This window comes from Pseudomonas sp. JV449 (assembly GCF_032424295.1).
Lineage (GTDB): Bacteria > Pseudomonadota > Gammaproteobacteria > Pseudomonadales > Pseudomonadaceae > Aquipseudomonas > Aquipseudomonas marginalis.
This window is the reverse complement of sequence record NZ_VYKD01000017.1, coordinates 1-115,343: the sequence shown is the minus strand read 5'-3', so window position 1 is coordinate 115,343 and position 115,343 is coordinate 1. Positions and strand designations below refer to the sequence as shown.

General features: G+C 53.9%; 83 protein-coding genes and 13 pseudogenes (1 of these 96 running past the window's edge). 42 read left to right on the top strand and 54 right to left on the bottom strand.

Translation table 11 applies throughout. From position 1 onward, the window contains the following. Both F6S08_RS16990 and F6S08_RS16985 read right to left on the bottom strand, forming a co-directional pair. On the bottom strand, positions 1-141 hold the 5' portion of the coding sequence (locus F6S08_RS16990) for a (2Fe-2S)-binding protein (protein WP_315872027.1). Its footprint begins 306 nt before the window's first position; only the first 141 of its 447 coding nucleotides appear in the window; its start codon is at positions 139-141; its stop codon lies off the left edge, out of view. Between the two features lie 219 nt (positions 142-360). Then, entirely contained in the window at positions 361-1,755 is a 1,395-nt protein-coding gene (locus F6S08_RS16985) for an MFS transporter (RefSeq protein WP_315871991.1), read from the bottom strand. A 549-nt stretch (positions 1,756-2,304) separates the two neighbouring features. On the opposite strand from F6S08_RS16985, the gene F6S08_RS16980 reads away from it, so the two are divergent. Both F6S08_RS16980 and F6S08_RS16975 read left to right on the top strand, forming a co-directional pair. Beyond that, on the top strand, positions 2,305-3,333 hold the full coding sequence (locus F6S08_RS16980; RefSeq protein ID WP_315871990.1) for a zinc-binding dehydrogenase: 1,029 nt from the start codon (positions 2,305-2,307) through the stop codon (positions 3,331-3,333). 87 nt (positions 3,334-3,420) lie between these two features. Then, the gene (locus F6S08_RS16975) at positions 3,421-4,920 is read left to right on the top strand and encodes an aldehyde dehydrogenase family protein (RefSeq protein ID WP_315871989.1); all 1,500 of its coding nucleotides are present in this window, start codon (positions 3,421-3,423) and stop codon (positions 4,918-4,920) included. A 182-nt stretch (positions 4,921-5,102) separates the two neighbouring features. Here F6S08_RS16975 and F6S08_RS16970 read toward each other — a convergent pair whose 3' ends face one another. From F6S08_RS16970 to F6S08_RS16950, 5 genes are all read right to left on the bottom strand, one after another. Further along, a complete protein-coding gene (locus tag F6S08_RS16970; RefSeq protein WP_315871988.1) occupies positions 5,103-6,224 on the bottom strand; it encodes an MBL fold metallo-hydrolase in 1,122 nt (373 codons plus the stop codon). 211 nt (positions 6,225-6,435) lie between these two features. Then, positions 6,436-7,413, bottom strand: a complete 978-nt coding sequence (locus tag F6S08_RS16965; RefSeq protein WP_315871987.1) for a 2-dehydropantoate 2-reductase — start codon at positions 7,411-7,413, stop codon at positions 6,436-6,438. Between the two features lie 121 nt (positions 7,414-7,534). Further along, positions 7,535-8,323: an HpcH/HpaI aldolase family protein gene (locus F6S08_RS16960; protein WP_315871986.1), complete on the bottom strand. Its 789-nt coding sequence runs from the start codon at positions 8,321-8,323 to the stop codon at positions 7,535-7,537. A gap of 82 nt (positions 8,324-8,405) precedes the next feature. After that, positions 8,406-9,857, bottom strand: coding sequence for an aldehyde dehydrogenase family protein (locus F6S08_RS16955; protein ID WP_315871985.1), 1,452 nt, complete (start codon positions 9,855-9,857; stop codon positions 8,406-8,408). Between the two features lie 41 nt (positions 9,858-9,898). After that, a complete protein-coding gene (locus F6S08_RS16950; RefSeq protein ID WP_315871984.1) occupies positions 9,899-10,723 on the bottom strand; it encodes an SDR family NAD(P)-dependent oxidoreductase in 825 nt (274 codons plus the stop codon). A gap of 579 nt (positions 10,724-11,302) precedes the next feature. Here F6S08_RS16950 and F6S08_RS16945 point away from each other — a divergent pair. Beyond that, entirely contained in the window at positions 11,303-12,094 is a 792-nt protein-coding gene (locus tag F6S08_RS16945; protein ID WP_315871983.1) for a hypothetical protein, read from the top strand. 124 nt (positions 12,095-12,218) lie between these two features. After that, positions 12,219-13,670 (top strand): NAD-dependent succinate-semialdehyde dehydrogenase, encoded by a 1,452-nt coding sequence (locus F6S08_RS16940; protein ID WP_315872026.1) that lies wholly within the window; start codon positions 12,219-12,221, stop codon positions 13,668-13,670. Between the two features lie 210 nt (positions 13,671-13,880). On the opposite strand, the gene F6S08_RS16935 is transcribed toward F6S08_RS16940, so the two are convergent. The 3 genes from F6S08_RS16935 to F6S08_RS16925 form a co-directional block, all read right to left on the bottom strand. Beyond that, complete coding sequence (locus F6S08_RS16935; protein ID WP_315871982.1) at positions 13,881-16,250, bottom strand: membrane-bound PQQ-dependent dehydrogenase, glucose/quinate/shikimate family; 2,370 nt, start codon at positions 16,248-16,250, stop codon at positions 13,881-13,883. A gap of 45 nt (positions 16,251-16,295) precedes the next feature. Beyond that, positions 16,296-17,366 carry an SMP-30/gluconolactonase/LRE family protein gene (locus tag F6S08_RS16930; RefSeq protein ID WP_315871981.1) on the bottom strand — a complete coding sequence of 357 codons (1,071 nt, stop codon included), beginning with the start codon at positions 17,364-17,366 and terminating at the stop codon, positions 16,296-16,298. A 752-nt stretch (positions 17,367-18,118) separates the two neighbouring features. Next, positions 18,119-19,057, bottom strand: a complete 939-nt coding sequence (locus tag F6S08_RS16925) for a LysR family transcriptional regulator (RefSeq protein ID WP_315871980.1) — start codon at positions 19,055-19,057, stop codon at positions 18,119-18,121. A gap of 168 nt (positions 19,058-19,225) precedes the next feature. Here F6S08_RS16925 and F6S08_RS16920 point away from each other — a divergent pair, with 168 nt between their 5' ends. The 4 genes from F6S08_RS16920 (at position 19,226) to F6S08_RS16905 (ending at position 24,439) form a co-directional block, all read left to right on the top strand. After that, the gene (locus F6S08_RS16920) at positions 19,226-20,605 is read left to right on the top strand and encodes an MmgE/PrpD family protein (RefSeq protein ID WP_315871979.1); all 1,380 of its coding nucleotides are present in this window, start codon (positions 19,226-19,228) and stop codon (positions 20,603-20,605) included. 97 nt (positions 20,606-20,702) lie between these two features. Next, entirely contained in the window at positions 20,703-21,467 is a 765-nt protein-coding gene (locus F6S08_RS16915; protein ID WP_315871978.1) for an SDR family oxidoreductase, read from the top strand. 176 nt (positions 21,468-21,643) lie between these two features. Beyond that, positions 21,644-22,948 carry an MFS transporter gene (locus tag F6S08_RS16910; RefSeq protein ID WP_315871977.1) on the top strand — a complete coding sequence of 435 codons (1,305 nt, stop codon included), beginning with the start codon at positions 21,644-21,646 and terminating at the stop codon, positions 22,946-22,948. 9 nt (positions 22,949-22,957) lie between these two features. Then, entirely contained in the window at positions 22,958-24,439 is a 1,482-nt protein-coding gene (locus tag F6S08_RS16905) for an aldehyde dehydrogenase (RefSeq protein ID WP_315871976.1), read from the top strand. Positions 24,440-24,534: 95 nt separating this feature from the next. On the opposite strand, the gene F6S08_RS16900 is transcribed toward F6S08_RS16905, so the two are convergent. The 10 genes from F6S08_RS16900 to F6S08_RS16855 form a co-directional block, all read right to left on the bottom strand. Next, entirely contained in the window at positions 24,535-25,557 is a 1,023-nt protein-coding gene (locus F6S08_RS16900) for an SMP-30/gluconolactonase/LRE family protein (RefSeq protein WP_315871975.1), read from the bottom strand. Between the two features lie 127 nt (positions 25,558-25,684). Beyond that, a complete protein-coding gene (locus tag F6S08_RS16895; RefSeq protein ID WP_315871974.1) occupies positions 25,685-27,133 on the bottom strand; it encodes an MFS transporter in 1,449 nt (482 codons plus the stop codon). A 66-nt stretch (positions 27,134-27,199) separates the two neighbouring features. Next, positions 27,200-27,943 carry an SDR family oxidoreductase gene (locus tag F6S08_RS16890; protein WP_315871973.1) on the bottom strand — a complete coding sequence of 248 codons (744 nt, stop codon included), beginning with the start codon at positions 27,941-27,943 and terminating at the stop codon, positions 27,200-27,202. A gap of 85 nt (positions 27,944-28,028) precedes the next feature. Continuing rightward, positions 28,029-29,618, bottom strand: a complete 1,590-nt coding sequence (locus tag F6S08_RS16885) for an aldehyde dehydrogenase (RefSeq protein WP_315871972.1) — start codon at positions 29,616-29,618, stop codon at positions 28,029-28,031. Between the two features lie 287 nt (positions 29,619-29,905). Next, positions 29,906-30,733, bottom strand: a complete 828-nt coding sequence (locus F6S08_RS16880; protein ID WP_315871971.1) for an IclR family transcriptional regulator — start codon at positions 30,731-30,733, stop codon at positions 29,906-29,908. A 249-nt stretch (positions 30,734-30,982) separates the two neighbouring features. Beyond that, a complete protein-coding gene (locus F6S08_RS16875; protein WP_315871970.1) occupies positions 30,983-31,273 on the bottom strand; it encodes a putative quinol monooxygenase in 291 nt (96 codons plus the stop codon). A gap of 59 nt (positions 31,274-31,332) precedes the next feature. Then, entirely contained in the window at positions 31,333-32,745 is a 1,413-nt protein-coding gene (locus tag F6S08_RS16870) for an MmgE/PrpD family protein (RefSeq protein ID WP_315871969.1), read from the bottom strand. Positions 32,746-32,813: 68 nt separating this feature from the next. After that, positions 32,814-34,283 carry an NAD-dependent succinate-semialdehyde dehydrogenase gene (locus tag F6S08_RS16865; protein WP_315871968.1) on the bottom strand — a complete coding sequence of 490 codons (1,470 nt, stop codon included), beginning with the start codon at positions 34,281-34,283 and terminating at the stop codon, positions 32,814-32,816. Positions 34,284-34,327: 44 nt separating this feature from the next. Then, positions 34,328-35,965 (bottom strand): GMC family oxidoreductase, encoded by a 1,638-nt coding sequence (locus tag F6S08_RS16860; protein WP_315871967.1) that lies wholly within the window; start codon positions 35,963-35,965, stop codon positions 34,328-34,330. Between the two features lie 125 nt (positions 35,966-36,090). Continuing rightward, entirely contained in the window at positions 36,091-36,939 is an 849-nt protein-coding gene (locus F6S08_RS16855; RefSeq protein ID WP_315871966.1) for an SMP-30/gluconolactonase/LRE family protein, read from the bottom strand. 748 nt (positions 36,940-37,687) lie between these two features. Between F6S08_RS16855 and F6S08_RS16850 the strand changes: the two genes are divergently transcribed. The 4 genes from F6S08_RS16850 to F6S08_RS16835 all read left to right on the top strand — a co-directional run bounded on the left by F6S08_RS16850 (position 37,688) and on the right by F6S08_RS16835 (position 42,414). Next, positions 37,688-38,686 (top strand): sugar ABC transporter substrate-binding protein, encoded by a 999-nt coding sequence (locus F6S08_RS16850; protein WP_315871965.1) that lies wholly within the window; start codon positions 37,688-37,690, stop codon positions 38,684-38,686. Positions 38,687-38,733: 47 nt separating this feature from the next. Continuing rightward, complete coding sequence (locus F6S08_RS16845) at positions 38,734-40,266, top strand: sugar ABC transporter ATP-binding protein (protein ID WP_315871964.1); 1,533 nt, start codon at positions 38,734-38,736, stop codon at positions 40,264-40,266. 3 nt (positions 40,267-40,269) lie between these two features. Beyond that, positions 40,270-41,532: an ABC transporter permease gene (locus F6S08_RS16840; protein ID WP_315871963.1), complete on the top strand. Its 1,263-nt coding sequence runs from the start codon at positions 40,270-40,272 to the stop codon at positions 41,530-41,532. A 105-nt stretch (positions 41,533-41,637) separates the two neighbouring features. Continuing rightward, a complete protein-coding gene (locus F6S08_RS16835) occupies positions 41,638-42,414 on the top strand; it encodes a glucose 1-dehydrogenase (RefSeq protein WP_315871962.1) in 777 nt (258 codons plus the stop codon). Positions 42,415-43,014: 600 nt separating this feature from the next. Here the strand turns inward: F6S08_RS16835 and F6S08_RS31495 are convergent. Then, complete coding sequence (locus tag F6S08_RS31495) at positions 43,015-43,248, bottom strand: hypothetical protein (RefSeq protein ID WP_409999765.1); 234 nt, start codon at positions 43,246-43,248, stop codon at positions 43,015-43,017. 179 nt (positions 43,249-43,427) lie between these two features. Here F6S08_RS31495 and F6S08_RS16830 point away from each other — a divergent pair, with 179 nt between their 5' ends. Then, positions 43,428-44,570: a methyl-accepting chemotaxis protein gene (locus tag F6S08_RS16830; RefSeq protein WP_409999770.1), complete on the top strand. Its 1,143-nt coding sequence runs from the start codon at positions 43,428-43,430 to the stop codon at positions 44,568-44,570. Positions 44,571-45,160: 590 nt separating this feature from the next. Here the strand turns inward: F6S08_RS16830 and F6S08_RS16825 are convergent. After that, on the bottom strand, positions 45,161-46,216 hold the full coding sequence (locus tag F6S08_RS16825) for a tartrate dehydrogenase (protein ID WP_315871961.1): 1,056 nt from the start codon (positions 46,214-46,216) through the stop codon (positions 45,161-45,163). 176 nt (positions 46,217-46,392) lie between these two features. Next, a complete protein-coding gene (locus F6S08_RS16820; protein WP_315871960.1) occupies positions 46,393-47,067 on the bottom strand; it encodes an NADPH-dependent F420 reductase in 675 nt (224 codons plus the stop codon). A 188-nt stretch (positions 47,068-47,255) separates the two neighbouring features. Here F6S08_RS16820 and F6S08_RS16815 point away from each other — a divergent pair, with 188 nt between their 5' ends. Together F6S08_RS16815 and F6S08_RS16810 are read left to right on the top strand one after the other, a co-directional pair. Then, the gene (locus tag F6S08_RS16815; RefSeq protein ID WP_315871959.1) at positions 47,256-48,149 is read left to right on the top strand and encodes a LysR family transcriptional regulator; all 894 of its coding nucleotides are present in this window, start codon (positions 47,256-47,258) and stop codon (positions 48,147-48,149) included. Positions 48,150-48,401: 252 nt separating this feature from the next. Next, positions 48,402-49,595, top strand: a complete 1,194-nt coding sequence (locus tag F6S08_RS16810; RefSeq protein WP_315871958.1) for an MFS transporter — start codon at positions 48,402-48,404, stop codon at positions 49,593-49,595. Positions 49,596-49,642: 47 nt separating this feature from the next. Here the strand turns inward: F6S08_RS16810 and F6S08_RS16805 are convergent, their stop codons facing one another. Next, complete coding sequence (locus F6S08_RS16805; protein ID WP_315872025.1) at positions 49,643-50,530, bottom strand: LysR family transcriptional regulator; 888 nt, start codon at positions 50,528-50,530, stop codon at positions 49,643-49,645. A gap of 129 nt (positions 50,531-50,659) precedes the next feature. Here F6S08_RS16805 and F6S08_RS16800 point away from each other — a divergent pair, with 129 nt between their 5' ends. From F6S08_RS16800 to F6S08_RS16760, 9 genes are all read left to right on the top strand, one after another. Beyond that, positions 50,660-51,745 carry an AbrB family transcriptional regulator gene (locus F6S08_RS16800; RefSeq protein ID WP_315871957.1) on the top strand — a complete coding sequence of 362 codons (1,086 nt, stop codon included), beginning with the start codon at positions 50,660-50,662 and terminating at the stop codon, positions 51,743-51,745. Positions 51,746-52,826: 1,081 nt separating this feature from the next. Further along, complete coding sequence (locus F6S08_RS16795; RefSeq protein ID WP_315871956.1) at positions 52,827-54,113, top strand: carbohydrate porin; 1,287 nt, start codon at positions 52,827-52,829, stop codon at positions 54,111-54,113. Positions 54,114-54,429: 316 nt separating this feature from the next. Continuing rightward, positions 54,430-54,504, top strand: a complete 75-nt coding sequence (gene pqqA / locus F6S08_RS16790; RefSeq protein WP_003177660.1) for a pyrroloquinoline quinone precursor peptide PqqA — start codon at positions 54,430-54,432, stop codon at positions 54,502-54,504. Between the two features lie 71 nt (positions 54,505-54,575). Then, the gene (pqqB, locus tag F6S08_RS16785) at positions 54,576-55,487 is read left to right on the top strand and encodes a pyrroloquinoline quinone biosynthesis protein PqqB (protein WP_315871955.1); all 912 of its coding nucleotides are present in this window, start codon (positions 54,576-54,578) and stop codon (positions 55,485-55,487) included. Positions 55,488-55,498: 11 nt separating this feature from the next. After that, a complete protein-coding gene (gene pqqC, locus F6S08_RS16780; RefSeq protein WP_315871954.1) occupies positions 55,499-56,251 on the top strand; it encodes a pyrroloquinoline-quinone synthase PqqC in 753 nt (250 codons plus the stop codon). After that, entirely contained in the window at positions 56,248-56,523 is a 276-nt protein-coding gene (pqqD, locus tag F6S08_RS16775) for a pyrroloquinoline quinone biosynthesis peptide chaperone PqqD (RefSeq protein WP_003194772.1), read from the top strand. The genes pqqC and pqqD overlap by 4 nt, the downstream gene beginning before the upstream one ends. After that, positions 56,495-57,646, top strand: a complete 1,152-nt coding sequence (gene pqqE, locus F6S08_RS16770) for a pyrroloquinoline quinone biosynthesis protein PqqE (protein ID WP_315871953.1) — start codon at positions 56,495-56,497, stop codon at positions 57,644-57,646. The genes pqqD and pqqE overlap by 29 nt, the downstream gene beginning before the upstream one ends. A gap of 138 nt (positions 57,647-57,784) precedes the next feature. Further along, on the top strand, positions 57,785-58,981 hold the full coding sequence (locus F6S08_RS16765) for an arabinose transporter (protein ID WP_315871952.1): 1,197 nt from the start codon (positions 57,785-57,787) through the stop codon (positions 58,979-58,981). A gap of 379 nt (positions 58,982-59,360) precedes the next feature. Then, positions 59,361-59,756 carry a hypothetical protein gene (locus tag F6S08_RS16760; protein ID WP_315871951.1) on the top strand — a complete coding sequence of 132 codons (396 nt, stop codon included), beginning with the start codon at positions 59,361-59,363 and terminating at the stop codon, positions 59,754-59,756. Positions 59,757-59,988: 232 nt separating this feature from the next. Here F6S08_RS16760 and adeC read toward each other — a convergent pair whose 3' ends face one another. The 8 genes from adeC to F6S08_RS16720 form a co-directional block, all read right to left on the bottom strand. Then, the gene (gene adeC / locus F6S08_RS16755; RefSeq protein ID WP_315871950.1) at positions 59,989-61,413 is read right to left on the bottom strand and encodes an AdeC/AdeK/OprM family multidrug efflux complex outer membrane factor; all 1,425 of its coding nucleotides are present in this window, start codon (positions 61,411-61,413) and stop codon (positions 59,989-59,991) included. Beyond that, entirely contained in the window at positions 61,410-64,565 is a 3,156-nt protein-coding gene (locus tag F6S08_RS16750) for an efflux RND transporter permease subunit (protein WP_315871949.1), read from the bottom strand. The genes adeC and F6S08_RS16750 overlap by 4 nt, the downstream gene beginning before the upstream one ends. Positions 64,566-64,568: 3 nt before the next feature. Next, complete coding sequence (locus F6S08_RS16745; protein WP_315871948.1) at positions 64,569-65,714, bottom strand: efflux RND transporter periplasmic adaptor subunit; 1,146 nt, start codon at positions 65,712-65,714, stop codon at positions 64,569-64,571. A gap of 417 nt (positions 65,715-66,131) precedes the next feature. Then, positions 66,132-67,319: an XdhC family protein gene (locus tag F6S08_RS16740; protein ID WP_315871947.1), complete on the bottom strand. Its 1,188-nt coding sequence runs from the start codon at positions 67,317-67,319 to the stop codon at positions 66,132-66,134. A gap of 51 nt (positions 67,320-67,370) precedes the next feature. Next, complete coding sequence (locus F6S08_RS16735) at positions 67,371-68,276, bottom strand: LysR family transcriptional regulator (protein WP_315871946.1); 906 nt, start codon at positions 68,274-68,276, stop codon at positions 67,371-67,373. A gap of 102 nt (positions 68,277-68,378) precedes the next feature. Next, complete coding sequence (locus F6S08_RS16730) at positions 68,379-68,732, bottom strand: cyclophilin-like fold protein (RefSeq protein ID WP_315871945.1); 354 nt, start codon at positions 68,730-68,732, stop codon at positions 68,379-68,381. A 116-nt stretch (positions 68,733-68,848) separates the two neighbouring features. After that, entirely contained in the window at positions 68,849-69,589 is a 741-nt protein-coding gene (locus F6S08_RS16725) for a DUF4405 domain-containing protein (RefSeq protein WP_315872024.1), read from the bottom strand. Positions 69,590-69,591: 2 nt separating this feature from the next. After that, positions 69,592-70,089, bottom strand: a complete 498-nt coding sequence (locus F6S08_RS16720) for a hypothetical protein (RefSeq protein ID WP_315871944.1) — start codon at positions 70,087-70,089, stop codon at positions 69,592-69,594. A 453-nt stretch (positions 70,090-70,542) separates the two neighbouring features. Between F6S08_RS16720 and F6S08_RS16715 the strand changes: the two genes are divergently transcribed. Continuing rightward, positions 70,543-71,223, top strand: a complete 681-nt coding sequence (locus F6S08_RS16715; RefSeq protein WP_315871943.1) for a class I SAM-dependent methyltransferase — start codon at positions 70,543-70,545, stop codon at positions 71,221-71,223. A gap of 200 nt (positions 71,224-71,423) precedes the next feature. Further along, the gene (locus F6S08_RS16710; RefSeq protein WP_315871942.1) at positions 71,424-72,155 is read left to right on the top strand and encodes a RibD family protein; all 732 of its coding nucleotides are present in this window, start codon (positions 71,424-71,426) and stop codon (positions 72,153-72,155) included. Positions 72,156-72,449: 294 nt separating this feature from the next. Here the strand turns inward: F6S08_RS16710 and F6S08_RS16705 are convergent, their stop codons facing one another. Genes F6S08_RS16705 through F6S08_RS16685 form a run of 5 tightly spaced genes read right to left on the bottom strand, consistent with a single transcriptional unit; the run spans position 72,450 to position 77,576 of the window. Next, complete coding sequence (locus tag F6S08_RS16705) at positions 72,450-73,223, bottom strand: L-iditol 2-dehydrogenase (protein ID WP_315871941.1); 774 nt, start codon at positions 73,221-73,223, stop codon at positions 72,450-72,452. Positions 73,224-73,280: 57 nt separating this feature from the next. Further along, positions 73,281-74,378, bottom strand: a complete 1,098-nt coding sequence (locus F6S08_RS16700; protein ID WP_315871940.1) for a sn-glycerol-3-phosphate ABC transporter ATP-binding protein UgpC — start codon at positions 74,376-74,378, stop codon at positions 73,281-73,283. A 57-nt stretch (positions 74,379-74,435) separates the two neighbouring features. After that, a complete protein-coding gene (locus tag F6S08_RS16695) occupies positions 74,436-75,269 on the bottom strand; it encodes a carbohydrate ABC transporter permease (protein ID WP_315871939.1) in 834 nt (277 codons plus the stop codon). A gap of 10 nt (positions 75,270-75,279) precedes the next feature. Then, positions 75,280-76,206: a sugar ABC transporter permease gene (locus F6S08_RS16690; RefSeq protein ID WP_315871938.1), complete on the bottom strand. Its 927-nt coding sequence runs from the start codon at positions 76,204-76,206 to the stop codon at positions 75,280-75,282. Between the two features lie 59 nt (positions 76,207-76,265). Further along, positions 76,266-77,576 (bottom strand): sugar ABC transporter substrate-binding protein, encoded by a 1,311-nt coding sequence (locus tag F6S08_RS16685; RefSeq protein WP_315871937.1) that lies wholly within the window; start codon positions 77,574-77,576, stop codon positions 76,266-76,268. A 292-nt stretch (positions 77,577-77,868) separates the two neighbouring features. Between F6S08_RS16685 and F6S08_RS16680 the strand changes: the two genes are divergently transcribed. From F6S08_RS16680 to F6S08_RS16670, 3 genes are all read left to right on the top strand, one after another. Continuing rightward, positions 77,869-78,819, top strand: a complete 951-nt coding sequence (locus tag F6S08_RS16680; RefSeq protein ID WP_315871936.1) for an AraC family transcriptional regulator — start codon at positions 77,869-77,871, stop codon at positions 78,817-78,819. A 61-nt stretch (positions 78,820-78,880) separates the two neighbouring features. Beyond that, positions 78,881-79,789, top strand: coding sequence for a carbohydrate kinase (locus F6S08_RS16675; RefSeq protein ID WP_315872023.1), 909 nt, complete (start codon positions 78,881-78,883; stop codon positions 79,787-79,789). A 119-nt stretch (positions 79,790-79,908) separates the two neighbouring features. Further along, positions 79,909-80,814: a LysR substrate-binding domain-containing protein gene (locus F6S08_RS16670; protein WP_315871935.1), complete on the top strand. Its 906-nt coding sequence runs from the start codon at positions 79,909-79,911 to the stop codon at positions 80,812-80,814. Between the two features lie 508 nt (positions 80,815-81,322). Here F6S08_RS16670 and F6S08_RS31490 read toward each other — a convergent pair. From F6S08_RS31490 to F6S08_RS31465, 10 genes and pseudogenes are all read right to left on the bottom strand, one after another. Next, positions 81,323-82,186 carry a methyl-accepting chemotaxis protein gene (locus F6S08_RS31490; RefSeq protein ID WP_409999769.1) on the bottom strand — a complete coding sequence of 288 codons (864 nt, stop codon included), beginning with the start codon at positions 82,184-82,186 and terminating at the stop codon, positions 81,323-81,325. Then, positions 82,181-82,963, bottom strand: a pseudogene (locus F6S08_RS31485) (MCP four helix bundle domain-containing protein); the annotation flags it as partial. The gene F6S08_RS31490 and the pseudogene F6S08_RS31485, both read right to left, overlap by 6 nt. Before the next feature lie 547 nt (positions 82,964-83,510). Then, positions 83,511-83,957 carry a hypothetical protein gene (locus F6S08_RS16660; RefSeq protein ID WP_315871933.1) on the bottom strand — a complete coding sequence of 149 codons (447 nt, stop codon included), beginning with the start codon at positions 83,955-83,957 and terminating at the stop codon, positions 83,511-83,513. A gap of 262 nt (positions 83,958-84,219) precedes the next feature. Next, on the bottom strand, positions 84,220-85,260 hold the full coding sequence (locus F6S08_RS16655) for a histone deacetylase family protein (protein WP_315871932.1): 1,041 nt from the start codon (positions 85,258-85,260) through the stop codon (positions 84,220-84,222). A gap of 199 nt (positions 85,261-85,459) precedes the next feature. Beyond that, a complete protein-coding gene (gene gabT, locus F6S08_RS16650) occupies positions 85,460-86,743 on the bottom strand; it encodes a 4-aminobutyrate--2-oxoglutarate transaminase (RefSeq protein ID WP_315871931.1) in 1,284 nt (427 codons plus the stop codon). A 247-nt stretch (positions 86,744-86,990) separates the two neighbouring features. Next, positions 86,991-88,580: a PucR family transcriptional regulator gene (locus tag F6S08_RS16645; RefSeq protein WP_315871930.1), complete on the bottom strand. Its 1,590-nt coding sequence runs from the start codon at positions 88,578-88,580 to the stop codon at positions 86,991-86,993. 156 nt (positions 88,581-88,736) lie between these two features. Next, a pseudogene (locus F6S08_RS31480) lies at positions 88,737-89,243 on the bottom strand (methyl-accepting chemotaxis protein); the annotation flags it as partial. Between the two features lie 348 nt (positions 89,244-89,591). After that, positions 89,592-90,680 (bottom strand): annotated as a pseudogene (locus tag F6S08_RS31475) (cache domain-containing protein); the annotation flags it as partial. A gap of 1,657 nt (positions 90,681-92,337) precedes the next feature. Continuing rightward, positions 92,338-93,051 carry a methyl-accepting chemotaxis protein gene (locus F6S08_RS31470; protein WP_409999768.1) on the bottom strand — a complete coding sequence of 238 codons (714 nt, stop codon included), beginning with the start codon at positions 93,049-93,051 and terminating at the stop codon, positions 92,338-92,340. Between the two features lie 144 nt (positions 93,052-93,195). Then, positions 93,196-94,125: pseudogene (locus tag F6S08_RS31465) on the bottom strand (methyl-accepting chemotaxis protein); the annotation flags it as partial. 1,517 nt (positions 94,126-95,642) lie between these two features. On the opposite strand from F6S08_RS31465, the pseudogene F6S08_RS31460 reads away from it, so the two are divergent. The 5 genes and pseudogenes from F6S08_RS31460 to F6S08_RS16610 form a co-directional block, all read left to right on the top strand. Then, a pseudogene (locus tag F6S08_RS31460) lies at positions 95,643-96,731 on the top strand (cache domain-containing protein); the annotation flags it as partial. Positions 96,732-96,818: 87 nt separating this feature from the next. Next, the gene (locus tag F6S08_RS31455) at positions 96,819-97,586 is read left to right on the top strand and encodes a methyl-accepting chemotaxis protein (RefSeq protein WP_409999767.1); all 768 of its coding nucleotides are present in this window, start codon (positions 96,819-96,821) and stop codon (positions 97,584-97,586) included. A gap of 133 nt (positions 97,587-97,719) precedes the next feature. Continuing rightward, positions 97,720-98,184, top strand: a pseudogene (locus tag F6S08_RS16625) (ArdC-like ssDNA-binding domain-containing protein); the annotation flags it as partial. A gap of 237 nt (positions 98,185-98,421) precedes the next feature. Beyond that, positions 98,422-98,790 (top strand): hypothetical protein, encoded by a 369-nt coding sequence (locus F6S08_RS16615; protein WP_315871926.1) that lies wholly within the window; start codon positions 98,422-98,424, stop codon positions 98,788-98,790. A gap of 494 nt (positions 98,791-99,284) precedes the next feature. After that, positions 99,285-99,452 carry a hypothetical protein gene (locus tag F6S08_RS16610; protein WP_315871925.1) on the top strand — a complete coding sequence of 56 codons (168 nt, stop codon included), beginning with the start codon at positions 99,285-99,287 and terminating at the stop codon, positions 99,450-99,452. A 196-nt stretch (positions 99,453-99,648) separates the two neighbouring features. Here the strand turns inward: F6S08_RS16610 and F6S08_RS16605 are convergent. The 4 genes and pseudogenes from F6S08_RS16605 to F6S08_RS16590 all read right to left on the bottom strand — a co-directional run. Further along, a pseudogene (locus F6S08_RS16605) lies at positions 99,649-99,762 on the bottom strand (integrase); the annotation flags it as partial. A 7-nt stretch (positions 99,763-99,769) separates the two neighbouring features. Next, complete coding sequence (locus F6S08_RS16600) at positions 99,770-100,318, bottom strand: N-acetyltransferase (RefSeq protein ID WP_315871924.1); 549 nt, start codon at positions 100,316-100,318, stop codon at positions 99,770-99,772. A gap of 563 nt (positions 100,319-100,881) precedes the next feature. Then, positions 100,882-102,234, bottom strand: a complete 1,353-nt coding sequence (locus tag F6S08_RS16595) for an OprD family outer membrane porin (RefSeq protein ID WP_315871923.1) — start codon at positions 102,232-102,234, stop codon at positions 100,882-100,884. A gap of 154 nt (positions 102,235-102,388) precedes the next feature. Next, positions 102,389-103,654, bottom strand: a complete 1,266-nt coding sequence (locus F6S08_RS16590) for an MFS transporter (protein ID WP_315871922.1) — start codon at positions 103,652-103,654, stop codon at positions 102,389-102,391. A 457-nt stretch (positions 103,655-104,111) separates the two neighbouring features. Here F6S08_RS16590 and F6S08_RS31450 point away from each other — a divergent pair. Together F6S08_RS31450 and F6S08_RS16585 are read left to right on the top strand one after the other, a co-directional pair. Then, positions 104,112-104,357: pseudogene (locus F6S08_RS31450) on the top strand (LysR family transcriptional regulator); the annotation flags it as partial. 855 nt (positions 104,358-105,212) lie between these two features. Then, the gene (locus F6S08_RS16585) at positions 105,213-108,119 is read left to right on the top strand and encodes an FAD-binding and (Fe-S)-binding domain-containing protein (protein WP_315871921.1); all 2,907 of its coding nucleotides are present in this window, start codon (positions 105,213-105,215) and stop codon (positions 108,117-108,119) included. 567 nt (positions 108,120-108,686) lie between these two features. Here F6S08_RS16585 and F6S08_RS16580 read toward each other — a convergent pair. The 3 genes from F6S08_RS16580 to F6S08_RS16570 form a co-directional block, all read right to left on the bottom strand. Then, positions 108,687-110,039: an aminotransferase class III-fold pyridoxal phosphate-dependent enzyme gene (locus F6S08_RS16580; protein ID WP_315871920.1), complete on the bottom strand. Its 1,353-nt coding sequence runs from the start codon at positions 110,037-110,039 to the stop codon at positions 108,687-108,689. Positions 110,040-110,128: 89 nt separating this feature from the next. Further along, entirely contained in the window at positions 110,129-111,604 is a 1,476-nt protein-coding gene (locus F6S08_RS16575) for an NAD-dependent succinate-semialdehyde dehydrogenase (RefSeq protein ID WP_315871919.1), read from the bottom strand. 884 nt (positions 111,605-112,488) lie between these two features. Then, complete coding sequence (locus F6S08_RS16570) at positions 112,489-112,671, bottom strand: DUF3275 family protein (protein WP_315872022.1); 183 nt, start codon at positions 112,669-112,671, stop codon at positions 112,489-112,491. 309 nt (positions 112,672-112,980) lie between these two features. On the opposite strand from F6S08_RS16570, the pseudogene F6S08_RS16565 reads away from it, so the two are divergent. The 6 genes and pseudogenes from F6S08_RS16565 to F6S08_RS31445 form a co-directional block, all read left to right on the top strand. Next, positions 112,981-113,225, top strand: a pseudogene (locus F6S08_RS16565) (DEAD/DEAH box helicase); the annotation flags it as partial. 50 nt (positions 113,226-113,275) lie between these two features. Further along, a pseudogene (locus F6S08_RS16560) lies at positions 113,276-113,617 on the top strand (TIGR03745 family integrating conjugative element membrane protein). 11 nt (positions 113,618-113,628) lie between these two features. Continuing rightward, positions 113,629-114,034 (top strand): annotated as a pseudogene (locus F6S08_RS16555) (TIGR03750 family conjugal transfer protein). After that, a pseudogene (locus tag F6S08_RS16550) lies at positions 114,031-114,123 on the top strand (TIGR03746 family integrating conjugative element protein); the annotation flags it as partial. The pseudogenes F6S08_RS16555 and F6S08_RS16550, both read left to right, overlap by 4 nt. 152 nt (positions 114,124-114,275) lie before the next feature. After that, positions 114,276-114,608: pseudogene (locus F6S08_RS16545) on the top strand (PfkB family carbohydrate kinase); the annotation flags it as partial. Next, a complete protein-coding gene (locus F6S08_RS31445) occupies positions 114,592-114,741 on the top strand; it encodes a dihydrofolate reductase family protein (RefSeq protein WP_409999764.1) in 150 nt (49 codons plus the stop codon). The pseudogene F6S08_RS16545 and the gene F6S08_RS31445, both read left to right, overlap by 17 nt. Positions 114,742-115,343 lie beyond the last annotated feature (602 nt).

Sequence of the window (115,343 nt, the reverse complement as noted above, 5' to 3'; positions counted from 1 at the left end):
CACCGAGCAGGCACCGCATTGAGCCAAACCGCATCCGTACTTGGTTCCGGTCAGTCCGATATCGTCGCGTATTACCCATAACAAGGGTGTATCCGCATCCGCCTCAACCTTGTACACCGTGCCATTTACGTTGAGTTCCATTGTAAAAATGCCTCGATTGAAAACAGTGAAAAGCCGGGGCAGGAACACCCGGCTCATGATCCTTGGCACCTCACCTTGCGTATGAAAGCCGGCGAAACGCAGATTTTTCCAGTGTGCCCTACCCTACGGGGCCCGCTTGCTAAACCGCAAGCAAACACCGTGAACCCGTTTGATAGGCGCTATTAGCCAGACGAATAAATGGCGAGATAGAGCCTGTGCTCATGGATGCGTCACTGACTTGCTGCATTGTTCCGAAGGCTCGTCCCTCTCTGCCCTATCAGACGACTTCTGGTTCGCGTCGAGGCGCACAAACGCCATTAATAACGTCACGGCGACGTACATACCGCAGATGACGGCAATGACACCACCAATCCCGAAATGGTTAAACAGCGACAGAATGACGAAAGGGGACAGAATGAGCCCAAGTCGACCGATCGTCTGAGCGAAACCGCCGCCTCGGAATCGAAACGCAGTAGGGAAAAATTCCGGAGTCGCACCCAGGCCCATGGTAAGAAAAGAAGCGACCATCGCCACCAGGAGGAAACCGCACGCGATGATGAGGGCCGGCTCTGTAAGGAAGGGATAGATGCCCGCAAAAATGGAGGACAGCGTTCCGAACATTACGATGCTCCAACGCCGCTTCATTCTGTTGCCCATCAACATGCAGAGCAGCGGGCCTGCCACATAGCCGGCCATCATTGCCGCATTGAAGCCCAGCGACTTGGAAATAGTCATTCCTTGGCTCACAAAGAATGTTGGCATCCACCCCGTGACGCTGTAGGACCCAAAGAGGCAGGTGACATTCAAAATGACCGCCATGCACGTGCGGCGGATGACCGAAGGAGAGAATAAGACCGTCATAGGAACCCATTGCGGCTTCGTACTCCCAGTAGCTGTGGGGTCCGGCTTGACTGCTACTGGCTGGCCAACGGGTGCAACCACACCAGATTCTTTTTCGATTTGCTGCAGAAGTGCTTCAGCCTCTTCGTACCGTCCCATTGCCTCCAACCACCGTGGCGACTCAGGGAGACTGCGTCGAAGCCACCAGACAATTAGCGAGCCCACACCTGCAATCACAAACATCGCTCGCCAGCTGAACATTGGAATGACGACCATCCCCAGCAACGAAGTAATGGACACGCCGGCCCCACCGAAAAGGCCGAGCATTCCAAGGTATCGACCACGCTTGGACGCTGGCATGAATTCGATAATGAGCCCGTAGCACATTACATACTCCGCACCCATTCCGATGCCCTGGATACAACGGATAGCAATAAGCCAAGGCATTGAGGGCGCCAATGAGCAAATCAGCGCACAGATACCGAACAAGGCCAGATTGAACTGAAATGCAAAACAGCGTCCGAATCGGTCGCTCAGCCAACCAGCGAAAGCCGCGCCGATCGCCAACCCGACGAATGTCGCCGACAGAAAAATAGAGTTGAGTTCAAGAGTGGAAAAGCCACTGTGCAACATCGAAGCGAGTACAGAGCCGGAGAGCGTGTTGTCGAACGCGTCGAAGAACATCCCCAGACCGACCAGCCACATGACGCGACGATGAAAGGAGCTGATTGGAACATTATCTAATCGAGCCCCGGCATTGACGGGAGTGCTCATGATTGTCTGCCTCCCGCATCCTGCATGACCGCGCAAACACTCTGCTGCCGGTTTTTTCCCAGATGTGAACGATCATGGTTAATCATCCGTTTCTCCCGCGTTTTGTTGTTATTTTGTCGAGTGCTACAAGCGACTGATGCCGTGGGTGTCGACGGCTTTGGCGAGCCCATCGATATCCAGGGGATCGAAAAACCAATAACTATGCTTTCATTCGCCCGGGATTCGTCAGGCGGTTTTCTCATCAGACTTGAGCAACGAAATGAGAGGGCTCGCGCCCTATCTAATTAAGACTATTCCGCATTGTGGGACTCAGTCAACCACACCATATTGCCATAATTTACTTGCTTCTCTTATCTTAAAATTGAAAATAGAGATATTATTTAACCAATAATCAATAGTTTACCGGTAGTTTGGCACCTAAATAACCCACCAAAAACATCACATACCAAAAAATAATATATAGTAAATCCCATAATGTGATTTCTATTTGACTGAAAGCCAGAGAGCGGATAATCATTACCTACCCCCAATCACCGAAGGATTGTATGTATGAGAGGTGTTGTATTTTTGGGACAGGGCAGGCTTGAGATCCGACAGTTTCCAGACCCGACCCCAGGCCCCGATGAAGTGGTAGTCCGCATCAAGGCGTCCGGCATGTGCGGTAGCGACCTGCATCATTTGCATGGCCCGCTGCGCAGCGAATCGCAGATCGTCATTGAAGGTCACGAGCCGTGCGGCGTCGTCGAGCAAGTCGGCAGCGCGGTACCGCCCGCCCAGGCACGGGTTGGCGACCGGGTGATGGTTCACCATTACGACGGCTGCCGTACGTGCCGGTATTGCCGATCCGGCTGGACGCAGTTCTGCCCCACCGACCGTACTGTTTTCGGTGGGCTCAATGGCAACGGCGCTCACGCCGATTACATGAAAGTCCCCGCCCACACGCTCATCAAGCTCCCGGACTCGTTGTCATTCAAATCCGGAGCAGCCGTGTCCTGCGGCAGCGGAACGGCCTTCGGAGCGATCAAGCGCGTGGGCCTTAGGGCAGATCACACTGTTGCGGTTTTCGGGCAAGGCCCCGTAGGGCTGAGTTGCACGATGTTCGCAAAAGCGTTCGGGGCACGTGTCATTGCCGTAGATGTGGAGGACTCGCGCCTTGAAATGGCCCGCGTCTTCGGTGCCGACCACACCGTCAACTCAGCCAACCAGAATCCGGTAGAGGCCATTCGCGCGATCACTCGCAACCAGGAAGGAGCCGATAAATCCATTGAGTGCAGCGGAAACGACAATGCACGCCGCGATGCCATCAAGGCGGTTCGCCGCTGGGGTAGCACTTGCCTCGTCGGTGTGACCGGCAAAATCGAAATCGACAGCGACGAAGTCATCCTGCTTCAGAAATCCGTACTGGGCTCCCTCACGTTCAGCAAAAACCTGCAAGAGGAATGCGCCCATTTCGTTGCCGAGCGGGGGCTGAACGTCGACGCATTGTTCACCCATGAATTCCGGCTTGAACAGGCTGAACACGCTTATGCGCTCTTCGACAAGCGCCAGATTGGCAAAGGTGTCTTTGTATTCAATTAACCGCACAACGACAGCGGGCCATCACGCCAGCCCGCCATTAGGCCCTGCCACCCCGTTGAGCGTTATCACTGTTGCGAGAAATCAACCATGACCGATTCAGATAACTCTTTATCGCTGTGCGAGGCCGCCCTGGAATTCATCCAGCGCGGCGAGCACGGTGTGTTCATTGACGGCGCAGTGCGGCCGGCACGTTCTGGCAAGGTCATCGAAACCCTGAATCCTTCCACCGGTCGCGTATTGGCGCGCCTGGCCGCTGGAGACCAGAGCGATATCGACCTAGCGGTGCGCGCTGCCCGAAACGCCTTTGAGGGACCCTGGCGGCGCTGGACACCCTACCGGCGCCAGGAACTGCTGATGCGTGTCCACGGGGTGCTGGACAAACATTTCGAAGAACTCGCGCAAATCGAAGCCACCGATATGGGTGCACCGATCACGCGCGTACGCGCCTCAAAAGCGGCGCTGCTGAAGATGATCCTGTTCTTCTCTGCGCAGGCCGTGAACATCAAAGGGGAAACGTTCCTCAATGGCCTTCCCGGGCGGGTAAACACGCTTTCTCTCAAGGCACCTGTGGGCGTCATCGGCGGCATCATTCCCTGGAACGGACCGCTGAACAGTCAATTCTGGGTACTGGCCGCGGCGCTCGCGACAGGCTGCACGGTGGTGCTCAAACCCGCCGAAGACGCATCACTTTCAGTTTTGCGTGTGGCCGAGTTACTTCATGAAGCCGGCGTGCCTGCAGGCGTCATTAACGTAGTCACCGGCCTCGGTGCCGAAGCGGGGCATGCTCTGGCCAGCCATCCGGATGTAGACCGAATCGCTTTCACCGGTTCCACCCAAACCGGTCGCAGCATCATTGAAGCGTCAGGGGTGAATATCAAAAAACTGCAACTGGAATTGGGAGGAAAGTCGGCGGACATCATTTTCAGCGATGCTGATCTGGCAAAGGCGGTCCCAGGGGCCGCAATGGGGGTCTATGCCAACTCGGGGCAAATCTGCTTCGCCGGAACACGGGTACTGGTGCAACGATCAATCGTGCAAACCTTCACCGAGCAACTGCTGCAGTTCATTAAAACGCTCAAGGTCGGGCCAAGCTTGAATCTGGAGACCAGGCTTGGCCCGATCATCTCTCAACGACAGCTCGATAATGTGCTGTCGTATATCGATATCGGTCAACGTGAGGGCGCGCAGTTGATCCACGGCGGGCGACGATTGGCTGGCGAGTTGCAAAACGGCTTTTTCGTCGAACCGACGGTGCTCGCCTGCGTACGCAACGACATGCGGATCGCCCGCGAAGAAATCTTTGGTCCGGTCTTGTCGATCATCCCCTTCGATGATGAAGAAGAGGCCATTGCCATCGCCAACGACAACGATTACGGCCTCGCGGGCGCGGTGTGGTCGAGGGACATCAGTACAGCCCTGCGCGTCGTCGATGGTATTCACACCGGCACCATGTGGGTCAATTGCTACGGTCACATAGACCCACTGGTCGGTTTCGGCGGCACAAAAATGAGCGGCTATGGTGCCAAGGGCAGCGCCGCTCATCTGGATACCTATCTCTATACAAAAAGCGTGTATATCGAATTGTAAACCGGCTGCTATGTCCGTGAGTGCAACGCTGCGGTTTGGCCTGCGCGCGTTGAATCCTGCGCCGGTTCATTCATGTGTATCCCGGCCACCCGCCCAGTCGCTGTGTGGCTACTCGCCAATTCTGGAAACGCCTGGCGTGGTGATCAACCCAAGAACACACTGTCAAACCAACGATGTCATCCCTACCTGAGTGTCTCCCACCAGTGGTCAAAGGTTTGAGGGCGACCATCAAGATAGAGGGTGCGACCAATGATTGGGGTCCGAAGAACATAATCCCGCCCCTCACTCGCCGCCGTTACGCGCTTGAAGGGATCATCCCAATCATGGGGGGCAATACTGAATCTACCCACATGCCCGGGAGTGAAAGCCTTGGCATGAAGATCATCGGCGGCTTGCGCGGCCTGCTCGGGATTCATATGGATATTCGCCCATCGCGGGTCGTACTGCCCGGTATCCAGCGCCACCCAGTCAAAGGGGCCATACCGTCGACCGACCTCGGAGAAATGAGCGTCGTATCCGGAGTCTCCACTAAAGAAGATTCGTCGCTGCGGTGACACCAGCGCGTAACCAACCCACAGCGTTTTATCCCGGGTAAACGTACGTCCGGAAAAGTGCCGTGCAGGTGTCACGTAGAGTGTCAGGTCCCGATCGATGGAGACCGATTCATACCAATCGGCTTCACTTACCTGCGCTTTTGCATATCCCCAGGCTTCAAAGTGAGCGCCTACGCCCAACCCCACCACGACATGATTGACTTTGGACCTGAGCGCCGTGATGGTCGGGTAGTCAAGGTGATCATAATGATCATGGGTGATCAATAGCACATCAATTTGCGGTACATCATCTGCCGAGTAGAGGCTAGTGCCTTCAAAGGCCTCGTTCGCCAAGGGAATGGGTGCCGCATTAGTGCTGAAGACCGGATCGATTAGAATCCTTTTGCCGGCGAGCTGAACAAAGTACGACGAGTGCCCAAGCCAAACCACCAAGTCTTGATTGATATCCAGTGTTTTAAGATCAGTTTTCACCGAAGGCAGCACGCTGCTGGGTCGCGGTTTGCCTTTCTCGCCGAAAAAACTATCCATCCAGATGGAAAGCTCTGAGCTGCCAGCCGTGTGCAACGGCGTGGCTACCTGGTTGCGGAACGCCCCATCGACGTAATGGGGCGAACGCTCGATACGCGAGAGGCGCTCGCCTTCGGGCAATTTTCCAAACAAAGGTGATTGAAGAAACACATACACACCGATGACAAGCATGGCGATAACGGCCGTAAATACCAAAAGTACCCGGCGTGCGCGTATTTTCATGGGTGTCCTATTCATTGAGAGGCGCAACAGTGATCCGCAGTGAGCGGGGTCGACGTAGATTTTTTGGACAAGTACCCACGGTATCAGGTGATAGTTCAAAAACACTTCGCCCATAGCAATTGCTGCTATGCATGTAGCCGATCAATCAACTGGCGGGAAGGTTGTTGCAGACGGGAGCGCCGCGCCAGCCATCGGCGCGGCTTTTTCGGATTTAGTTGTCGTACAGACCGGCAGCTCTCGCCCGTTGCACTGCCAGGTCGACCACCAGATCAAGCGCAGGTGTCTGGACGCCAGCCAGCCGCGCGAGCTCCAGCGGGGCTCTGAGTATCGTGTCGACTTCCATTGAGCGACCCAGCTCAAGGTCTTGCAGAATGCTCTGCTTATGCGTTGAAACGGCCAATCGACGCAGCCCGTCCTCGACATCTCCCGCGTCGCATCCCAGCTTACGGGCGATCGCGGCGGCCTCGTGAGCCATCGCCTGGGCAGTTTTGGTTATCGCCGGGCTAGCCAGGGCCTGCTTCATCGTCGATCCCGTCAAAATGGCCAGCGACCCACCCGTCAAGTTGATGACCAACTTGGTCCAGATAGCATCCCGGATCCTGTCAGTGACTTCAATTTCCAGCCCCCCCGCAACCAAACACCCTGCTAGAGCCTCCAGGCGCTCATCCGACTTTCCATCCGGACGCCCGAGAATCAGACGGTTACGTGGATTTTCAGCTTTGATCACCCCCGGCGCAATCACCGTGCACGCTGTATAAGCCACAGCGCCCACTGTGCGCTGCGGACCAATTGCGTTTGATAAGAGCGACTCTGGATCTATTCGTGGAAGCGATGCACCTTCGAGTATGCCGGCCTGGCCTTGCAGATACCACCAGGGAATACCGTTCAAGGCGAACAAAACCAGCGTATCGTCACCAAGCAAAGGCTTGATTCCCGCCGCGACCCCTTGCAGTGCCGGAGCCTTGACCGACACAATCACAACGTCCTGCTGCCCTAGCGATGCAGGATCATCGGTGGCCACTGGCCGACTCTCGAAAACGCCATCTTTTGTTTCCACCCGCAATCCATTTGCGCGGATGGCCGCCAAATGCTCACCGCGGGCGACCAGAGAAACCTCGGCCCCACCCTCAGCAAGTCTTGCTGCAATATGCCCACCGACAGCGCCGGCTCCGTAAACGCAAACTTTCATTCTTCAGCTCCGCTGCACGCACTCAGGCAGACGAATCAACGCATCTCGCAAGGACACCTTGAGTCACCCTACGCTCGTGCAGTACCAATGGTTGTTGAGACTTAGCTGCAGATCAGCCGAGTTACACAAACTGTTGGCGTTTCTGTATCGCCGCCGCGAGGAGAAATGAGATGTCGTTGCCGGTTGAAACATATCGTGCGCCCAACGCCACGAGTTCTTTGATCAAGTCGGGCCGACTGCCCAACCCTCCTACACCGAGAACCTTCTTATTCGCCAGGCAGGCATTCAACACGCGCCTGTAGGCGTTACGCACCAGTTCATGGTCCATCTCGCCAGACACACCGAGGGCGCTGCTCAGATCGTTGGCCCCCACTAACAGAATGTCGACGCCTTCCACTGCTGCGATTTCCTCTACCGCCTCAAGACCTTCCAACGACTCGATCATGGCAATAATCATCGTCGCGTCGTCGAGTTGCCGCGTAGCGTCTACCGCAGGCAGGGATCGATAGTGGAATTGCGGCGGCGCGCCGGCCACCGATCGTTCGCCCAGCGGAGCATGCTTGGCCGCTCGTACGATAGCCCTGGCGTCTTCCGCCGACTGCACACTTGGAACAATGATGCCCAAGGCGCCCGAGTCAAGCACGCGCGCGATGAAGTGCGGGTCTGTGCTGGGCACGCGCACGAATGGAGTTACGTCCAGACCGATACACGCCATGCATACTTGCCCAGCAGCTTCCAGCGAATAGCTGCTGTGTTCCATGTCGATGTAGATCGAATCGAAACCTGCCGTATAGGCAATGCTGGCGATGTCAAAGGTTCTGACGAGCCGAGATGTCATTGAATACACCGTCTCGCCCCTGGCGAGCTTTTCTTTGACCCCGTTTCTGAGTGACGCATTCGAAGCATTCATGTTTTTGTTCTCTGAAAAAATTCATAAGCAAGCACTGCACTATTGTCAGGGCTGTGCAGTGGCCATGGATGGAGCATGGGTATCAGGCCTTCAACGACGGCAGCGTCGCGGCTTCTTCTTCAAAGCCATAGACCGACTTAATTTCCAGGTACTCTTCCAACCCAAATACGCCCATCGAGCGGCCGATTCCGGATTGCTTGTAGCCACCCATTGGGGTCAAAGAGTTAGTCGCCGCGCCATTGAAGCAAACACGCCCGGCCCGCAGGCCGCTGGCAAACTCATAGGCTTTGCGCCGGTCCCCGCCAAACACATAGCCACCCAACCCATAAGGCGAGTCATTGGCGATTTCCAGTGCCTGCGCCTCGGAGGAATAGGGCACTACCACAAGGACCGGCCCGAAAATTTCTTCGCGGCAAATGCTCATGTCCGACGTCACATCGACAAACACGGTAGGACGGGTGAAAAAGCCACGCTCAAAGCCCTCGGGGCGTCCCGGCCCGCCAACAATCAAACGTGCACCTTCATCGAGGCCCGCCTGGATATGACGCTGAATGCTATTGAACTGCGCCTGGCTGACAATCGGGCCCATCGTCGTGGAAGGATCACGCGGATCCCCCAGACGGAACTGGTTTGCTTCGTCGGCCAGGAACGGAATGATTTGCCCCATCTGGCTTTCATGTACCAGCATGCGGCTCGGGGCGTGGCACGATTGCCCCGTATTGAAAAAGCAACGCTGTACGTTCCACCGTGCGGCCTTTTCCAGATCTGCGTCTCGAAGCACAATATTGGCTGACTTCCCGCCCAGCTCCAGACACACTCGCTTGATGGTACGTGCCGCTGCTTCGCCTACCTGGGCGCCCGCACCAGTCGATCCGGTGAAGGAAATCATGTCGACATCGGGATGCATCGACATCGCCTCGCCGATCACGCGGCCCGAGCCATTGAGCATGTTGAAAACGCCCTTGGGTACGCCCGCGCTATCCAGCACTTCTGCCAGCAGAATCGCGCTCACCGGTGAGTTGATGCTGGACTTGGACACGACCGTGCAACCAGCGGCCAGCGCATAGATCAACTTGATGACAGTTGTCTGGATCGGCCAGTTCCACGGCGAGATCAGCGCACACACGCCCAAGGGTTCGCGGCGAACAATCGTGTTGCCAATCCGAGCTTCGAACTCGTAGGTTTTCAGCAGGTCCCGAGCCACCTTCATGTGTTCGATTGGACCCATGACCTGAGCCCGAGCGCTACGAGGAATACCCACCTCTTGCGCAATGGCCTGGACAAAATCATCGACACGCAGTTCGTAGGCTTCGATGATGCGGGTGATCAGGTCGTATCGCTCATCAAGGGAAGACTGCGAGTAGCTTTTGAATGCACGTCGAGCCGCGGCGACCGCGGTGTCCACCTCTTCGACGGTCGCCATTGCGACTGTCGCAAACACCTCTTCAGTGGTCGGGTCAATCAACTCCTGCCGATGGGGCGTTGCGGATTCTACCCATTCACCGTCGATATAGAACTTGGCGTAATCCTTCATCTTGCGGGTGCCTCCAACTGTTATGCGGCGAGCGTATGGAATCAGCTGCTGTGGGTGTAGCCGCCATCACAGGCGATGGTCTGGCCGGTGATGAACGACGCCGCCGGGGTGGCCAGGAACAACATGATTCCGACAAGGTCAGTGGGCAGCATTCCACGGGGAATGCACTGCAACGCCGCCGCGCGCTGACGCAGCTCAACTGTCGGATTGGCGACCCGCTCCACTTCCGTGGCAACGCTACCGGGACGAATGCAGTTCACAGTGATGCCGTGTGGTCCGAGTTCTCGAGCAAGCGAGTTGGTCATGCCGATCAGCGCCGATTTCGACGTGACGTAGTGCAGGTAATTCATCGTGCCACGGGGCACGGCGTCTGAGGAAATATTGATGATTCGGCCGAATTTCGCGTCACGCATGGCCTGAGCAACGGCACATACGCACAGATAGGTCCCCGTGATATTGACGTGCAGGACCTTCTGCCATTGCTCATATGGAATCTGATCGAACGCGCATTTTTCCAAGGCTGCGAAAATGGATGCGTTATTGATCAAGACGTCGATACGCCCATGAACCTTCAGGACCTGCGCGACCATGGCGTCAACCGAGGCCTTGTCACCCACGTCGACTTGCACTGCCAGGGCCTGACCGCCCGCAACCTCAATTTCTTGCACGACCGAAGCGGCCTTATCGAGATTAAGATCAGCGATAACCGGAAAGGCACCTGCCGCCGCGTACTGCCGGGCCAGTTCCCGGCCAATGCCCTGGCCCGCGCCGGTGATGATCACAACCAATTCCTTGACGCTGAAATCACGGGCCTGCAGCGGAACGCCGGAGTCAGCGGGGGCGTGGGTAATGGATGATTCGCTCATGTCTATTCCTGGATTGAATTTTTTGTGAGGCCATGGAGACCTTATTCTTAAGTTGTTGTGAGTCACGCTTGGCCTGCCAGAACCCAATCATCCTTTTCGCCCTCAACCGCTGATCAAGGGGCCGGACGGCAACTACCCGCCCCACCCCATAAACCCCGGCCTCGACGATTGATGCAAAACGATGAAACCATCAACTTGCGAATAGAATTATGTCGAATCGTGGGATTTGTCAAGCCAATAGACATCCTGGGATCACGACTAAAAAAGCTTCAACACCCCCCCTGCTCCCGCTCATACAGCCTTTATAGAGCTCATCTATACCGTGAAGGATTAATGAAAAAGCCGATTATGCCAGCTTGTCATTCCGCGCAATTCAAAATTTGACCATATCTCACAGTGCGGGATATATTTAATCGGCGGTCACAAATCGGTCTGGGGATTGCCATCACGACACGGGCGCCGAAAAACATCCCGCTGACAGGATTGAATAATCCAGCCACGACCAACATTCAGTTAAACGAGGAATGAACAATGCGAGTAGGCAAGGCTGCAGACACGAACAGTGAAATGGTTGGAACCATGCGTGAAGGCAAGCTCGCGCAAAAGCATCTGCTGTTTGGCGAAGACGGTTCACCCAACAACTACGACTTGAACATGGGTCGAGCTGGCTCCGGGGGCTGGAGAACGCCACGTCATCGCCATAATTTCGATCAGATCCGCTACGTCATCAAAGGCGTCCTGCCTTACGGCGAGAACCAGTTTCTCAAACAAGGCTGGGTGGGTTACTTCCCGGAAAGCGTTCCCTACGGTCCTCAAGATCGTTCCGAGGGGCTTGAGACCCTCGTGTTACAACTGGGCGGCGCCAGCGGCTTCGGCTACCTGAGCGTCGCCCAGCGTGAAGAGACAAATGCGATCCTCAACGAGAAAGGCGAGTTCAGGAAAGGCCTTTACTACTGGAAAGATGAGAACGGCAACGAGCAAAGCATGGACGGCTCCGATGCCTGCTTCGAACATGCGACCGGACGCAAGTTGCAGTTCGCCGAGCCTCGCTATACCGATGTGATCGCAATGAACCCCGATGCCTTTGACTGGCTGCCAGAAGGTTCGGAAGGTGTCTCGGTCAAGTGGCTTGGCACCTTTACCGAACGGAACATGCGCATCGGTTTTGTTCGACTGGACGCAAACGCTGTGTTCGGGGCCGGCCAGCACCCTTCCCTCCAGGTTCTCTACCTCACAAAAGGCCGACTCGCCGTTGGCAATGATGAATATGGCCCTGAGACCGGCTTTGAATTGCTGGCAAACGAAGGTCCCGTCGCCATGCGCGCGCTGGAGCCAACCGAGCTGCTTTGTGTGGTCTTCCCGCAATTCTAAAAACGATAGCCGCGCCGTTTCGATAACGCCCCGTGCGGTGAGCACATCGTAAACAGCGCCGCGGTCGGGTAGGACTGTGAATAATTATTCAAGGGATACTCCAATGTCTAATGCAAACAATAAGATCACCCTCAACGACCCTGAGCTGCTGAGAAACCAGAATTACATCAACGGTCAGTGGGTGTCCTCCGACAGCGGTGCCGTCATGGAGGTACGCAACCCTTCGACAGGTGAGCTCGTAGGCACTGTCCCATCCATGGGTGCGGAAGAAACCCGCCGGGCAATCGAGGCCGCCGGAGCAGCGCTTCCGGCCTGGCGCGCCATGACTGCCAAGGCTCGTGGTGCAATCATTCGTCGCATCGGCGAATTGATGCTGATCCACAAAGACGACCTGGCGACCATCATGACCGCCGAGCAAGGCAAACCATGGGCGGAAGCCAAGGGAGAGATCGAGTATTCGGCTGGTTTCCTGGAATGGTTTGCCGAGCAAGGGCGCCGTGTGTATGGCGAAACCATGCCCGGGCACGTGCCGGGCCGGCGTGTCTTGATCACCAAAGAGCCGATTGGGGTTTTCGCTGCGATCACACCGTGGAATTTCCCGTCAGCGATGATCACCCGTAAAGCTGGCCCCGGCTGGTCGGCAGGCTGCACCGGGGTTATTCGCCCCGCCTCGCAGACGCCCTTTTCTGCCCTTGCCATTGCAGTGCTCGCCGAGCGCGCCGGCATGCCCAAAGGCGTTTGCAATGTCATCACCGGCCCTTCAGGGGCGACCGGTGGCGAGCTGACCGGCAACCCGATCGTACGCAAGCTGTCTTTCACCGGATCGACCGAAGTGGGCCGTGTGCTGCTGGAGCAATGCGCCAAGACAATCAAGAAAACATCCATGGAGCTGGGCGGCAATGCGCCTTTCATCGTTTTCGACGATGCGAACCTGGATGAGGCGGTCAAAGGTGTCATGGCGTCCAAGTTCCGTAACACCGGGCAAACCTGTGTATGTGCCAACCGCATCCTGGTTCAGGATGGCGTCTACGATGCCTTCACCGAAAAATTGAAAGTCGCCGTGGAAGCCTTGTTCGTGGCGGATGGCATGGAAGAGGGAGCCACCCAGGGGCCGCTGATCAACCAGGCATCCGTTCTCAAGGTCGAACAGCACATCAACGATGCCTTGGCCAAAGGGGCATCGGTCATCACCGGTGGTGCCAGACACGCAAGGGGCGGCAACTTTTTCCAACCAACCGTGCTGGCCAATGTTCCGAAAGATGCGTTGATCTTCCGCGATGAGACCTTTGGTCCTGTCGCCCCGCTGTTCCGATTCTCGAGCGAGAAAGAAGCCATCGACCTCGCCAACGACACGCCGTTCGGCCTGGCGAGCTACTTTTACGCTCGAGATCTGGGCCGGGTTTTCCGTGTGGCGGAAGCCTTGGAGTACGGCATCGTCGGTATCAACGAAGGCTTGATCTCCACCCCTGAAGTACCTTTTGGTGGTGTCAAGGAAAGCGGCCTGGGTCGAGAAGGCGGCCATAACGGTATCGAGGAGTACCTGGAAATTAAATACATGGCGCTGGGCGGCCTGTAGGCCTCGCCATTTTATTAAGCGCGGGCGCGTTATGCGCCCGAAGCTAATGGTTAAAGAAAAGCGCAGCCCCTCCTTCTCAGCCTAGCCGGCAGCGCGCATTCAATTGCACCTCTTCACCCCCACCGAAAGCGTCAGCTAGCAACAGCATTTGGCCAGGAACCAGCCCTACCAGTCCGAGCTGTTTCCAAGCGAAGTTCAAGGCGCCACGGATCATTTCCTGGGTAGAGCGAACGCCACTAACTTGTTGCTGAGCCGCGTTTTAAGCCCTTTTTTTCCGCCAGCGGCAATCACGAGGAATTGCCGACCGCTGTGCGAACCAATGTAAGTAATAGGACTTGCATTACCACCGCCGGGTAAACGCGCCGACCACAATTCCTGCCCCGTACGTACATCAAGCGCTCGGATCGTCCTTTCGGCAGTCGCGGCGATGAATACCAAACCGCTGCGCGTTGTCACCGATCCGCCGCTCATAGGTGTACCTATGGTGAGCGGCAACATCGAGGGAATCCCGAAAGGGCCAGTATCCCTCGCAGTACCTAATGGTTTGGACCATAGAAGCTTACCGTTAGACAAATCCACAGCGGAAATCAGCCCCCAGGGCGGCGCATTGCAAGGCGTCCCTAGAACTGAGAGAAATGGTGTTCCATAAGCCCCATAAGGCGTGTTGAGCATGGGCCGTTGTGCGTCCCCGCCCGGACTCTGGCCATCATTGAGCTTGAATTTTCGTTGCACGGCCTCTTCACGACTAACCAGCTCAACTTGGTCCACCATGCGTAACCAGTTAACGATCATGACATTATGATCGGTATCAACCGATACACTCCCCCAATTGATGCCCCCAGTAGAACCCGGCGCGATTAGCACGGGCTGATTCGGAGTGATAGGCGTTAAATGCCCTTCGTAGCGAGACTTGCGGAACTGAATCCTGCACATCATTTGATCCAGCGGGCTCACGCCCCACATATCTTTCTCCCTCAGGGTAGGCTGACGAAATGCCGGAAGCCCCACCGAAGCTGGCTGCGTCGGTGATATTCGTTCACCTTCTGCTATTCCCCCTTGGGGTGCAGCGATTTCTTTAACGGGAAATATCGGTTCCCCTGTCTCACGATCCAATATGAAGACTTCTCCTCTTTTGGTTGGCTGGATAAGCGCGTGCCGAGTTCGACCTGCGAACGGTAAATCGACCAAGGTTGGCTGAGACGGAACATCGTAATCCCAGATGTCGTGATGAGTTGTCTGGAAGCGCCAACGCAACCTGCCCTTCTCAGCATCCAACGCTATGACGGAGCTAGAGACGGCTTCATCGCCGTCACGGCGTAACCCACCAAAATTATCGGGTGTCGCGTTGCCCATAGGTAAGTAAACCAGCCCTAGTTTTTCATCGGCGCTGATTGGAGCCCAGCTATTGGGTGAGGACGGTGAATAAACCTCACCTTCGGGCGGTGCGCCAACCCGGTTTGGTCGCTCCGAATCGTAAGCCCATGAGAGCTGGCCAGTGACCGCGTCAAATGCACGTATCACTCCGGAAGGCCCACCCCAATATTGGCCGTCAGGAATCCCGCCCCCAACCACAACCTTGCCGCGCAAAATCTGCGGGGCTGAGCTCAGGTAGTAAAGTCCCTGAGGGTAAGGCTTGATCCCACTGCGCAAGTCAATAACGCCGTTCTTACCAAATTGCTCACAGAACGCTCCGGTCTGAGCATCCAAAGCCACCAGCCCAGGTGTTTGATTCGGAGCATAAATGCGCTGAGCGCATGGACCTTTGGCATTTGGAATTTCGTAATAGGCAACGCCCCGGCAAGGCTTACCCGAAGGAGGTGTTCCCGCTGAAATATCACGACTCCAACGCTGCTCGCCTGTTTCGGCATTGAATGCACTGATGCGATTTTGCCCATTGCACGCGTAGAGAGTATCCCCAACCATGATAGGGACCACTTCAAGGCCATTTTCCGGCCCTGGTCCCATCGGCCCGGTCTCTGCCTCCCATGCAACCTCTAACTTATCCACGTTACCCGGATTGATCTGGGTAAGTGGGCTGAAGCGTGTGCCAGCTTGATCATTGCCAAAGGCTGCCCAATCCTGACGTCCCGACGGTTCGTTGCCGAGGTTCGAAGCTGGGTAGGCCATTGAAAGGCCTGCGCGCAGGAGCGGATCGGATGGTCCGGCGTTATCCAGACTATGCAGCCCGGCACCCGCCGCCACGCCCAGAACCAGCGTGATAAACGACCCCAGATATGCGCCGCGCCGGGTGTAACGCATAGCAACGGGTGGCACCAGCAGCACAATCCCAAGGACCAAAAGCAAGCCTATCCTGGGGACTAACTGCCAGCCATCGAAACCTACCTCCCAAATACTCCAAGTTAACGTGGCTGCAAGCAGGGCCACGTACAGTCCCAGGACGCGGCTATCTTTGCGAATGATCCCGAGCGCGCACACCACCAAAGCTGCCCCGGCGATAACGTAGTAAGACGAGCCGCCGTAACCCAGAAGTATGGCTCCACCAACCAACAGAGCTAGGCCTAGCAATCCTGCTGCAACTGCGACGCATACCCTGACAGCATGAATCGAACGTTTTTCCATCTGCATAAAATGCCTATTTCGAAATGAAGGAACCCATCGGTCACATCAGTTGTGAGAAAAAAGTTTTAAGCCTCGTGCCAAGCCTTCAGATTCAAATATCGATGTACCGAGGCCACTCCCTCCGCCGCCTGCGACGATGTACAGGCCTTTACTGTCCGGGCTCAGCGCCAAACTCGCACTTTCCAGGTTGAGGCCCGCGTCGCGCTGGGGGAGTAGTACTTGACTGACGGGCACGCCATTAGGAGCAAACACCATAACCCTGCCCTGCTCCATCATCGCCACGTAGACGTTGCCTTCGCTGTCGATTCGCATCGAGTCTGGGCCTGCCCCCGTAAAACGGTACGGCACTGAGGTCCCCAGTGGGGCGATGGTTGTCGCAGTGTCAAGTTTGATTTTATGAAGGAGGTTACGGCCATACTCCGTCACCCATAGGGTTCTGCCATTGGGCGAGAGCGCGACTCCATTCGCTAATGAAAGATGAAGGAGTACGGGCGTAACTGCGCTGCCATCCGGCGATACGTAGTACACCCCGCCTGCCGGACTGGTAGAATTTCCGCGAAAATCAGTAAAGTAAAAGCCACCGGCCACATCAAACACCAAATCATTAGGAACAAATCCTTGCTCAGGGCCAATGATGATGTGCTGCTCCCTTCCGTCCGGACTTACCGCCACAATCGATCCGCTGGTGTATTGGTCGGTTATTAGGGCCACATATATCCGTCCATCCCGGTGGATAGCTGTGCCTCCAGGATTTCCTCGGGCGAAACTCGCGAGTGTATCCACTTGGCCTCGGGAATCCATGCGCAGAAGTCGCCGTCCCTTAACGTCAGAAAAGACCAGACCTCCAGCACGATCAAAACTTGCCCCTTCAAGAACCGTATCGGACCTGGTCGCTGTCGCAAATGAACTGGCCACCCGGTTCGGCAGCGCAAATTCGGCGTAGGGGATGGGGGATTTGCTCGTAGCACTTTGTTCGTCCGGTTGCCAATCCCAGGTCCGTGCCGTAAATGGGCCGTCGTTCTTAATACTGCAACCTTGAATCAGTGCTAAGAACAATGAAACCGTGACTTTTTTACGCCATGTTTTCCTAGTAGTGATTTTTTTGGGTTCTTTCACAGCTTACCTCTCGAGCTGAGGAGCAACAGAGCTGCCGGTTGCCTCTTCTGCATATCGAATTCCATTTGGCCATACTCCTTAAAATATTTTACAAAGCAGCTCCTCCCCAGCCTGATACACCCATACGCTCTGCACTTAGCCACCAAACTGTTTTAAAGATCCATAGACTCATCATTGCTTGCCGTCAGCCAAGCGAAGCCAACCTGATCGCGCAAATGACATAGCTGGCGTTTTCATGACAGGCAGCATATTTTGGCCCCTGCCCGGGACACATATTTGAGCTGATGGACAGGTCGGCGGTGCGAAATACTAACGTTCAAAACTACTCGATCGACTAGCTGTCGGGTAGCAAGCTGGGCAAATACAGCCATGAGATACATTGATAGGTGACCGGCTCAGACCGGCTCCCCCACTTGAGCAAAAATCTAGCGAATGGAGTGGCAATACTGGCATCATCAAGGCGCACAGCGTCTCGATACCTTTGTCTCTCTTCTTAGCTTTTTTGCTCTTTCAACCCGGCCAGCTACGCAGCGAACTGGTTGTCCGAACATCAGGATTTGCCTAATTGGGACACAGGTGCTTCTAAGTTCTTTAACCGCTACAGCGTCTGTCGTTATAAAAGACGGCTGGACCTCTTAGGCTTGCCAAAGCTATCGTCATATTCAAGCGTACTGATCGTGTTCCGTCGAAATCGAGCTGCAATAAGCTTCTCGACGAAATCGTTGATGCGCCTCACTCATTCAGCTTTTGCTTCACCTCAATCGCCAGACGCCTCCTACCCCAAGCTCATCGTTGCCTTCGAGCTGCTCCTGCAAAAACTCACAAAAACCTTGGGCTGCCGGAGAGATTGCACGCGTGCTTGAATGATAGATACACACCTGCCTGGTAACTTCCGGCTGAATAATTGGCCGCATCGTCAAGCCGAGCAATCGAGCCAGTAATCCCACATAAGCCGGACCCAATGTGGCGGCCATACCCTGCGCGGCAATCCCCAGCGCCGTACTGACGTTCTCGACAATATCCACGGGAATGATTCGGCTCTGAGCGAACTCTCCAGCGTGAGTGAGCGCGATGGTGCGTTCGTAGTCCCTACCTGCGACCACTAGCGGTTGCTGCCTCAACTGACTCCACGGGATGCTTTGATATCCGGCGAGCGGATGGCTCGCTGAGCACCACAGCACCCAGGGGCTCTTGAAAAGATCCATACGCACAATGTCATCTCCCACTGGCTGATCCGCGCCGATAGCAAGGTCGGCGTCTGCATTACTCACCATATTCACTAGGCCATCCACAGGTGCGTCGCGTATCCGGATTACAAGCTTGGGCCGCGTTCGGGTGTACTCCTTGATCAGCGCCGGAAGCACCGAACTGGCCATGATCAGTGGAGCCGCAATCCGAACGACCCCCGACGCCCTGTTGCAGATGTCGTCAGCGGAGTTCTGTGCCAATTGCATGTGTTTGAGAACGCTCGTCGCCGAAGGGAGAAACTCCCTTCCGGCCGGGGAAAGGACGACGCTGCGCGTCGTTCGATCGAACAAACGAAGCTCCACCGCCAATTCCAGATCCCCTACCAACTGGCTGACCGCAGAACTTGAAAGACTCAACTGCTCGCCAGCCTTGCGAAAACTTCTTGCCTGCGCCACTGCAACGAACGCAGCCAGCTGACGCGGGGTGAAACGTGGATGCGGCATCGGACGGCCCTTTGATTATCCAGTTTTGCTTAATGATAGTCCGGAATTCATCGCTTGTTGATTGTAAGTATCACCGGCAGATTGAAGGCGCTCACTAAGCCCACGGACGGGCTGGACAGGTGCTCAAGGAAGGTCCCAATAACAATTTCCCCGAGTGAAAGCGCCACTATGTCAACGATCGATTTAAGCCATGAAATTGCGCGTCATGTCGCTCATACCCGCTATGAGAATCTCCCTGGCGATGCTATTGAGGCGGCGAAAAAATCCATTCTGGACACCTTGGGCGTCATCCTTGCCGGCAGCGGAATGGAGCCTGCAGTCCAAGGCGTAGCCGATATCGTGCTGAGCGGCGGCGGACGTCCAGACTGCTCCGTCCTGGGATTCAACAGCAAAGTTCCCGCCCCCATGGCCGCCTTCGCCAACGGGGTAATGGCTCATTGCTTGGATTATGACAACCAGACCCCATGGGGTGCGCACCCTGACAGTTCGGTGGTACCTGCCGTTCTCGCTATCGCACAGCACAAGGGCGGTGTCAGCGGCAAGGATCTGATCACCGCCGTAGCCCTGGGCGAGGACCTTTTCGTTCGTCTGCGATGCAATGTGCGTTGGAAGCAGGACTGGAATCTCTCCTCAGTCCTCGGGGTGTATTGCGCCGCCGCGGCTGCGGGTCACATTCTGGGGCTGAACGCGCAACAGCTTGCTCATGCCCTAGGCATTGCGAGCATGCAGTCAGCCGGAACAATGGAAGTCATCTTCGGTATCGGCAGCGACCTGCGAGGAATGTATGCCGGTTTCACCGCCCAAGGCGCCGTGCTTGCAGCGTTGATGGCGCAGCGAGGGATTACCGGAATCAACGATCTGTTCGAAGGCAAGGCCGGTATTTTCAACGTCTACTTTGGCGGTGAATACGACCGCGCCAAAATGGTTGAAGGTCTGGGCAAGACTTATCTTGGCGCATCGATGATCTACAAAGCCTGGCCTGCGGTCGGCAACGTGCATACCTATATTCACGCAGCGATTGAAATGATGCGGGAACATTCTCTCAAGGCCAGCGAGATCGAGCAGGTCTACGCCTACGTGGGCGACTTCCATATGCGCATGTGCACTCCCCTAGACGTGCGCCGCGCCCCGAAAACTCTCGTGGATGCGAAATTCAGTCTTCCTTACTGCGTTGCCTTGGCCCTGGCACGCGGTGAAATTCGCATCAGCGATTTCAGTTCCGCAGCGCTGGTCGATCCTGAGGTGCTTGCGCTGGCACAAAAAGTCGTTCCGATTGAAGACAGCGATCTGGACTGGAAAGTAACGATTCCCGATGGCCGCCTGGAAATCCTCATGCGTGATGGCCGGCGGCTTCAGCGCAAGGGCGACAACGTCCCGGGCAGCCCGGAAACGCCGTTGTCCTGGGATCGACTGATTTCAAAATTCCGCGATTGCGCGTCGGTCGCTGCACATCCTTTGGCACCGGATGCCATCGAAGCTGCCGTGCAGATGGCGCGAAATCTGGAGTCTCTGGACGACTGCGCAAAATTGCTGCACGCCTTGACTTGATCGCAAACATTCCTCCCAGACAGCCGGGTATGTTCGGCTGCTTGTTTTCCACGACATTGAAACTTACCGAAGTCATCCAAAAATAAGAGGTGCATTCATGAAACGGTTCGAAGGCAGAGCAGTTCTGATAACGGGCGCAGCCAGCGGGATTGGCGCGGCTTGCGTGCAACGCTTGTACGACGAAGGTGCAAGCGTTGCAATCGCGGACATCGATCAGGCTCGAATCAACGATATAGCGGCTCGGTTCGATGAACCCGCGCGGGTTTACGCAGCAGCACTCGATGTATCTGATCCCGAGCAGGCGAAAACATTTGTCGCTGAAGCTCAAAACAAGTTGGGCAACCTGCATGGGCTGATCAACTGTGCCGGGATCAAAGGTGTCGGCAACGTTCTTGACTGCGATCTGGAAAACTGGAAGAGAGTGATGGCGGTGAATCTGGATGGCACGTTCTTGATGTGCCAAGCCTTTGCACGCGCCGTCCGGGACGACAAGAGCTCGCGCGCGATCGTCAACATTTCCTCGGGTGCCGGCATCCTGGGCGTTCCGAATCGCTTGCCATATGTTGCGTCGAAGTTTGGTGTTTCCGGCATCACCCGCACCATGGGCGCGGAACTCGGAGCCTTCGGAATCCGCGTGAATGCCATTGCGCCCGGGATGATTCGTACTCCGTTCACCGCCTATATGTTCGAAGACCCCGAGAAGACCAAGCGCATTCGTGCAGCTCATGCAATCGGTCGTGAAGGCGAGCCAGAAGAGATCGCTGCAGTCGCCGCGTTCCTGCTGACCGATGACGCAAGCTTCATGACAGGAGCGGTGGTCAGCGTCGACGGAGGCCAGACTGCCTGCATTGCGCCGGTGTAACGCAGGACTAAAACCGGCACCTCCCGGTGGCGTTTATCTATCAGAAACGCAGGGAGAGTGCCGTCAGCCCGGCGAACAATACGCTTGCAAATCGCGGCCCCAAAGAGAGCCTTAGAAGGCTTGAGCAATCCAGGCGCTGCGCAGAACAACGCTGAATAATAATAAGGAAGAACACCATGACAACTGCCGATGACACCGCGGCAAAAAAGGCATTTCGACGACTGATGCCGTTAATGATTGTCTGCTATTTCGTCGCTTATCTAGATCGCGCAAACGTTGGATTCGCCGCACTTCACATGAGCAAGGACATCGGCCTCACCGCTGCCGCGTTTGGGCTGGGTGCCGGGCTGTTTTTCCTGACTTATTTTTTATTCGAGATCCCCTCCAATCTGATGCTGGCCCGCTATGGTGCACGACGTTGGATCGCGAGAATATTATTTACCTGGGGCCTGATGTCCGGGGCCATGGCGTTCGTTACGACGGATACGGAGTTCTATGCTCTGCGCCTGTTATTAGGAGCAGCAGAAGCAGGATTTTTCCCAGGAATCACTTACTTCGTGACACTCTGGTTCCCCGCCCGTTATCGCGCTCGGGTTATGGGAACATTTCTGTGCGCTGCCCCAATTTCGCTATCACTCGGGGGGCCGGTCTCCGGTTTGCTTCTGGAGCTCGACGGAACCCTCGGCATTCCTGGCTGGCGCTGGATGTTTTTTCTCGAGGCGCTGCCGGCAATTGTTCTTTCGTTTGTCGTCCTTCGGTATTTGACCGATCGCCCCCACGACGCAACCTGGCTATCTCCTCAAGAGAAACAAGCGCTGGCTGCACGTCTGGCCGAGGATGCCGACGCCTGCCCTCCTTTGCCGCACGACAGCCTGTTTCGTGCATTGACCAGCGCACGGGTTCTGCTGCTGGGGCTGGCCAACTTCGCGATCGTCGTAGGCGCCTATGGCGTAAGCTTTTTCCTTCCCAGAATCATCAAGGAGTTTGACCTTGGCGATCTGCAGACCGGATTAATTTCTGCCGTGCCTTATGCTCTGGCTGCAGTCGCCATGATCTGGTGGGGAAAACGATCCGATGCCAGGCTGGAACGTCGTTTTCATACCGCCGCCCCGATCGTACTCGCAACGTTGGGCTTGATAGCGGCGGCACTGTTGAGTCATCCGCTCGCCCGGATGGCGGCGTTTTCCTGTGCAGCGATAGGCTGTTGGGCTTCTATCTCGCCATTCTGGTCGTTGTGCTTCAGTCAGATCCCCTCGAAATTCGCTGCCGGCGCGATCGCCGCCATTAATGCAATAGCCAACTTGGGAGGCTTCACGGGTCCCGCCATCATGGGTTTCTTCCGCGACCGCACCGGTGATTTCACCGTGGGCCTGCTGATCCTGGCGGGTATCAATTTGAGCGCCGTGGCAATCGTGCTGTTTGTCAACCGAACGCGCACCAATCATGTCCCGACCGTACAGTCTGAAACTTCACTCAGTTAGGAGATTTCCGTGAAAACTTATGCGCACTGGATTGACGGCAGTTATCGAAATCCGACCAGCATGCAATGGATGGACAGTGTCGATCCTTATCGCGGCGAGCCGTGGGCAAAAATTCCCCTGGGGTCTGCTGCCGACGCAGATGCTGCGGTGGCATGTGCCAAACGCGCCATGACGGTGGGCCCATGGGCACGCATGAGCGCAACCGAGCGCGGCAAAATCATGCGACGTATCGGCGACGTCACACTGGAAAATATCGATCTGCTCGCGGAGCTCGAAGTACGTGACAACGGCAAGCTGTTCGCCGAAATGCGGGAGGCGATAAAAAGCGTCGCGGATATCTGGTACTACTACGCGGGCCTCGCTGACAAAATCCAGGGCTCCGTGATGCCAATCGAAAAAGAAGGCATTGTCGCGATGACTACCCCGGAACCGGTTGGGGTAGTCCTTGCGTTGACCGCGTGGAACGCCCCGTTAAACTTCCTGGCACTCAAGTGTGCCCCCGCGTTGGCAGCCGGTTGTGCTGCAGTCGTAAAGCCCTCCGAATACTCCTCGATCAGCTCCCTCGAATTTGCACAACTGACCAGGCAAGCCGGGTTGCCGGATGGCGTCCTCAATGTGGTAACCGGACTTGGTTCGGATATCGGCGCGCCCCTCGTCGAGCACCCGGACGTCGCGATGGTGACCTTCACCGGATCTGATGCAACGGGCGCCAAAGTTTACGAAACCGCCGCTCGCCATATGAAACGAGTCGCCCTGGAGCTGGGCGGTAAATCGCCCAATATTGTCTTTGAGGACGCTGACCTGGAGCTGGCCGTTGCCGGGGCGGTCTCCGGTATCTTCGGTGGGGGTGGTCAAATGTGCACGGCTGGCTCACGCCTGTTGGTGCAGCGTTCGATTCTTGAAACCTTCACTGAGCGGCTGCTCGAAAGCGCTCGATCCGTGACGCTCGGTAACCCCATGGATCCAGCCACCCAAATGGGCCCCATGTCCACCGCACCACAATACCGAAAAGTGCTGAAATACATCGAGATCGCCCAGGGCGAAGGGGCGCATTGCATTCTGGGCGGCAAGCCCGCAACCGGACCCGGCCTCACGGGCGGCCAATTCATCGAGCCGACAATATTTGTCGGTGTTTCAAACGGTATGCGTATTGCTCAGGAAGAAGTGTTCGGTCCGGTCTTGTCCGTCATTGCCTTCGAAGACGAAGACGAAGCCATTTCGATCGCGAACGACATTCCTTACGGACTGGCTGCCGGCGTTTGGACGCGTGACACAGGACGCTTGTTCAGGATGTCCAAGGCATTGGAGGTTGGAACCGTCTGGGGTAACACGTACCGTACTTACAGCTACATGATGCCGTTTGGAGGAATGAAGCGTTCAGGCATCGGTCGCGAAATGGGGATCAAAGCCGTCGACGAGTTCCTGGAGACGAAAAGCCTCATGATCTCGATTGCAGATGCGCGTCCGGGTAACAATTTCATCCCCCGCTGACGCGTCGCTGAGTTGCTTTTTATCCATTCACTTCAGCGCTAGGCGGACTGGGAGCGGACATCCAAGACGGCCGCTTCCAGCCGATGAACCCATCATTACTGATGGGAAAACAGCTTAAGTGCCTCAGCGACCCCCCGCGCCCGGAAAATTACCGAGCCCTGCCCCCGATCACCGTCGTTCGCCACGAGATACACCTCCCGGGTGCCTGGCTTGAGAGCCATGCTGGTCGAAAACAAGAAGTGCCCCGCCTCTCTACCCGGAAGTAGAATCTGCCCGATCGGCAGGCCGTTGGGGTTGATCACCAGTACACGTCCTTGGCTGTATTGCGCGACATAAACGTTGCCATCTGCGTCGACCCGCATCGAGTCAGGTGATGGCCCGTGGAAACGATAAACCACCACCGCTCCGAATGGCGCGATTGTTTGAGCATCTTTGAGCTCAACGCGGTGCAGCAAACCCGTACCGAACTCTGTCACCCACAATCTCTTCCCGTCAGGGGACAGGGCTATGCCGTTGGCGTTCGCCATATTGGGCAGAATGGGCACGATACTTTTGTGATCGGCCGGCACGTAATATACGCCGCCAGTGGGCTCGGTAGAGGTACCTTTAAGGTCGGTAAAGTAGAAGCCGCCATTGGCGTCGAACACCAGGTCATCGACCAGCAACCCCTTATCTGCGCCAATGATCACCTCAGGGTTTTTACCATCTGCATCGTAGGCCGTAAGATTGCCTGTATCTATGTAGTTACCCAATCCCGCGACAAACAATCGGCCGTCCTTGTGTATGGCGAGGCCTGCGGAACCACGTACATTCTTCGCCACCACCACATCAAACTGGCCTTGGGCGTCTATTTTCAGTACCTGCCCGCCTAACACTTCCACAAACAACAGATTACCTTGACGGTCGAAGGCGGGTCCTTCCAATTGCCAGCCCTCGTCCGTGACTTTGAACCAGGGCTGCGCGGTAACCGTCGGCAAGTCCTTTTCCGCTGCGGATATACCGTAGAGCTGTTGACCCTGGGTCGGGTAATTCAGCGTGGGGATGATGTCCGAATCATTGGCCAGTGACAGTCTGGAACTCAACGCTATCGCAAGGGCTACTAAGGTCGCTTTTTGCATGGAACAACACCTCTGTACTTATTTTTGGAGTGGAGTGTCTGGGCCTGCATATTTTGAATGTGAATGAACGAAGCACAGAGACGTAGGCGCCTATGACACCCTCCGTCCCGAGAACGCCCTCTTCCGTTCAGTGTGCCAAATCACGCCCGCGGGTTTCCTTAACCAGAAACCGCACAGCCAACACCGCGATAAATGCCAGCGCCATGAAGTAGAAAATAAAGGCATTGGGCGAGATATACGCAGTCAACCACGACTTCAGGTAGGGCGCGGTTCCGCCGAATATGACGGCAGAAACAGACGAGGGAATGCTGATCACTTGGGCCCGAACTCGGTTGGGAACCAGTTCGCTCATGAAGGCGACCTCAGTGGAGGCTACCGCCGCGAAAAAGAACAAGCCGATCGCCATGGGCAGCAGAATCTGCAGAAAACTTGGACCCAATAAAAAATGCTGCAGCGGGTAAACGAGCAGGAAAATGGCTCCGAATCCAACCGTGTAGTTGAAGCGCCGCCCGCGGCGGTCAGAAATATAAGCCCAGACGGGCAACATGAACAGGTACATGACCTGGGCGACAAGGACCGCCCAATAGGCGTCCTGTGGTTTGGCGCCAAGCATGGTGATCGCGTAATCACCAAAGGTCACGAGCATGGTGTACGAAGCGACATAATTGGCGGGCCAGATCAGAAATAAAATCAGTACCGTTTTTCTGTACTGCCAGATAGTTCGCCAATAACCGTTATCTTCGAGCTGCGCCTGCCGCTTGGAGTCTTCGAACGTCGATGACTCATTCATTCCATGGCGAAGGAACAAGGTTAACAGCCCATAAAGAACACCAATCGCGAACGGAATGCGCCAACCCCATCCTTGCATGTCTTCTGTACTGAGAACCGAACTGAGGATTACGCCGAACAGCGTTCCCTGGATGATGCCAAGAATCAGCCCGATGGGATAAGCACAACTCTGCAGCGTTCGCCATTTGGGGTCGGCCATTTCGCCGACATAGACGAATGCCGAGATACTTTCCATCCCATGAGCAAGCCCTTGCATTAGCCGAGCAGCCACAAGCACAAACGCCGCGGCGGCCCCGATGGAACCATAGGTCGGGGCGCAGGCAATGACCAGACTACCGAGAGTGGCAAGCATCAATGCACACAGCATGATCGGCTTGCGTCCGAAACGGTCCGCCAATCTGCCGGCCAGCATCGCTCCAACCGGTCGAGCGAGAAAGCCGATGGCGAAAATGCCGAGCACATTGAGCGACGCGGCAAGCGCGCTGTCCTGAGGAAAAAACAACCTGGAAAAATAGGGTGCGAACGTCGCGTAGACCACGAAATCGTAATACTCGAACGAGACCCCCAGCACACCTCGAATCAGGGACTTTCGGCGAGCCTTTTCAGCCGACAAGGTTGCATCCGCCGTGCGGTTCGAGCGTTGTTCTTCAATAGGTTTAGCGTAACGTGGAGATGAGTCGGCCGTCTGGCCAAAGGAGTCTGTACCTGCCATTTTTATTATCCTCGTGATGACCGTAAGACGGCCGCCTTCCATCGCGAAGACGGCATCCAGGGATACTTCACTCACTGATGATCGATCCAACTGGCGGACACGTTGCCTGCAGGCATCAACGTGCCCTGATGTCACTGCCTCTCAATGGAAAGAACGACCACCGTCCACGGCCAAGGCAGTACCGGTGATGTAGGAAGACTCCGTAGAGGTCAAGAAGAGGATGGCCGCAGCGATCTCCGACGGATCGGCCAGACGCTTGAGTGCGTAATTGCTGACGTTGCCCCGGTATCCGTCTGCCATTGGGGTGTCCACCATGCCCGGGCAGACACTATTGACCCGCACCCGTGGGGCCAACTCCGCAGCCATGCAGCGTGTCAGGTTGATCACTCCACCTTTGGATGCCGCGTAGGCGGTAAGGCCCGGCGCATTGGGTAGCAGGCCCGCCGCTGAGGCGATGTTAACGATCGTTGAAAAAGGCTCATCAATCATCCAGCGCAGGCAGTTGCGCGATACGATGTAGGTGCCCACCAGGTTGATCTCGATCTGCTGACGAAACTCATTGGCAGGTACTTCAAGGATGGAGCCCTTGCCCATGATCCCGGCGGCGTTGACGACGCCGTCGATACCGCCCATGTCCCGCGCCGCTTGCTCAGCGACTTGCGCTACGGCCTCCTCGTCGCTGATATCGACTGCGAAACAATGGCCCCTGCCCTTGAACGCCGCGCTCAATGCCTCGCCGTTCCTGTCAAGCAACGCGACGCTGGCCCCTTCCGCTAGAAAGCGCTCTGCCGTCGCCCGCCCGATACCTGACGCGGCGCCAGTGATCACGATTCGCCGTCCGTCCAGGCGGGCGCTATTGGATTGATGAGAAACCTTATGGGTCATTTTGTTGTTTTCCCTTTTTTGTTCTGTAAGGCCAAGCAATCATGAGCACTGATGTCGTGTCTCGCTCACGCTGCTGTCAGCCGGCTCAGCGCGGAATGAAGTTGTTTTGCGGGCGTGCATCTGCAATGGAAATCATGAGGCTCTTGGTTTCGAGGAATTCATCCACTGCCTCGATGCCCATCTCCCTTCCTATGCCGGACTTTTTCATTCCGCCGAAGGGCATCATGTAGCTGTAGGTGCGGTATGTGTTGCCCCAGACCGTTCCGACCTCGAGCGCCTTGGCCATGCGAAACACGCGGCCAATGTCACGGGTCCACACCCCGGCTGTCAGCCCATAGGCAATGTCATTGGCGATGGATACCGCTTCAGCCTCGTCTTCAAAACCGATGACGGACAGCACCGGGCCGAATACCTCTTCCTGGGCAATGCGCATCGAATTGGATACGTGGGTAAAAATCGTCGGCTCGACGAACTGACCGCCGCGAATACCCGGCCCACTGGCAGGCTGGCCGCCAAATACGCAGCGTGCACCTTCTGCTTTGGCTATCTCGATGTAATCGAGCACTTTCTGATATTGCGGAGCGGTGGACATGGGCCCCATTTGGGTGGCGGGGTCCATCGGATTGCCCACTTTGACCGAACGCGCACCGGCAATTAACTGCTCGGTAAAAGCGTCCAAGATAGAGTTTTGGACCAACACTCGGGAGCCAGCCGTGCACATCTGACCTCCACCGCCGAAGATGCCGGAGACCGCCCCGGCCACGGCCAGCTCCAGGTCAGCGTCCTCAAAGACGATATTGGGGGATTTGCCGCCCAGCTCCAGCGCCACCCGCTTCATATGGCGAGCCGCGGTTTCGTAAACTTTGGCGCCCGTTACGTCAGATCCGGTAAAGGTGACCATCGCAACGTCGGGGTGCTCGACGAGCGGAGCACCAATGCCAAGGCCCAAGCCTGTGACCACATTGAGGACGCCATCCGGCAACCCGGCTTCCTTCGTTAGCGCTGCGAATTCCAGAGAACTGACCGAGGAAAACTCCGAGGGTTTGACCACCACTGAGCAACCTGCGGCTAAAGCCGGCGCACACTTGAGTGCCAGAAAATTTAAGGGAGCATTCCAAGCAGTCAACGCAAGGACTACTCCAACCGGTTCCCGGGAAGTCATCGCGACAATGCCTTCTTTCTCGATCGGCATCACGGAGCCCTGGATTTTGTCGGCAAGGCCCGCGTAGTAATACCAAATCTCCGCCACATTGCTGATCGCGCCGCGCATTTCCGCCAGCAACTTGCCGTTGTCGCGCACCTCAAGTTCGGCCAGACGATCAGCATTTTCCAAGGTCAGGTCGCCGATACGCCGCATGATTTTTCCACGCTGGGTTGCGCTCATGCTGGCCCAAGGCCCCGACGTCATCGCTCGTTTGGCCGCGGATACCGCCGCGTCGGCATCAACAGCCACTCCTAAGGGAATTTTTGCCCATGCCTCACCCAGATAAGGGTCCTGGGTGTCCATCCACTCGCGCCCCGCCGGCTCTTGGTAAGCGCCATCAATCCAATGTGCGTAAGTCTTCAACTGCCATCCTCCTTTTCTGCTGGTTTGCGCCCTGCAATGGTGCGCTGAAATGCCCCACAGCAAAATAAAAATATCTCGCATAGTGGGATAAATCAACAATAAATGCATAAATGGTTTCAATGAAGTCCCGCTTCACATCGCAAGATGTGACACGCGCGAACTTGCCTGGCAACGTTGAAAAACAGGTATAGCGGCAGGATGGAACACTGCAGCCTCAGTGCTCCAAAGGCGGGGAAAGACAATCAGGAGAGGAAAGTAAACCGATAGACGGTGGGGTAGGAGCAATATTCTGCGGGAGGTAACGGCTCACCCAGGTGGCCGGACTCAGGCGCCTGGATGAACATGGATAGAATGCCCAATGCTTGGTCGGCAGGCGTGCGCTTCAGTAGGAACCGCTAAATATGGGCTTCTGCGTGTGCGAGACGACTGGAGATCTCACGCGCCGCACGCTTGACAGAAACCACCGCACGTTTAACGTCAACGTCACGCCGCTCCTTTTCATCCCAAGCAACGCCAATGCTGCCTAATACGATGTTGCTCTCATTGATAATGGGCGCCGCCACACCATAGACGCCGGGATTGAATTCGCCCTTGGTGATGAGATAGCCGTCTTTTTTGATTTTGCTAAGCGTGCTCCGGAATTCTTCCCACGTGTCGCCTAGGCCCGCTCGCTGTATATCAGGTTGCGCACGGCTATAGAGGCTTTTGAGCCGATGATGAGGAAAATAAGCAAGGATGACCTTGGACACTGCGCCTTGGAACAGCGGCCTGCGCTGCCCACGTCGAAAGCGATTTTCGGGACTCAGAGGCGCACGGTGCTCCCGAATACACAGCACCGAGTCTCTGAACGCCGTACACAAGAGAGCAGAGTGACCAATCGTATCGACTAATTCCTCCAGCACACCCTTACTGGCCTGCAGCAGCGGATCGGTATTACGAATTTGTAAATCCAGCTCGATAATGCGCGAACCCAGTACGTAGTTGCCATTTCCAACGGTACTTAGCAGACCTGCAGAGTGCAGCGCCTTAATGTAGCGATACCCTGTGGACCTGGATGTTTCGAGTGCTTCGATGATGGCAGTGGTCGATAACACAGCCTGATTGGAACTGAACAGATCGAGGATGCTGAGCATTTTTGTAAGACTGCTCGCGCCATCGCGAGCATGCTCTTCTCTCTCATCCTCAATGGCCGGATTTTCCCCCTGAAGCGCTTCTATATCCATTACCTACTTCTACCCTACGTTAAAGGGTTCCTCGGAATACCTTAGCCCCCCGTGAAACCATGATTGCATTGCGCAATTCGGAGTGCGCTGAATTTTGATCATAGTCTCAAATTGTAGGATCGAGCAAGAAACAGACAATCAGCAGAAACACAAATCCCACAGTTTGAATAAATCGCAAGATCCATAAGAAAAGCCCGAAGTGACGATTAAACGTCATCGGGCTTCCCCTGACCGGCTCTTTTGACCTGTCTATTTGTGGAAGGACAAAGGATGAAAGAAGTTTTCTTCGATCAGACCTTCTGTTTTTCGTAGAAACTCTTTCACATGTGGTGCGTGCACGTGAGCCTCAAAATCCTCGTACGTTTCCCATTGTTCGATGAACACGAAGCGTCTCGGCTCGGTGCGATCGCAATACATTTCATACTGGATCATGCCTTTTTCCTGCTGAACAGGCTCGATCAACGCTTCAAGCGCCGCCTTTACCGCTTCCAGATGTTCCGGCTTGGCCAGCGTTACAGCTACGCAGTGCACTCTTTCCATCGTAAGGACCTCATTTGTTTTGGTTCTTCAAAACACGTTCATGCAGGTATTCAGCCCTGTCACTGCAGCGTGCGCATCAACTCGGCAACGTCCTCGACGTCTTCCAGCGACTGCACGAGCCGCTGGATTTCTTCAATCTTGTGCGGGCTCAACGGACTCGCAGCCACCGCAGCGCATTCGGCAAATTTCGAACAGAGATCGGCCCACGTCATTGGGTTGTCCGCATTACCGGGAATATGGGTACCGAACCTTTCCCAGCGACGACCATCCGCTGCTACCACCTCGACACGCCCCAGCGGCAATTCCAGCTTCCAGTCCAGTGACGCATCGGCGACCAAGGAAATTTTGTTGGCGGTGGCCAGGACCTTCGTATCGCGCAGGCCCGACTCGGTGAAATCCAACACACTCATGCCACGACGCACCGCTGCAACCGCGACGAGAAAAGGGAGGCTGAACTTCGCATCTGCCAAAGTCGCCGGCGCCTTGCGTACGTCCAGCGGCTCGCACATGAGCGCGTGATAGTCGCCCACGAACAACCGGATTTCGGCGATGTCATCGGGCGCGAGATCGTTGTCCGAAACAATGTCGATAATCGCTTTCATATGACTGTGCGCAGTACCCACCGAGGGCCAGCGTTTGTACAAGGTGACACCCCCCTTGTAGTCGACACCGATATCCTCAAGGATTTTGTCGCGATCGTAACGGCCGTCGAAATAGGTGTTGAAAAAACCGTACCCGCCTTCAAAAAGACAATCGATGCCAGGTACGCCTTTTTCCGCCATGAGCGTTGCCAGCACTGCGCCTTTTGCGGAAAACCCGGCATATAGGCCACGCAGGTCGCTCCCCGTACCACAGACCATTTCCATGATGCCCGAACACTGCATACTGGCGATGCCCAGGGCGTTGGCGGTCTGCTTCGCATTGAAGCCCATGACGCGCCCCGCAGCTACGGTGGCAGCAAACACCCCCATTACAGTGGACAGGTTCCAGTCTTTCTTCCAACCGACATTGCAGCGAAGTCGCGCGAAGATGTCCTGACCGACAGCCACTGCGGCAATCATGTCCTTGCCGGTCACGCCCCCCTTGCGTTCGGCCAAGGCGAACACCGCTGGAATAATCGAGCTCGCCGCGTGCTGCCCCCAAGGTGTTTGATCGTCATAGTCCAGGCAATGCGCCAGCGCCCCATTGGCCAGGGCCGCCATCGTCGCTGGGACGCGCCCCCCAAAGCCCAGGATCAATGCTTGGGGGGTACCTGCCGACTCCTTCACGACCTCGATTACACCCAACACCGCAGGCTCCATCCCGCTGGCGGCGAGCATTACCCCAAAAGTATCGAGAATGCTTTTCTTCGCGGCTTCGCGTGCCGACTCAGGCAAATCTTCGTAACGCAGCCCGGCCGCCAATGCAGAAAAGTGATGGACGATGTCGGCGCTTATGGCAACGCGTTCCGAATTGGATATCTGTTCTGACATGAAACGGTCTCCCGTCGCTGCAACCAAAATCACACCCCGGACGCTGATCACATTCCAGGGCCCCTTGCTTAGACGCGGACCGTCTTTTGCAGCACGGTCTTGCTGACCATGTAGGACTCGAGACTCCACGGCCCCCCTTCTCGACCAATCCCACTGTCCTTCATACCCCCGAACGGCGTGTCTGGATCCGGCGCACCGAAATGGTTGATCGACAGAACCCCCAGATCCAACTCGCGACTCAGCCGCTCGGCCTCCTCCAGAGTATTGGTGAAAGCAAACGCGGCTAAGCCAACGGAGAGGCTGTTGGAGATTTCGATCGCCTCATCAAGGGTCTTGAACGGAACGGCCACCGCGACCGGACCAAACGGCTCTTCGCGCATGATTTCGCAGTCGAGCGGGGTATCGACCAGCAGCGTTGGCGCAAAAAAGTAGCCACGATCACCGACGCGATGACCACCCACGGCGGCCTTGCCACCGCGCTCAAGCGCGTCATCAACGAAATGCTGCATTGCGGCAAGCCGCCGCCCGCTGGTGACGGGCCCCATATCTGCCTTGATGTCCAGGCCATCAGCGACACGCACCTCCTGCGCCGCTGCTACGAACCCAGCGACAAATTCATCGTAAAGACTTTCATGAACCAGGAAGCGTCCCGGCGCGGCGCACCACTGCGAGTTAATACGGATCTTGCTTTTGAGCGCCATCTTGCCGATTTCGGTCGCATCAACCCCAGCGCAGATAATCACCGGCGCATGACCACCCAGCTCCATCAGCACCGGTTTCATGGCGGCTCCCGCCAAGGCGCTGAGGTGTTTACCCACGCCGACCGAGCCCGTCAGCGTGACCATTCGAGTCACTGGAGAGTCAATCAGCGCTCGGGAAACCTCGGCGGGGTTACCGAACACCAGATTCAAGACCCCCTTGGGCAAGCCTGCCTGCTCGAAACATTGAACCATGGCGACAGCCGCCCCAGGCGTTTCTTCCGGAGCCTTCAGGATAATCGAGCAACCCGAGCATAACGCGCCGCTAATTTTTCGACCTGGCGCGCTAAGCGGCACATTCCAAGGGGTGAACGCAGCTACCGGCCCGATCGGTTGGCGCAGAATCAGCTTTTGCATCTGCGCTTCGCCCGGGACAATGGTTCCGTAAGCACGTAACGCCTGCGCCATATCCCAATCGAAGAAGCTCGCGGAGCGTTCAACTTCGGCCCGAGCATCAGCGATCAACTTGCCGTTCTCACGGGTAATGATCTGCGCGATTTCCTCGGCGCGCTCACGCACGCCCGCGATGGCCCGAGCAATAATAAGGTTGCGCTCAACTGGCGGCGTCGCTCGCCAGATCTTGAATCCCCGCTCCGCAGCGGCCAACACCCGTTTCAGGTCATCGGCGTTGGCGCCGGGTACCGTCGTAAGCACGGCCTCGGTACTCGGATTGCGGACTTCGAAACATGATGGGCGATCAAAAATCCATTCACCATCAATGAATAAGCCAACGCGCGGATGTGTAGCGTCGGCGACGTGACTTTGAGTTTCTGTGGACATAGGGTTTTCCTCTGCACGTGGCGACACGGTGTTCACCGACTCGCTCAATTAGTTTCGGCCAGAGTGCTGCTTGCGCGGCGCGCCAGCGCATCTTCACGAATCAGGTCGGCGGCCTTCACCCCGATCATGATGGACGGCGCATTGGTGTTTCCCGACGTGATGAATGGCATGATCGAAGCATCAACCACCCGCAGTCGCTCGATACCCCGAACGCGCAGCCGCTCATCCACGACCGCCATGGCGTCGTTACCCATCTTGCAGGTGCCGCCCTGGTGGTGGGCGGAGTTACCAGTTTGCACAAGGTAGTTATAGATATCTTCATCTGTACGAACGTGAGGCCCCGGCATTTCTTCGGCGACCACGCGGGACTTGATGGGTTCGCTGCTCATGATTTTGCGTATCCAGCGCACGCCACTGATCACCGCGTTGACGTCGTAATCGCTGCTCAAGAAGTTCGGGGTGTAATCGGCCGGGTCCGACGGGTTGGTCGAGCGCAGCTTGACCGATCCCGTGGTACTGGGACGCAACTGATATACCGACACACCGAGCCCAGGGTGTTTTTCAACATCGACCGTGCCGTCGGGAAAGTACTGAAAGGTCATAGGTCGAAAGCTGATCTGGAGATCAGCATAGTCCTCGTCCGGACTACTTTTAACGAACGCCGCTACTTGGGAAGAGCCGAGGGCAAGATAGCCTTTGCGCGTCATCAGGTAACGAAAGCCTTCCCAGTACTTACGCAGTCCTACGAGGTTGGCGTTGTACGAGCTGTCCGGAGTGCAACGCCAACCTGTGTGAATATAGAAGTGATCTTGCAGGTTTTGCCCTACGCCCGGGGAATCCAGAACGACGGGGATTGCGTGCTTTTCCAGTTCAGCCCGTGGGCCGATGCCCGAGAGCATCAGCATCTGTGGAGTCTTCAGTGAACCGGCTGACAAGATCACCTCGCGCGCCGCATAGATCCGTTCCAACCGGCCGCCCTTCAATATCTCTACCCCGACAGCGGTGCGTCCGTCGAATAACACACGCTGCAATTCGCAGCCGGTCCGAACCGTCAGATTGGGCCGTTCAATGACCGGCTCGATAAATGCCCGGTACGTCGACATCCGCTGTCCATCCTGGATGTTGTGCTGCATGAAACCCACGCCATCGTGCACAGCGCCATTCATGTCCTCCGTCACTGGGATACCGATACGGTTCGCGGCCTCTATAAAGTCGTAGCTACTCTTTTCCTTGACGACCGGATCGCTGATCCACAGCGGTCCATTTGCTCCCCGGTATTGGTCGCCGCCCCGCTCGAAATGCTCCATTTTTTTGAAGTAGGGCAAAACATCTTCATAGCCCCAGCCTGGGTTGCCCAAGGCACACCATCCGTCAAAATCTTTCTGATGCCCGCGGATGAACACCATGCCGTTGATGGAGCTGGATCCACCGAGCAACTTGCCCCGAGGCCAGTACATCTCGCGCCCATGAAGCTTGTCCATTGGCGCGGTGCGAAAGTTCCAGTTCAACAGCTTATTGAAATACAGCTTGCCCATTCCCGCCGGCGTGTTGACCCAAAAACGATCTGCCGCGGGACCCGCCTCGATGAGCAGGACGTTGTTCTGTGGATCGTCAGACAAGCCGCGCGCAACCGGACAGCCAGAAGATCCAGCACCGACGACGATGTAATCATAAATCTGCATTGACCCTATTCCTCGCTCTTTCAAACCTGGGTAGCAGCGAGCAGGCGATGCCTGCTCGGACTAAACCATGGGGTGTCCTTACCGTGACAAACCATTTTCATCAGCAGCCGATCTGGCTTCGTTGTTCAGGATCCTGCACGAGGAATGTCGACCTGCACTTGGTTGAGTGCTCCAAGCCGCTTGCGCGCTTGCTGATCAGGGATCGTGCCATCGTAGGTGGTGATAAAGAGGGTATGGCCGTCATCGCCTCCCAGTTCGCAAGCAACGGCGCTACCTGGGAAATGCAGACGATGTGTGATTTCCCCTCCTTCCAACACCCGCAGAACTTCCCCTGTATTGAACGAGCAAACCCAAACGCCGCCTTCTGCATCGGCGCACATACCATCCGGCTCTCGTCCTGCGATGTCGGCAAATAGTCGGCGGTTGGACAGAGATCCATCCAGCGCACGATCAAATGCCGTCAGCCGGCCACGCCAGGTTTCTGCGACCACCAGCGTTCGCCCATGATTAAGAATTACCGCGCCATTGGGGAATTCGACCCCATCGCTACCGTGGCTGACGGTGCCATCCAGCTCTACGATATGCAGAGAGGTCTCCCGCTTCTCTTCGCCCATGAACAGGTCATAGCCAAAATTGCCGACATAGAGACAACCATTGTCGGCCACCGCGAAATCATTCAAATCACCGGTGGCCCACTTCGAGAGATCGGCGTGTACAAGCAACTCTCCATCCACCAGCTTCAATATCTGGCGAGCGACGGATGACACGATAAGAGGAGTTCCATCAGACAGGAATCCGAGACTATTAGGCCGCGGTGGCAAATTGTCTTTCAGCACAAGCCGACGCCCGCTCACATCGACTTGGTAGAGAATCGAGTCAAAGACGTCAGGCACCCACAGGCAACCGTCGTACCACCGAGGCGCCTCAAGGAAGACGAAATCATCAGCGAAGCGATGCGCCTTTAGCTCTTGCATGTTCTGCCTGCCCTTTCTTTTATTTTTAGATGAAAAACGGTAGAGCGAATGCGATCTGTGCAGGCCACCGAGCGAAGCCCAATGAAAGTCACCTAGCGTCACAAACCCTATCTAACAATAAAAATTGTGTCAATAAATGGGATTAATTAATTCTAATACATCCCAAGCTGGCCTATAAATCGTCCAAACAGGAGAGTTCTGCGCAGGTTATTGGCATCGTGAACGGCTCATTGCCGTCGTCCTTGATGGCCTGGCGAGATGCCTGAAGCCACACACCACTCGTGCTCCGGCGTGATCGTAAAACATGATGGGTGGCCCGTCCCACAGCTTAGCCCCCCTAATCGTTGGCAATGGCTGCAGGACGCCCGACACCAACCGACTCTGACAAATACCGAGCGCTCTGCTGCTGCGGCGATGCGGCGTTGAACGGCGCTCAGCCGAACGGTAGCGCCGAACCAGGAAAGGACTGAATCAAAACCTGTTGCGCAATCCCACAATAAGGGATATGTTGATTTTGATCAACGCAAAATTGACTCGAATATGCCAAGCGGGAAGCCCATCCTCCAATCGGTCGGGCAGGTATTCACGTAAAGCGCCTGCACATCGGATGAATGTGTCGTGCGCATCACGGCGGTTTGCCCTCTGAGTTTCGTGATTGGAAGTGCTTGCTTTACCAAGGCAAAACCAAGAAAGACCTGACGCAAAACACAAAAATAACAACGTTTCGATAAGTTTCAGGGAGCTATAAATGCCGAATAAAAATTTCAACTTGCGCCAAAACCACGTCATCCGTACGCTTTTCAAACACATAATCCCTGCCGTCCTGGCAGTGACCGCCACCGTCAGTAACGCTGCCGAGCTGACCTTCGGCTATGTTCCAGGCAATCTCGCCTACCCCTACAACGTAGCGACCGCTAAAGGCTTCGAAGCCGCAGCCAAAGCTGCCGGCGTCAAAGCGGTCATCATCGATCCGCGAGGCAGCGTCGAGAAGCAGGGCAATGCGCTCGACGACATGATCGCGCAGCGCGTCGACGCTATCGGTTTTCTGCCCCTGGATTCGGTGGTGGCGCAATCTTTCGTCGACAAAATCGTAGATCACGATATTCCCGTGGCTGCGGTTGCTGTGATGGTAGGTGACCCTCAGGAACGGGCGATCAACAAGCCCTACGAACAACTTGTTGCCTTGGTTACTACCGATGACATCCGCGCTGGCGAAGTGGCCGGTGAGCACGCAGCGACGCTGTTGCCTAAAGACCGTGTGGCGAAAATCGCAGTCATCGAAGGCGTACCTGGCTACGCCGTGGTCAAGCAGCTCACCGAGGGCTTCAAGACGGGCCTGAAAAAAGCCGGTGCAAAATATGAAATTGTTGCGTCTCAGCCCACCGATTGGACGCCTGAGCAGGGCGAGCGTGTTTGCCAGAACATGCTGACTGCCCATCCAGACCTCGACCTCATCTTCAGCCAGGCCGAAGATATGGCCATTGGTTGTGCTCGCGCCTTGGCTGCCCAAGGCTCGGAAATCGCGCTGGTGGCAACAGGAGGCGGTTCCAAGGTCGGGTCTACCGGGATCGCGGCGGGCGAAATCACTGCGTCGGTGTGTGTGCGTCCCAAGCTGCTGGGTGAACTTCTGTTCAAGTCTCTTTATGAGTCTGTGACCCACCCGGAAACACCGAAAGGCAAGTACGTGACCTACGATCTGCCATTGCTCACCAAAGACACGCTCAACGCCTGCCCCGACAAGTGGTAAGCCGCTTTAAATAAGCCGATAACAAAGAACAAAAACGGATTATCGAGATGACTCATCAAGAAACGCTTCTCATGCGGCTCCAAGGGGTTGCGAAAGAATACCCAAACGGTACTGTCGCACTGCGCGGCGTCGATCTCGACATTGCGCGGGGCAAAGTTCACGGATTGCTTGGCGCCAACGGCGCTGGCAAGTCGACCCTGATTAAGATCCTGTCCGGCGCTAATGCTCCCACGAGCGGTGAAATTGTCTGGCGCGGCAAGCCAGTGACGTGGGCGAGTCCGAAGGTGGCCAACGACATGGGCGTAGCCACCATCCACCAACATATACCGCTCGTGCCCACACTCTCTGTGATTGAAAACGTCTTTCTCGGAAAGAACGGCACGTGGCGCTACCCCAACTCCATGCGCGAGCGCTTTGATGAGCTCTGCCAGCGTGTCGGTTACAGACTGGATGCCGATAGCAAAGTGTGCGACCTCTCGATAGGTCAGCGTCAGATGGCAGCGATTTACCAAGCCTTTGCCACGGGTGCGGACTTGATTGTCATGGACGAGCCAACCGCCTCCTTGGCGACAGAAGAGCGCGAAATTGTCTATGACACTGTCCGCCGCCTGTCAAAAGTCGAAAATAAAGCCATTCTCTTTGTCTCGCACTTCCTGGACGAGGTCATAGCCCTGACAGACTGTGTCACGGTCCTGCGTGATGGGGTCGCAGCCATGCGAGCCAACACCTGTGATCTGGACGAAAATCTCTTGGCCGAAGCGATTGTCGGCAAGCCAATTGCCAAACAAGCGCGTGCGACGGCTCAACGCAGCAGTTGCTCCAATCCATCCCGAACCGTGCTGGAACTGCAGAATGTCTCGTCCTCGGGCAAGCTGCACCCGACATCGCTGAAACTCGCAGCCGGCGAAGTCATAGGCATAGCGGGCCTGTTGGGCTCAGGTCGAAGCGAATTGCTACACGCAGCATTCGGCGCCGACCCGACTGCATCAGGCAAGGTCATCCTCAATGGCCAGGAGATTGGGCGAAGCACTGGGGCCTCGGTAAAAGCCGGCATAGGCCTGGTGCCGGAAGATCGTATAAAGCAGGGCCTGGTACCGGATTTCGAGATATGGCGTAACACCTCCCTGCCCGCCTTGAATTCCGTGTCGGCATTCAATTGCCTTCCCAACGAGCAACGTGAACTGAACCGTGGCTGGGATGCCATTCAACAACTCTCCATCAAGGCCAGTTCGCCTGACATTCTCGTCAGCGAACTCAGTGGCGGCAATGCCCAAAAGGTGACGATCGCGAAGTGGTTATTCAGCGACGTCAAGGTGCTTCTTTTGGATGAGCCAACCGCCGGCATCGATATCGGTGCAAAAACCGAGATCATCTTCCTGATCCGTCGGCTTGCCGCAGAAGGTAAAGCCATCATCGTCGTGTCTTCAGAGTTTGAAGAGCTGCTCGCCGTGAGTGATCGCATCATCGTCATGCGTGATGGATGCTGCGTCGCGGAGCGTCCCGTCCATGAAACATCGGAACATGAACTGCTCCTGCTCGCTGGCGGTAAATGCGTTACTCCTGAAAGCAGAGGTCACTGAGCAATGGACAATCTAGCTATAGAGATAAAAACAATGAGTACAACAACTCAACCAAAAATCGAACCGGTGCGGCTCGCCAGTCAAAATGTAACACCGCCGCCGCCCGCGTCTGTTTATCGTCAGGTTGATTGGCGACGCCTCTTCAGCCTGCGTGAAATGGGTGTCTATTATGCATTGCTGCTATTGCTGGTTGGCCTATCGTGCATCACGACTTACCTGGGGAAATCCAACTATCTCAGCGTTCTGAACATCACCAATATCGTCTATCAGTCCTCTCTCATCGCCATTATGGCCGTGGCCATGACGGTCATATTGATCAGCGGTAATTTCGATTTGTCAGTTGCGTCAGTCGCGGCACTTTCGGCCGCGATTCTTATCGGTTTCGCCGATCAGTTGGGCTTTTGGCCTGCCTGCGCCTTTTCAATGACGGTCGCCATTTGCGCCGGCTTGTTGAACGGGTCTATCGTGCAATTCGTGGGTATCAATGCTTTTATCGTTACCCTCGGCACCATGACTGCGCTACGCGGCGCGGTTTTGATTTTCACTGACGGCCAATCTCTGTCTGTGCAAAAACCCGAAGTCATCGAAGCTATGAAAGCCTTCGAGTCGGGTCGCCTGGACGCTGGCCTGGTTGCAGTCCTCCTCGGTGCGGTACTGCTGGGCATTAGTGCTCTGCAAGCGGTGCGGGCACGAAAAGCGACGAGACCCCTGACACCAGCCATGCTCGGAATGGCTCTGGGCGGTCTATGCCTGCTGGCAATGAGCTGGGGCGCCGGGGGCAACATCATGCTGCCGAAACCGGTCATCTACATGGCGATTTTCACCACCATCGTTTGGGTAACGCTGAGTTTCACCATGGTAGGCCGTCGCCTTTACGCCGTCGGCGGCAATGCCGAAGCCGCCCGCCTGTCCGGTATCAATGTTGTACGGTACAAGTTGGTTGCCTTCGTGTTGTGCAGCGCCGCGGCAGGCTTTGCCGGGATCCTTTTTGCGAGCCGCCTGCGCTCCATCAACCCCGCAGCCCTGAGTGGCGCTGAATTGGCTGTTATCGCGGCGGCAATTCTGGGCGGCACTTCGCTGTTTGGCGGCGCCGGCAGTGTTATTAAAACCCTGGCTGGGGCACTGCTGCTTTACTCGCTCACCAACGGCTTCAACATCTTGAATCTGGGGGCGAATTATCAGGGGTTGATCGAGGGCATCGTGCTCATTGGTGCTGCCGCGCTATACACCGTTGGCAACAGCCGAAGCAAAGCCAAATCCAAGTGACCCTATGATCGAGACCGGTGCCCCACCGCTGTAACAGAAGGCGAGGCACTGACCCCAATCTCTGCTCGAACCCTTCAGTAAACAATAAATCAAGAGGACAGCATCATGACCCTATCTACCGCAGGCACCTACACCGGCAAAGTTGCATTTGTCACCGGCGCCGGGAGCGGCATCGGCCGCGCCACGGCCATCGCATTCGCCCAAGCCGGTGCCAGCGTTACGGCTGTAGACATTTCGGAAAAAGGTCTCCAAGAAACCGCCGCACTCATCGAAGCGTTTGGTGGGCGGGTCCTCACCATCCCCTGCGATGTGACGAGCAGCAAGGGTATCAAAGCGGCTTTGGATAAAACCGTGGCGACTTTTGGTGGGCTCGACTGCGCGTTCAATAACGCTGGCATCGAGCAACCCGTGAACAAGCTCAAAGATATCGACGAAGACCTCTGGGATCGCGTGCTCGCGGTAAACCTTAAGAGTGTTTATCTCTGCATGAAGCACCAGATCGATATCATGCTGACGAATGGAGGCGGTGCGATCGTTAACACCTCCTCTGGAGCCGGGGTATTGGCGATCCAAGGTCAGTCGGCTTACTGCGCTTCGAAATACGGCGTCACGGCCATCAGCAAGTGCGCAGCTCTGGAACACGCCTCCCAAGGTATTCGAGTGAATGCCCTATGCCCAGGAATTATCGATACCGACATGATTTCTCGCTTCACCGGTGATACCGAACAAGGCCGTGCTCGCGTGATTGCACAGGAACCGATTGGTCGCATGGGCCGCCCCGAGGAAATCGCCAATACCGTCCTGTGGCTCTGCTCCGAACAGGCAGGTTTCATCACGGGCCACGCCATGGTTATCGACGGCGGACAGACTGCTGGGATCTGAAGCCCTACACCGTCCCGTTGAGATTTTGCTGCCGGGCGTAATCGCCCAGCAGCAACTTCATTCATGGCCCAGCGTCACTTTCGCCAAAACCCAGTGATGCCAGCCTGCACCGCCCGAAACCGCAAACGCCACCGCTGCCTGGGCGTATGCGGCCAGCCAAGTCACCTTCCGACGTTTGCATTCAAGCCTATAGCTTCCGCATATTTTAAGCGGCCGCTACAGCCTTAACGTTGGGATTTTCATGTGCCAACCAAGCTCTCATCCAAACCTTACAATGCCCAGACTTGTTCAGTAATGCCTGCGAGTGGGAGTAACGCAATCCGCCACGTCACCAGCGCACACCGCATCGCTGGCTTTTCAAATGGCCCCCAGTCTGATTGTGTCAATGGCGCTTAACGAAGCTCAGTTCCGGGCCGATATAGACTAGGCAGCCACCTGTATAGCTTTTTTGACATGCAGGGACAGGGAAGTAATAAGCAGGCAAATTTCGGAATCACGATTCCGAATACCGCACCTCCCTCTGATGAGATTCCACACATGCTCAAATCCCTAAGATTGCAGATCTTGGCACTACTCAGCGGCAGTTTAATACTGGTACTTTTAACTGCACTGGCTTGTTTTCATTTCCTCTCCAGCAGTGTTCAAGCATATCGCGGTTTGCTGGACGGCCCCCTGCATGCGTAACAACTCCTCGATCAGGCCAACCTCCAATTCAAGATCCAGGTTCAGGAGTGGAAGAACGTTTTGATGCGTGGCAAACAGACCGCTGATAGGGAAACGTACTGGAGGCATTTCGAGGATCAAGAGCGCCAAGTCCAAGACATCTTGGGACATCTAAACGTCATGAGCGATTTGAATTCGACGACGAAGGCTAAGGTAGAAAGTTGCGTGATGAGCACCTTTTGTTAGGTGCTGCCTATCGCAAAGGGCGGGATGCATTCGTGGCGGCAAGTGGGGATCCGGTAGCTGGCGATGAGGCAGTCAAGGGCGCCGACCGCAGGACTAGTGATCAAATGAGTGAGTTGGTGAGTACCTTACACAAATTTAGTGATGAGCAGTCGAACGTTATTAGCAATAACGCAGATCGGACCATCCTTACTGGCACACTATTAATGCTAGCGGCTGCTCTTCTGGTAGGCTTGCTGACCTTGTGGATAGTTAACCGCAACATCGTCGTCCCGATCAGTACGCTTATCGAGTACGTGGCGCAGTTGAGCCAAGGGCGCTTCGGTGATCGTGTCTCCGTGACGCGTCAAGACGAGCTTGGTCGATTGGCGGTAGCGGCGAATACATTGCGCGACTTTCTCGCTGATACCTTCACCCGTCTTAAGCGCAGCACTACCGATCTGGACAGCGCGGGTGCAGAGCTGAAGTCCATCGCAGCGTTAATGGCCCAAGGTACTCACGAACAATTTGAGCGCACCGATCAGGTCGCCACTGCGATGACTGAAATGTCCGCTACCGCTCAAGAGGTCGCACGTCATGCAGCTCAAGCAGCAAATGCCGCCGATGAAGCAGACCGCAGTTCACAGGAAGGCAGCAGCGTCATGAACGCTACGGTCAAGGCGATCAGCCAGATGCGCGTAGAGATAAGCAATACGGCCGACGTCATTCATCGCCTAGAAAGCGACAGTGGACGGATTGGCAAGGTGTTGGAAGTGATTCGTAGTATTGCCGACCAGACGAATCTGCTGGCGCTGAACGCCGCTATTGAAGCTGCGCGAGCAGGGGATGCAGGTCGAGGTTTCGCTGTGGTGGCCGATGAAGTGCGCACCCTGGCTCAACGTACAGCTGCCTCAACCGCCGAGATAAATCAAATTATCAACTCGGTACAAACCGGCGCCATCGATGCTGGACTAGCCATTCAAAACGGCCAAGCACGTTGCCAAGAAAGTGTCGATCAAGTGGCCTTGGCCGGTTCCTCATTGTCACGTATCACCTCAGCTGTGGAGGCGATTCGTGACATGAACCGTCAGATCGCAACGGCAGCGGAGGAGCAGACCTCAGTTGCAGACGACATCTCTCGTAACCTGACCGAAATTACTGAAATTGCCACGACCAACCAGAACAATGTTCTGCGCACGCAGACCGCAAGTGACAACTTGCACGGATTGTCGATGGGGTTGAATGACGTAATTTCTCGGCTTAATGCATGAAAGATTTAAATCACACCCGGGAATCAGTTCTAAGAGGTAACCGTCCGGAAAATATGCGTTTCTGATCAATCTTGCTTAGGAGCAATTGTAAGGAAGGTTGCAATTTACGTCATACACCGTAGGCGTCCTCGCATCAGGCCTTGCGTGATCAAATCGGCAGCACGAAATTTAAGTGCACACCGTGTCTTGGCTTTGCGGGGGCTGGGTAGATGGCTTGGCTGGACGCATACGCCGCGGCGATATCTGGGGCTTACCGAAGCGTCCCAGCGAGGTTTGGTCTATACAGCACCCGTCCATGCCTCGGGCTGACGCCTAAAGATGTCCGACCAGCCTTCATGACCAGCAGCAGCTTGCGTGGTAGTCAATTGCCCCTGGGAGAGCGGCTGTTCAAGCATTAGCGGCCCGTCTTGTCGTTCTATCTCTACTACCCTGGCTATGCCCCACTCCATGGAAAATGCGCGCGTTCATTAACCTGATGAGTGCGTGATTGAAAGCCTGGACGACCAGCGTATTAATCAAACTGCAGATACGCCAAGGGCGGATCAATGATCCGCCCTTGGCGTAAGACTGCAGTTTACCAGCAGTGAAACTTAGCGATTGATCAGTTCGAGTACCGCGTCGGTAACCTGCCTGGTTGTGGCTTTACCACCGAGATCAGGTGTATGCAGACCACTTTCAGTCACCGCTTCGATGGCCGACATCAAGTGGTTTGCGGCGTCCACTTCGCCCAGATGCTCAAGCATCATCGCTGCAGTCCAGAACGTCGCAATCGGGTTGGCCACACCTTTGCCAGTGATGTCGAAGGCAGAGCCATGGATTGGCTCGAACATCGAGGGAAACTTGCGTGACGGATTAAGGTTAGCCGTCGGAGCGATGCCCAGGCTACCGGACAACGCTGCGGCCAGATCGGACAGGATGTCGGCGTGCAGATTGGTCGCCACGATGACATCCAAGGTCGATGGTTTGAGAACCATGCGAGTAGTTACCGCATCGACCAATTCTTTGTCGATTTTGACGTCCGGAAAATCTTTGGCGACTTCGTAAAAAATCTCGTCCCACAACACCATACCGTGGCGTTGGGCATTCGACTTGGTAACCATTGTAAGGTGCTTGCGTGGACGGCTCTGTGCCAACTGGAAAGCAAAGCGATGGATGCGTTCAACACCGGCTCGCGTGAATACGGATACTTCAGTGGCCACTTCCTCTGGCAGACCACGGTGGACACGACCGCCATTGCCGGAGTATTCGCCTTCGGAATTTTCCCGGACCACCACCCAATCAATTTGGTCGCCGTTGATCAGCGGGCTTTTTACCCCTGGCAACACACGGGCTGGACGCACATTGGCGTATTGGTCAAAGCCCTGGCAAATCGGCAGGCGCAGGCCCCAGAGAGAAATGTGGTCAGGCACATTGAGCGCACCAACAGCGCCAAAGAAGATGGCGTCGAATGTTTTCAATTCCTCAAGGCCGTTCTCAGGGATGTAATGACCGTTTTTCAGGTAGTTGTCCGAATTCCAATCGAAGTGTTTGAACTGCAAATCGAAACCGGATTTTTTCGACAGTGCCTCGAGCACCTCGACGCCCGCTGCAATGACTTCAACACCAATGCCATCACCGGGAACTGCAGCAATTTTATACGCGCTCATTTTCATCTCCGCTCTTGTTTTGGCTCTTGCAACCCGCCATACCGGACTGGCCAGGCGGGGTCGTTAGCCAATTATATGGAGCGAAAAAAGAAGCAGAGTCGACTCAAAATCACTACATACATAACTTGGAGTTACGAATCAAAACATCGATCCGATGCCGGAAGGTGCACGTGAGGCTACTTTCCAATGCGGGAGGCGCCTTTGAACAACCTGTCGAAACGCCCAAACCGATAAGCCCAGTCCGGCCCTTGGTCTGTCTCGTAGGCCAACACACCAGAGAGCATTCCGAAAGGTTCGATGTAACGAGCAATTTTCAGCGCCCCTGCATCTACCGGATCGAATCCCACCTGACTGATGAGACCAGCAGCCTTGGCTTTGCTGGCTGCGTTATCACCGCAGAAGATCAAACTGGGACGCAACGCCTCGCCTCTAGCCGCAAACACGTCGAACAATAGCTCGCTGGGCGTCGACTGGAAGGCTGCGACAACATGGGCGTCAGGAATCATTCGTGCCAACGTTTCCGCACCGGACATTGTGTGGCCGATAACGAGCTCTGTGTCCTCTGCGTTCAAAGGATTGCAACAGGTCATGACGATCTTCCCGGTCAGATCCCCCGCTTGGCTAAGCACGTCAGGTACCTGAAACCAATGCACGGCCAGGAGGACCAAATCGGCGTCGCGCGTAGCCTTCGCCGGTGTGCTCGCTCGTGCGTTCTTGCCAGTCGAGGCGGCCAAATCGATAATTTTCTGCTGGCTACGCGAGTAACTGAAGCTGACCTCATGACCAACTTTGGCGAACATCGTGCCCAGATGACTGCCCATTCGGCCGGAGCCAAGAATTCCGATTTTCATGATAGGTCTCCTGTGAATTCAGTTTGATTAGAAACCCGGATACCTCCAAGTGGAAGGTTCGACAGTGAATAAAGGTATGATCAGCATTGATCAATACCGCACAAGAACCGTGATGGAGTTCGAGAGTCAAACCTTTTATTGCGTGCTTGAGCTGATACAGTACCCGCTCCCATGCAGAGAATTGATGAATGGCAAAGGAACATTACAGCGACCTCCTCGCTCTTATTGCTGTAGCTCGAGAGCAAAGTTTCACTCGAGCGGCCTCCCAGTTGGGAATATCTCAATCGATGCTCAGTCATAGCATCCAGCGACTGGAAGCCCGGGTCGGCGTTCGCCTTCTCACTCGAACGACCCGCAGCGTGTCCGTCACCGAGGCTGGAGAACGCCTGCTTCAGTCTGTTGAACCCCGCCTGAGGGAAATCGAGGCCGAACTGATTGCTGTGACTGAGCTCGGCGACACCCCCGCCGGTAACATTCGTATCACGGCGACCGACCACGTCATCGATACTGTGCTCTGGCCGAAGTTGGCCCAATTCCTACCAAAGTACCCACAGATCAGTGTAGAAGTGTCAATCGACTACGGATTGACGGACATTGTGGCCGACCACTTCGATTTTGGTATTCGTCTCGGGGACGGACTGGCTAACGGGACCGAAGCCGTTCGTATCGCACCCGACATGCGTTTTGTCATGGTAGGCGCACCGTCCTATATGGAATCTCGTGACGTACCGGTCAAGCCGCAGGATCTCCAGGGCCATGAATGTATAAATATGCGCCTACCAACGCGTGGCGGCCTGTATGCGTGGGAGCTGGAAAAGGACGGCCAGGAAGTCAATACGAGAGTCAGAGGCAAACTTATATTCAACGGCATCAACCAGATTCTGCATGCAGCCGCATCGGGTTTTGGGCTGGCCTACGTTCCGCAGGATATTGCGCAACCCCATATCGATGCAGGCAATTTAATCCCTGTCATGGAGGCTTGGTGCAGGACATTCCCTGGGCTGCATCTTTACTACTCCAGCGAACGCGAAAAATCCAGGGCGATGCAGGTCCTGATCGATGAACTACGGTATCCAGATTGACCGTAGATGCATGAGCGCCCCTTACGCAACTGAATTATTCGCCCGCATTCATAGGTGCTTTCGGATTTCAGATCATTACAGATCATCCTTAGCACCCTATCATTACGCTCTAAATAAGTTGCGATGAGGCAATTGCCCATCGCCCGCCGGGCCAGCCCCGAGCGTTCTCAATTTCCTTGCATTCATTCGTCCATTTGCGCAGTGCCCCAATCGTTCGGGGCGTTGTGTATTGGCTATTTCATGGGAACAACGATGACTACCTCAACTTTTACGCCGGCCCAAGTCGACAGCCGGATCTGGAGCGCCGTAGGGTCTTTGACACTTTGCGTCGCTCTGTTGATCGCGGCAGAGTTCATGCCCGTGAGTCTGCTGACTCCAATCGCCAACGACCTTCATACTTCTCAAGGGATGGCTGGACAGGCGATTTCCATTTCCGGTTTCTTTGCGGTGGTGGCAAGCCTCTGCATCGCCTCTATCGCCGGACGCTTCGATAGACGTCATGTCCTGATTTCAATGACCGTGCTGATGCTTGTTTCGCTGGTAGTCATCGCGCTGGCGCCTGGTTTCACTTGGTTGATGATCGCCCGAGCGTTCTTGGGGGTCGCCATCGGCGGGTTCTGGGCTCTATCCACTGCCACTGTGCTGCGAATAGTCCCTGAGGATGCGGTACCTAAAGCCTTAGGCATGATTTACATGGGGCATTCGGTGGCCGCTGCATTTGCCGCGCCGATTGGGGCTTACGTGGGAGGCCATTTGGGATGGCGCTTCGTGTTCGCTGCGCTGGTGCCGATTGTCATCATTAACGTGATCTGGCAGTACAAAAGCTTGCCCAAGATGCAGCCAGAAAAAACCATTCCCCTTTCCAGGCTGTTTGGCGTACTGAAACGCAGGAATGTAATGTTCGGTTTGCTGGCCGCCATGCTGACTTTCGGTGGTACGTTCACCGCCTTCACCTACTTGCGTCCATTTCTGGAACAAGTCACAGGCGTTGACTCGACCCAACTGTCGATTTTGCTCTTAAGCCTGGGTATCGCCGGTTTCGGAGGTACCTACCTCGTCAGTCGGCTGCTGGAAAAACAGTTTCTCTTCCAACTGTTGCGCTGGTTGCCAGTGGCCTTGGCTGTCATGACGGTGGCTTTGGCCGAGCTCGGATACATCTTCGCGGCCGCCGCCATCATGATGTTTGGCTGGGGGATGCTGTATTCAGCCATCCCGGTATGCTGGTCGACCTGGCTGGCCAAAGAAGTGAGCGATGAGCCAGAAACCGGCGGTGGGTTGATGGTTGCAGCTATTCAGATGGCGATCATGGTCGGCGGCGCGTTCGGTGGGAGCTTGTTGGATCATGTGTCGGTAACTGCCCCTTTAATTGGCGGCAGTGCACTGCTCATCCTGGCAGCACTGGTAGTTGGAAATGGTGAGCGGCTCACCCAGTCCTCGCCGGTTTGATAGGGCCTATCGATGCTAGCGGCTGCCAAGAGCATCCGCTAGCCCGATCAAATGGTTCCATCGCCTTTCAGGACATTCAACAATATTTGTGCGGCCGGCGATAAATAGGCGCCCGCGCGGACAACCACGACGATAGTACGTTTCATCGTGGTCTCCTTCAGTCTTACCTCACGAAGGTGCGTGACCCCCTTGACGTCTTCGAGGGTCTCCCTGGCTAGGAAGCTCAGCAGGTTGGTTTCACCAATCAGACGTGGCAGCAACGAGATTGAGGTGGTTTCGATCTGTACCTGGGGTAATGGCAGATCCCTGGACTGGAACACATTGTCTATCCAGCGCCGCGCCGGCACAGTGGAGGCCGACAATACCCATTGGTACTGACACAAATCGCGTAACTCATAACTGGCGCTAAATAGCGGATGATGACGGCTGGCGACCACCACCGCCTCGTCGTCAAACAAGGCATGAAACTGCAATAACGGATCCGCTTCGTATTGTGGGCAAATCACCATGTCCAATCTCCCGGAGAACAGTGATTCGCGCAGTAAATCGTCTTGGCCGATCACCAAGTTCAAGGTGATCTGCGGCGCACGCGAAAGCAGCGTCGCGGTCAGGTGTGGAAGCAGGTGATCAGCCATGGAGGCAGCGCAGCCCAAGCGGATGTTTCCCATCACACCGTTTGCAAAATCACGTATTTCCCGCTGGGTTTCGGCAACGCTCTGCTGCAGCTGTTTGCCACGCACTTTCAGCAACTCTCCCACTGGTGTGAGCTTGATCCGCCGCCCATCGCGCTCGAACAGGCGGGTCCCTAGAGACTCCTCAAGCCGCTGGATGCTTTTAGTCAGCGCTGGCTGACTGCGGTTTAGCTTTTGCGCAGCGCGGCCCAGGTGCCCCAACTCGGCGATGATTTCAAAATAGGCAAGATCACGCAGGTCCATATCCATCAACTAAAGTTATCAATCAATCGAAATTAGAAAATAGACTTTATCAAACCACGTATCAATAATTATCAGCACATCGATAGCGATGCCACGCCCTGCGGCGACCCGCGTTTTGGAGTACGACTCTTGTCTTCTTCTGCCAGATATTCCCTGCATGTCTACCCCGCGCCGCTTCAATGGTTGGCGCTTGCCCTATTGGCTGGAGCAGGCGGTCAGGTGATGAAGTTTCTGGAGGTGCCCGCAGGCCAATTCCTGGGGCCTATGCTGGTTGCCATCATGTTCGGCGTATGCGGTGCGAGCATTCGACTGCACCGCTACGCCTTCAAGCTTGGCCAGGGCTGCATCGGCATTCTTGTCGCTCATTCGATGACACTCGCCGTACTCGCTTCGATAGCGCAATCGTGGCCACTGATGCTGTTTGCGACCGTGGTGACGGTCAGCCTTAGCGCATTGGTGGGGCTTGCGTTGGTATGGATGGGTATCCCAGCCAGTACCGCAGCTTGGGGTACATCGCCAGGCGCAGCTTCTGCAATAGTCTTGATGGCTGACGAATACGGCGCCGATTCCCGAGTGGTCGCCACTATGCAATATGTGCGCGTGGTGTGCGTGGTAATGATCGGTGCGCTGGTGAGCAACTTGCTGGAAGCACCGGTCGGAGGAAGCGACGTGCATGCTGCAGACGTCGCGTCGCAGAGCTTCGGACTATTGCATCTGGGCCTCACGATTGTCACTCTATTAATCGGTGTGACGTTGGGAAATCGATTGCCGGCCGGTGCGCTGCTGATGCCGCTAATGTTGGGCGCAGCGCTACAGATCAGTGGCCTGTTGCATATCACTCTGCCTAGTTGGTTACTCGCTATCGCCTACGGCGCTATTGGTTGCTACGTTGGCTTGCGCTTTGATCGAGTGACCGTCAAATACGTCTGGCGGAAATTGCCGGCGATGATACTGGGAGCGCTACTGATGATCGCTTTGTGCGCATTGTCTGCGTGGCTGTTGGCAGCGGTGTTGAACAAGGACTTCCTCTCGATTTACCTGGCCACGAGCCCAGGGGGGCTCGATACGATGGCAATCATCGCGGTGGAAACGCACTCCGATGTAGGACTGGTATTGGCCATGCAGACCCTACGACTGTTTGCGGTCATCCTGACCGGAGCTTTTGTGGCGCGAATGATTATTCGCTTGGGCAGTTACCGTCGGATAACGTTATAAACTTGAGCCCCACCGTAACGACCTCCAGCGCAGAAGCTCGCGTCTGCGGGTCTCATCTCCCCTTTCCCTTCCAATAGACGGCAGCGCACAGCTGCCGCACATCTAGCACTCTTGCGCATTATTGAAAAACTCGTTCCACCAGCCCCCGGATGCCAAGCCTCCTCTCCGCTGGCAACGCATTGGCATCGAAAGATGCGCCTGGGGAAGACGCGCGACGACGAGTTTACTGTGGTTTAGCTCATGAACGCACACATCTATTTCATTAAACAAATCCCACAATAAGATTTTTTTCAGAAATATAAAAACTCTTGCATTAGCTTTTAGATACCAATCTTAAATTTAATTTATAAAGTAAATTTATTTATTTCAACATGTTACGAATTTTATCTGTCTATATAGTCAGCAAAATCCTTAGATCCTTTGCTAAAAATGGAAACGAGACAAAAAACAGTCTGTTGACTATAAATCCCACCATGTGCATATTTGCCCCGTCACCGCAAGCGGATGGCAATGGGCAGTGTCATGTCGAGCAAAGCGAGCATTACTGCTTGGGCGCATGATCCATGCCGACTGATCCACTCCGCTCTTGACCGACCATGGGCGCGAGTCGGACAGAACTTGGCTGCAAAGACGCTGACCTGGGGATTTTCAATAACGCTAGCCAGCAAAGCGTGGAAGTTCATAGGTATTTGTAACGAAGTCACGAATGATCTTCTCCATAACAATCAGAAATAGGAGTTGCTCCATGGTCAAGGTAAATATGAGCACACGCTCTCGTGCCCCTATGAGCTGTTGCACCCTGCCCCATCAAAGCCACTTCTAAAGTCCTGCGCGTGTCTTCCGAAGCCTGCCTAGTTAAGCGCTTCGCCCCTAATGAAATCCAATTCATAACCTTAGAGGTCGCCATCGCCGAAAAACACTAGACGCGTCGTACTACTCAATGCCATTGCACTACCCCCCTTAGGCCGATACTCAGTATTCGGTCGACAGCAGGGTGCACTCAATTATCTGACCAACAAAAACAAAAGCAGGGATCAAGATGATTACTCACTCGAACCGCATTGCTCGGAACAAGATATCAATGGCACTGCTGCTTTGCGCAGCGACCAACAGCCAGGCGCAAGAAGCCTTTAACCCCGAGTCGCCCTGGATGCTGGGCGATTGGGGCGGCCTGCGCTCAGAATTACTAGAGAAAGGTTATACGTTTAACGTGCTGTACACGGGCGATGTCGCGACTAATCTCGCCGGGGGCTATGATTCACACACTACCGCGCGGTATACCGACCAACTTGCGCTGTTAAGCAATCTGGACCTTGAGAAAATCCTCGGCTGGAAAGGCGCGGATTTTCAATTCACGCTATCGAATCGCAACGGGCGCAATCTCACCAATGACGTGATCACCGACCCGCGCGTGGGGGGCATCAGTCAAGTTCAAGAAGTGTACGGTCGAGGCCAGACCGTGCGCCTTACAGATCTCTGGTACCGCCAAAAGTTCTTTGATGGTGGGCTGGATATCAAACTGGGCCGCATGAACTTTGGCGAGGATTTCGGCAGTTTCCCCTGTAAATTCCAGAACCTGGCGTTCTGCGGCGCTCAGCCGGGTAACTGGGCCGGCAATATCATTTACAACTGGCCAATCACCCAATGGGCCGGCCGGGTAAAGGTCGCGCTGGGCGACAACACCTATGCGCAAATTGGTGCTTACGAACAGAACCCGTCCTACCTGGAAAACGATAACCGTTTCAAACTCAGCGGCAGCGGCAATGAAGGAACCCTGGTGCCTGTCGAGCTGGTCCATGCCACCTCGCTGGGAGCCGGACAATTGCCAGGGGAATATCGCGTAGGCGCGTATTACAGCAGCCGTAACGCAAACGACGTCAACACTGAAGAAAATGGCGTAGCCAAATCCCGAGATAACAAACACGGCGCCTGGGTTGCCGGGCAGCAACAAGTCTGGAGAGACCCGGACTTCGCCGCGCGCGGGCTCACAGTGTTTGCCTATGCCACAGTGCATGACAAAGCCACCAATATGATCGATCGCTATGCGCAAACAGGGTTCTACTACACGGCCCCCTTTAAATCCCGGCCGAATGACGAGATTGGCGTTGCCATCTCCACTCTCCACGTCAATGAACGTTACAAAGAGCATCAGCAGCAACTGAACAGCCTGGCGGGTTTCAGTGATTACAATGACCCGCGTTACACACCAACGCAAGGCTCGGAAACCAACATGGAAATTTATTACGGGTTTGGCGTCACCAAATGGCTGACCGTGCGCCCCAACCTTCAGTTCGTTGGCAACCCGGGGGGCGTCAGTGAGGTCAAGGATGCGTGGGTCGCGGGGTTGAAGTTCGAAACCAGCTTGTAAGAGGACGAGTCTGATGCCATTTACTGTCCGTGTAAGAATGACAATGACGTTCCGGGCTCTGCAGCTTAGAGTCCTATTACTGGGCAACAGCTTCGCAGCGCTTGCACGCAAATTGTCCGGTCACTCGCTTTCGTATCTGGAGCAATTTCCTGAAGCGGTATTGTTGCCCGACCGTCCGGTGGTACCGGACTAGGGGCAACAGGTGAATCAGGGCGACGGTTGGGTCGGGCGCGCCTTGGCAAGCGGTAAAATGGTCCCGACCAAATTACAGATGTAAACCTGAGTAATATCCCATCCACTTGAACGGAGCAATCCTATGTCCTGGTCCAAACCTGCTTACATTGATCTGCGCATCGGTTTCGAAGTCACCATGTACTTCGCCAGCCGTTAATCCGCAGGGTAATACAACGCCTCGGTTCGCCCGGGGCGTTTTTGTTTTGAGCTTTGCTTGATGGAGCGACCATGTTTGTCCAGATTCCAGGTTCCGCCGCCGGTGGGGGTTTCCCGCAGTGGAACTGCAACTGCGTGAACTGCGCAGGTTTTCGTGACGGCAGCCTGCGGGCGCAGGCGCGCACCCAGTCGTCCATCGCGATTTCCGACGACGGCGTGAATTGGGTGCTGTGCAATGCGTCGCCGGATATCCGCGCGCAACTCCAGGGCTTCGCGCCCATGCAGCCCGGCCGCGCCTTGCGTGACACGGGTATCAGCGCGATCATCCTGATGGACAGCCAGATCGACCACACCACAGGCCTGTTGAGCCTGCGCGAAGGTTGCCCGCACCCGGTGTGGTGCACCGACATGGTCCATGAGGACCTGAGCACCGGCTTCCCGCTGTTCACCATGCTCACCCACTGGAATGGCGGGCTGGCCTGGAACCGCATCGAGCTGGACACCAGCTTCACCATCCCGGCCTGCCCCAACCTACGCTTCACCCCACTGCTACTGCGCAGCGCAGCGCCGCCTTATTCGCCGCACCGCTTCGACCCGCACCCAGGCGACAACATCGGCCTGATCGTCGAAGACCTGCGCACCGGCGGCAAATTGTTCTACGCCCCGGGCCTGGGCAAGGTCGACGCGCCGTTGCTGGAGATCATGGCTGGCAGCGACTGCCTGCTGGTGGACGGCACGATGTGGGACGACGATGAAATGCAGCGCCGGGGCGTCGGCACACGCACCGGCCGCGAGATGGGCCACCTGGCGCAGAACGGCCCCGGCGGCATGCTCGAAGTGCTCGAGCAATTGCCAGAGCAGCGCAAAGTGCTTATCCACATCAACAACACCAACCCGATCCTCGATGAAGACTCCCCCGAGCGGGCAGAACTGGTGTGGCGCAATGTCGAAGTGGCTTACGACGGCATGAGCATTGAATTGTAGGAGCGACCGAAATGACTGACACGCCGTTGACCACCGTTGAATTCGAAGCAGCCCTGCGGGCCAAGGGCGCCTTCTACCATATTCATCACCCGTACCATGTGGCGATGTATGAAGGCCGTGCGACCCGCGAGCAGATCCAGGGCTGGGTCGCCAACCGTTTTTACTATCAGGTGAATATTCCGCTGAAAGACGCTGCGATCCTGGCCAACTGCCCGGACCGTGAGATCCGTCGCGAGTGGATCCAGCGCCTGCTCGACCACGACGGTGCTCCCGGTGAAGACGGCGGCATCGAAGCCTGGCTGCGCCTGGGCCAGGCTGTCGGCCTCGACCCGGACCAACTGCGCTCCCAGGAATTGGTATTGCCCGGTGTGCGATTTGCGGTGGATGCCTACGTCAACTTCGCCCGTCGCGCCAGTTGGCAGGAAGCGGCCAGCAGTTCGCTGACCGAACTGTTCGCGCCGCAGATCCACCAGTCGCGCCTCGACAGCTGGCCGCAGCATTACCCCTGGATCGACCCGACCGGCTATGAGTATTTCCGCACCCGCCTGGGGCAGGCCCGTCGCGACGTGGAGCATGGGTTGGCAATCACTCTGCAGCACTACACCACTCGCGAAGGCCAAGAACGGATGCTGGAAATTCTACAGTTCAAACTGGACATCCTGTGGAGCATGCTCGATGCCATGAGCATGGCCTACGAACTCAAACGCCCGCCGTATCACAGCGTGACCGAGCAGCGGGTGTGGCACAAAGGGATCACCCTATGAGCTTTGATCGCAGCAAAAAACCGACCTGGCGCCAGGGCTATCGTTACCAGTACGAGCCCGCGCAAAAGGGCCATGTTTTGCTCTATCCCGAAGGCATGATCAAGCTCAACGACAGCGCCGCGCTGATCGGTGGCTTGATCGATGGCGAGCGCGACGTGGCGGCGATCATCGCCGAGCTGGATAAGCAGTTTCCCGGCGTGCCTGAGCTGGGTGATGACATCGAGCAATTCATGGAGGTCGCCCGTGCTGAGCACTGGATCACCCTGGCCTGACAAACCAGCGATTGGCCTGCCGTTGTGGCTGCTGGCCGAGCTGACTTATCGCTGCCCGTTGCAGTGCCCGTATTGCTCCAACCCCCTGGATTTTGCCGAGCAGGGCAAGGAGTTGAGTACCGAGCAATGGATCAAGGTATTTCGTGAAGCGCGCGAAATGGGCGCGGCGCAACTGGGTTTTTCCGGCGGTGAACCGTTGGTGCGCCAGGACCTTGCCGAGTTGATCGCCGAAGCGCGCAAGCTGGGCTTCTACACCAACCTGATCACCTCCGGCATCGGCCTGACCGAGCAAAAGATCAGCGACTTCAAGAAGGCCGGCCTGGACCATATCCAGATCAGCTTCCAGGCCAGCGACGAACAGGTGAACAACCTGTTGGCCGGCTCGAAAAAGGCCTTCGCGCAAAAGCTCGAAATGGCCCGCGCGGTGAAGGCCCACGGCTACCCGATGGTGCTGAACTTCGTCACCCATCGGCACAACATCGACAAGATCGACCGCATCATCGAGCTGTGTATCGCGCTTGAGGCGGACTTTGTCGAACTCGCCACCTGTCAGTTCTACGGCTGGGCGCAGCTCAACCGTGTGGGTCTGTTACCGACCCGTGAACAGTTGGTGCGCGCAGAACGCATCACCAATGAATACCGCGCCAAGCTCGAAGCCGAAGGTCACCCGTGCAAGCTGATCTTCGTTACGCCGGATTACTACGAAGAGCGCCCGAAAGCCTGCATGAAAGGCTGGGGCAGCATTTTCCTGACCGTGACGCCCGACGGCACCGCCCTGCCCTGCCACGGTGCCCGACAGATGCCAGTGCAATTTCCCAACGTGCGCGACCACAGCATGCAGCACATCTGGTACGACTCTTTCGGCTTCAACCGCTTTCGCGGCTACGACTGGATGCCCGAGCCGTGCCGTTCATGCGATGAAAAGGAAAAGGACTTCGGCGGCTGCCGTTGCCAGGCCTTCATGCTCACGGGGGATGCGAGCAACGCCGACCCGGTGTGCAGCAAGTCCGAGCAGCACGGCATCATCCTCAAGGCGCAGGAAGAAGCCGAACAGGCCACTCAGACAATCGAGCAACTGGCCTTTCGCAATGAGCGCAATTCACGGCTCATCGCAAAAGGCTGACCTTTTAGCGACGCCAATAAGTGGCTGATCGCCGATCGTTCCGATATCAATATTGGCCTCGACGTAGCGGTGACGAGCAGCCACTTTGGGGTGTCCCACAACGTCGACCTCAACCGTGACTCCACACAGGTTTTAGTGATGTCTAACGCTCAAACAGATACAAAAGCTATGTCCGGGGTCGTTTTGACACTACTGCCTATCATGGCCGTGGTGCTCATCGCGTTCTCAATCATCGGACTTGCTTTGCCGGTATTACCCCTGCACGTGAACCAAGATCTCGGTTTAGGGACTTTTGTAGTGGGCCTGGTCACAGGCAGCCAATTCGCGGCATCGCTTGTATCGCGCGTGTGGGCTGGACGCTATGCAGACTCCCACGGCGCTAAGCGAGCAGTTGTCATAGGTTTGGTGACGGCAGTCGCCTCCGGGGGGCTTTATCTGCTGTCTCTTCACTTTCGCGCCACCCCGGCGCTTTCAGTTTCGGTGCTCATCATGGGAAGAGCACTATTAGGCGCGGCTGAAAGTTTTATCATCACAGGAGCCCTAGGGTGGGGACTGGCTCTAGTAGACCACCGCCACGCCGGCAAGGTCATCGCGTGGGTGGGCATGGCTATGTTCGCGGCGTTCGCCCTCGGCGCTCCGGCCGGCAGTCTGCTGTTCGACCGATTCGGGTTCATATCCATTGCTTTGGCCACAACAGTAGTGCCTCTCATAGCGTTACTGGTCGTAGCCCGCGTGCGAGCGGTCAATGCTCAGCCCAAAAATCCTCAACGTATGTCTCAGGTCATTGGAGCAGTCTGGGTTCCGGGTCTAGGCCTGGCGTTCAGTAGTATCGGCTTCGGCGCCATCACCGCATTCATTGCCCTACTGTTCACAGAGAAAGGCTGGTCACCCCTTTGGCTAGCCTTCACTGCTTTCGCCGTCGCATTCATCTTGGCGAGGGTTTTGTTCGGCCACCTTCCAGACAAGCTAGGCGGAGCAAAGGTCGCGTTCGTGTTCGCACTGATCGAGGCCGCCGGCCTGATTTTGATCTGGTTAGCCCCAGTGGCAGAGGCCGCGCTGGCAGGTGCTTTGCTCACTGGCGCTGGTTATTCTCTGGTCTTTCCAGGGTTGGGTGTAGAGGCCGTACGGCGAGTGCCAACGCAAAACAGAGCCCTCGCCATGGGTACCTATACCGCGTTCCTGGACTTGGCGCTGGGTATAAGTACGCCCGCCCTGGGCTTGATTGCAAGCTGGGATACGTTGGGAACGGTGTTCCTGATCAGCGCCGTGCTTGCATTAGGTTGCGCGGGGATATCTGTGCAACTCATCAGACGCTCTGCCCTTGTTTCATCGTGATGCGCGGTTATACAAAGGAATGGGGGACCAAGGACATTGCGCCCACCGCCAATTACTGAGTAAAAGTCAATTCTGCATCAACGATTTGCCGGTTAATCATTAAAGAATTACCCTGTAAACTATCCACATATTGATAACAACATCACCTCGGATACCGAGTGGCCCCTTAATACTTATGGCCCCTCGTTTATCTTGCGTGGCCCGTATAATAAAAGTGACGGGCACTTCTCCTAAGCCAAAAAATTAATTGGTTCTAGATATTACATAGAATAGTTTTTCTATGCCTCGATTCACAAAGCGTTACAGGTCCAGGCCTCAAAAACCTCTCGCGCTTACAGCTTATTATCGACTCTCATAGAACTTTCAGGACAGCATACTTATGAAACTTGCAAAATTGGTAGGTGCTCTTATCGTAACAACGGGGTTGGCAGGCTGCGCAACTGAGCCTCCAACGCTTAAAAACGGTGAATCCATAGTCAATCTCCAGGCGCAAAGCGGCGATCAAATGATTGCAAGACGCCTGGACACGCAGCGCGCCGAAAACCTAACTTATTTCAAAGTATTACCAGGCGCCCGTACTATGGAGTTGGGCATTGTCACTAAGGGCTATCAGGAAAACCAGCACCGCTGTATTGCCACGCTAGCGTATAACGATTTCTTACCTAATGAGCATTACACCTTGAACCAAAGCAGCTCGGGCAGAGAGGTCAAGGTTGAACTTTTCGACAGTAAAGGCAATCCCCTGGCTCAAACTGACAAGGTAGCTTGCCTGTAATTTTTGATGAGCCCGTGACCTTGGCCCATCTTCGTCCGGGCCACTTAATAACAGTAAGCTACTATTTTCAACGTGGCTGGCGTCGTACAACTAGACGCTCAAAACCTGCCTTCACCTGACACTTTTGCACACTCTTCGGCGAAGTACGCAAGAACGTAGCGATCATGATTTTAGTAAAAGCAAAACAACAACGCCCGGCTATAGCCGGGCGTTGTTGTTTCGGCCACGGGTATCAGAGCGACTTTACACCACGCTCGTTCCATCCGCCACCTAGCGCACGGTACAAGTTGACCTCAGCCTGCAACTGCGCAAGGCGATCGCTGATCAGCGTCTGCTGGTTGCTGAACAGCGAGCGCTGCGCATCCAGGAATGTCAGGTTGCTGTCCACGCCGATTCGATAGCGGCGCTCGGCAAGCCGATAGTAGTCTTGGCTGGCCTCAACGAGATCATTCTGTGCCTGCAACTGATCGACGTAAGTCTTACGTGCAGCCAACCCATCGGAAACTTCCTGAAAAGCAGTCTGGATAGTTTTTTCATAGTTGGCCACGCCGATGTCTTTCTGGATTTTCGAGTAATCCAGGCTTGCGCGTAAGGCGCCAGCGTTGAAAATTGGCAGGCTGATAGTAGGACTGAACATCCAGCTACCAGAACCACCCTTGAACAACCCATCCAGGTTCGTGCTTGAGGTGCCAGCGTTTGCCGTGAGGCTAATGCTTGGAAAGAACGCTGCTCGCGCCGCGCCGATGTTAGCGTTGGCGGCCATCAGCGAATGCTCGGCGGCAAGAATGTCTGGCCGACGGGCGAGCAAATCACTCGGCAGGCCAGCCGGGACTTTGGCGAGCAGATCGCCAGCCAATGACTGTGGCGCCGGCAAATCGGCAGGCAGGCCTGTACCAAGGAGAAGAACGAGCGCATTTTGATCTTCCGCAACTCGCCGCTGGTAGGTTGCAAGGCTCGCCCGCGCACCTTCCACGGAGGTGCGCGACTGTGACAGATCAAGCGCCGAAGCCACACCCACTTGATTGCTACGGGTGGTCAGACGCAGGCTTTCCTCATAGGCGGCCAAGGTGTTCTCGGTGAGCTTGAGCAGCTCGCGGTCAGCCTGCCAGGTTAGGTAGGCAGTGGCTACGCTAGACACCAGGCTGATCTGCGTGGAACGGCGAGCCTCAGCAGTAGACAGGTAAGTCTCCAGGGCTTGCTGGCTAAGACTCTGGATGCGTCCAAACAGATCCAACTCGTAAGAACTGATGCCTAGGTTAACGCCATACTGGCTGGAAATACTGGCCTGGCCAGACTGCGATAAATCGCTCGGCAGTCGCTGGCGTGTTCCGTTGGCATTGACGCCGACCGCCGGAAACAGGTCTGCCCTCTGGATACGGTATTGCGCCTGGTAAGCACTGACGTTAAGGGCCGCAACCCGCAGATCGCGATTGTTGATCAAAGCTGTCTGGATCAACTGCTGCATCGCCGGATCGTGAAAAAACTCGCGCCAGCCCTGCTCTGCGGCGGCTTGGTCGGCGGCGTTGGCCGCCTGATAAGCAAAGCCTTGCGGGTATTGCACCGCGACCGGTGCCTGCGGCCGATTGTACTCAGGAATTAGCGAGCAACCACTCAGGACTGCTGCCGTGATCGCCAGACTCATAAGGGACTTGGTCATTGGCCTGCCTCATCAGCTGAAGTCGCCTCGTCCCGTTGCTTACGACTACCTTTAAACAGGGACGAAACAGAAACGAAAAATAGCGGGACCCAAAAGATCGCCAGAACGGTGGCCGTAATCATGCCGCCGATCACGCCAGTGCCAATGGCGTGCTGACTACCTGAGCCCGCGCCGCTGGAGATGGTCAGCGGTAGCACGCCGAGGATAAATGCCAAGGACGTCATCACGATCGGACGCAGACGCATGCGGCAAGCCTCGACAGTGGCTTCAAGCAACGGCTTGCCCTTCTCATTCAGCTCCTTGGCAAACTCGACGATCAGGATCGCATTCTTCGCCGCCAAACCCACCGTCACCAACAGACCCACTTGGAAGAACACATCGTTGGACAGCCCTCGCAAGGCCGTGGCCATCAACGCGCCAATCACCCCCAGGGGTACCACCAAGATGACCGCGATCGGGATCGACCAGCTTTCATACAGCGCCGCCAAGCACAGAAACACCACAAGAATCGACAGTGCATAAAGAGCTGGCGCCTGTGAACCAGAAAGTCGCTCCTCATAGGACAATCCTGTGAAAGAAATGCCTACGCCGGGTGGTAGTTGCGCTGCGATTCGCTCGACTTCCGCCATTGCTTGCCCAGAGCTGTAGCCCGGGGCTGGCGTCCCAAGGATTTGCTCGGCGGGAACGCCGTTGTAGCGAGACAGCTTTGGTGAGCCAAATACCCACTCAGCACTTGCAAACGCCGAGAAAGGCACCATTTGACCTTGGCTGTTACGCACGAACCACTTGCTCAAATCTTCGGCGGTGCTGCGCGAGTCAGGCTCGCCCTGTACGTAGACCCGCTTGACGCGTCCGCGATCAATGAAGTCGTTCACGTAACTACTGCCGTATGCCACCGACAGCGTGGTGTTGATGTCTGTCAGCGAGATACCCATCGCCCTGGCGCGCTCGTCGTCAATGGTCAGGTGGTACTGCGGCTCGTCGTTCAAGCCATTTGGACGGACGCCCGCCAAGACTGGGCTCTGGGCAGCCAATTCAAGAAATTTACCGCGTGCCTCCATAAGCTTTTGGTGGCCCACGCTGTCTTGGTCCTGCAGATAAAAATCGAAACCGCTGGCATTACCCAGCTCGAGTACCGACGGAGGAACCACTGCGACCACCATGGCGTCGCGGTACTTCAGGAACTCTTGCTGGGCCCGCTGCGCAATTTTGAACACCGTATTGTCACTGTCCCGTTCCCCCCAAGGCTTGAGGTTGACGAAAGCGATCCCTGAATTCTGTCCGCGGCCTGCAAAGTTGAAACCGTTAACAGTGAACACAGTCGCCACGGCGTTACCTTCACCGTGCTCTTTGTCCAGCAAGTAGTTAGCCATGCGATCAAGCGCTTTCTGAGTACTCTCAGCTGAGCTATTGGCCGGTGTCTGCACCTGAGTAAAAATCAGACCCTGGTCTTCATCAGGCAGGAACGAGGTGGGTATGCGGGCGAACATCCAGATCATGCCGGCGACGATAACCAGGTAGACCACGAAGCCCGGCACCTTGTGCCGAATGATCTGACCTACGCCGCGCTCATAACCGTTGATGCAGGCATCGAAACGTCTATTGAACCAGCCGAAAAAGCCGCGTTTGGGTTGACCGTGTTTATCCGGATCGACGGGCTTGAGCAGGGTGGCACAGAGCGCCGGGGTGAAAACCAATGCCACAAATACTGAGAGCGCCATGGCGGAAACGATGGTTATCGAGAACTGCCGATAGATCACGCCAGTGGAACCACCGAAGAATGCCATCGGCAACAGTACCGCAGAGAGCACCAAGGCAATACCTACCAGCGCTCCCTGAATCTGCCCCATCGATTTGCGCGTGGCCTCCCTGGGTGACAGGTGCTCCTCCGCCATCACCCGTTCGACGTTTTCAACTACCACAATCGCGTCGTCGACAAGTAAGCCGATCGCCAGGATCATCCCGAACATGGTCAATGTGTTGATAGAGAAACCAGCCGCCGCAAGGACGCCAAAGGTCCCCAGCAATACAACCGGAACGGTCAACGTCGTGATAATGGTGGCGCGCAGGTTCTGCAAAAACAGCAGCATGACCAGAAATACCAGCACCACCGCTTCTGCCAGCGTTTCCACGACACCTGTAATCGATTCGGTCACCACCGGTGTGGTGTCATAGGGATAAATGGCCTCTACCCCAGGCGGAAAAAACGGTTTGAGACGGTCCACCGTGGCGCGAATTGCTTTGGCGGTATCGAGCGCATTGGCGCCCGTGGCCAGGCGAATCGCGATACCTGAGGCAGGCTTGCCATTGGCTTGCGCATTGATGCTGTAATTTTCGCCGCCCAAGCTGATGTCAGCCACATCACTCAATCGAACCTGAGCGCCGTCGCTATTGACCCTTAGCAAAATGTCACCAAATTGCTCAGAGGTTTGCAGTCGTGTCTTGCCGATGATAGTCGCGGTAAACACCGTACCTTTGCGTGCCGGAAGACCGCCTATGGTGCCTGAGGCCACTTGTACGTTCTGGGCTTCAATCGCCTCGGTCACATCGACCGGAGTCAGCTGGTACTGGTTGAGTTTGGCTGGGTCCAGCCAGACTCGCATCGCATATTGCGTTCCCCAAATTTGAAAATCACCGACTCCCGAAGTCCGGGAAATTGGATCCTGAATGTTAGACACAATGTAATTGGATAGATCTTCCTTGCTGTGTTTTCCATCGGTGGAAACCAAGCCAATGAACATCATGAAATTCTGTTGGAACTTTGTGACGCGCAACCCTTGTTGCTGCACTTCCCGCGGCAGCAGCGGCGTGGCGAGATTTAGCTTATTCTGCACCTGAACCTGGGCGATATCAGGATTGGTGCCCTGGTTGAAGGTAACGATGATGCGCATGCTGCCATCGGAGTTACTCTCCGATGAGATATAGCGCAAGTTGTCGATGCCATTCATCTGCTGCTCGATCACTTGCACGACAGTATCTTGCACCGTCTGCGCGGAGGCACCGGGATAAGAGACCTGGATCGCGACAGCGGGAGGAGCGATGCTGGGATATTGATTGATCGGCAGTCTGAAGATCGACAGTACACCCACGAGCATGATAATCAGTGCAAGCACCCACGCGAAGATCGGTCTATCAATGAAATACTTCGACATGGTCTACTCCGATTTGGCGCTGGTATTTGCTGCTACAGAGGCGCTGGTCGCCTCACCACTCTTTGCTTCCTGAGCGACGACCGTTACACCGGGTCTAATAAACTGCAGCCCTTCGACGATAATTTTATCTCCGGCACTCAAGCCGCTCTCCACTAACACATTCGCACCAACGGTGCGGCCGACCTTGAGCTGGCGTTGCTCGACTTTATTGTCAGCGGTAACCACCATGGCTGTTGGAGTACCTTTAAGGTCCCGGGTCACACCAATCTGCGGAGCAAGAATGGCCTGTTCAGCAACACCGGCCTGCAGCCGGGCGTGCACAAAGATCCCAGGCAGCAGCACGTGATCAGGGTTAGGAAATACCGCCCGCAAGGTGACCGAGCCGGTTGTCTGGTCCACCGAGACTTCCGAGAATTCCAGTGAACCCTGCAGCGGGTACTCGCTGCCATCTTCAAGTGTCAGATTAACTTTCGCACCCTTGTCGGCAGACTTCTGCAAATGTCCGTTTTCAAAAGCCCGGCGCAGCTTCAGCATCTCGCCGTAAGGCTGTGTGACGTCGACATAGATGGGATCGAGCTGCTGGATAGTCGCAAGAGGAGCTGCCTGGCCATTGGCAACCAGCGCACCTTCGGTCACGGCAGAACGTCCAATCCTCCCGCTGATGGGTGCGAACATTTTGGTGTATCTCAGGTTGATCTGAGCCCCCCTGACTTGGGCCTCTGCCTGCATCTGCTGAGCTCGGGCGGTGTCATACTCCTGCCTGCTCACCGCTTGCTCGTCGATCAGCTGCCGATACCGAGTGGTCAGCGAGCGGGATTGCTCCAAACTTGCCTGCGCGCTGGCGAGCGTGACCTCATAGGTTGATGGGTCGATCTGATAGAGCTGCTGACCAGCCTTGATATCTGCGCCTTCCTGGAACAAGCGTTTCAGGACGATACCATCCACCTGCGGTCGAACCTCGGCAAGGCGGTAAGCACTGGTACGCCCGGGCAGATCGTTAGACAAGGCCACAGCTTGAGGTTTGAGGGTCACCACACTGACTTGGGGGGCTTGCGCCGGGGTAGCAGCAGTCTGCTTGTTGCACCCACTGAGCATTGTGGCGAAAGCAATGACAGTTATCAAAGCGGGAAAGATGGGCTTGAAAGGCATAAAGTCCTCGATCACAGCGCTGACAAAATGCGCGCATGAGTTTGCAAGCTGCCGCAGCACAGATTGAAACCGGTGCTGATGGCAATGGGAGAAAGTTCGGCGAGTACACGCAAGGGCGCGCGGCGAAGAACGAGCTTATTGACCGGGCCAAGTAAGCCCAGCGAGCCAATGCGCTGTGCATTGGATTCTTATAGGGACATGCTAACAATCGAGATGCCTGGGGATTAGCCCATTTTCACTGAAATCACCAGTGAAGAATATTCAGCAATAAAATAGTTTCAGGACTTTTCAAAGTTTAGGCAGCGCTCTATATCGAGCCGTTAGCACTTCATTGCACGCCGATTAATGAATTTTGATCACGTCTGACTCAAGTACTTGTTGCACTTAAGCGAATCCAATACCGGCGGCACCGTCAATTCAAGACCTTTGCCATTCAGAGGCTGAAGATCTTCGAGAACAACTCGACTCAATCCGATCGCTTTCGTGAATCGTTGAAGCCCGCAACTTTAAACTTCCCCCCACTCGCCCATGCATGACCGCTTGAATCTCCCCAAGCACTGCCACCGCTACGCTTTCCGGTGTGTCTCCGCCAATGTCCAAACCAATGGGGTAGTGCAACCGGTCCCGCGCGGGCAACCGATCCGTCTGTCGAATTATTTCAGCAAGCAGACGCTCGGTCCGGTCACGCGGTCCAAGCTGACCGATGTAACGGGGATTTGCTTGCAAGGCCCCTTTCAACCAATGCGCATCCTGGCTGAGACTATGGGACATCACCGTGACAAATGCCCCCTCTACTAACTCTAGAAACTCGAAGGGTCCGCCAATACGGGCGCTCAACACCGAATCCGCCGCGGGAAAACGTTCCGGGCGGGCAAAATGCGGGCGACTATCAACAACCGTGACATGCCATCCGAGTATCTTCGCCATCCGCACCAAGGGTTGCGCATCATGACCGGCCCCAAAAATTATCAATCTCGGTGCGGGCGCGACGTACTCAAGAAAGACCTCTACCTCTGTAGAGCCTTCAGCGTAGTGCTGAAGTGAAGACTTTTGCCGGTCCAGTGTGAGACGTAGGTCAGTGGTAATTCGCTCGTCCAGTGCAGGATGGTAGAGGCCACTGAAGGGCGCCGCGCCAGATTCCAAGAACACACGGTCTCCGACATCTACGCGGCTATTACGCGAGCACGCGATCACCGTGGCGATTGCTACAGGCCTCTGCGTGTTCCTGACTTTGCGTAACGCATCAAGCAGAGCGCATTGCTTTTTGGCTGGTATTCGCTCAAACAAAACATACACTTTGCCGTTGCAACCCAGCCCGAAACCAAGAGCCTCTTCACCACCCTCTTCGTCTGTAGCCTCAGCAGTGCTATAGCTGCGAATCACCGGCCCCGACTCACTCAACCACCAGGCCTTTCGCACTACCTCACCCTCCAGGCAGCCACCACTGATAGTGCCCTCGGGATGTCCATATTGCGACACGAGCATGCGCGCACCCGGACGGCGATAAGCCGAACCCTCGACTTTCACAACAGTGGCGAGAACAGATTCCCGGCCTTCGATTTGTTCGCACTGTATGGCGTCAAGCAATGCGTTCAAGCTGGACATATTAGATTTCTCTCCCAAAACGAATCAGGCAGTACTGCTGACAGCCACCCCCTATCCAATCGGGCGCACCTCTCTGATCAACTCAATCAGCAAACGTAGTGCAATCGGCACCTGCCGGTAGCTTGAGTAATAGATATGGAAACCTGGACCGACACTGACCCAATCCTCTAAAACCACTTGTAAAATCCCTTCCGCTACAAGCGGCGCGACAATGGGTTCAGCACAATACGTCAGCCCCGCCCCTCGGGTGACCATGGCGAGCATCATCCGCGTCTCATCCAGGACGACATTCCCAGACACAGGAATCTCTAATTTTTCCCCCTCTTTCTCGAACTCCCAGTTGTACATCCGACCGTTGCCTAGCCGAAACCTCAAGCAACTGTGTTGCTTCAGATCCTCTGGGTGCAGCGGCATGCCACATTTTTCGAGGTAATCGGCGGCTCCTACCACGACCCATCGAACAGGGGGCGAAAGGCTTTGAGCAATCATGCCTTCAGGTACCGTAGCGCCATACCTGATCCCGGCGTCGAAGCCCCCCTCAACGATGTCCACCATACTGTTGGTGGTCGAAACTTCCACTTCGATGTCTGGATAACGATGAGCAAATGTCGATAAAACAGGTGCCAAAAGAAGGAGCGCCGCATCACTGAAAACATTCAACCGTATGCGACCGGTGGGCTCATCACGAAACTTATTCAACAGCTCAACGGCTTGATCGATTTTGTCGACAGGTTCGCTTATCAACGCCAGCAGTTCCTGACCGGCTGCCGTCAGGGTGACGCTGCGAGTCGTGCGATTGAGCAACCGAACCCCCAGTCTTGCTTCCAATCCCTTGATCGCATGGCTTAGCGCAGAAGCACTAATCCCTACTTCAACACCAGCGCGACTGAAGCTTGAATGACGGGCGACGGCCAAAAAGTAGATAAAATCGCCAAAGTTGGCACGAGTCAGCTGCATTAGTTCTCTGCCGTCAGTATGAAACGTTTAAACAAAACCGCACCGCCAGCCAAACGCCGCACGCAGCTTTATCGGCGTGGTTCAGAAGCGTTGCAGATGGGATCAGTCACCAAGCAAGGTGATCGTCACGTCAAGCGGCCCGGGGCGCGCGAGTATTTCCAGACCGGAATCAATCCTGCCGAGTTTGATAAGGCCACTCGAATACTCGAAGCCTTTATGAAAAATGGCGAGATTCCCCCAAGGCGCATAAAAAGCGACATCCCCCGCCGAAGGAGTGAAGCCTGCTGGCGCGCCCTGTGTCGACAATGGCCTAGGCAGGTCGCTGATTTTCTCGGTTGAGGCGTAGTCTTCCAGTGTCAGTTTCATCGGAAGCTGCTTAACGAAATCTTTGGATGAATCGTTGTTGTCGAGCGTTGCCGTAACCAGACCGTCAGAGAGATCGATGCGTATTTTCATAATTGCTCCACTTGGGTTCGATGGGCATTGCCTGAGCGATAACCTGACGTGAATTGACCACTTCAGACCCTTTAAAAACCAGGGTCTCGCTTGGCGGTTACCGTCGTTAATGCTCTCTAAAACTGCTGAATTGGAGGGTCAACGGATGAATTTTTATTTGCCGGGGAAACGGCGTTAGCCGTTAACGTGTTGCGCCGAACGACCGTTCGCGCCACCACCATCACATAATGAGCGGTGATCGCGGCGAGGCAGAGGACTGCAACCCAATGCACGAAAAAAGGGGCAACCGTGACCGTGAAATCCCAGAAATCTAAGCTGTGATTGAACGTTAATTTCGTCCAAGCTCCCAGTACCGAGAAACTCCAGATCCCGTATTCCGCCATCAAAACTGCGGCAATACGAAGCGCCATTGTTCTTGGCATGCTTTGATAATTTAATTTCAAAACCGAACCCAACATGGCCATGACTCGCGCCCAATGCACGCCCACATGAGTGCCTACCAAGATGACCACCCAGTAAGCTACGAACCAATGAACATTGCGGATGTAAAAGTTGTCGCGGAAGGTAAAAAGAGTAAAGACCGATTTTGAAATCAGAACACTCGTCACCAGCAACGCAACGACAGCAACGATTATTAGTAAGTGCAATACGAGGGAGACAGCGCCGCTCAGGTCATAAGAGGTTCTAAACATTCCTGTAAGTCCGCTTCGATTCCGGACCACGTGCCAGCCGATCAACGAAAACAGGACAGCACCAAAGATCTCGTGCGCCAAATTGTCGAGCCACCAGTAGGCGAGCGAACATAGCAGCAGCGTGGCCATCACGAGCGGAAGCAGCAGGCATTTGATAAGGGCCATTTTCAAGGGGAAGTGCTCGACTGTGGTTTTTCGTGGCCAGCAGATTCTTTGAAATTCAGCGCGTCGTCGAAGGTGAACAGGTAACTCTGTTCCCTGCGCGACCGCTGATGGCAGGCATAGCATTGGCCCACTTTCTCGTCGACCTTCACCGTTTGATCCGGCCAGAACCATTGGTACGCCCAATCGTCAATTCCGTCGCCCGTTTTTTGCGCAACCAGATAACGCTCGAGGACATCACTCTGGTAATCCACCAAAACGACATGTGACCCCGCAGGGACAGGTTGGCCCGCTTGAAGCGCATCAAGCGCAGCTTGGCTTGTGAGCATGTGCTCCCTGGTCACCCCGCGTCGTACAGTCGTGTAATGCTCCAATTGATCAAGCGGTGGAAACGTCACGGCATTCGGTTCGGCCCAGGCCGAGGTCGGGCCTGCTCCATCCGGGGAAAACCCGAAAGTTAGAAGCAGTGTGCCAAAACCCAACTGCCAAACCTTTCTGTTCATCCGTCAGATCTCTTTGCTTGCTTCATCGTCTACGTTACGGGCCGCCCTACATTCAAGCCGCCCCCCCAAATTGGTCACAGCCAAGGTATCAGCTGACTGTAAAACTGAAATACTGCGCAGCGATTGAAGCCATGAATGAGATTTATCAATTCATTGACGGTCCTGTGGTATTCCAGACGCCACCCATCAATCTAGCTCATGGTTATATGCAATCCATGCCGCTAGCTCTCCATTACCCCTGTCGTAAAATCACGTCACAGTCCCTCAGTCAGCAGCCTCTATCATCTATAAGCTCAACGTGCCGGATACCTAAGGTGTGCTGAAAACGTGAAGCCGAGCAAACATGCGGATATGCGTCACCTACCCGTCAAAAGCTTTGACTGCATAGGTCGGAATGAGGATCTACTGCTCCAGCCCCGTGAAATATTTTTCTCAATAAGTGGAGTCCCATTGATGCCTTCTCCGATCAAGCTTGAATTTTCCGAGAAGTACGACGATGAGCACGCACGGAATTATTTGCTCAAGCATCAGGACAATCTGGCTCGGCGGCTATCCCACAGACGCGATGAACAACTGGCGAGCTTGGCGTTGGCCATAGCGGGTGAGCCTGGGCTGGTCTTGGATTTGCCTTGTGGAGCCGGGCGTTTTTGGCCCTTACTGGCGCAGACACCCGGCCGGATGATCATCGGTGCCGACAACTCAGCGTCTATGCTGGAAGTCGCAACTGTCGCTCAGCCTGCCGATGTGGTGAAGCGGGTACGTCCGTTGCAAACTTCTGCCTTTGATATCGATCTGCCGGACAATTCGGTCGACTGCATATTCTGCATGCGCTTGATGCATCACATCGGCGATGCCCAACACAGACTGGCGATACTTCGTGAATTCCAACGTGTTACCCGGGACAGTGTGATTATTTCCCTGTGGGTAGACGGCAATTTCAAGGCGTGGAAACGCAAGCGTGTCGAAGTTCGCCGCCGGGATAAAAATGATCAGGAGCGGTACCAAAATCGGTTCGTACTATCGGCTACTACTGTCGAGGCAGAGTTTGAGCAGGCGGGTTTCAGTATTCAAAAATCATTGGACTTCATACCGTTCTACGCCATGTGGCGAGTGTATGTATTGCGCAGGAGATAACAAGACGATTCCAGCGTTGTATATAGCAACAAGCCGCAACCTTATGACCTTGATCACCTGCAAAATCTTGTCGGCCAGATCATGTCTCCAGCGGTTGCCAGAAACACCCTTGTAACACAACAACAATAACTACGGTCACGCTGTCATCAGCTCAATCGTGATAGCAGACCGCATATCAATTTTGATGGGATTTACAACTCATGCTCCCTCGAATCATATGCCACATGATCAGCTCCGTGGATGGCCGCCTGGTGTCTTCTCGATGGACACCTCTCCCCAACGGGGACAGCGAGCAAACCATTTGCAACCACTACGAGCTCATTGCCGACCGCTTGGGTGGCGACGGTTTCATCATAGGCCGAACGACCATGGAAGCATTCGATGGCATCTCTTCAAAACCACCGCTTGTTGCGGAACACAGTGGTGGCATGCGCGACCACTACATAGCGCATGAACCAGGGGACCCGGTTGCAATCGTGATTGACCCCTCCGGGAAACTGCATTACCAGACGGATACTATTGATGGCGGGCATCGGATTATCTCCATTCTCGGCGACTCGGTATCGGATGCCTATTTGCAGGCGCTGCGAAACCAGGGCATTTCCTATCTCTTCGCAGGCCCTCATTGTGGAGACCTTAAGCAAGCGTTAGCGATGCTAGGCGCCCAGTTTGGATTGAAGACCCTGCTACTCGAAGGTGGCGGCGTGATCAACGGGACCTTTTTGAAGGCTGGTCTGATTGATGAGATAAGCCTTTTGATTTACCCAGGAATAGATGGCTTGAGCGGGGTACCAAGCATATTTGAATACCACGGCCAGTCGGATGAACGCCCTGCATCCGGCCAGTCCCTGCGCCATATCAGTACGCAAACGATCGAAGATGGTTTCATCTGGGCCAGGTACCTCGTTGCGAAGATGTCATCGGACACATGACACATTCAACAAGGGGCAAGCATCTAACGCCCATCCTGATAGTAGCCATAAGGCTTTTTTGAATGACCTGAAAGCCCCCATAGGCGCGCAGATACATCTACCGCCCTATATCGATCCCCTCCCCCCTGGGGGAAGCGGTTGCAAAAACTTTGCTGCCAGCACCCACCTCAACGATCGGCTGATGGAACACACTGCCGGGCTCTCATGAGTCCGGCAGCGATCGTGAGGATGCCGGGGTCAAACCGCCGACTCACTGGAAAGTGTATACCTCCCCGGTCATCCGTCCTCCTGCACTCAGCTCATCCAGTTCCCGCCATCAACGTTGTACGTTTGTGCGACGATATAATCGCTCTCCGAGCCCGCCAGGAAAATAGCCATTCCTATCAGATCCTCTGCCGTCCCCATTCTCCCATACGGAACTTCAAGGCCCACGAGCCGCTTCTTCTCACCTAGAGGTCGATTCTCGTGTTTGGCAAAGAGTGCGTCGACACCGTCCCAGTGTTCGCCATCGACAACCCCCGGGGCGATCGCATTGACATTGATTTTGTGCTTGATGAGGTTGAGGCCAGCAGACTGCGTAAGGCTGATGACGGCCGCCTTGGTGGCGCAGTAGACGCCTACCAGTGCCTCACCGCGGCGACCCGCCTGGCTGGCCATGTTGATGATCTTCCCGCCATGCCCCTGACTGATCATCTGCTTCGCAGCGGCCTGAAGCGTGAACAGCGTGCCGCTGACATTGATTGCAAAAAGCCTATCGTAGCTTTCCCGAGTGATCTCGGTGATCGGTGCAAGATCGAACAACGCCGCATTGTTCACAAGGATGTCCAGCTTTCCTGCGCGGGCAACGACCTCGGCGATTGCTGCATCAATGGACGCCTGGCGGGTAACGTCCATCTCCACCGCGTAAGCTTGCGGACCAAGTTCGGCGGCTGTCGCTTGAGCTCTTTCCAAATTGATGTCGGCGATAGCGACCGTAGCGCCTTCACCGATATAGGCCTGGGCAAACGAGCGGCCAATACCGCGCGCGGAACCAGTGATCAAAGCGCTTTTACCTTCGAGACGTTTCATTGAATCTACCTTTGTGGTTCGTGGCGCGCTTCATCGAGAGAGCGCGCCTGATGGAAGTCAGGCCGCGCGTGATGCCGCAGGGCTTACCGAAAGACCGCTCTCGTCAAATAGATGGCAATGAGCGACATCGAGGGTGAGATAGCGCCGGGCGGCGTACGGCACTTCGCAATCCCCCTGGACACGAACCGTCAGGCTTTCTCCTGAATCGACATTCACATGGCAGAAGGTATCGCTGCCTAGGCGCTCGGTGACATCCGTTGTGACCGGCACTTGGCCTTCAACGCCCAGCGTCAAATGCTCCGGCCGTATCCCGATCGTCACGGATTGCCCGACCGACAACGCACTGCTGTCGCGTGGAATGAGCAAAGTGGCTCCAGAGGAGAATCTAACCTCCACCCCCGATGCATGCACGGCATGGACAGTTGCCTGCAAAAATCCCATTTTGGGTGTCCCGAGAAAGCCGGCAACGAACAGGTTGGCGGGGTGATGGTAGAGCTCAAGCGGCGAACCAATCTGCTCGATCCGTCCTGCGTTAAGCACAACGACCTTGGTAGCGAGCGTCATGGCTTCGACCTGATCATGGGTCACGTAGATCATGGTCGCCTGCAGCTCCTTATGCAGTCGGGACAGCTCCAAGCGCGTCTGTACACGCAGGGCAGCATCAAGGTTCGACAGTGGCTCATCGAACAGGAAAATCTTGGGGTTTCGAACAATTGCACGCCCAATAGCGACCCGTTGGCGCTGACCTCCTGACAACTGCTTAGGCTTGCGGTCGAGTAGAGAACCAAGTTCGAGAATCCGTGCGGCCTCGGCGACCTTCCTTTCCACATCCGGCTTCTTCTCACCGGCCAGATCCAAGGCAAATGACAAATTCTTGCGTACCGTCATGTGCGGATACAGAGCATAGGTCTGGAATACCATGGCCAGGTCACGTTTGGCAGGAGTCACTTCAGTGATGTCTCGGCCGTCGAGCTCGATCGTGCCGCTTGTGACTTCTTCCAGACCCGCGATCAGGCGCAACAGGGTCGACTTGCCACACCCCGACGGCCCTACGAACACGACAAACTCCTTGTCCTTAACCTCGAGATCGATGCCCTTGATGATGGACAGTCCCTCGAAACCTTTCTTGAGATTTTCTATTTTCAAAGTGGCCATGCGTAAAGTCCTGTATGAAATTGGAGCCTTCGCGAAATCAGTGAATGCCTAACGTCGTTATTTGACCGCGCCGAAGGACAACCCACGAACCAATTGCTTCTGACTGATCCAGCCGAAAATCACGATAGGTGCGCAGGCCAATGTTGAGACCGCAGAAAGCTTCGCCCAGAACAGACCCTCGGGGCTTGAGTAGGAAGCGATCAGCGCGGTCAGAGGTGCGGCGCTGGAGCTCGTCAGGTTGAGCGACCAGAAGGCCTCGTTCCAGCACAGGATCATCGAGAGCAACATGGTCGAGGCCAGCCCACCCTTGCTGATGGGCAGCAACACGCGCAGCATCTCCTGCCCCAGGGTCGCCCCGTCCAACCTGGCCGCCTCCAAAATCTCCCGGGGGATGTCTTTGAAGTACGTGTAAACCATCCACACCACGATCGGCAGGTTGATCAGGGTGTAGATCACGATTAGCGCGATCCGGGTGTCCAGCAACCCCGCCCCCTTCGCCAAAAGGTAAATAGGCATGAGCACCCCTACAGGGGGAAGCATCTTGGTCGATAGCATCCAAAGCAGCGTCTGCTTGGTGCGCTTGGTCTCATAGAACGCCATCGAATAGGCCGCCGGCACCGCGATCAGCATGCACAACGCTGTAGCGGAGAAGGAAATCAGCACCGAGTTCCACGCGAAGTGGAAGTAGTCACTGCGCTCCTGGATGTGCAAGTAATTCTCCAGCGTAGGCATGAAGATGAACTGTGGCGGCGTAGCGAAGGCGTCGATCTCGGTCTTGAAGCTGGTAAGCACCATCCAAAAGATGGGAAAGAACAACAGCAAAGCGGTGACCCAGGCCAAGCTGCCGAGCAGTACGCTTTGCAGTGACCGGGATTGTTTGAGCGTCATCATGGCGTTGTCCTCAGGCTTTGTCGGTCAGGTTCTTGCCAATCATGCGCACCAGCACAATCGCCGCGATGTTAGCGATCACCACCGCAATCAGACCACCGGCCGAAGCCATGCCCACATCGAACTGCACCAGTGCCTGGTTGTAGATTAGATAGGCAAGGTTGGTCGAAGCGAAGCCTGGTCCGCCATTTGTTGTGGTGAAGATTTCTGCAAATACCGACAGCAGGAAAATCGTCTCGATCATCACCACCACCGCGATGGGTCTGGCCAAATGTGGCAGGGTCAAATGCCAGAAGATGGCCAGGGCACCCGCCCCATCCAATCGGGCCGCCTCTTTCTGCTCTTGATCGAGCGACTGCATAGCTGTCATCAGCAACAAGATCGCAAAAGGCAGCCACTGCCAGGAAACGATGACGATGATAGAGAAGAGTGGGTAATGAGCCAGCCAATCGATGGGCTGCGCTCCGAAGAACTTCCATACCGCTGCGAGGATCCCGGAGACAGGGTGGAAGATCAGGTTCTTGAAGATCAGCGAACCTACGGTTGGCATGATGAAAAAAGGCGAAATGAGCAACACCCTGACAATGCCGCGCCCAAAAAACTCGCTCGCCTCAAGCAAGGCTGCGATCAGGACACCAAAAACCACGCTGATCAGCAGCACGCTGCCCACCAATATCAACGTGTTAAGCGCTCCGGGAAGAAAACCCGAATCTGTCATGAAATAGGCAAAGTTCTCCAGGCCAACGAACTCGTTTTCCCCTGGATTGAGCAGGTTGTACCGGATCACCGAAAAATAAACGGTCATGGCCAGCGGCACGATCATCCAGAGCAACAAAAGTGCAACCGATGGCGACACCAGAAACCATCCTGGATTGATCAAACGGCGTGCGCGTGATGGCGCCGAGGCCGCAAGCTGGGCTCGAATAATGGACGTGTTCATGATTATTTACCTGTGCGGCTGTGACCGCCGACGCTAAGCCGGCGGAGGTAAGAGGCTATTTACTTTTTGGGATAGCCCGCACGCTTCATCTCCCGCTCGGTTGTGGACTGGGCAGAAGCCAGCGCTTGCTCAACCGACATTTGGCCTGTCAATGCAGCGGAGAAAAGCTTGCCTACAGATGTACCGATGGACTGGAACTCGGGGATCACCACGTATTGGATGCCCACGTACGGAACAGGTTTGGCGGAAGGCTGCGACGGGTCAGCGTGCTTCATCATTTGCAACGTTACCCGAGCAAACGGCGCGGCCTTGAGGTAAGCGTCACTGTAGGTCGAGATACGTGTACCGGGTGGTACGTTCGTGATGCCATCCTTATCGGTAACTAGTTGGATGTACTCTTTGGAGGTGGCCCAGGTGATGAACGATTTGGCGGCCTCTTTGTGCTTGGAGGTGGCAGGGATTGCCAATGACCAGGCGTATAACCACGAGGACCCTTTGTCGGTAACCTCGGTAGGCGCAGGAGCGAAACCTACGCTGTCGACCACCCGGCTCTGCTCCTTATCGGTGGTGAAAGATCCAGCCACGCTTGCATCAACCCAAATCGCGCATTTCCCACTGTTGAAAAGGGCCAGTGTTTCGTTGAACCCGTTACTGGATATTCCCGGAGGACCGTATTTCTTCAGTGTATCAACATAAAACGTCGCAGCTGCCCTCCACTCGGGACTATTGAGTTCAGGCTGCCATTTCTCATCGAACCAGCGCGCCCCGAAGGCGTTGGCCATGGTGCTGAGCAACGCCATGTTTTCGCCCCAGCCAGCTTTGCCACGCAAGCACATGCCATATTGATCCTTCGAAGGATCGTTGAGCTTGGCAGCGAACTCGCCCAGTTGCGACCAGGTCGGCTGTTCCGGCATCGTCAGCCCTGCAGCCTTGAACAGATCGGTGCGGTAGTACGTGATGGTGCTTTCGCCGTAGAACGGCAATGCGTAGAGCGTATCGTTAACGGACAGGCCTTGACGCACGGCAGGAAAGATATCGTCGACGTCATAGCCGGCCGGAAGATCCTTCATCGGCTCCAACCAGTTCTTTGCACCCCAGATTGGCGTCTCATAGGTGCCGATGGTCAACACGTCGAACTGACCACCCTGAGTAGCAATGTCAGTGGTCAGGCGCTGACGCAGAACGTTCTCTTCGAGCACGACCCAATTCAGTTTGATGTCGGGATGCTGCTGCTCGAAGACCTTGGATAGCCGTTGCATTCGGATCATGTCGCCGTTGTTGACCGTCGCGATGGTCAGCGTTTCAGCGGCGTGACTGGCAAGGGCGAATGACAGACCAGTAGAAAGAATTAGCGCATTCGTAATCTTCATGGGGCTCTCCGCTCCAAGCCAATCTGACCGGAGCTATTATTTTTGTTGTTGACCACTACAAAGCAAATTCTGACAACATTGCAGTGGTGGACGCGACGATTAGATCACCTACCAGATCCGCCCTCAAACGAATCCCGGACGCCGAACTGATACTTTTTTGACCTTGACATCGACATCAGTCAGGAATCAAAAAAGTATTACCATGCTGCAATAGTTGAGCTATCAGTGCCGGGTGAGATCGGCGTATGGTTAGCACATCCGATCCACAGAACAATTATAAAAGGGGCACAAGATGCCTGATAACCGCGCCGCTTTGTTCGAGCACCGACCAGCAGATCTTGAGGTCATCCTTCCTGAACCCGATCAGAGCTTTCGATGGTACGAGCACGACTATCCATACGATCTCGCCCGCTGGAACCACCATCCGGAATATGAAATCCACCTGATTCGGCAAGGAAGCGGCAAGCTTTTAGCCGGGGATTACATCGGGCCCTTCACAGCAGGACATGTCGCACTGATTGGCCCCGGTCTGCCCCATGACTGGATGGGGGACGTCGCGCCGGGAGAGCAACTCGTGGGCCGCGATGTGGTTCTGCAGTTTGATGGTGCCGCCCTGCTCGACCTCCAAGGTTCATTGCCTGAGCTATCGGAGCTGAAAACGCTGTTTGAGCTGGCACAACGTGGGATCGAGTTTACTGGGGGGACGGCCATTGAGGCCGCTTTGCTGCTTGAGGGAATCGGCGAGGCGACCGGGCTTCAGCGCCTGATCATGTTCCTGCAACTGATAGGCACCCTTGCAAGGGCGCCAAAGCGAGAGACTCGGGTATTGGCCAGCGCCTGCTACTCGCCTTCATTGAACGAACGCAGCTCGGAGCGAATTAATCAGGCATTCGACTACTTGATCAATGAGCTCACATCCGACGTCCGGCTAACTGTCATCGCCGAGCGAGTTGGGATGAGCGAGGCCGGTTTCTCGCGCTTTTTCAAACGAATCACTGGTCACGGGTTCATGGACCTGATGCGCAAGCTGCGCATCCAGCGTGCATGTCGGCTACTCGTCCAGACACAGCTCACGGTCGCCGAAATCTGCTTCGAGGTTGGCTACGAGAACGTCTCCAATTTCAATCGCCATTTCCGTCATGAAATGCATCAGACGCCCAGCGACTACCGGCGCACTACAGCCGTGAAACTCTTCAACCGAGACAGTCTTTACCCATCGCTACCGATCACGCAGGTACGGTGAGACCGCGCCTATCGATGGCGGGCACGATAGGCCCCCCTGCCGGATACAAGAGAGGATGAATATGCAATTGCCGAGTGTTGTTGTGTTTGGTGAAGCTCTGACCGACGTGGTTCAACACTCGCCCGGAAAGTGGCAGGGCTATCCAGGTGGCGCGCCTTGGAACGTGGCCCGCGCAATGAGCCGCCTGGGCGTGCCCACCGCATTCGCTGGCTCGATCAGTACCGACTCATTGGGCGATGAGCTCGCACAGCAATCGAAGGCTGCCGGCTTGGACATGAGATTCCTCCAGAGAGTTGACGCTGACCCTCTGGTAGCGATCGTGCCCTCCAGCCACCCTCCCCGGTATTTCTTTGCGGGCGAGGCCGATCTACTATTTGATGTGGACCAACTCCCTGCAGGTTGGTTGGATGCGGCTCGACTCTGTCACTTCAGTTGTATCAGCCTTGCCCGTCAGCCATTGGGGGACAGGCTTGTTGAGGTGGCCAGGAGAGTAAAGGAAGAAGACAAGCTGATTAGCTATGACCCGAACTGGCGCAACCTTATGGACACTCGCTACCGCGAGCTGACTTTCCCGGCCATGGTGGAGCTTGCAGATATCATAAAGCTTTCGGATGAGGACCTTCGCCAGATATACCCTGGATTGAACGAAGAACAGGCCCTTCGAGAGTTGCGGACAATGAATACTCGTACGCAGATTCTTTTCACCCGTGGAGCAAAAGGCATGGTGTTGTATGATGCCAACCTGAAATTTGAACAGTCCGCGATCGCCGTTGAAGTCTCTGATACAGTGGGTGCAGGCGATTCGAGTATGGCCGGCTGGCTCGCATCGACGTTTCTAGGCATCGAAGAACCGCACGCACGGTTGGAGTTCTCCGCTGCTTGTGCGTCGGTGTCTTGCTCGCATGCCGGGGCTTACGCGCCTAGTCGTGAAGAGGTGAACACCTTGCTGTCAAACCGCATGCAACACTAGCGCGGATTTTCGCATTGAGCACCGCCATCTTTCAGAGGGCGGGTATCCTGAGTTTGAGCTAATTCGAACAGCAGAATAAGCTGCGGGCTAGTGTTAAAAAATAACACCAGGAAATTGCCATGAACCTCTATCGGACGCCTCCTCTCAACGCAGTTCGTGCTTTTGAAGCGGCAGCGCGTCTGGGCAGCTACGTTGCAGCTTCTCAAGCGCTCCATGTCACCCAGCCCGCAATAGGCAGGCACGTTAAAATTCTGGAGGAGTGGCTTGATGTCCAGCTATTTAATCGTACTTCCAGGGGAGTGACGCTGACCGCGGAAGGGGCGGAATATTTTAAGGCGGTCACCAAAGCTTTTGAGCTCTTGGCAGAGGCCGGCGCTTCGGTCTCAAAGAAGCCTGAGGAGCGATGGCTTCGAATTATCTGCGCCCCTGCTTTCGCTTCGCGCTGGCTGACACCTAGGATCGCGCAGTTACGCAGACTTCGGCCAGGACTCAAAATTTCTATTGAGCCCAATTTTTCTTTCACATCGGTTGATCCAGCGAGAGCCGACCTGGGGATAGCTTACGGATTGGCTGAGAGCCTCCCAGCCACCAAAGAGCTACTTATCAAACCTCTTGCGTTTCCCGTCTGCTCACCAGCTTTTCTCGCAAGCCTTTCAAGCAAACCTACGCTGGCAGACCTTGCTTCGTGCCAGCTTATCCACACCGACCATGGCAATTACTGGAATGCATGGTTCGCCGCAAAAGGACTGAACACGCGTGTCAGTACTGACATATCACATGTCAGTGCTGATGTAGTGCTAAACCAAGCACAGCGCGGGCTCGGCATCGCTTTAGCTAACGAATTACTGGTAGCGACAGAATTGATTGATGGCTCGTTGATTCGATGCCCCGAAGAGTCAGCTCTGATGGGAGGCTACTATCTTCTGACACCGCCGCAAGCGATGGCAGAAAGTACCGAATGGTTCATAAACTGGATTAGAAACACCTTGATGGAAGCCTTCCCTAATTCAACTTTCAAAGAATGAGTAGCAGCTCTTTTTGTAAGCTCAGAGAACCGGATAGCTCTTATGCTATCCGACTGCATAAAGCTAATCATCGCCGCGGTCCGCTTGCAACTGCGCAGCTACCCAGCAAATCGAGCCGCCGCCCCCCCGGCAGCTCACAGAACCGTACGTGACGCTTCTGTCCTAGGGCTCTTGATCAAAAATTTAATGTACGCGGTAAATACCAATGCGCGCTTGGGTTCTCTCCTTGAACAAGGCGCAGCCGATGCGGCTCTAAGCATAACCGGTTCCAGATGCGGAAGATGATCGCGCAGGCGGTCCAACTCAGTGAGTGTCTGACCATCACATACTGGCGAGCCAAGATTGCGGCGTAAATTCTGGAATGCCATCCACACCAGTTCCACAAGCGCGATCGGGACGAATTCCAGAGCGATAGCCCACGACTAGCAGAACGGATCATTGTAACGGTCTGGACAACATATCTTCCTAACTCCATCGCTTAACGCGATGGTGTCCACCTATACACCGATTACAACTTGAACTTGCCTAGCGTTCTGTTTAATGTCGTTGCTAAACGTGAAAGCTCGTGGCTTGAGGCAGTAATTTGGTTGGCACCTGCAGCTGTTAGCGCCGAAATATCCCGGATGTTGACTAAGTTTCGATCTACTTCTCGAGCGACTTGGGCCTGTTCTTCGGCTGCGCTGGCAATAACCATATTTCGTTCGTTGATTTGGTTGACGCCTTCACTGATACGCTCTAAAGCTAATCCTGCCTCAGTAGCAAGTAACTGGATACTGTGAGCCATATTTTTGCTCTTCGCCATTGACTCAACGGCTTCGTCAGCACCAGTGTGAACCTGACTGATCATCGTTTCGATATCGCGTGTTGAGGCTTGCGTACGGTGAGCAAGCGCCCGTACCTCATCGGCCACGACGGCAAAACCCCGTCCCTGCTCGCCAGCACGCGCAGCTTCGATGGCAGCATTCAGCGCTAACAAATTGGTCTGCTCTGCGATTGAACGAATCACGTCAAGTATCTTAGTGATGTCACGGATCTGGCTGGCCAGTGTTTCGACTCGCAGCGTCGAGTGGGTGATATCTGTAAACATCGCTTTCATAGCATTTGCAGCTTGCTGCACCTGTTTCTGACCGCGGATGGCCTCGTCAGCGGTGTCGCTGGAAACCCGCGAAGTGCTGACGGCATTGTGCGCCACCTCTTCAACAGCGACGGTCATTTGATTGACCGCGGTCGCCGCTTGCTGAATTTCGTCGTTTTGGCGTACCAAACCTCGGGTACTTTCCTCCGTTACTACCGTCAGTTCCTCAGCGGCCGAGGCAACCTGGTCCGACGCATCAGCAATCTGCTGCACGGTTATTCTGAGGTTGCCTTGCATCTCAGACAAAGCTGTTAGTAACTGTCCCATTTCGTCTGTGCTAGTTGCCATGATAGGTTGAGTCAAATCCCCTTCGGCGATTAGGCTTGCACCCGCCACAGACTTATGGAGAGGTCGGGTGATCAACTGTGTGACTAACAACCCCAAACCTATTGAGCATGCGACGGCAATGAAGGTACCGAGTACCAAAACCCAGGTAACTTGTGAACGTGTTTCTTTACCGATCTGAACCAACTCGCCCGCTTGTCGAGTATTTGATTCAATGATGGTGTTAAGCTCACTCATTAACTTGGTATAGATTGGGTCGACTTCAGCATCCGCAACCTTACCAGCCTGTTCGACATTGCCAGTTTGGAGCATTTCAAATACCTTCTGTGCAGAGACTACATAAGCGGGCCAGTCCCGATCGAAGTCTCTGGCAGCGGCGGCCTCATCATCGTCGAGCGGGGTGGTGAGGTAGATCCGAAACTCTTTGTCTGCTTCCACTTGGTTGTTAAGGAACGATGCGATAGCAGTGTTTACCTGATCGCCTCTCATTTTTCTATTCGCAAACTCAAGTGCAAGGTGTAGGTCACGATTTGTGGCGACAATCCGGGCTTTAGCTGACGCGGTTTTCTGCAGCGAGAGAACGTTGTTTCCGACTGCGCCTTCCAGCAACACGAAAATACGCTGACCGCCTAATTGACCCAGCATCGCAACCGCCACCGTAATGACTGCGCACAGCCCGAAAGCAGCGAGCAGCTTTGATTTAAATTTTATGTTCTGAATAAGCGACATCTTGGCACCTAGGAGGGAAAAATTGGGTAAGGAGTATCATTTTGTCCGCAGACACGGCATTATTTACTTGAGATTTTTGCACCATCAATAAGCTGATACATTTCCAAAATAAATTCAGATGTTGAACTAAGCATCACTAGAGGCACTTCGAAAGCAAAAACAACTAGTGGCACAACTCAAGAAAACAATGTTCAATTTCAACAAGGAGATCTCGTCAATATTTCATCCGAGGCTTAGGGACCAGCACGCCGTTAACAAACTCCTGTAGATTCAAGCTCTTTCTAGATGTCAGACCCCATTTAAAAACATAAAACACGGACAAGGCTCTATGACTCAGCGAGCGTTTAATTCAGAGATAACATTATGCAGAGATTAGACGCTGCGGAAACTTTAATCTCAGCATGACCGCAACCAATTTACTATCTGGCAAACAAATCATCTACTGCAGGTCATCAAATCTCAATCGCCACCTCCTACAAAAAAATGAACATCACATCCAGCAAAATATCGACTTCGGACTGAGTCTGCTCGTCTAGCTAGCGGTGTACTAGAGGACGCCAAAACGTGCAACAGACGAGCTGATGTATTCAAGACCATCTTTTACTGCTTTACATATTCTATCCAGTTCATCGATAAGACCCTCTACAGCATCGACAAGTCCCGGTGAAAGCTGAACATGCTCATAAAATCTTTTAAAAGATATTACCTCACTTCTAATTTCATCTAGGCGCCGGCCAATCAGACCAAGTGCTCTTCTAGTCATGCGTTCGAACACTTTAATTTCCGATGCAAAGGCTTCATACGAGCGCTGGAGCGCGATGGTATCAACCGCCACACCTGCCGCCAAATTATCCCTTACTTTAATATATTGACCCTGAAGCATATCAATATTGTCGTAAACCTGATTCACGCTATCCAGTATATTTTGCATCCTGTTTAAGATCTCACGAATCTCATCCCCAACAGTAGCAATGAAGCTGTCCACTTCTCTCACGTTAAATTGACCTTTTTGATAATGATCCGAGACCTGCGCGGACTTTGTTGAGCGCTATAGGGCTGATGCACAGCAGGTCATTGGTAATACTTAGCCAAGCCCTGCTGTGACTTATTTAGTGACCTACGCTTGAATATCCTCCGTAACTGATATTTTTAACAAACATCTTACGGACAAGTAGGTCTGCTTTTTTCGTTAGACTTAGGCGAACCTCAGCGTCAGTGAGATCCCGATTAGGGGCTTTGAGCCTCATTTAGTCAGGCTATCCCGCGAGAGATCCCCTGGACGAGTCAAATCCGCCTAATACAGCTTTTAGGTTTTCGCCAAGAATTTCGCTCAGATAGCCACCTTCCTGCACCAAGGTAGTCGGCCACTTGGTGCTCCCTAAGAGCTGGCCACAAGCGAAGAAGCCGCGAGTTGTGACTGCCAGGGCACCGTTTGGATCTTCCTCAGAGGCGTCTAGTCCCAAGGCTACGACTAGGGCTTCAACTCCTTGACGCTGACAAAACTCGAGCGCATAAGCGATCGCATTGAGATAAATCTGATCACCTGAGCCATGGGGTAACGGTAGGTTAAGATTATATCCCAATCCGGCGCTGACGCCCGTTTCGTCGGCATACCCAGCATAGTAAGGCATAAAATTGGATGGGTCGGCATGAATCGATACGGTCACGACATCCTCATTGCTATAAAAAACATTCTGTGTGCCGTTGCCGTGGTGAACATCTATATCAATCACCCCCACCCGACAATTAAGGGTGTCCCGCATATACGCCGCGGCAACCGCTGTATTATTAATAAAGCAAAAACCGCCAGCGCTTTCGACTGAAGCATGGTGTCCAGGAGGACGGCAAAGACCATAGGCATGACCATGGGCGATCGCGTGTTTTGCTGCACTTAATGCTATATCCGAACTTGCCATGACCGCCTCATAGGTACGTTCATGGATGGGCGTCGAGAGGTCAGCCATATGAAAACCAACTTGACCAATAATATGCTTAGGATATTGATCCATTTCTGGCCTTTTAAAATGGGACGGTAATATATGCTCCAACCCCGGCTCAATTTCGGATCTACGATCCCATGCCTCCTTAAGGAAGCTGAGGTATCGACTACTATGAACTTTTTGAATGGGCTCAATGCCAAAAACGCCTGCCAGCTCAATGTCATGCCCGGCAGTGAACGCGGCGTTGAGTAGCAGTTCGTATCGCGCCGGCTGCTCCAGATGAGGGATAGCCTTACCACGGCGAAAATAAGTAACCGGCGCGTGTAATAAGCTAGCTGGCGAATGAAAAACCTTCATGATTATATACCTGCTATATCTATATCAGTGCTAAAATTTAGTCTCAGTGAAACGTGGCTTGTGTTGAAACTTCCTATCAGGGCTATCTTGATCACATGCGACTCAAAACTTAGAGTATCTTGCTTTCTCGTTGCAGTGTGAGATAGTGCTCACTGGGCGACTCCAACATAAATGTTGCAACAATACGTGCCTACGGCCTTTATGCATTGACGGCAACCAACGCCCTTTCAAACATGGCAAGAGCTTTTGCCACATCTTGCTCTGAAATCACCAGCGGGCAAATGAATCTCACCACGTTACGGTAAACGCCACATTTAATTAGTAACAAACCCTCTTCGCGCGCAGCGTCGATAACATTTTGTGCCATTGTGGCATCAGGCACTTTGCCGATACGATCGCTTACAAACTCTACAGCAGCCATGGCACCGATGGCACGTACGTGACCTATGGATTTGAATTCGTTCTCAAACTTGGTAAAACCAGCAAGAAGCTGCTCTCCAATGCTTCGGCTGCGCTGAAGTAAATGTTCAGACTCAAAAATCTTTATAACTTCAAGCGCAGCCACACAACCTAGCGGATTGCCACCATAAGTACCTCCTAAGCCCCCTGGAAGAGGCGCGTCCATGATCTCCGCCCGTCCAACTACTCCGGAAATAGGCAAGCCTCCTGCCATACTTTTAGCGACAGTTACGAGGTCAGGTTGAATGCCCGAGTGTTCGAAGCCAAAAAGCTTACCCGTGCGCCCAAAACCGGTCTGTATTTCATCGCAAATTAGGACAATCCCTAACTCCTGTGTTTTCTTCCGCAGCGCGTGCATAAAGTCAACAGGGGCAGAGATGAAACCTCCGTCACCTTGGACTGGTTCAATAATAATTGCCGCCACTCTGTCTGCGGCGATCTGCGTGTCGAAAACTTCTTGGAGAGCGGCCAAAGCCTTTTCGGTAGAGACGCCCCGATAATCATTAGGAAATGGGGTGTGATAAATATCTGGCGCAAGCGGACCGAAGTTCTGTCGATAGGGTTGGCTCATACCAGTAAGGCTCATACCCATCAGCGTACGCCCATGAAAACCTCCACGAAATGCAATCACACCCGGGCGATTAGTATAGGCGCGTGCGATTTTGATCGCATTTTCGACTGCCTCAGCACCGGTGGTTAAAAATACTGATTTGTAATGTAGAGACCCGCCGATCAGGTTGTTCAGTTTGGCCGCAAGCTCAATATATTGATCGTATGCTGTAACTTGAAAACATACATGCGAGAACGTTTCAAGCTGCTTTCGTACAGCCTCGACCACCCTAGGATGATTGTGTCCAACGTTGAGCACTCCGATACCCCCCACAAAATCGAGGTACTTTTTACCCTGGTCGTCCCAAATGTAGGCACCTGCCGCCCGACTCACTTTAATCGGATGCGCAACGGCGACGCCGTTGGATATATGCTGACTACGAGTGGTCGCAGGTGAAATTTGTTTCGGAATCATTATTGGTCACCATTGTATGTCGGTTCTCGAATCGTACCGAGCCATCCATAGCCATAGATACGCTCGACAAGTAGCAAATAAAACCTAAAGGTTAGTACCCAAACTACGATTTTTAAGCTCGGATGGACCGTTTAAACTTTACCAGGTACTGTCAAACAGGTAATTTTTCCGCTAAAAATGTTCCCTCGGATTACTCAGAAGGCTTGCTGAACCAGTACGTTACTTTCCGACTGTCACGTCACCGCATTCAGAAGGCTTCGGAAACCAGCGAATGCATTTGAGCAGCAACCTGCAGACGAAACCGGTCATCCGGATTATCTAAGGAAATTTTTAGAAGTTTTTCAATTCGCTCAATCCGGTACCGCAAGGTGCTTATATGAATATTAAGTGCACGCGATGTATTTAACAGCTGAAACCCTTCATTGGCGAGACAAAGTACGGTATCGACAAGAGAGTTACCACGCCGCGGATTTTTCAACGGGTCAATCAGCTTCTTAAGTAAGAGAACGCGGGCATCAGCATCCCCCATCAAAGCGCGAGGAAAGAGCACCTCCTCGAAGTCGTGAATACATCCTGGTTTCAAATATGGGATCAGTGCCACAACATCCTCCGCCCCCAGAGCCATTCCTGCGACTCCTTGGTGAATCCTACTCACAGCCATCGCACACCCTTCAATCCGTACCGATCTCCACACCATATTGGGTGATACCTCCGACGGAAGCAGAAAGCTAACGTGGTTCGATGAAACCGAAATTAGCGGCACAACGTTAAGACACCGTAGCTTGGTGGAAACACGGTCAGCCATTTTTGAACGACGGTCGAGCCCTTCACCTGAAAGCGGTATCGGCTCATTTAGGAGTACAAGGCATACCCTGTAATCCCTAGTCTCGCTCCAACCAGAGCTCTGCGCTCGCTCTACTGCGCTTGGTGTAGCAGAAAAATTACCCTCGAGCAGTCCATCTACAAAAGCGTAGCCAAGACGAGTTTCTTGATCAGTGAGCTGACGCTGATACGTAAGGTGCAAGGCTGCGATGACCACGGCATGCTCTAGAGCACGAATGTCCAGTTCACTAAAATCCCCAGTCTCGCTAACTAGCCAGATAACAGCAACAATTTCCCCACGCAATCTAACTACGCCTCCCACGCGTCGTTCGTTTGGGCGGTCGCTCACCGTCAGGGGAGACGAAATATTCTCTCCAGACAGCTCGCTCGCCCTGCGCGCGTCAATCATTCTAATAAAACGCCGCTCATCATCTTCGCTTACTGGCCCGCCTGATGCTCCGAGAAGATCCCCCTCGATAGAGACCACTACCGCCCGCTTTTCTAAGGATGCGTGTAATGCACGCGCTAACCCGGCAAGGTTGTTTACCTCTAACGCCGCTTCCGTCAATGTACGGTGAATCAGGTCTGACCGCCTGATGACCTCTGCCTGAACAACAATTATGCGGGCGAGTACATCGTGCATTATGTCACTGAACTGGATGCCCCATGGAAGTTCTAGCAGCGGCAGCTGACAAAAGTTGGCCTCTTCAATAGTAGCGCTTGAGAAATGCTCTCGAAAATGCGGGACAGCCATAACAACCCCTGCCAACCCGATTTTGCTAAGTTGTTTTACCAGTTCCCTCGATTCGTCATCGCATTCTGGCCAGTTATAACCGGTAGTCAAGAGCAGCTCTCCAGGCTTTACCCAGTTACAGATCTCTGGATGGTCGACAATGTGGACCCACATCATTTCTCGACTCATAGCGTCGGCGCCGGCCACCAACTTGGCCTTACTTAGCTCAGTGTGTTCAATCGCGTCACTGAGCCTCATAGCTCCTTTCATCAGAGTGGTCATCACCGCCCTCTCATTTATAAAAAAAACTTTCGAACTTTCAAGATTGCGGCCTTTTGCGTTGACCACGTTGATTCACCGGGACACGTTTATAGCCTTCGAATCCAAGGACGCGTTGCTTTTTTCAAAGGCTGTACACGTCATTGATCCAACGGCACGTCAGGTCTTAAAGCGCCGTACTAAGACGTCCAGTTCGGTGGATAGCTTCGAGAGGCGTGACGAATCCCGGCTCGTAGTCTGAGCGAGTACTTCCACATCCATCGAGTCTTCTTGAATCTGAGCAATATGACAGTTGATCTCTTCAGCCACCTGGTGCTGCTCTTCCGCCGCGGTGGCAATTTGTAGAGCTTGGCTCCGGATCTCCTCTACCGAATGACGGATGTTTTCGAAGCTAACGCGCGCCTCCCCTATAGAGGAGACGCTTGTCTGCGAGAGAGCCAAGCTAGTCTCGATGTGGCGTGTCACTTCTTGCGTTTTACGTGACAGATTTCCTAATAAATCATCGATTTCGCCTGTTGAATCGGCAGTGCGCTTCGCCAAGGCGCGCACTTCGTCTGCTACCACGGCGAACCCTCGACCTTGTTCGCCAGCCCGAGCCGCCTCAATTGCAGCATTGAGCGCGAGTAGATTAGTCTGCTCTGCAATACTGCGGATCGTATCTAAAATGGTGTTGATATTGCGGCTGTCCTGTTCCAGCACTGCCATTTCCTGCGCTGACTTGGTGAGACTGCCACTGAGAAGATTTACGTTGCTGGTCGCTCGTTCAATTTGACCACAGCCTTCCTGTGCTTTGTGATGACCCGCGTCCGCTGCGGTAGCTGCCTGGCTGCAAGAGCGGGCCACTTCGTTCGAGGTGGCGACCATTTCATTGAACGCGGTTGAGACCATTTCGATTGCTCCGCGCTGACGGCCAGCGACGTCGCTCATACTGTCGGCCGTCTGGGTGGTGGCTTCTGAAGCATGTCGCAGATCGGTAGATGCTTGGGCGATACTACCGACAAGATCGCGTATGCTTCCTAGAAATTGGTTAAACCACCTCGCTAAGGCTGCGGTTTCATCTTTACCTTGTACAACCAAGCTTTTGGTCAAATCACCGTCGCCCTGCGCGATCGATTCCAAGCCATCTGAGACACTGCGGATTGGACGGACGATAAATCCTGAAAAAAACGCTCCCATTAGCGCCAATACTAATGTTAGTACTGCTGTTATCGTAGCAATCTGCCAAGTCAAGCGATTTGCTTCAGCCATCACCTCATCGCGCTCGATCAGACCTATAAACCTCCAGCCCAACTGATTATCAGGGACCACATTTACCATATAGGTCGTACCTTCCAAATCTATTAGACCGGGCCCGCTCTTAATCCCGTCTAGATGTGAATAGGAAGCACCTAGATCGCTTAGCTTTTTGAAATTGTGCTCCGGCTGGCGGGGGTCGAATAAAACGTTGCCATCTCTTTCCACCACCATCAAAAATCCAGTTTCGCCAAGCTTGACACTTCTAACAAGATCTCCGAGCCGATCTAAAGAGACATCTAGCCCCACTACGCCGCGGGGAACTCCACTAGAATCACTCACGGTTCTGGCCGTACCGAGAAGGGCTGTATTTGCCTTGTCATAATAATAAGCCGGAGTACGAACCGTTTTTCCAGGCTGTGCCATTGCGGCCTTGTACCAAGGTCTTACCCGTGGATCATAACTGGATTGACTAGGGTCATCTGGCCAGACTACGTACCCCCCATCCGTCATACCCATTTTTAAGTAGGTCGTAGCTCTATGAGTTGCCACATAGGGCTCGAAGAATTGCATCACTTTAAGCCCGCTTTCAGTCATAGGGATCTGAGCAGCATTTGCGGAGGAAAAATTCTTCAATCCGCTGGTAGAAGCTATCAGAGCCTGATCTGCGATATAATCAATATCTTTTTCAATCGCTGAGAAAAACTGCTGCATACTGAGAATGATTGATCCCATATCACGCTTGCTGCTCTCTTGAAAATCCTCTGATGCCTGAGTCCGCAGCTTGAAGACTACAAGAATAGCAACCACAACCACAGGCAAGCAGGCCACTAAAGTAAAAAGCGAAACCAACTTTTGTTTTATATTCATGTTTAACCTCGTAAACTCAAGTCACCAAAATCGCTTTACTGTAGAAAGCCAACGGATCAGACAAGCACTTTCTGCGCCACCAAATTTTGACAAACCTTGCTGTAAACAATGGAAGCCGCTGCGGAGATCTAAAGGCTTTTAGTGTGGTTCAAACAGCTAAATATAACCCACAACACGAAAGGTTTAATCATGCGCCAGAGTTGAGCAATCCTGGATATACCGGTGAGAACCCTAAAACCAAACAATACAATCTGATAGAAGAAAACTTTTCTTCTATAAAAAAGTAAAAACCAACCAAATCAAATGCACAAACCATTAATCGAAGTATAATTCGAAAACGCTGCAAAAGCGCCGATAAGGCAAGTAAGCTAGAGTCATTCTTAACAGCTGTCTATAATCGTAAATCTGAGTCCGCTACTTAATTCCTAAGACCTCTCGCATAAAAGCGCTTGAGGTCAAAAATTCCGATAACACCATGAATGCAAAGTCATTTTTTCAGTTAAAATGGTTAGACCCCCCATAAGATAATGGCCAGCCACCCCCTCAACTGCCACAAGAACTGAATTGTCGAGAAAGATTTTGCTAGGCACTTGAATAGAAAATAGCCTATAAAATACATTCAGCAGCCAGCCCTTAAGTGCTCAAATCGAAGCCAATCGTAGTGCTCATCAATAGAGCCGCCACGCCGATGCTTGACCGATCGACATATGCAACAACATAGAGCAATAGAAAATAGGAAATTATTCGTACCGTAAATTTATTCGCGCCGTGTGGCTTTCAATTTTCATTCCATGCACTCACGTCCTGACCGATTTATACTGACCCTTAATAATATCCACTGGAAAGTGATAAGCGCACAACAGCAACTGTAACTGAGCTGTCAGCAGACACTATTTAATGGAAGGGTCCGCGCAAAACACAGACTCCAGCCCTTATATCCGGCACTACCAGTGGTGCTTGCTACGCCGTTAGCTAAAAGAAATTGGTTTGCGCTACCGCTCGGGACTTTATCCTAAGGCGTGTGGCACTGTTCTATTTTTGGTTCGCATGCTGGCTACCTTTGAAAGCGCCGTGGCTCTGACATTTAGTATCCCGAGTTCGGGCTAACTCGAAAAGCAGAATAAACTATGGTCTGGTATTAAAAAAACTAACATTGCAAGATCATTGCGAACATCTGTCGCCCCCCGTCCATGCCTTCCAAGCGGCAGCCCGCTAGGGCCGCCTTGCTGCACCCTCTCTAGGGCTTTAGCCTACAGCAAGCAGGTATGTTGATTCTGGAGGATTGGCTCGCGTCAAGCTTTCCAATCGTGTTTCTAGAGGCATGACGCTTACCGATGAAGGGACGGAATATTTTTAACGCGTTCACAAAAGCTTTTGAACTCTTGGCAAAAGCAGGGGCTTCTGTCTCAAAAAAAGCCTGAGGAGCGCTGCCTTTGAATCATTTGTGCCGCTGCTTTCGCTTCGCGTTGGCTGACACCTCGTATTGCATTAGCCAGCCCTCGGCCAGGACTTATTTTTACAAAGTCCCATTTTTTCGCATCGGCGATCTGTCGAGTGCTAGCTTGGCAGGACTTAAGGATTGGCAGACAACGTATCCGCCACCATTGCTCAACGGCCCAGATCAGATACTGCTTTTCTGATCTAGAACCACTTGAGTTTAAACCGAGAATTTACCTATCATCGTCTGCAGCTGTACGCCTAATCTGGCCAACTCAGTGCTTGAAGATGCTGTTTCCTCGCTGGCGGCTGCAGTTTGTTCTGATATATCCCGCACATGTAGGATACTTCGATTGATCTCTTCAGCTACGGCGCTTTGTTCTTCCACCGATGTTGCGATCTGATGATTAAGCAATTCGATCTCCGAGACTGAACGACTTATACTTCCCAAAGATAGGCCCGTCTGCCGAGTAAACTCAACTGAACTTTCTACTAACACTTGACTATCCCCCAGAATCGTAGCGACTTTATCGGTCCCTATATGTAAGCTTTGGATCAAGCTAGCAATTTCCTCTGTAGAAGTTTGAGTGCGCTGAGCCAGGCTCCTGACTTCATCCGCAACAACTGCAAATCCCCGCCCAGCTTCGCCTGCTCGCGCGGCTTCAATTGCAGCGTTGAGTGCTAGCAGGTTAGTTTGCTCGGCTACAGATTTTATTACATCCAGAACGCCCCCAATCTTGTCGCTTTCTAATTTAAGATTCGCCATCGCTGACATTGAATTGTCAACCTCATTAGCCAGCTTTTCAATTATGTCGATTGATTTGGCGACTAGCTCGTCTCCTGAGCGAGTCTCTTTGGAAGCGGCTACTGCCGCCGCTGAGGCGTGCTCTGCATTCAGAGCAACTTCTTGCACAGTAGCCGCCATCTGATTCATCGCCGTGGCGACCTGGTCGGTTTCCACCCTCTGGTTTTGAACACCCACGCTTGTTTGTTCTGTAACTGCTGAAAGCTCTTCAGCAGCACTGGCAATTTGCACAACCCCATCTTTCAATCCATTCATTAAGAGGCGGAGATTTAGAGTCATTTTTTGCATGCTGTTTTGAAGGCGACCAAGTTCATCGCGTCTGGTTGGTGGTTGATCGTACGTTAAGTCACCATTCGCCACTTTTTCAGCAATTGAAACCGTCAATAATAAGGGGGTTATTATCAGTCGTGCAATGATGAATGCAGCAAACACGCTGATAATAAGCGCTATGGCTAGCCCTATTGCCAACGCGTACTCTGCATCATGGATATCGACCTTACGCAACATGATTTGGGTTGAGTTAAGTTTGTCTGCAGCATCCAGCAAAATCTTTATATCAGCCGAGATACTACTTTGAGCTTGATCTATCTTTAGCTGTTCGCTTGCCAAGCTATTTAACGTATTTTGAAATCCTACCAAAGTGCTTTCAAAAACTTTGAGGCTTTCAGCGGGAAATGAATAACTCTCAAGGCTTTTAACATTTTCCAGCAGTGCAGCCAGTGAATCCTGTGCTCTGTCTTGAGCACTCTTGCCGCGAGTAAAAGTATATTCTCTGACGTCAAGCCTCATCTTATTATATTGCGCCGTGGTTACGCCAAGCACTGAACGCAAATCCGAGTTTCCATTTATCCCATTTGCAAACACTTCTAGCTTGTCTAATTCTTGCTTTGCAGATTCAGCAAATCGTGCGCGTAAATCGCGCGTAGCCTCCCTAGCCTCGGTACCTTTCACAACAATGAAATACTGACTCCGATAATCAACCAATACCTTTTTCATTAAATCAAAAAGAGAAATATTTACTGGAACATTAAAGTTAAGCCGAGTTTTATCCACGTGAGACTCTAGCAAGTCCAACGCATTGAGCCAAGACAGGGCATGCTCTTGATCAGAGTTCAAGATGTATGATAAACGCTCAATTCTTATGTCTCTCGTCAGCGCTCCTAGTTTTGAAATATCGCCAATTCTTTCACTGCGGTCGTTCATGATCGAAATGCCCGAATACCCAGTATAAGCGATCAAGACTGTTAGGATTATGATGAGTCCGAACCCGATTGACAGTTTCGACATTACAGATATGTTGGCCAGCACCCGACTTAATGTTTTAAGCATACACTCTCCAAAAAAAGCTAATTCCTGCAGGACTCTCTCCTGCCTACCAAATGTCCGGCCCATTACATGCCGCTAACAGAAAAGAAAATCTTAATAAACGTCAGCAGGCTTTCTAGACAAACCTATATGGCTTGAGACTCATTGAAAGCCCTAAATTTGATTTGCATGATGCTGGCATCGCGCAAACATCTGAGTTTTGCCGTCAAGCCGACCATACTGCGCCTGTGCGAGTAATCTAACGATTCACCCACCCTTTTTCCGATGCTTAATGGGGATCGGGTTGCACGTTCTGCAGTGGAATCGAGCACCCAGGCATTGAAGCCGATCAAAACTCGTTAATTCAAGCGGATGTAAATTCGGTTGAACATCTCGTCGAAGACCCCACGATTGCATTATCGAGAAAACGCTGACCAGAGGCCCAAACGGTTAGGCATGTCGCGCCAGAACAAATTACCATAGGATCAAGGGATCATCTGCAGCCATCTCTCAAGCTACAGGGAGGAGTCTGTACCGCCTTGCCAACGGAAACTTTCTGACATGAACGTTCAAAGTCTGACAGACTGTAGACCTTTAAGCCCCCTACTTTAAACAGGAGATTTCAACCGCCTACTCAGCCTGAAAATAGGTATGAAACCAAGCCGTATCAATATAGAAATTACTAGCGCTTTTACTGACTAGTTACCTAGCTATAGCTCACAGTATTTAGTTGCATGTTAAAAAAGATTATGATACATGAATACATAAATCCTCGCTGTAGATCTGAATGCACTCCTCGGTCTGCATTATTCACTAATCTTCTTTGACCACCGCCGAGACCCATTTCGATGCGAAGCCACGTGCGATTTCCGCGTCGGAGGATTCTGGCTACAGTCAGGCCTTCCATCGGCGTAGTGAGCCCTAGAACTATCCAGAATGTCGTGGCGACCTTAGAAACAGCGTAATAAGGCGGGGCTTTCTATCTTGCCTCGTGGAGCACGGGTGTGGATGTGCGGTCAGGCGATCAACGCGGCGATCGTTATCGACGCGTCCAAATACCTCCGCAGAACTTTTCGGCTGACGGCCAAGGCAGAATCGAGATCGTCGGACCGAGAGTGATTTGCGCTCAGCTTTAGAGGCAGCAGCAAGCCTTGGCTTAAAACTTGGCGCTGACCCAGGCACACAGTCGCTGTGCTGTAAGCGGTATATCGGTAACAACTCTTGCGGAGCGCACTCGGTATTGTCGGAAAGACCATAGAGCATTCCGAGCGACCAAAAATACTTATCTATAATTGTGAAATATTTTGGATCGGACCCGCCGATCAGTAATATTAGATTCAAGTTTATGGGCCGTAAGCCGATACAGCATTTAGGTTCAGGCTTGACTTGCTCGCTCTGCTCACCGGAGACTTAAAATGAATATAAAACATAAGTTGGTTTCGCTTTTCACCCTGACAGCTTGCATCCCGGTGTTTGTTGTAGCTGTACTGGTGGTTTTTAAGCTGCGCAGCCAGGCGTTGGACGATTTTCAGGAGAACAGCTCGAAGCAAATGGCTTTGGTTAGCCAGAGTATGGAAGGTTTTTTCACCGCCATCGCAAAGGACGTGGATTATCTCGCTAATCTGCCTTTTACGATGTCGCTAAGCGGGCTGAAAAACCTCACTTCACCAGAGGCCGCTCAGTTCCCCATGACGGAGAGCGGACGTGTGGCTATGAAATTCTTCGAGCCCTACGTGGCAACTCATAGGGCTACGACCTACTTAAAAATGGGTATGACGGATGGGGGTTACGTAGTCTGGCCAGATGACCCTAGTCAATCCAGTTATGATCCCCGGTTAAGACCTTGGTACAAAGCTGCTATGGCTGAACCGGGAAAGATTGTTCGCACGCCAGCTTATTACTACGCTAAGGCTAATACTGCGCTGTTAGGTACAGCGCGGACCGTAAGCGATGCCAGCGGCACCTTTCGAGGGGTTATAGGTATTGACGTGTCACTTCAACAACTTGGTGATCTAGTAAATAGTATCAAGCTGGGTGACACTGGTTATCTGATGGTCGTGGAAAGCAACGGAAATGTATTGGTAGACCCCCGCAATCCTGGGCACAACTTCAAACAGCTAAAGGATCTTGGTGGTGCCTATTTATTTTTGGATGGCATCAAAAGCGGGCTTGGACAGTTAAATATTGATGGCACTGACTACATGGTGAACGTCTACCCTAGCAACGAGCTTGGTTGGAGGTTTATCGGTCTAATCGAACGCAATGAAGTGATGGCCAAGACCAATACCCTTACTTGGCAAATCACACTCATAACAGCTGTTTTGGCATTAGTTCTTGCACTAATGGGCGCACTTTTTTCTGGGTTCATTGTCCGCCCAATACTTAGCGTATCGAATGGTCTGGAGTCGATAGCGCAAGGAGAAGGAGATCTGACTAAAAGCCTGGCCATTCAAGGAAAGGATGAAACAGCAACATTAGCAAGCTGGTTCAACAAATTTCTCGGGACGATTCGCCAGCTCATAAGAAGCATCGGGCAAGCCTCCGCTGAGTTGCAGCACGCATCGGGCAAGACCACCCAAACGGCGGAAAGCATGAACGAAGTCGCCGGACGCCAGCGCGAAGCAATCGAAATGGTCTCAACCGCGTTCAATGAGATGGTCGCCACCTCCAACGAAGTGGCCCGCTCTTGCAGCCAGGCAGCTACCGCAGCGGACGCGGGTCATTACAAAGTACAAGAAGGCTACGACCAGATAGAACTCGCCACCAGTAACGTTAACCGGCTGAGCGGCAGTCTGACTGAGTCAGCGCAGGAAATGGCGGTGCTGGAACAGGACAGCCGCAATATCAACACCATTTTAGATACGATCCGCAGTATTGCAGAGCAGACTAATCTACTCGCGCTTAATGCTGCAATTGAAGCGGCTCGGGCTGGCGAGCAAGGTCGAGGGTTCGCCGTGGTAGCAGACGAAGTGCGCGCCCTGGCGAAGCGCACTGCCGATTCAACAGGCGAGATCGATGGCCTACTAGGAAAACTTTCGCGTAAAACGCAAGAAGTGACACGCCACATCGAGACTAGCTTGGCTCTCTCGCAGACAAGCGTCTCCTCCATAGGTGAGGCGCGCGTTAGCTTCGAAGACATCCGTCATTCGGTAGAGGACATTAGAGGGCAGACGCTTCAAATTGCTACTGCTGCGGAGGAGCAGCACCAGGTGGCTGAAGACATTAATCGCCACATCGCCCAAATTCAGGATGATGCGTTGAGAGTCGAAGAGTTAGCTCATTCCACTAACCAAGACTCGTCACGCCTTTCGAAACTCTCGACTGAGCTGGATGGCCTCGTACGGCGTTTCAAGGCGTGATGATTTAATTACGCTAAAAGGCCGTCTTGCCAGCGAGGAAATTATCGACCACAGGGCCACCTCTGCCCTTGCTCCCTTTCTAACCCTCCCCGGCGGGCACGGCGTTCCTCCGTTTTTTCTCAAGGAATCTGCCATGCGCGATATCTACCAAGACGTAACTGACAAGATCATTACTACGTTAGATCAAGGCGTTGCACCCTGGATCAAACCTGGTCCTCACCTGGCAACGCTCACATCGGTCATCAACCCTACCCCGTCAACCCCATCACGCGACATCCGTATTCGGGCATCAATTTACCGCTGCTCTGGGCAGAGGCCAGATTGCAGGGGTTCACTCAAGACCGTTGGCTGACTTTCAATCAAGCCAAAAAAGCTGGCGGGCAGATTCGTAAGGGCGAGCACAGCACTCTGGCGGTGCTCCACAGGCCGATGAGCGCGAGGAAAAGACCTAGTCAGGCCAACCCGTACTCGATGAAAGCGGTCAACCCAGGATCACTCACTTCGGCATTCTCAGGACGCATTTTCTGTTCAACATCGAGCAAACGAGGGGCTCGAAATGTTCAATGATAATCTGCTCGAGACTGAACAGAGTGATCCACTCCAGCCCATCCTGTTTGTCAGCGCCGGCTACTGGGCCGGAGAAGCATTACAGCATTTCCTTGGCGACCTGAAACCTGATCGGCTGCCGATCTTCCTCTCGGTGATAGCCCTAGTCACCCTTGCGGCACTGATTAGATATCTACGAAACCGACCCAGGGCGTAGTAACCGTTTACGACCTCAGAGGTCTGAGTGTATGAAGTGCGGCAAAGCGACAAACCATTATGGAAAGAACTCATGAAATATAAAATTTCGGCTTCATTGTTAGCTTTAAACTTGAACGCTGTAGCAGCCCAACAGAATCTTGATCTGCCCAGTTGTGACCTACAAGGCCAGCGCGAATTTGTTGGTGAGATTGGTGGGAAGATCATTGATACCAGGCAAGCCCACATATCGGCGCGAGCAAATGTTCTGAGTGCTGATATCGGCACCACGCGAAAAGCACGCAGAATTACTCAAAGTGAAGCTGAACGCATGAGCAAAAGTATTGAAGAAATCCGACAGCAAACTGACCGTTTTGTAGAAGAGCAAGGTTTTTTGAGCGCTGCAGAGAGGGCGAGTTTTGACCGAGAATTCGATACCATCGCAATGCAGTTGTGTAAGTAGGAAACAGCGCCCAGCACCTGCTCGACAGCGGCAGTAGAAGAGCGTGATGTTCTCGCTCTCGAGGATAATGCAGGAAGGCGCCAGAGTGATTAATCATGCCGATGCCGGTCAGGCCAACCGTTACGCACTGCCGTCTGGTAATTGTGGAAGGGAATTCCTCGCCGACCAAAAGGTCCTTTCGTGATCTCATTTAACGCGGGATGATGATGAGAATTGGTCATTAGGCATGAATGCCCACGGGGGATGCGGCCGAACCATTGAGCTGCTAGTGATCCATGAAGCCAAACCGAGATGGATGAAAAGCCCATGGTGGTGATCTCGCCCGAGGGGCTCTATGATGAATAGGCGAAAGCATCAGCCAGCGAAAGCGTAAAGTTTAGTATCCGGCTGATCGTATGACAGTAGCGATGTGACACACACGCTACAGCTGATGTATCGCCTGCCACAATTAAAACGGGAGTGACTGAATGACCAAAGCCGAATTGTGACAACAGGTGCGGGAACAGTTTGAGCAGCACCTGCAAGTAAACCCGGATGCAGTGACGCTTTACGCTGCAGAGCGTGAACCTGAAAAAAACCTTGGAAAAAAACCGAGCTTGCTTGATCAAGCGTTTACACAGAACCTGACCGACATCGAAAAAGAACTACAGACTAAGGTCTAATCAGAGCGGCTACTTGTGTCGTCACGAGGATATGTCGATAGATAGAAAATCAAAATCGTGTTCTTGAAGTTTTAGCGGTTGCCGTCGCTGTGGTGATGATCGGTTCTACGGCGGCCCAAGCATTTTTCGATAAAGTTCGCGCATTATTGCCGCTGCCCTACCCCCACTTGTGGAGCGCGATGTGGGCTTCAATAAGGCGGGTGCTTGGGTTGTCGATATTGGCGACCCATTCCACCGCTGTCGGCACGGCGGCCAATTGCTGGAACCCGACGACGCTCAGCCGGCGTTCGCTTGGATTGGCGCGGAGGATCGAGGATTCATAGGTCTTTCCAGGTTTCGAAACGTGTCTGGATATGGGGCCACTCTGGTGACGCTTTCAGCTCCCGTATCAAGCTTTCATGCCCGGGTTTCGGTAGCAGATGCTGCCAGCGTTGTTGCTCCATCATCATTTGCTCGTCGCTGCGCAATTCCTCCCCGATCTGTGCGCCGGCCGCCGCCAATCGCCCTCGTGTCCGATCCCAGCAGTCATCGGACAAGGCATTATGGTTCATCGGAACAATAGGTAACCCGTGCTTAAGCCAGAGAAGCCATAATACGTGTAGACCGATGCACTGCAGCTGGCGGCCGGGCTCAAGTTTAATTCGGTTGATGTAAAGGCGATCACCTAGCGGACTAATACCGTAATCGACATACCCGACGCCCTGCTCAGCTATCTGGATGCTATCTATGAAGTTTGCCCCCGGGTAGACAAAGCCGATTTTGGATTCAACGCGCTCTCGGACTAAACGAGTCGTTGAGGCGCTTTCATTCAGTTTCTTTACCACGCGTCTACGAAAAAAATCTCGTAGCGGCTCAAAAATCGACATATGGCCAATCCTGCTTAGAACTCTAAACAACCTGTTTTACTACCGCTTTTTATATAAGAATTTCATAAGGTCTAGCATACCTCCCCTGAAGAAACATATTTCCTGCTGCACTCAATGGACCGGTTTGAGAGGGAGGCCTTGTTTTCCCGCAAGGACGCCCATGAACCTATCACGTCCAACTCGGACCTCTGTAATAATCAATGCCTCTCTGGTCATCCTGGCGGGCATGCTGAGCTATGAGTATCACCACATTTCCTCCTCAGTAAAAGCTTGTATGCGACTACACACAAGGACTCGCTCGAGGAACTGCTGACACGCCTAGGTGAGCAGCCAAAGATCATCGTCTCTCCACCGTGATCGCTGCCGAGGGTGTCTTCAGCCAGCAGGGCCAACCATTCTTTAACCTAGTAAGCCTCCTGCGCCCTTTTGTATTGATTCAGTGCTAAAAAAATACGTAGAAGACGCACGAGACTTACTTATCCAAGCAGGCACCACCGTATTTTTATAAAAATTATCAACCAGGAGGGCCAAGCACCACTATCACTTAGCCAGCATCGAGATAATTAGAAAAATTTTATAGGGATCGTGGTCACCACTCGAAGCTCATCGTAGTTACCTTCAATTTGACCACTCGTAGCTCGGTGATTATACCCGATTGCTTTGAAGTTCCACTTCTGCATAGGTCCCGATTGCACTAAATACGACAAGACTATTCCGTTTTCATAATGGCTGGCTCCGTCAATCCCTCTAACGTTGTATCCAGCAGTATGGCCATTGCGATCACCATCATAGTGAGTGCCATCAATGCCCCACCCCTTAGCATGCCATACTGAAAATGCAAGACCTGGGACGCCATATGCCCCTAAATCCAAGTCATAGCGGACTTGCCAAGACTTTTCGTTAGGGCCACTGTAATCAGAATATAGTGCGTTCGCCAGATAGTTCCCCGTAGACTCATATACATAGTCAAAATACTCGTTGCCAAGTACCTGTTGCCAAGCCAGTGTAACACTATGACCGCCATGACCTCCTGTTACAGCCAAACTATATGCATCATTCTTAATATAACCAAGGCGTTTTTCGCCCTGATCTTGCGTATGATAATAATTCAGAGCAGTTTTGAGTGAGTAACCCGATTCAACTGAGAGCTTATGCGTGACACCCAAATAACCTTGATCCCACATATTCTCAAACCTAGATCCATAGGCACTTATTTCAAGGCTTGGAAGGACTTGAGCTGTGGCACCAAAATAGTTCAATCGATCGCCAGTTATTGCCCTATTACCGTAGAATGAGGCAAAATCCTCAGAACGGCTTCCAGTTCTTATAATCGCTTTATCGAAGCTTCCTCCCTGAATCTTTAGCCCGTCCCACTCGTTGCTGGTAAACGCCGCACCTTGAAAGCTGGAAGGAAGAGCTCGATTATCCTTGGGCCGGAGCACTGGAGTGTCAACCATCATACGCCCAACTTTAAGTTCAGTCTTGGACACTTTGAACTTTACGTCAGCAACTCCCAGACGGCTCCAAGTAGGTACTGCGTCCCCATCACTATCTACTAGCACACGGTCACCGCCATTTGCTATGGCTCCGTGACCTCGCTCCAACGGTGCAGCACTGAATAAACTACCATCAATACCCACCCCTACCACACCTAGAGTGTAGCCTGAAGAGTAATTCAGCATTGCTGCTTGAACCCAAGTTATGCGGTCACGAGTGGTTTCGTTCCCCCAAGGTTTCTTTATCGTCAGATGGCTGCGACCGGATGTGCGCTGATTTGAGTAAAAATTTCGCAAGTTCAAAGAAAGATTAGAACCTTCAATAAAACCTTCGGCATCAGTACCTGAAGACGCAAGTGCGTACTGAAATCCGGATGTGAAAAAGCCTATTACTGCAACAACTAAGCAGCGAGATGCCATAACTGAAGTCCTGTCAGAGGTATGAACACGATAAGCGAGACACTGGGCGAGTCGTATCGTACACAAACCCGCCCTAACTTTATAATCCCAGCATTACCAATAGTTCTAGATTATTGGCGAGCTTAGCAACACTCAAACCGTCACCTGCCCTCAACTATCGAGAGCTGGGTAGTTGACCCTGATTTAGGCTCACGTTGCTTTTACGAATCTTGAGATATATGAGCATAATCACACTCACGCCCAAGAAGACTGACAGGATCGAAAATCCTAAATTATTGTTACCAGTAGTTTTAGCCAAGTAACCCATAAGATAAGGCCCCGCAAACCCACCCAGACCGCCGCAGGAGTTAATTATTGCGATACCGGCCGCAGAGCTTTTCCTTGAAAGCAACTGCGCTGGGATGGACCAGAATGGTCCGTAGAACGCAAATAGGCCTACAACAGCGACTGTCAGTGCTACAAGCATCGAGGGAATGGATGTAAGCCCATAAATTATTACGATGTAGCTTGCGATTACGATAAGCAGGGGGGCAGCCGCATGGAGGTAGCGCTCACCTTTTTTATCCGATCTCCGCGCCCAAAGATTCATAAGCAAACCGCCCACGAAATACGGGATTGCTGAAATCAAGCCAACCTGTGTTGCCGTTGACGTTACAGAGAGCTTCTGGATGATCTGCGGCAAGAAATACAATAGCCCCAGTGTGCCAGTCATATAGAAAAAATACAGTACAGAAAGGTACCAGACAGTTGGGTCAGAAAAAGAACTATGATCTTGCTTATTACTTTCAGTTATTCCTTCAGCATTGAGTTCCACCCGCAGAGCCTGCTTTTCTTCCGCAGTGAGCCAGCGAGCTTTTTCTGGGCTGTCCGTGAGGTAGAAATAGGTGATGGGCGCAAGCACGACGGCTGCGGCGCCTTCAATTATGAACATCCAACGCCAACCCTCCAAGCCCAAGCCTTTAAAGTTGTCAATCAGCCAGCCTGAAATCGGGCCACCTAAAACGAAAGCAAGAGGTATAGCAGACATAAACATGGCTACGTATTTAGCCATGCTCTTCTTAGGGAACCAGTATGTCATGTAGTAAATCAGCCCTGGGAACAATCCAGCTTCAGCAAGGCCTAGCAAGAAACGCAGTATGTGAAGTTGCGTTGCACTTTGAACAAAACCGGTCAATATGACAACTACCCCCCAAGTAAGCAAAATCCGGGAAATCCAAACTTTCGCACCGAACTTAGCAAGCAATATATTGCTTGGAACCTCAAATATAAAGTATCCAACGAAAAACATCCCTGCCGCTAACCCGTATACGCTCGCGTCAAATCCCAGCGTCGCATTCATCTCAAGCGCAGCAAAACTGATGTTAGACCGATCTATGTACGCGACAACATACAGCAGCAACAAAAACGGAATCAAACGCATTGTTACTTTTTTTAGTGCTGACTGACTTTCGGATCTCATTGTTGGCATTCCCATTCTGACCGACCTACTTGAATCGGTTTTTTGTGTAGCCCACGACCGATTACCGATGAATTCATTGGTAAATTATAGTGCAGGCAAGAGCAAATTTCACGAACGTAAATTTCACCCAAACCTTTCTATATTTTGGTATCTAGGGGGACTGTTATTTGGGCAGGCATAGCTTGAATCGACACGTGGGACTTATGGCTTGACCCGATCGTGCTGAAGCTTTTTATTTTTTATTCTAGTAAGTATCGGAGTGCCTCCTTTGAAGGCGCCGATAAGCACTGGCCTCGAGTATCTTGAACTTGGGCTCTTCCGAAAAGCAAAATATTCTTTGCCAAGGTATTAAATAAACTAATACCTTAAGGCGCAGAATGAGCACTGCGCGGGCGCAGCCTCTGATCGTGCGCTTAAGGCCGCATCACGACTGGGCATTTACGTAGCTGCTCCCCAATCCCTGCATGTCACGCAACCAGCCATTGGAAGGCATCTGAAAATTTTGAAGGAATGGCTGGATGTGCAGTTGTTTGATCGCTCACCAGGAGGTGTAACGCTGACCGCTGCAGGGATGGAATATTTATCGCAAGCACTTCACGTGGTGGTGGACGCCGGTACCCTGCTATCACACAAAGCGGAGGAGCATCGGATTCGCATCGTCTGAGCACCAGCCTTGACCTCTCGCAGGCTCAGACCCCGCATTGCTCAATTGCCGCTGCTGCAGCCTGGGCTCAAATCGCCATCGAACCAAATATTCGCTCACTTCAGTCGACTCTTCACAAGCCGATTTCGGAATTGCATATGATCAACCAGGGAACCTCCCAAGTTCCCGCAGGCCGCTGACCAAACCTGAGGCATTCCCTGCTTCCCCGCTTTCTTGGCGAAGCTACCCCGACGTCCCATCCTGACCGAATTGGTCTCTTGCCAGTTGAAATATGTGGGCGATGGTGCGTATTGGAATGCATGGTTGCAGGCCAAAGAGCTATCTCTCCAAGTCGACACGGACACTTCACATCTCAGTACCGACATGATCCTAAATCAAGCTCAACGAGGCTTGGGATTGCCTTGGCGAACAACCTGAGGTAGCAAATAACTGCGCCCTCCTCAACTGCTATCAGAAAACTCGGCAAGGTTCATTGATTTATTCACACGCCCTGCTGGACGAGACATATTCAGGTGCGATTTCAAAAAATATTTAGGTAGTCGATTCAGAAGTTTACCGCTGAAACAACGGTCAGTCTGACGCTGAGGATGCGAGACTGGGGATTGTTTTTGATATTGGGGTTAGATTTGACCTGCAATAGGTTAGTGACCGTTCTTCGGTCGCCGATCTCTGAAAGAAATCAAAAGCGATCAAAATAATTGATACTTCAATTATTAGTTAGACGTCATCCACTCCTACTTTCGATAGGTAGAGGCTCACACGGCAATAACATAGATTGACAGCCTGTCAATGCTAAACATTTGTCACATGACAAACCGAAGCGCCCGTGTTGATGATCGAGAAGGCTGCACTCTAATGACCTATTACAATCCAATACCTGTCGACCTCAACGTACTGATGAATCTACGCAAGTCTCTACAGGCGCATACCACAGCTGAGATTCGTTTTGACGCTGGCACGCGTGCGATCTATGCATCGGAGGCTTCGAACTACCGCCAGTTACCAATCGGCATTGTGATCCCGAAGACGATTGAAGATGTAGTCGCCACGGTTGCCCTGTGCAAAACGGCAGGTGTGCCAATTCTTCCGCGGGGAGCCGGAACCTCAATGTGCGGCCAGTCCGTCAATGCCGCAGTGGTGATTGATGCATCGAAGTACCTCCATTCGATCATCAGCATTGATGCGGAGCGTCGCATCGCAAGGGTTGAGTCAGGTGTAATCTGTGATCAGCTCAAGGATGCTGCCGCTACGGTAGGCCTCACTTTTGGGCCCGACCCGGCTACTCACAGCCGCTGCACACTGGGCGGAATGATCGGTAACAACTCTTGCGGTGCACACTCGGTAATGGCGGGGAAAACCGTCGAGAATATCGAGCGCCTTGAGATACTGACCTACGATGGCGAACGCTTTTGGGTAGGGCCTACTGATGAGGCAACCTATCAAGAGCATATCCTGGCCGGCGGTCGACGCGCAGAAATCGTGCAAGGTCTGAAAGACCTTGTTGACCGGTACGAGGATGAGATCCGCCAAGGATTCCCTAAGCTAAAACGGCGCGTGTCCGGCTACAACCTTGATCAGCTTTTGCCGGAAAACGGGTTCAACATTGCTCGGGCACTGGTAGGTGTCGAGGGTACTTGTGCAACAGTGCTGCAGGCAGAAACTCTTCTGGTCAAAAACCCGACTCATCGGGTATTGGTAGTGCTCGGCTACGAAGAGATTTACTACGCTGCCGACTCCGTGCCGCAACTGCTGCCACTGAACCCGATTGCGATGGAAGGGTTGGATGATGGCATCATCGGCGGCTTGAAAGAGCGAGGCATGAAGCTCGCTGATATCGCTGAGCTACCAGTGGGTAACGCCTGGTTGATGATCGAGTTCGGTGCACTGTCCACCGAGGCGGCGGTTGCCTTTGCGCAGCGCGTAGTTGATATCGCACCTGATCTGCCAGGGCGTCCCAGCGTTCGCCTGGTAACCGAAAAAGGATTGATGAACCGCATCTGGACCATTCGTGAAACGGGAGCCTCTGCAACATCACTTGGCTTGGATCCAAGCGCGCCGGACCCAGTTGTTGGCTGGGAGGACGCTGCCGTCGAGCCCGAGCACCTAGGCAAATACCTGCGTGAATTCAAAAGTCTGGTAGGCCGCTATGGTTACAAAACCAACCTGTACGGGCACTTCGGTGACGGTTGCATCCACTCCCGGATTACGTTTGACCTCAAGTCGCAGTCTGGCGTAGAAAATTGGCGCGCGTTCCTCGACGAAGCTGCCAGGTTGGTCGTTCGCTATGGTGGCTCATTGTCAGGTGAGCACGGTGATGGCCAAGCTAAAGGCGAGTATCTTCACATAATGTACTCCGCACCGATCATGCAAGCGTTCGCAGAATTCAAGGCGATCTGGGATCCGCTCAACCGAATGAATCCTGGGAAGCTCATTCATGCAATGCCCGTTGACGCCAACCTGCGCATGGGACCCGACTACGAGCGCCGCGAAGTAAAAAGCCAATTCACCTATGACGTCCGGCTGGGTGACAAGGGCCTGGCACGAGAAACTGAACGATGCATCGGCATGGGCAAGTGCCGCTCATTGAACGGCGGCACCATGTGCCCGAGCTTCCGAGCAACACGGGAGGAGAAGTACTCTACGCGCGGTCGCGCCCGCCTGTTCTTTGAGCTGCTCAAAGGCGAAGTCATTGAAGACGGCTGGAAGAGCGAGGAGGTCAAGGACTCTCTAGATCTATGTTTGAGCTGCAAGGGTTGCAAGACGGACTGCCCGACTAATGTGAACATCGCCCGCTACAAGACCGAGTTCCTCAGCCGCTACTATGCCGACAAGCGGCGTCCAGTCATAGATGCGATGATTGGGCGGATCGGTGAGTGGCTACCGCATGCCACTAAACTGTCGCCAGTGATCAACTACGCCATGGGCAACCCTGTTGTCCGCAATGTAAGTCGTTACTTTGGACTGTCGAAGTCAGCTCGGTTCCCCAAAATCGCCTCGAAGAGCTTCCGCTCCAGCGTAACTGCCAAGCGCCTGCTGAAGCAGCAGGCCGAAACCACTGGCACCGAAGTATTACTTTGGGTAGACAGCTTCAACAATGGCTTCACGCCAAAGGTGCTGGAAGCGGGTGTCTTTGTGCTTGAGGCGCTCGGGTTTACGGTGAAACTCATGCAGCGCCACGTGTGCTGTGGGCGCCCCTACTATGATGTCGGGATGATCGACCAGGCGAAATCCAATCTGGAGAAAATCCTCAATCAACTGGAGCCCGTTCTAGAGGAGGGTTGGCCAGTAGTGGTTCTTGAGCCAAGCTGCCTATCTGTGTTCCGAGATGAGATGCCTGGACTGTTCCCTGTTGATCCGCGGGCTAAAAAGCTTGAGAAGTCGATCATGACGCTAAGTGAGCTCATTCATAGTCGCGGGTTGAAGCTACCGACCATCGACGAAGATGTCCGCATCCACGGCCATTGCCACCAGAAATCCTGCGGTGGCATGGAAGCAGAACAAAATGTACTTGAGAAACTCAGCAGCAGAGGCCAAGTGATTGACGCGGGCTGCTGTGGAGTCGCCGGCGCCTACGCCTACCATGAAAAGACGGCTCCGATCGCGAAGATCATTGGCGAACAAGAGTTCAAACCTCACATTGATCGCATTCCGCAGGATGTCCCGGTCGTGGCTGATGGGTTCAGCTGCAGAGGCCAGATTCGCTCGGTAAGTGGTCGCGAAGCCCAACATCTCGCTGAGTATCTGGCCAAAATTCTCAGCTAGTGTGCCCTCTGTGGCAGCATGAACCGGAAAGACTAGTGAAACTTGATGCCGCTATTGAAAATAACGTTCTGCGCGAAGCGACTGTCGTCGCGGGTGGCAGTGCGACGAATCGCGAAATCGCCTGAGTCCATATCGTCGATCATTCAGAAACCACCAATTGGTTGTAACCTGGCAAATTACTGCTGCTCACGGGCTACAACTGGCCTGCGGCAGAAGATAATTCAGGGGAAATGGTTAGGCGGCTGAGTGAAACTGCCTAGCCGGAGTTTTTATGGCGGCCCCGCTTTTTCCAGAGCCCCAGTAGCCATTGACGAGACAGACAGTTGCAAATTGCCGCGGCTAGAGCTGCCTTCGGAAATCCAGTTCAGCGACATTATGCATGACGTTCTAACACGAATTATCAACATATAGGCTCAAATCATCCGCCGTTCCGACCTCCTCCATTGCACCATTATCAATCCTTCCCGACAGCCTTTACTGATGTTTTAGCCGGGTAAATATCGCGGGCAAAAAAAGAGGGTCTGACCAAGACCCTCAAAGCAGCCTAACGCCTGTATGAATGAGTTCTCAGACCCACCTTGTACCTACTACCTTCTCGATGGAGAAGACGAGGATTTCAATTAGCTTGTCGACATCAGCGTTGGTGTAGTTCAACGAGGGAGCAAAGCCCAGAATATCATCAGCAAAGGCACGGAACACCAAACCTTCGCTAAATGCATGGGCCAAGATTTTCTGACCGAGCTTTAAACTGGCGTCAGGCTTGGCTCTCGTTTGCTTATCTGCAACAAGCTCAAGGCCAGCCAGCATACCCTGGCCTCGCACCTGCCCTACGATTTCAAGTTTCTCAAGGCCACGCAGCCTTTCCTGAAAATACTCACCTACTGCGGTACCATTTTTAAGAAGGCTGTTTTCATATAAGTCCAGCGTCGCATTGGCGATTGCCGCGCTGACTGGATGGCCAGCATAGGTTTGACCATGACCGAAAGGAGTGCCATCAGATCCTGCCTCCGCGATCGCCGCATAAATCCTATCCGAAATAATGGTCGCGCCCATCGGCGCGTAGCCTGATGTCAGCCCCTTCGCCATGACCATCAAATCCGGACTGACACCCTCATGCTCACAGGCAAACATGGGGCCAGTGCGACCAAAGCCGGTAATGACTTCGTCCACAATCAGAAGAATTCCGAGCTCATCGCATGTCGCCCGCATAGCCTTCAGATAGCCGGCAGGCGGAACAATTACTCCCCCTGAACCAATGATGGGTTCACAGATGAATGCAGCAACTTCGTTTTGGCCGATTTCATGCACCTTGCTTTTGAGTGCGGCAACGGTTGCCTCAAGAACGGACGCTTCGTCTGGGCCGGCGCTGTGCCGGTAAAGGTAGGGCGCTTCAATGTGATGCTGGTTAGGCGTGGGCACATCAAAATAGCGGTGGAAAACTGGAAGTGCGGTCAGGCCGCTGCCCATGGCAGAGGAACCATGATAGCCGCGCTGCACTGCAATGAAATGCTTCTTACAAGGTCGCCCAATGGCATTGAAGTAGTAGCGTACGGTGCGGATGGCTGTGTCGACTGCGTCGGAGCCACCTTGTCCAAAAATGACATGATTCAAGCCGGCAGGTGTCAGCTTGGCCAAACGATGAGCGAGCTCGATAGCGGGTTCGCTACCGAAACCAAAATACCCCGTTGCGTAAGGCAGCTCTTCAAGCTGCCTTCTCGCGGCCTCAATGATCGTTCGCTGGCCGTAACCGGCATTCACGCACCAAAGGCCGGAGAACGCATCTTGAACGCGATGCCCGTTTACATCCACAAGATGGATACCCTCGGCACTTTTCCAGACGCATACGCCTTTCTCTTGGTGGTCCATCAGTGCAGTCACCGGGTGAAGCCAGTGCTGGTCTTTTTCCTGAAGGTTATTCATTAATGCCTCTACACAAAACACAAGTCGGGATGACTCTGCGCTCAAGGGGTGATTGAGGGCAGAGCGTACTAACCACCAAAGGTGATGGATTAATCTAAGCCGCCTTGGCAGACGTATTTGATGTGCATGTATTCCTCAAGGCCGTGAACGGAGCCTTCTCTGCCATAGCCCGAGTCTTTTACCCCCCCGAACGGAGCTGCTTCAGCAGCCAAAGCCCCCTCGTTTACGCCGACGATGCCGCATTCCAATGCATCGGAAACGCGGTGCACACGACGCATATCATTGGTGTAGAAGTAGGATGCCAATCCGAACGGCGAGTTATTGGCCATCTTGATGACTTCCTCCTCGGTTTCGAATTGGGTGATCGGCGCAACGGGGCCGAAGGTTTCCTCATGGAAGCACTTGGCGGATGGATCGACGTCTGCCAGAACGGTCGGCGCGTAATAGGTAGACTCAGATCGCTGCTCGGTGAAAAGACGCTTACCGCCAGTCAGAACCCGGGCACCACGAGCGACCGCATCGTTAACGTGCTCCTCGATCTTCGCGACAGCTTTGGCGTTAATCATTGGACCAATCTGCGACGTATCATCGCTCGCTGGGCCAACGACCAAGGCCGCTACGCGAGCAGCCACCTTCTCCAGGAATTGGCTGTAGACCTTCGATTGAACGTAGATACGATTTGGGCATACGCAGGTTTGACCACCGTTGCGAAATTTGGCAACCATCAAGCCTTCTACCGCTTGATCGATGTCGGCATCCTCGAACACGATGAACGGTGCGTTACCGCCGAGTTCCAATGCCAGTTTCTTGAGAGTGCGAGAAGACTCGTAGGCGAGGTGCTTGCCAACAGGAGTCGAGCCCGTAAAAGTGATTTTGCGAACGCGTGCATCGTCCAGCCATACGTCAGCAACGGCCTTTGAAGAGGCAGTGTTCACGATGTTCAGTACACCAGCAGGCACACCGGCCTCTTCTGCAAGCTTGACCAACGCCAATGCAGTGAGAGGCGTCTCTGCTGCCGGCTTGCAGACTACGGTACAACCGGCAGCCAGCGCCGGAGCGATTTTTCGCGCAATCATCGCTGCTGGGAAGTTCCAAGGAGTGATGGCAGCAACAACGCCAACGGGCTCCCGGTAGGCAAACATTTTCCGGCCACGTACCACTTGAGGAATGATGTCGCCGTTTGCGCGGGTAGCTTCCTCAGCAAACCACTCAACATAGCTGGCAGCGTAAGCGATTTCACCAACAGCTTCTGCAAGCGGCTTTCCTTGCTCAGAGGAAATGATCTTGCCCAGATCCTCAGCGGAAGCCATGATCAGGTCATTCCAGCGCTTCAGGATCACAGCTCGTTGCTTGGCTGGAGTGGCGCGCCAGGCATCGAATGCATCAACTGCCGCTTCAACTGCAGCCTGAGCATCTTTTTCGTTACTGTTTGGAACGAAAGCCACACGTTCCCCATTAGCAGGGTTGTTAACCGAAATAACTTCTCCCGACACCGCATCCTGCCATACACCAGCAATGAAGTTCTTGGTTAGGATCAATTCTTCGCGCTGCAGCTTAAAGCTCATAAAACCTCCAGAGAGATTTGAAAATCATTAGACATTATTCTTCGCGCAAAAACAGCAAAAAAAAACGCAATTTAGTGTTTCTAAAACAACTCGAGCTTTTTGAGTTACGCCCTAGCCCATTACGCCCAAAGACAAGCTTTACGAGCAGTAGCTTTAACCATTAGCTTAATGCTGATCCTATGCAAGGACCCGTCGACCAGCTACCTATTCAAGAAAGGATAAAATATATATTTTAACTATTTTTGGTAGGAGCACCGACATGAGCACCGGCTGTTTTACTTTCGAAAAAAATTCGATACGTTCGGCATTTCACAGTCCACAACTGATCAATCAGAGTAGTAAAAACTGGCTCCTCAGCTCGCAACGCATCCTCCAATCCGGCGCCGCAGGCACACTGAAGGATTGCATGGGGGCCCTTTACATAGCGTTCGTTGATGTCGTCCATCACTCGCATCAGTCGGCCCACACTCCAGCGACTGTTTGATCGCGAACAAGTCCTCCGAAAACTCACCGGGTTGCCGCAAATCAGTCAACAATACTTCTACCGTACTGCCGTAGAAGCCGTGACGGAAGAACCGCGCTACCCCATCGGTAGCCAGATGAGTACTCAGCAATGTGTCGCAGGTTGAATAAAGCAACTCGACAAGTTCCCCCTGACAGCGTCGCCCAGAAGGCAGATCGTACCGAACAGATTGGCGTCTTGTTTTGCGCTAAAGGCCACGCTAGGCTGCCCCCAAAGGGGGCAGCCTCTTGACGGTTAACCAGTGCTGCCTGCCCTATTAGACGACACCAGCTTCTTACGCTGCTCGAGAGGCTCTGACTGCGCAGCAGAGGGCTCTTCGCTCCACAGAATCCCGCTCACTCGCAGAACGCGCGGCAGTCCTTTAACTGTAAACCTGTCCAGCTCGTCCAGGCTCATGCTTTCGAGCTTTGCACGAATTTCTACGACTATCCGACCCGATGTTTGAATAGTCCAAAGGGTGAACTCGTGTAATCAGGAAATGCCCCGGGGGTTTTTCCTCGCTATATTGATCGAGGAGCGCGTCTTTGATGACAAACTCACCGATTGAAGTTGAAAGCCGTCCGACGGTTAATTCACCATTACGGCCATGGTGCGTATTGCCAGTTCGCCTGGAATGTTAATCATGTGCAGCTCCACACTGCTGAGAATGAAAGAAGTCCGCCAAATTTCAGGCTTGGGTGGGGGGGCTGTGAATGCCAACGGGCTTATGGGCAAGAAGTATCCCTATATTCTTTAAGTGAGGTGTAGAGATAGAAAACGCCAAATGACGATTCAATTCGGTCAAACTTCAGGTCCAACCAGACTCGATCTGAGCTGTTGCCGTCTGGCACCAGTCGAAGCTGAAAAGCGAACACGTCGGGCAACCATACTGAAATTAATGAGCCTAATTCTACCATCGGCCCAATACGCGCAGATAGATTGCTGAATGACTTTGGGGAGGCATTTCTCGCCTCAATGCTGATCGATAACTTCGGCTAACTCATCAACCTATCGGGCGCCAAGGGCTACTACATCTTCTGCGACCGTCAAGCGAAACGTATCGAACAAGTAATGGCCAACATTGAGTTTGGCTTCGGTGACGGCGGCTATCTATCCACGAGACAGCCCGCCGATTGGGGCGCACTGTAGCACCAGGCCTCGTTCCACCGATTTCATCCACCCCACATGGATCTCCGCATCTAATCCGGTCCCCGGTAGGCGCAGCCGCGCTGCCGTCCCCACAGGAACTGCCGCAACTGGAGAACCCACCCGCGGCACCGGCAACGCATCATGGAGACCATCCGCAATTACGGCTACGACATCATCATGCTCGTCGCTCTCCTGGTCGTGGCGTCGATGTTCATCGGCGCGTGCTATCACGCATACGGCACCGACGCGGAAAGCCACAGCGGTTGCAAGACCTTGGGCCAGTTGGGATCACGGTCGCCATCGGTGCAATGCTGCTCGTGACCGGTATCTGGCTCCTAACCGAAGCCACCGGCATCCTGTAAGGGGACTGGCCATGTCCGAGCACCAACACATCCGCGCCGACGGGACGGTCACGTTCCTCCCGCACCGGCTCAACCGCCACACAGTGGTTGTGCGCGGCCTCACCGCCGACGAGCTGTGGATTTTCCATGGTCTGTCCAGCGGCGCCGGCCTGCTGGTCGGCGCACCTGTGCTGGGTGTTCGGTACGATCGCGCTTGCGCCGACGTTCGTCGTTCTGGGCGTGGCCCTCGGCGTGTTCATGGGCGGCATCCTCTGCCGGCTCAAACGTGGGCGGCCCGATACCTGACTATACCGGCAGCTGTAGTGGCGGATCGCCACGCGTCATCCGCTCGCAGCCGGCTGGGTGGCCGATCATGTGCTGATCTTGCACTCGGGCTTCTGGTCCACCTGTAGGTCCCTGCCTAGGGGCGCGCGATGAGCCGTTTCAAGAACGAGATCACCCACCTCCAGGCGCACATCATGACGCTGCGACTGGGAGCGAGGTTACTTGTCATGGTCGCCCTGGTCAGACGCCCAGCGACTACCGGCGCACTACAGCCGTGAAACTCTTCAATTGAGACAGTCTTTACCCATCGCTATCGATCACGCAGGTAAGATGAGACCGGTCTATCGATGTGACACACGAGAGTATCCCCAGTCCGACACAAGAAAGGGTGAATATGCAATTGCCGCGCGTAGTGGTGTTTGGTGAAGCACTGACCGACGTGGTTCAACACTCGCCCGGACGGTGGCAGGGCTATTCGGGTGGCGCCCCCTGGAACGTGGCCCGCGCGATGAGCCTCCTCGACGTGCCCACTGCATTCGCCGGCTCGATCATTACCGACTCACTGGGCGATAAGCTCGCACATCAATCGAAGGCTGCCGGACTGGATATGAGATCTCTACAGAGAGTTGACGCTGACCCTCCGGTAGCGATCGTGCCCTCCAGCCATCCTCCCCGGTATTTCTTTGCGGGCGAGGCTGATCTACTTTTTGATGTGGACCAACTCCCATTGTGAAAATCTTAAGCGAGCATTAACGACGCTAGGCGCACAATTTGGATTGAGGCCCCTGCTACTCGAAGGCGGGGGAGTGATCAACGAAATCTTCCTGAAGGCCGGCCTTATCGATGAGATCAGCTTTTGATGCCCTGATATTGATCGTCTGAGCGGGGTGCCGAGCATATTGAGTACGGCCAGTGGGGCGAACGTCCTGCGTCATATCAGTACGCAAACGATTGAGGATAGTTTCATCTGCGTTGAGAAGGCGTCATCGCCGTTATAACATTCATCACAACGGAGACCCTCTCCGGCGAGAGCCCTCGTTAAAAGGGCCTACCGCTCAGCCTTAAAGGCGCTCGCTCCTGCATATCGGGCGCGGGGATTGGAATGAGCAGCTCAGTACTCCCTCCATCCACGAAGTAATGTGTCATTTATCATTTTCGTGCATAGCAGTATTTTACATTAGCAGCTTTTAAGGAAGATCCTGCGGAGATATTATCCCCCGCGCGAAGCCGCAATCCCATGAACTTCGGCTTCGTACGCTATTTACAATCAGTTAATGATCCAGGACAGCCTCCTGAACGTATTAGAAATGGAGGTCTTTACATAGCTGCTACGTAACTAGGTTTTTCACCAACTATCTACATACCGAACATCATACGGTGACTCTGGATCATAGAGCCATAAACAAAAGGAAGCTAATAATAGCTGAAATTGAATCATTAGATCTCCCTAGACCATCATCAG

Bases quoted from the DNA above. Each gene is read 5' to 3' on its own strand.
- F6S08_RS16985 (WP_315871991.1), bottom strand. From the start codon at position 1,755: ATGAGCACTCCCGTCAATGCCGGGGCTCGATTAGATAATGTTCCAATC.
- F6S08_RS16980 (WP_315871990.1), top strand. From the start codon at position 2,305: ATGAGAGGTGTTGTATTTTTGGGACAGGGCAGGCTTGAGATCCGACAG.
- F6S08_RS16975 (WP_315871989.1), top strand. From the start codon at position 3,421: ATGACCGATTCAGATAACTCTTTATCGCTGTGCGAGGCCGCCCTGGAA.
- F6S08_RS16970 (WP_315871988.1), bottom strand. From the start codon at position 6,224: ATGAAAATACGCGCACGCCGGGTACTTTTGGTATTTACGGCCGTTATC.
- F6S08_RS16965 (WP_315871987.1), bottom strand. From the start codon at position 7,413: ATGAAAGTTTGCGTTTACGGAGCCGGCGCTGTCGGTGGGCATATTGCA.
- F6S08_RS16960 (WP_315871986.1), bottom strand. From the start codon at position 8,323: ATGAATGCTTCGAATGCGTCACTCAGAAACGGGGTCAAAGAAAAGCTC.
- F6S08_RS16955 (WP_315871985.1), bottom strand. From the start codon at position 9,857: ATGAAGGATTACGCCAAGTTCTATATCGACGGTGAATGGGTAGAATCC.
- F6S08_RS16950 (WP_315871984.1), bottom strand. From the start codon at position 10,723: ATGAGCGAATCATCCATTACCCACGCCCCCGCTGACTCCGGCGTTCCG.
- F6S08_RS16945 (WP_315871983.1), top strand. From the start codon at position 11,303: ATGCGTGAAGGCAAGCTCGCGCAAAAGCATCTGCTGTTTGGCGAAGAC.
- F6S08_RS16935 (WP_315871982.1), bottom strand. From the start codon at position 16,250: ATGGAAAAACGTTCGATTCATGCTGTCAGGGTATGCGTCGCAGTTGCA.
- F6S08_RS16925 (WP_315871980.1), bottom strand. From the start codon at position 19,057: ATGCCGCATCCACGTTTCACCCCGCGTCAGCTGGCTGCGTTCGTTGCA.
- F6S08_RS16920 (WP_315871979.1), top strand. From the start codon at position 19,226: ATGTCAACGATCGATTTAAGCCATGAAATTGCGCGTCATGTCGCTCAT.
- F6S08_RS16915 (WP_315871978.1), top strand. From the start codon at position 20,703: ATGAAACGGTTCGAAGGCAGAGCAGTTCTGATAACGGGCGCAGCCAGC.
- F6S08_RS16910 (WP_315871977.1), top strand. From the start codon at position 21,644: ATGACAACTGCCGATGACACCGCGGCAAAAAAGGCATTTCGACGACTG.
- F6S08_RS16900 (WP_315871975.1), bottom strand. From the start codon at position 25,557: ATGCAAAAAGCGACCTTAGTAGCCCTTGCGATAGCGTTGAGTTCCAGA.
- F6S08_RS16890 (WP_315871973.1), bottom strand. From the start codon at position 27,943: ATGACCCATAAGGTTTCTCATCAATCCAATAGCGCCCGCCTGGACGGA.
- F6S08_RS16885 (WP_315871972.1), bottom strand. From the start codon at position 29,618: ATGCATTTATTGTTGATTTATCCCACTATGCGAGATATTTTTATTTTG.
- F6S08_RS16880 (WP_315871971.1), bottom strand. From the start codon at position 30,733: ATGGATATAGAAGCGCTTCAGGGGGAAAATCCGGCCATTGAGGATGAG.
- F6S08_RS16875 (WP_315871970.1), bottom strand. From the start codon at position 31,273: ATGGAAAGAGTGCACTGCGTAGCTGTAACGCTGGCCAAGCCGGAACAT.
- F6S08_RS16870 (WP_315871969.1), bottom strand. From the start codon at position 32,745: ATGTCAGAACAGATATCCAATTCGGAACGCGTTGCCATAAGCGCCGAC.
- F6S08_RS16865 (WP_315871968.1), bottom strand. From the start codon at position 34,283: ATGTCCACAGAAACTCAAAGTCACGTCGCCGACGCTACACATCCGCGC.
- F6S08_RS16860 (WP_315871967.1), bottom strand. From the start codon at position 35,965: ATGCAGATTTATGATTACATCGTCGTCGGTGCTGGATCTTCTGGCTGT.
- F6S08_RS16855 (WP_315871966.1), bottom strand. From the start codon at position 36,939: ATGCAAGAGCTAAAGGCGCATCGCTTCGCTGATGATTTCGTCTTCCTT.
- F6S08_RS16850 (WP_315871965.1), top strand. From the start codon at position 37,688: ATGCCGAATAAAAATTTCAACTTGCGCCAAAACCACGTCATCCGTACG.
- F6S08_RS16845 (WP_315871964.1), top strand. From the start codon at position 38,734: ATGACTCATCAAGAAACGCTTCTCATGCGGCTCCAAGGGGTTGCGAAA.
- F6S08_RS16840 (WP_315871963.1), top strand. From the start codon at position 40,270: ATGGACAATCTAGCTATAGAGATAAAAACAATGAGTACAACAACTCAA.
- F6S08_RS16835 (WP_315871962.1), top strand. From the start codon at position 41,638: ATGACCCTATCTACCGCAGGCACCTACACCGGCAAAGTTGCATTTGTC.
- F6S08_RS31495 (WP_409999765.1), bottom strand. From the start codon at position 43,248: ATGTCCCAAGATGTCTTGGACTTGGCGCTCTTGATCCTCGAAATGCCT.
- F6S08_RS16830 (WP_409999770.1), top strand. From the start codon at position 43,428: ATGAGTGAGTTGGTGAGTACCTTACACAAATTTAGTGATGAGCAGTCG.
- F6S08_RS16825 (WP_315871961.1), bottom strand. From the start codon at position 46,216: ATGAGCGCGTATAAAATTGCTGCAGTTCCCGGTGATGGCATTGGTGTT.
- F6S08_RS16820 (WP_315871960.1), bottom strand. From the start codon at position 47,067: ATGAAAATCGGAATTCTTGGCTCCGGCCGAATGGGCAGTCATCTGGGC.
- F6S08_RS16815 (WP_315871959.1), top strand. From the start codon at position 47,256: ATGGCAAAGGAACATTACAGCGACCTCCTCGCTCTTATTGCTGTAGCT.
- F6S08_RS16810 (WP_315871958.1), top strand. From the start codon at position 48,402: ATGACTACCTCAACTTTTACGCCGGCCCAAGTCGACAGCCGGATCTGG.
- F6S08_RS16805 (WP_315872025.1), bottom strand. From the start codon at position 50,530: ATGGACCTGCGTGATCTTGCCTATTTTGAAATCATCGCCGAGTTGGGG.
- F6S08_RS16795 (WP_315871956.1), top strand. From the start codon at position 52,827: ATGGCACTGCTGCTTTGCGCAGCGACCAACAGCCAGGCGCAAGAAGCC.
- pqqB (WP_315871955.1), top strand. From the start codon at position 54,576: ATGTTTGTCCAGATTCCAGGTTCCGCCGCCGGTGGGGGTTTCCCGCAG.
- pqqC (WP_315871954.1), top strand. From the start codon at position 55,499: ATGACTGACACGCCGTTGACCACCGTTGAATTCGAAGCAGCCCTGCGG.
- pqqD (WP_003194772.1), top strand. From the start codon at position 56,248: ATGAGCTTTGATCGCAGCAAAAAACCGACCTGGCGCCAGGGCTATCGT.
- F6S08_RS16765 (WP_315871952.1), top strand. From the start codon at position 57,785: ATGTCTAACGCTCAAACAGATACAAAAGCTATGTCCGGGGTCGTTTTG.
- F6S08_RS16760 (WP_315871951.1), top strand. From the start codon at position 59,361: ATGAAACTTGCAAAATTGGTAGGTGCTCTTATCGTAACAACGGGGTTG.
- adeC (WP_315871950.1), bottom strand. From the start codon at position 61,413: ATGACCAAGTCCCTTATGAGTCTGGCGATCACGGCAGCAGTCCTGAGT.
- F6S08_RS16750 (WP_315871949.1), bottom strand. From the start codon at position 64,565: ATGTCGAAGTATTTCATTGATAGACCGATCTTCGCGTGGGTGCTTGCA.
- F6S08_RS16745 (WP_315871948.1), bottom strand. From the start codon at position 65,714: ATGCCTTTCAAGCCCATCTTTCCCGCTTTGATAACTGTCATTGCTTTC.
- F6S08_RS16740 (WP_315871947.1), bottom strand. From the start codon at position 67,319: ATGTCCAGCTTGAACGCATTGCTTGACGCCATACAGTGCGAACAAATC.
- F6S08_RS16735 (WP_315871946.1), bottom strand. From the start codon at position 68,276: ATGCAGCTGACTCGTGCCAACTTTGGCGATTTTATCTACTTTTTGGCC.
- F6S08_RS16730 (WP_315871945.1), bottom strand. From the start codon at position 68,732: ATGAAAATACGCATCGATCTCTCTGACGGTCTGGTTACGGCAACGCTC.
- F6S08_RS16725 (WP_315872024.1), bottom strand. From the start codon at position 69,589: ATGGCCCTTATCAAATGCCTGCTGCTTCCGCTCGTGATGGCCACGCTG.
- F6S08_RS16720 (WP_315871944.1), bottom strand. From the start codon at position 70,089: ATGAACAGAAAGGTTTGGCAGTTGGGTTTTGGCACACTGCTTCTAACT.
- F6S08_RS16715 (WP_315871943.1), top strand. From the start codon at position 70,543: ATGCCTTCTCCGATCAAGCTTGAATTTTCCGAGAAGTACGACGATGAG.
- F6S08_RS16710 (WP_315871942.1), top strand. From the start codon at position 71,424: ATGCTCCCTCGAATCATATGCCACATGATCAGCTCCGTGGATGGCCGC.
- F6S08_RS16705 (WP_315871941.1), bottom strand. From the start codon at position 73,223: ATGAAACGTCTCGAAGGTAAAAGCGCTTTGATCACTGGTTCCGCGCGC.
- F6S08_RS16700 (WP_315871940.1), bottom strand. From the start codon at position 74,378: ATGGCCACTTTGAAAATAGAAAATCTCAAGAAAGGTTTCGAGGGACTG.
- F6S08_RS16695 (WP_315871939.1), bottom strand. From the start codon at position 75,269: ATGATGACGCTCAAACAATCCCGGTCACTGCAAAGCGTACTGCTCGGC.
- F6S08_RS16690 (WP_315871938.1), bottom strand. From the start codon at position 76,206: ATGAACACGTCCATTATTCGAGCCCAGCTTGCGGCCTCGGCGCCATCA.
- F6S08_RS16685 (WP_315871937.1), bottom strand. From the start codon at position 77,576: ATGAAGATTACGAATGCGCTAATTCTTTCTACTGGTCTGTCATTCGCC.
- F6S08_RS16680 (WP_315871936.1), top strand. From the start codon at position 77,869: ATGCCTGATAACCGCGCCGCTTTGTTCGAGCACCGACCAGCAGATCTT.
- F6S08_RS16675 (WP_315872023.1), top strand. From the start codon at position 78,881: ATGCAATTGCCGAGTGTTGTTGTGTTTGGTGAAGCTCTGACCGACGTG.
- F6S08_RS16670 (WP_315871935.1), top strand. From the start codon at position 79,909: ATGAACCTCTATCGGACGCCTCCTCTCAACGCAGTTCGTGCTTTTGAA.
- F6S08_RS31490 (WP_409999769.1), bottom strand. From the start codon at position 82,186: ATGCAAGGCAACCTCAGAATAACCGTGCAGCAGATTGCTGATGCGTCG.
- F6S08_RS16655 (WP_315871932.1), bottom strand. From the start codon at position 85,260: ATGAAGGTTTTTCATTCGCCAGCTAGCTTATTACACGCGCCGGTTACT.
- gabT (WP_315871931.1), bottom strand. From the start codon at position 86,743: ATGATTCCGAAACAAATTTCACCTGCGACCACTCGTAGTCAGCATATA.
- F6S08_RS16645 (WP_315871930.1), bottom strand. From the start codon at position 88,580: ATGACCACTCTGATGAAAGGAGCTATGAGGCTCAGTGACGCGATTGAA.
- F6S08_RS31470 (WP_409999768.1), bottom strand. From the start codon at position 93,051: ATGAATCAGATGGCGGCTACTGTGCAAGAAGTTGCTCTGAATGCAGAG.
- F6S08_RS31455 (WP_409999767.1), top strand. From the start codon at position 96,819: ATGAACGAAGTCGCCGGACGCCAGCGCGAAGCAATCGAAATGGTCTCA.
- F6S08_RS16615 (WP_315871926.1), top strand. From the start codon at position 98,422: ATGAAATATAAAATTTCGGCTTCATTGTTAGCTTTAAACTTGAACGCT.
- F6S08_RS16600 (WP_315871924.1), bottom strand. From the start codon at position 100,318: ATGTCGATTTTTGAGCCGCTACGAGATTTTTTTCGTAGACGCGTGGTA.
- F6S08_RS16595 (WP_315871923.1), bottom strand. From the start codon at position 102,234: ATGGCATCTCGCTGCTTAGTTGTTGCAGTAATAGGCTTTTTCACATCC.
- F6S08_RS16590 (WP_315871922.1), bottom strand. From the start codon at position 103,654: ATGCGTTTGATTCCGTTTTTGTTGCTGCTGTATGTTGTCGCGTACATA.
- F6S08_RS16585 (WP_315871921.1), top strand. From the start codon at position 105,213: ATGACCTATTACAATCCAATACCTGTCGACCTCAACGTACTGATGAAT.
- F6S08_RS16580 (WP_315871920.1), bottom strand. From the start codon at position 110,039: ATGAATAACCTTCAGGAAAAAGACCAGCACTGGCTTCACCCGGTGACT.
- F6S08_RS16575 (WP_315871919.1), bottom strand. From the start codon at position 111,604: ATGAGCTTTAAGCTGCAGCGCGAAGAATTGATCCTAACCAAGAACTTC.
- F6S08_RS31445 (WP_409999764.1), top strand. From the start codon at position 114,592: ATGTGGACCAACTCCCATTGTGAAAATCTTAAGCGAGCATTAACGACG.